99 protein-coding genes, 5 tRNA genes and 1 CRISPR repeat array (1 of these 105 running past the window's edge) are annotated in these 115,343 nt (G+C 30.5%); of the genes, 42 read left to right on the top strand and 62 right to left on the bottom strand.

Annotated features, from left to right (window positions below; translation table 11 throughout):
- A CRISPR array of direct repeats spans positions 1-176; the repeat unit is 36 nt; unit sequence AATATCGTTTTCTCTAATCTTTAATCAAACCACAAC; it reaches 715 nt to the left of the window's first position.
- An 84-nt stretch (positions 177-260) separates the two neighbouring features.
- The 6 genes from cas9 to AQ1689_RS01355 form a co-directional block, all read right to left on the bottom strand.
- Positions 261-3,680, bottom strand: coding sequence for a type II CRISPR RNA-guided endonuclease Cas9 (gene cas9, locus AQ1689_RS01380; RefSeq protein WP_101954953.1), 3,420 nt, complete (start codon positions 3,678-3,680; stop codon positions 261-263).
- Positions 3,681-4,389: 709 nt separating this feature from the next.
- Entirely contained in the window at positions 4,390-4,953 is a 564-nt protein-coding gene (locus AQ1689_RS01375) for a phosphatase PAP2 family protein (protein ID WP_101954952.1), read from the bottom strand.
- A 15-nt stretch (positions 4,954-4,968) separates the two neighbouring features.
- A complete protein-coding gene (locus tag AQ1689_RS01370; protein WP_101915357.1) occupies positions 4,969-6,015 on the bottom strand; it encodes a peptidylprolyl isomerase in 1,047 nt (348 codons plus the stop codon).
- Positions 6,016-6,105: 90 nt separating this feature from the next.
- Entirely contained in the window at positions 6,106-6,831 is a 726-nt protein-coding gene (locus tag AQ1689_RS01365) for an FKBP-type peptidyl-prolyl cis-trans isomerase (protein ID WP_101954951.1), read from the bottom strand.
- Between the two features lie 13 nt (positions 6,832-6,844).
- Positions 6,845-7,369, bottom strand: a complete 525-nt coding sequence (gldI, locus tag AQ1689_RS01360; protein WP_101954950.1) for a gliding motility-associated peptidyl-prolyl isomerase GldI — start codon at positions 7,367-7,369, stop codon at positions 6,845-6,847.
- Positions 7,359-8,387, bottom strand: coding sequence for a DHH family phosphoesterase (locus tag AQ1689_RS01355; protein WP_101954949.1), 1,029 nt, complete (start codon positions 8,385-8,387; stop codon positions 7,359-7,361). Before AQ1689_RS01355 ends, gldI begins: the two co-directional genes overlap by 11 nt.
- Positions 8,388-8,465: 78 nt before the next feature.
- Here AQ1689_RS01355 and AQ1689_RS01350 point away from each other — a divergent pair, with 78 nt between their 5' ends.
- Both AQ1689_RS01350 and AQ1689_RS01345 read left to right on the top strand, forming a co-directional pair.
- Positions 8,466-9,485 (top strand): alkaline phosphatase D family protein, encoded by a 1,020-nt coding sequence (locus tag AQ1689_RS01350; protein ID WP_101915598.1) that lies wholly within the window; start codon positions 8,466-8,468, stop codon positions 9,483-9,485.
- A 92-nt stretch (positions 9,486-9,577) separates the two neighbouring features.
- Complete coding sequence (locus AQ1689_RS01345; protein ID WP_058884471.1) at positions 9,578-9,997, top strand: nucleoside-diphosphate kinase; 420 nt, start codon at positions 9,578-9,580, stop codon at positions 9,995-9,997.
- A 213-nt stretch (positions 9,998-10,210) separates the two neighbouring features.
- Here the strand turns inward: AQ1689_RS01345 and AQ1689_RS01340 are convergent, their stop codons facing one another.
- Together AQ1689_RS01340 and AQ1689_RS01335 are read right to left on the bottom strand one after the other, a co-directional pair.
- The gene (locus AQ1689_RS01340) at positions 10,211-10,873 is read right to left on the bottom strand and encodes an HAD family hydrolase (protein WP_101915597.1); all 663 of its coding nucleotides are present in this window, start codon (positions 10,871-10,873) and stop codon (positions 10,211-10,213) included.
- Positions 10,874-10,967: 94 nt separating this feature from the next.
- Positions 10,968-11,387, bottom strand: coding sequence for a DUF2141 domain-containing protein (locus tag AQ1689_RS01335; protein ID WP_101954948.1), 420 nt, complete (start codon positions 11,385-11,387; stop codon positions 10,968-10,970).
- A gap of 131 nt (positions 11,388-11,518) precedes the next feature.
- Here AQ1689_RS01335 and pdxH point away from each other — a divergent pair, with 131 nt between their 5' ends.
- The 4 genes from pdxH (at position 11,519) to AQ1689_RS13450 (ending at position 15,798) form a co-directional block, all read left to right on the top strand.
- Positions 11,519-12,166 carry a pyridoxamine 5'-phosphate oxidase gene (gene pdxH, locus AQ1689_RS01330; RefSeq protein ID WP_101954947.1) on the top strand — a complete coding sequence of 216 codons (648 nt, stop codon included), beginning with the start codon at positions 11,519-11,521 and terminating at the stop codon, positions 12,164-12,166.
- A 31-nt stretch (positions 12,167-12,197) separates the two neighbouring features.
- Complete coding sequence (locus AQ1689_RS01325; protein WP_101954946.1) at positions 12,198-12,686, top strand: SixA phosphatase family protein; 489 nt, start codon at positions 12,198-12,200, stop codon at positions 12,684-12,686.
- 9 nt (positions 12,687-12,695) lie between these two features.
- The gene (locus AQ1689_RS01320) at positions 12,696-13,592 is read left to right on the top strand and encodes a Ppx/GppA phosphatase family protein (protein ID WP_101915593.1); all 897 of its coding nucleotides are present in this window, start codon (positions 12,696-12,698) and stop codon (positions 13,590-13,592) included.
- A gap of 121 nt (positions 13,593-13,713) precedes the next feature.
- Entirely contained in the window at positions 13,714-15,798 is a 2,085-nt protein-coding gene (locus AQ1689_RS13450) for an OmpA family protein (RefSeq protein ID WP_101954945.1), read from the top strand.
- Positions 15,799-16,081: 283 nt separating this feature from the next.
- Here the strand turns inward: AQ1689_RS13450 and AQ1689_RS01310 are convergent, their stop codons facing one another.
- From AQ1689_RS01310 to AQ1689_RS01275, 8 genes are all read right to left on the bottom strand, one after another.
- Positions 16,082-17,350: a YaiO family outer membrane beta-barrel protein gene (locus tag AQ1689_RS01310; RefSeq protein WP_101915591.1), complete on the bottom strand. Its 1,269-nt coding sequence runs from the start codon at positions 17,348-17,350 to the stop codon at positions 16,082-16,084.
- Between the two features lie 8 nt (positions 17,351-17,358).
- Positions 17,359-18,708 carry a glycosyltransferase family 2 protein gene (locus AQ1689_RS01305; RefSeq protein ID WP_232122560.1) on the bottom strand — a complete coding sequence of 450 codons (1,350 nt, stop codon included), beginning with the start codon at positions 18,706-18,708 and terminating at the stop codon, positions 17,359-17,361.
- Between the two features lie 93 nt (positions 18,709-18,801).
- On the bottom strand, positions 18,802-19,002 hold the full coding sequence (locus tag AQ1689_RS01300) for a hypothetical protein (protein ID WP_101954943.1): 201 nt from the start codon (positions 19,000-19,002) through the stop codon (positions 18,802-18,804).
- Positions 19,003-19,032: 30 nt separating this feature from the next.
- Positions 19,033-19,695, bottom strand: a complete 663-nt coding sequence (locus AQ1689_RS01295; RefSeq protein ID WP_145993714.1) for a hypothetical protein — start codon at positions 19,693-19,695, stop codon at positions 19,033-19,035.
- A complete protein-coding gene (locus AQ1689_RS01290) occupies positions 19,692-20,048 on the bottom strand; it encodes a response regulator (RefSeq protein WP_058884461.1) in 357 nt (118 codons plus the stop codon). Before AQ1689_RS01290 ends, AQ1689_RS01295 begins: the two co-directional genes overlap by 4 nt.
- A 197-nt stretch (positions 20,049-20,245) precedes the next feature.
- Entirely contained in the window at positions 20,246-21,700 is a 1,455-nt protein-coding gene (locus AQ1689_RS01285; protein ID WP_101915587.1) for a DUF389 domain-containing protein, read from the bottom strand.
- A gap of 124 nt (positions 21,701-21,824) precedes the next feature.
- Entirely contained in the window at positions 21,825-22,940 is a 1,116-nt protein-coding gene (locus tag AQ1689_RS01280; protein ID WP_101954941.1) for a C1 family peptidase, read from the bottom strand.
- Between the two features lie 84 nt (positions 22,941-23,024).
- Positions 23,025-25,436, bottom strand: coding sequence for a TonB-dependent receptor (locus AQ1689_RS01275; protein WP_101954940.1), 2,412 nt, complete (start codon positions 25,434-25,436; stop codon positions 23,025-23,027).
- A gap of 203 nt (positions 25,437-25,639) precedes the next feature.
- Between AQ1689_RS01275 and AQ1689_RS01270 the strand changes: the two genes are divergently transcribed.
- Together AQ1689_RS01270 and AQ1689_RS01265 are read left to right on the top strand one after the other, a co-directional pair.
- Positions 25,640-26,782 carry a M14 family metallopeptidase gene (locus AQ1689_RS01270; RefSeq protein ID WP_101916126.1) on the top strand — a complete coding sequence of 381 codons (1,143 nt, stop codon included), beginning with the start codon at positions 25,640-25,642 and terminating at the stop codon, positions 26,780-26,782.
- A 15-nt stretch (positions 26,783-26,797) separates the two neighbouring features.
- Positions 26,798-27,643 carry a hypothetical protein gene (locus AQ1689_RS01265; protein WP_101954939.1) on the top strand — a complete coding sequence of 282 codons (846 nt, stop codon included), beginning with the start codon at positions 26,798-26,800 and terminating at the stop codon, positions 27,641-27,643.
- 213 nt (positions 27,644-27,856) lie between these two features.
- Here the strand turns inward: AQ1689_RS01265 and trxB are convergent, their stop codons facing one another.
- Positions 27,857-28,795 (bottom strand): thioredoxin-disulfide reductase, encoded by a 939-nt coding sequence (gene trxB / locus AQ1689_RS01260; RefSeq protein ID WP_101954938.1) that lies wholly within the window; start codon positions 28,793-28,795, stop codon positions 27,857-27,859.
- A gap of 176 nt (positions 28,796-28,971) precedes the next feature.
- Between trxB and AQ1689_RS01255 the strand changes: the two genes are divergently transcribed.
- The 3 genes from AQ1689_RS01255 to AQ1689_RS01245 all read left to right on the top strand — a co-directional run bounded on the left by AQ1689_RS01255 (position 28,972) and on the right by AQ1689_RS01245 (position 30,131).
- Positions 28,972-29,046: transfer RNA gene (locus AQ1689_RS01255), tRNA-Pro, on the top strand.
- 158 nt (positions 29,047-29,204) lie between these two features.
- Complete coding sequence (locus AQ1689_RS01250) at positions 29,205-29,570, top strand: MmcQ/YjbR family DNA-binding protein (RefSeq protein WP_058884411.1); 366 nt, start codon at positions 29,205-29,207, stop codon at positions 29,568-29,570.
- Positions 29,571-29,573: 3 nt separating this feature from the next.
- The gene (locus AQ1689_RS01245; protein ID WP_101954937.1) at positions 29,574-30,131 is read left to right on the top strand and encodes a 5-formyltetrahydrofolate cyclo-ligase; all 558 of its coding nucleotides are present in this window, start codon (positions 29,574-29,576) and stop codon (positions 30,129-30,131) included.
- Between the two features lie 70 nt (positions 30,132-30,201).
- Here the strand turns inward: AQ1689_RS01245 and rho are convergent, their stop codons facing one another.
- Positions 30,202-32,025, bottom strand: coding sequence for a transcription termination factor Rho (gene rho / locus AQ1689_RS01240; protein ID WP_101954936.1), 1,824 nt, complete (start codon positions 32,023-32,025; stop codon positions 30,202-30,204).
- 201 nt (positions 32,026-32,226) lie between these two features.
- Between rho and AQ1689_RS01235 the strand changes: the two genes are divergently transcribed.
- From AQ1689_RS01235 to AQ1689_RS01205, 7 genes are all read left to right on the top strand, one after another.
- Positions 32,227-32,664, top strand: coding sequence for a DUF4293 domain-containing protein (locus tag AQ1689_RS01235; RefSeq protein ID WP_101954935.1), 438 nt, complete (start codon positions 32,227-32,229; stop codon positions 32,662-32,664).
- 228 nt (positions 32,665-32,892) lie between these two features.
- Entirely contained in the window at positions 32,893-33,543 is a 651-nt protein-coding gene (locus AQ1689_RS01230; protein ID WP_101954934.1) for a response regulator transcription factor, read from the top strand.
- A gap of 382 nt (positions 33,544-33,925) precedes the next feature.
- Positions 33,926-34,135, top strand: coding sequence for a hypothetical protein (locus AQ1689_RS01225; RefSeq protein WP_101954933.1), 210 nt, complete (start codon positions 33,926-33,928; stop codon positions 34,133-34,135).
- A 61-nt stretch (positions 34,136-34,196) separates the two neighbouring features.
- Entirely contained in the window at positions 34,197-35,033 is an 837-nt protein-coding gene (locus AQ1689_RS01220; protein ID WP_101954932.1) for a GLPGLI family protein, read from the top strand.
- The gene (locus tag AQ1689_RS01215; RefSeq protein WP_101954931.1) at positions 35,033-37,666 is read left to right on the top strand and encodes a TonB-dependent receptor; all 2,634 of its coding nucleotides are present in this window, start codon (positions 35,033-35,035) and stop codon (positions 37,664-37,666) included. The genes AQ1689_RS01220 and AQ1689_RS01215 overlap by 1 nt, the downstream gene beginning before the upstream one ends.
- A gap of 142 nt (positions 37,667-37,808) precedes the next feature.
- Entirely contained in the window at positions 37,809-38,498 is a 690-nt protein-coding gene (locus tag AQ1689_RS01210; RefSeq protein ID WP_101954930.1) for a hypothetical protein, read from the top strand.
- Positions 38,499-38,552: 54 nt separating this feature from the next.
- On the top strand, positions 38,553-40,415 hold the full coding sequence (locus tag AQ1689_RS01205) for a tetratricopeptide repeat-containing sensor histidine kinase (protein WP_101954929.1): 1,863 nt from the start codon (positions 38,553-38,555) through the stop codon (positions 40,413-40,415).
- On the opposite strand, the gene AQ1689_RS01200 is transcribed toward AQ1689_RS01205, so the two are convergent.
- Positions 40,412-40,906, bottom strand: coding sequence for a metallophosphoesterase family protein (locus AQ1689_RS01200; RefSeq protein WP_101954928.1), 495 nt, complete (start codon positions 40,904-40,906; stop codon positions 40,412-40,414). The two genes, AQ1689_RS01205 and AQ1689_RS01200, sit on opposite strands and share 4 nt — an antisense overlap.
- A 261-nt stretch (positions 40,907-41,167) precedes the next feature.
- Between AQ1689_RS01200 and truA the strand changes: the two genes are divergently transcribed.
- The 3 genes from truA (at position 41,168) to AQ1689_RS01185 (ending at position 44,226) form a co-directional block, all read left to right on the top strand.
- Positions 41,168-41,902 (top strand): tRNA pseudouridine(38-40) synthase TruA, encoded by a 735-nt coding sequence (gene truA, locus AQ1689_RS01195; RefSeq protein ID WP_101916138.1) that lies wholly within the window; start codon positions 41,168-41,170, stop codon positions 41,900-41,902.
- 29 nt (positions 41,903-41,931) lie between these two features.
- A complete protein-coding gene (locus AQ1689_RS01190; protein ID WP_232122559.1) occupies positions 41,932-43,668 on the top strand; it encodes an ABC transporter ATP-binding protein in 1,737 nt (578 codons plus the stop codon).
- Between the two features lie 69 nt (positions 43,669-43,737).
- The gene (locus AQ1689_RS01185; protein ID WP_101954926.1) at positions 43,738-44,226 is read left to right on the top strand and encodes a hypothetical protein; all 489 of its coding nucleotides are present in this window, start codon (positions 43,738-43,740) and stop codon (positions 44,224-44,226) included.
- 60 nt (positions 44,227-44,286) lie between these two features.
- Here the strand turns inward: AQ1689_RS01185 and cdaA are convergent, their stop codons facing one another.
- Both cdaA and folP read right to left on the bottom strand, forming a co-directional pair.
- Positions 44,287-45,069: a diadenylate cyclase CdaA gene (cdaA, locus tag AQ1689_RS01180; RefSeq protein ID WP_058884397.1), complete on the bottom strand. Its 783-nt coding sequence runs from the start codon at positions 45,067-45,069 to the stop codon at positions 44,287-44,289.
- Positions 45,070-45,114: 45 nt separating this feature from the next.
- On the bottom strand, positions 45,115-45,936 hold the full coding sequence (gene folP / locus AQ1689_RS01175) for a dihydropteroate synthase (RefSeq protein ID WP_101954925.1): 822 nt from the start codon (positions 45,934-45,936) through the stop codon (positions 45,115-45,117).
- Positions 45,937-46,058: 122 nt separating this feature from the next.
- On the opposite strand from folP, the gene AQ1689_RS01170 reads away from it, so the two are divergent.
- The 4 genes from AQ1689_RS01170 to AQ1689_RS01155 all read left to right on the top strand — a co-directional run bounded on the left by AQ1689_RS01170 (position 46,059) and on the right by AQ1689_RS01155 (position 48,783).
- Positions 46,059-46,604 (top strand): DUF1599 domain-containing protein, encoded by a 546-nt coding sequence (locus AQ1689_RS01170; protein ID WP_058884395.1) that lies wholly within the window; start codon positions 46,059-46,061, stop codon positions 46,602-46,604.
- Positions 46,605-46,621: 17 nt separating this feature from the next.
- On the top strand, positions 46,622-47,599 hold the full coding sequence (locus AQ1689_RS01165; RefSeq protein WP_101954924.1) for a DoxX family protein: 978 nt from the start codon (positions 46,622-46,624) through the stop codon (positions 47,597-47,599).
- 82 nt (positions 47,600-47,681) lie between these two features.
- Positions 47,682-48,053, top strand: a complete 372-nt coding sequence (crcB, locus tag AQ1689_RS01160) for a fluoride efflux transporter CrcB (RefSeq protein ID WP_058884393.1) — start codon at positions 47,682-47,684, stop codon at positions 48,051-48,053.
- A gap of 25 nt (positions 48,054-48,078) precedes the next feature.
- Positions 48,079-48,783: a crotonase/enoyl-CoA hydratase family protein gene (locus AQ1689_RS01155; RefSeq protein WP_101954923.1), complete on the top strand. Its 705-nt coding sequence runs from the start codon at positions 48,079-48,081 to the stop codon at positions 48,781-48,783.
- Between the two features lie 767 nt (positions 48,784-49,550).
- Here the strand turns inward: AQ1689_RS01155 and AQ1689_RS01150 are convergent.
- Together AQ1689_RS01150 and AQ1689_RS01145 are read right to left on the bottom strand one after the other, a co-directional pair.
- Positions 49,551-51,491 (bottom strand): oleate hydratase, encoded by a 1,941-nt coding sequence (locus AQ1689_RS01150; protein ID WP_101954922.1) that lies wholly within the window; start codon positions 51,489-51,491, stop codon positions 49,551-49,553.
- A gap of 368 nt (positions 51,492-51,859) precedes the next feature.
- Positions 51,860-52,738, bottom strand: a complete 879-nt coding sequence (locus AQ1689_RS01145) for a helix-turn-helix domain-containing protein (RefSeq protein WP_101916144.1) — start codon at positions 52,736-52,738, stop codon at positions 51,860-51,862.
- Between the two features lie 170 nt (positions 52,739-52,908).
- Between AQ1689_RS01145 and AQ1689_RS01140 the strand changes: the two genes are divergently transcribed.
- Positions 52,909-53,313, top strand: coding sequence for a DoxX family protein (locus tag AQ1689_RS01140; RefSeq protein ID WP_101954921.1), 405 nt, complete (start codon positions 52,909-52,911; stop codon positions 53,311-53,313).
- A gap of 52 nt (positions 53,314-53,365) precedes the next feature.
- Here AQ1689_RS01140 and AQ1689_RS01135 read toward each other — a convergent pair whose 3' ends face one another.
- Positions 53,366-53,971 carry a DUF1684 domain-containing protein gene (locus AQ1689_RS01135; protein ID WP_101916146.1) on the bottom strand — a complete coding sequence of 202 codons (606 nt, stop codon included), beginning with the start codon at positions 53,969-53,971 and terminating at the stop codon, positions 53,366-53,368.
- 446 nt (positions 53,972-54,417) lie between these two features.
- Between AQ1689_RS01135 and AQ1689_RS01130 the strand changes: the two genes are divergently transcribed.
- From AQ1689_RS01130 to AQ1689_RS01085, 10 genes are all read left to right on the top strand, one after another.
- Positions 54,418-54,648, top strand: coding sequence for a hypothetical protein (locus tag AQ1689_RS01130; protein ID WP_058884388.1), 231 nt, complete (start codon positions 54,418-54,420; stop codon positions 54,646-54,648).
- 735 nt (positions 54,649-55,383) lie between these two features.
- Positions 55,384-55,457: transfer RNA gene (locus AQ1689_RS01125), tRNA-Thr, on the top strand.
- A gap of 101 nt (positions 55,458-55,558) precedes the next feature.
- A complete protein-coding gene (gene udk / locus AQ1689_RS01120; RefSeq protein WP_101916193.1) occupies positions 55,559-56,164 on the top strand; it encodes a uridine kinase in 606 nt (201 codons plus the stop codon).
- 2 nt (positions 56,165-56,166) lie between these two features.
- On the top strand, positions 56,167-56,484 hold the full coding sequence (locus tag AQ1689_RS01115; protein ID WP_101954920.1) for an FtsB family cell division protein: 318 nt from the start codon (positions 56,167-56,169) through the stop codon (positions 56,482-56,484).
- On the top strand, positions 56,484-57,833 hold the full coding sequence (locus AQ1689_RS01110) for a methylmalonyl-CoA mutase subunit beta (RefSeq protein WP_101954919.1): 1,350 nt from the start codon (positions 56,484-56,486) through the stop codon (positions 57,831-57,833). The genes AQ1689_RS01115 and AQ1689_RS01110 overlap by 1 nt, the downstream gene beginning before the upstream one ends.
- Entirely contained in the window at positions 57,826-59,889 is a 2,064-nt protein-coding gene (gene scpA, locus AQ1689_RS01105) for a methylmalonyl-CoA mutase (protein WP_101954918.1), read from the top strand. Before AQ1689_RS01110 ends, scpA begins: the two co-directional genes overlap by 8 nt.
- Before the next feature lie 5 nt (positions 59,890-59,894).
- Entirely contained in the window at positions 59,895-60,773 is an 879-nt protein-coding gene (gene asd / locus AQ1689_RS01100; RefSeq protein ID WP_101954917.1) for an archaetidylserine decarboxylase, read from the top strand.
- A gap of 107 nt (positions 60,774-60,880) precedes the next feature.
- Positions 60,881-64,033: a cytochrome c biogenesis protein CcsA gene (ccsA, locus tag AQ1689_RS01095; protein ID WP_101954916.1), complete on the top strand. Its 3,153-nt coding sequence runs from the start codon at positions 60,881-60,883 to the stop codon at positions 64,031-64,033.
- A gap of 69 nt (positions 64,034-64,102) precedes the next feature.
- The gene (locus AQ1689_RS01090) at positions 64,103-64,618 is read left to right on the top strand and encodes a tetratricopeptide repeat protein (protein WP_058884382.1); all 516 of its coding nucleotides are present in this window, start codon (positions 64,103-64,105) and stop codon (positions 64,616-64,618) included.
- Between the two features lie 37 nt (positions 64,619-64,655).
- Positions 64,656-66,557, top strand: coding sequence for a polysaccharide biosynthesis protein (locus AQ1689_RS01085; protein ID WP_101954915.1), 1,902 nt, complete (start codon positions 64,656-64,658; stop codon positions 66,555-66,557).
- Positions 66,558-66,662: 105 nt separating this feature from the next.
- Here the strand turns inward: AQ1689_RS01085 and AQ1689_RS01080 are convergent, their stop codons facing one another.
- A complete protein-coding gene (locus tag AQ1689_RS01080) occupies positions 66,663-67,940 on the bottom strand; it encodes a UDP-N-acetylmuramoyl-tripeptide--D-alanyl-D-alanine ligase (protein ID WP_101954914.1) in 1,278 nt (425 codons plus the stop codon).
- Between the two features lie 65 nt (positions 67,941-68,005).
- Positions 68,006-69,721: a gliding motility lipoprotein GldJ gene (gene gldJ / locus AQ1689_RS01075; RefSeq protein ID WP_101954913.1), complete on the bottom strand. Its 1,716-nt coding sequence runs from the start codon at positions 69,719-69,721 to the stop codon at positions 68,006-68,008.
- Positions 69,722-70,037: 316 nt separating this feature from the next.
- On the opposite strand from gldJ, the gene porV reads away from it, so the two are divergent.
- The 5 genes from porV to AQ1689_RS01050 all read left to right on the top strand — a co-directional run bounded on the left by porV (position 70,038) and on the right by AQ1689_RS01050 (position 76,447).
- Complete coding sequence (gene porV / locus AQ1689_RS01070) at positions 70,038-71,126, top strand: type IX secretion system outer membrane channel protein PorV (RefSeq protein ID WP_101954912.1); 1,089 nt, start codon at positions 70,038-70,040, stop codon at positions 71,124-71,126.
- An 84-nt stretch (positions 71,127-71,210) separates the two neighbouring features.
- A complete protein-coding gene (locus tag AQ1689_RS01065) occupies positions 71,211-71,693 on the top strand; it encodes a cytidine deaminase (protein ID WP_101954911.1) in 483 nt (160 codons plus the stop codon).
- Between the two features lie 183 nt (positions 71,694-71,876).
- Positions 71,877-72,950 carry a 3-oxoacyl-ACP synthase III family protein gene (locus AQ1689_RS01060; RefSeq protein WP_101954910.1) on the top strand — a complete coding sequence of 358 codons (1,074 nt, stop codon included), beginning with the start codon at positions 71,877-71,879 and terminating at the stop codon, positions 72,948-72,950.
- 73 nt (positions 72,951-73,023) lie between these two features.
- The gene (gene guaA, locus AQ1689_RS01055; protein WP_101954909.1) at positions 73,024-74,559 is read left to right on the top strand and encodes a glutamine-hydrolyzing GMP synthase; all 1,536 of its coding nucleotides are present in this window, start codon (positions 73,024-73,026) and stop codon (positions 74,557-74,559) included.
- Between the two features lie 25 nt (positions 74,560-74,584).
- The gene (locus AQ1689_RS01050; protein ID WP_101954908.1) at positions 74,585-76,447 is read left to right on the top strand and encodes a LysM peptidoglycan-binding domain-containing protein; all 1,863 of its coding nucleotides are present in this window, start codon (positions 74,585-74,587) and stop codon (positions 76,445-76,447) included.
- A gap of 205 nt (positions 76,448-76,652) precedes the next feature.
- Here AQ1689_RS01050 and rfbB read toward each other — a convergent pair whose 3' ends face one another.
- From rfbB to AQ1689_RS00890, 32 genes are all read right to left on the bottom strand, one after another.
- Positions 76,653-77,672, bottom strand: a complete 1,020-nt coding sequence (rfbB, locus tag AQ1689_RS01045) for a dTDP-glucose 4,6-dehydratase (RefSeq protein ID WP_101954907.1) — start codon at positions 77,670-77,672, stop codon at positions 76,653-76,655.
- Positions 77,673-77,858: 186 nt separating this feature from the next.
- Positions 77,859-78,419 (bottom strand): dTDP-4-dehydrorhamnose 3,5-epimerase, encoded by a 561-nt coding sequence (gene rfbC / locus AQ1689_RS01040; protein WP_101954906.1) that lies wholly within the window; start codon positions 78,417-78,419, stop codon positions 77,859-77,861.
- A gap of 20 nt (positions 78,420-78,439) precedes the next feature.
- Positions 78,440-79,318, bottom strand: a complete 879-nt coding sequence (rfbA, locus tag AQ1689_RS01035) for a glucose-1-phosphate thymidylyltransferase RfbA (protein ID WP_101954905.1) — start codon at positions 79,316-79,318, stop codon at positions 78,440-78,442.
- 94 nt (positions 79,319-79,412) lie between these two features.
- On the bottom strand, positions 79,413-80,555 hold the full coding sequence (locus tag AQ1689_RS01030) for a DegT/DnrJ/EryC1/StrS family aminotransferase (protein WP_101954904.1): 1,143 nt from the start codon (positions 80,553-80,555) through the stop codon (positions 79,413-79,415).
- A complete protein-coding gene (locus tag AQ1689_RS01025; RefSeq protein ID WP_180947510.1) occupies positions 80,552-81,169 on the bottom strand; it encodes an acetyltransferase in 618 nt (205 codons plus the stop codon). The genes AQ1689_RS01030 and AQ1689_RS01025 overlap by 4 nt, the downstream gene beginning before the upstream one ends.
- On the bottom strand, positions 81,162-81,767 hold the full coding sequence (locus AQ1689_RS01020; protein WP_101916164.1) for a sugar transferase: 606 nt from the start codon (positions 81,765-81,767) through the stop codon (positions 81,162-81,164). The genes AQ1689_RS01025 and AQ1689_RS01020 overlap by 8 nt, the downstream gene beginning before the upstream one ends.
- Positions 81,767-82,960, bottom strand: coding sequence for a glycosyltransferase family 4 protein (locus AQ1689_RS01015; protein WP_101916165.1), 1,194 nt, complete (start codon positions 82,958-82,960; stop codon positions 81,767-81,769). Before AQ1689_RS01015 ends, AQ1689_RS01020 begins: the two co-directional genes overlap by 1 nt.
- A 6-nt stretch (positions 82,961-82,966) precedes the next feature.
- Positions 82,967-84,106, bottom strand: a complete 1,140-nt coding sequence (wecB, locus tag AQ1689_RS01010; RefSeq protein WP_101916166.1) for a non-hydrolyzing UDP-N-acetylglucosamine 2-epimerase — start codon at positions 84,104-84,106, stop codon at positions 82,967-82,969.
- Positions 84,107-84,119: 13 nt separating this feature from the next.
- On the bottom strand, positions 84,120-85,238 hold the full coding sequence (locus AQ1689_RS01005) for a polysaccharide biosynthesis C-terminal domain-containing protein (protein ID WP_101916167.1): 1,119 nt from the start codon (positions 85,236-85,238) through the stop codon (positions 84,120-84,122).
- Positions 85,235-85,660, bottom strand: coding sequence for a WxcM-like domain-containing protein (locus tag AQ1689_RS01000; protein ID WP_058884364.1), 426 nt, complete (start codon positions 85,658-85,660; stop codon positions 85,235-85,237). The genes AQ1689_RS01005 and AQ1689_RS01000 overlap by 4 nt, the downstream gene beginning before the upstream one ends.
- Positions 85,661-85,662: 2 nt before the next feature.
- The gene (locus AQ1689_RS00995; protein WP_101954903.1) at positions 85,663-86,697 is read right to left on the bottom strand and encodes a polysaccharide biosynthesis protein; all 1,035 of its coding nucleotides are present in this window, start codon (positions 86,695-86,697) and stop codon (positions 85,663-85,665) included.
- 12 nt (positions 86,698-86,709) lie between these two features.
- Positions 86,710-87,825 carry a glycosyltransferase family 4 protein gene (locus AQ1689_RS00990; protein WP_101916168.1) on the bottom strand — a complete coding sequence of 372 codons (1,116 nt, stop codon included), beginning with the start codon at positions 87,823-87,825 and terminating at the stop codon, positions 86,710-86,712.
- A gap of 142 nt (positions 87,826-87,967) precedes the next feature.
- The gene (locus tag AQ1689_RS00985) at positions 87,968-89,059 is read right to left on the bottom strand and encodes a glycosyltransferase (RefSeq protein ID WP_101916169.1); all 1,092 of its coding nucleotides are present in this window, start codon (positions 89,057-89,059) and stop codon (positions 87,968-87,970) included.
- The gene (gene wzy, locus AQ1689_RS00980) at positions 89,056-90,474 is read right to left on the bottom strand and encodes an O-antigen polysaccharide polymerase Wzy (protein ID WP_159459695.1); all 1,419 of its coding nucleotides are present in this window, start codon (positions 90,472-90,474) and stop codon (positions 89,056-89,058) included. The genes AQ1689_RS00985 and wzy overlap by 4 nt, the downstream gene beginning before the upstream one ends.
- 68 nt (positions 90,475-90,542) lie before the next feature.
- Positions 90,543-91,988, bottom strand: coding sequence for a lipopolysaccharide biosynthesis protein (locus AQ1689_RS00975; protein ID WP_145993702.1), 1,446 nt, complete (start codon positions 91,986-91,988; stop codon positions 90,543-90,545).
- 27 nt (positions 91,989-92,015) lie between these two features.
- Complete coding sequence (locus AQ1689_RS00970; RefSeq protein WP_101916172.1) at positions 92,016-93,299, bottom strand: nucleotide sugar dehydrogenase; 1,284 nt, start codon at positions 93,297-93,299, stop codon at positions 92,016-92,018.
- Between the two features lie 3 nt (positions 93,300-93,302).
- Positions 93,303-94,292, bottom strand: coding sequence for an SDR family oxidoreductase (locus tag AQ1689_RS00965; RefSeq protein ID WP_101916173.1), 990 nt, complete (start codon positions 94,290-94,292; stop codon positions 93,303-93,305).
- Positions 94,293-94,433: 141 nt separating this feature from the next.
- Positions 94,434-95,525 (bottom strand): Wzz/FepE/Etk N-terminal domain-containing protein, encoded by a 1,092-nt coding sequence (locus AQ1689_RS00960; protein WP_101916174.1) that lies wholly within the window; start codon positions 95,523-95,525, stop codon positions 94,434-94,436.
- A gap of 208 nt (positions 95,526-95,733) precedes the next feature.
- Positions 95,734-96,306 (bottom strand): acyltransferase, encoded by a 573-nt coding sequence (locus AQ1689_RS00955; protein WP_101916175.1) that lies wholly within the window; start codon positions 96,304-96,306, stop codon positions 95,734-95,736.
- Complete coding sequence (locus AQ1689_RS00950) at positions 96,299-97,264, bottom strand: Gfo/Idh/MocA family protein (RefSeq protein ID WP_101916176.1); 966 nt, start codon at positions 97,262-97,264, stop codon at positions 96,299-96,301. Before AQ1689_RS00950 ends, AQ1689_RS00955 begins: the two co-directional genes overlap by 8 nt.
- A gap of 257 nt (positions 97,265-97,521) precedes the next feature.
- On the bottom strand, positions 97,522-99,972 hold the full coding sequence (locus tag AQ1689_RS00945) for an SLBB domain-containing protein (RefSeq protein WP_101954902.1): 2,451 nt from the start codon (positions 99,970-99,972) through the stop codon (positions 97,522-97,524).
- A 91-nt stretch (positions 99,973-100,063) separates the two neighbouring features.
- Entirely contained in the window at positions 100,064-101,389 is a 1,326-nt protein-coding gene (locus tag AQ1689_RS00940; protein ID WP_101916178.1) for a UDP-glucose dehydrogenase family protein, read from the bottom strand.
- A gap of 138 nt (positions 101,390-101,527) precedes the next feature.
- Positions 101,528-101,602 (bottom strand) — tRNA-Val (locus tag AQ1689_RS00935).
- Positions 101,603-101,639: 37 nt separating this feature from the next.
- Positions 101,640-101,714: transfer RNA gene (locus AQ1689_RS00930), tRNA-Val, on the bottom strand.
- 26 nt (positions 101,715-101,740) lie between these two features.
- A tRNA-Val gene (locus AQ1689_RS00925) sits at positions 101,741-101,818 on the bottom strand.
- A 68-nt stretch (positions 101,819-101,886) separates the two neighbouring features.
- Positions 101,887-103,095 (bottom strand): bifunctional folylpolyglutamate synthase/dihydrofolate synthase, encoded by a 1,209-nt coding sequence (locus AQ1689_RS00920; protein ID WP_101954901.1) that lies wholly within the window; start codon positions 103,093-103,095, stop codon positions 101,887-101,889.
- A gap of 66 nt (positions 103,096-103,161) precedes the next feature.
- Positions 103,162-104,094: an energy transducer TonB family protein gene (locus AQ1689_RS00915; RefSeq protein WP_101954900.1), complete on the bottom strand. Its 933-nt coding sequence runs from the start codon at positions 104,092-104,094 to the stop codon at positions 103,162-103,164.
- Positions 104,095-104,162: 68 nt separating this feature from the next.
- Positions 104,163-104,555, bottom strand: a complete 393-nt coding sequence (locus tag AQ1689_RS00910) for an ExbD/TolR family protein (RefSeq protein WP_058884351.1) — start codon at positions 104,553-104,555, stop codon at positions 104,163-104,165.
- Between the two features lies 1 nt (position 104,556).
- The gene (locus tag AQ1689_RS00905) at positions 104,557-105,243 is read right to left on the bottom strand and encodes a MotA/TolQ/ExbB proton channel family protein (RefSeq protein ID WP_101954899.1); all 687 of its coding nucleotides are present in this window, start codon (positions 105,241-105,243) and stop codon (positions 104,557-104,559) included.
- 83 nt (positions 105,244-105,326) lie between these two features.
- The gene (gene nhaB / locus AQ1689_RS00900; protein ID WP_101916183.1) at positions 105,327-106,799 is read right to left on the bottom strand and encodes a sodium/proton antiporter NhaB; all 1,473 of its coding nucleotides are present in this window, start codon (positions 106,797-106,799) and stop codon (positions 105,327-105,329) included.
- A 20-nt stretch (positions 106,800-106,819) separates the two neighbouring features.
- On the bottom strand, positions 106,820-108,052 hold the full coding sequence (locus tag AQ1689_RS00895) for a Glu/Leu/Phe/Val dehydrogenase dimerization domain-containing protein (protein ID WP_101916184.1): 1,233 nt from the start codon (positions 108,050-108,052) through the stop codon (positions 106,820-106,822).
- Between the two features lie 190 nt (positions 108,053-108,242).
- Positions 108,243-109,358, bottom strand: coding sequence for an anhydro-N-acetylmuramic acid kinase (locus AQ1689_RS00890; RefSeq protein ID WP_101954898.1), 1,116 nt, complete (start codon positions 109,356-109,358; stop codon positions 108,243-108,245).
- 100 nt (positions 109,359-109,458) lie between these two features.
- Between AQ1689_RS00890 and AQ1689_RS00885 the strand changes: the two genes are divergently transcribed.
- Complete coding sequence (locus AQ1689_RS00885) at positions 109,459-110,601, top strand: acyl-CoA dehydrogenase (protein ID WP_101916186.1); 1,143 nt, start codon at positions 109,459-109,461, stop codon at positions 110,599-110,601.
- A 170-nt stretch (positions 110,602-110,771) separates the two neighbouring features.
- On the opposite strand, the gene AQ1689_RS00880 is transcribed toward AQ1689_RS00885, so the two are convergent.
- The 4 genes from AQ1689_RS00880 to AQ1689_RS00865 form a co-directional block, all read right to left on the bottom strand.
- A complete protein-coding gene (locus AQ1689_RS00880) occupies positions 110,772-111,560 on the bottom strand; it encodes a tRNA pseudouridine synthase A (protein ID WP_101916187.1) in 789 nt (262 codons plus the stop codon).
- Positions 111,561-112,763, bottom strand: coding sequence for an acetate/propionate family kinase (locus tag AQ1689_RS00875; RefSeq protein WP_101954897.1), 1,203 nt, complete (start codon positions 112,761-112,763; stop codon positions 111,561-111,563). It lies immediately after the preceding gene.
- 22 nt (positions 112,764-112,785) lie between these two features.
- Positions 112,786-114,882 carry a phosphate acetyltransferase gene (gene pta / locus AQ1689_RS00870; protein ID WP_101954896.1) on the bottom strand — a complete coding sequence of 699 codons (2,097 nt, stop codon included), beginning with the start codon at positions 114,880-114,882 and terminating at the stop codon, positions 112,786-112,788.
- Between the two features lie 205 nt (positions 114,883-115,087).
- Positions 115,088-115,343 (bottom strand): type IX secretion system membrane protein PorP/SprF (locus AQ1689_RS00865; RefSeq protein ID WP_145993712.1); only part of this gene is annotated, 256 nt, incomplete at its 5' end.

The following is a 115,343-nucleotide window of genomic DNA, read 5'->3' as shown; positions in this document are numbered from 1 at the left end:
TAAAATTCTAATATCGTTTTCTCTAATCTTTAATCAAACCACAACCAGTATCTCCTGTACAATAATTTGATTTAAATATCGTTTTCTCTAATCTTTAATCAAACCACAACTTTGCTGACGCTATTTGTGCGCTTGTTAAAAATATCGTTTTCTCTAATCTTTAATCAAACCACAACAGAACGCAGGATTCATAACTCTGAGGTCAGAATATCGTTTTCTCTAAAAAAAAATGTCAATGAACTTTCATTCCTCACAAAAAATTAAAGCTTTTTTAAAACACCTATACTATTAATTCCAACCTTAATTGGATTAAATGTTTTCCAGCCTGTTTTTCCTGTTCCAAAACCTTTTATATAATGAAAAGCAATCCCTAGTTTACCATCTAAATTACTTTCTTTATCTTTTCTAAAATAATAATCTTTTGATGTAAATTTCTGAACTCTATACAAATGGTCTTTTAAAAGATTTGCATCTATATTATCCCAATCAACCTGTTCATTTTGTAAACCTAATAAAAACATATCATTAATTTGTAAAGTAGTTACAATTTTTTTCCCATCTTCAGGAAGTTGAAAAACATCTTGCTTTTGTCTTTTACGCTCTACGGCTGTCCAAAAAGTTACTACATCTTCTTTTAAATTATCATCTTCATCTTTATAAATAAGTACATGATGATTATTTCTAGGATTCACATATTGATTTATATCTTCCTTTAACTTTTCTGCTCCGCCTATATTTTCTTTAATACGTATTTTTTTTATTGGTACTTTGCTACCGTTTCTATTTGGTAAAAATATTTGTGCTTGTTTTATGCCGTTTTCATCAATTTTAAAAAAAGTATCTGCTGGGATTTTACCTTTTACAAAACCGCCTAATTCTTTAACTCGTTTTAGAATAAGTAATCGAACAGTTGCATCTACAATTTTATCTAAATGCTTTTCTGTGGTTAAACTTTCTAACGGTTTTCGTATATGAAATGCTTGGCTACTATCTGGTGCTGTTCTTTTTCCATAAACCGACTCTTTATGCAATTGTCCTCTAGCAGAAACCCCTAAATTTTTATATTCAACCCCATTTTTTTTAGTTTTATGAGTTCTAATAGTTACTAAATTCTTTTGCTTTTTGTGTGATACTAAAATTTGTTCAACTGCCGTTTCTGCGTCCATTCTAAAAGATTGCCAAGGCATCGGAAAATCTTTTAATTCATGATTTTTATGGTATCTATTTCTTTTACTTAATTCTTGTAAATGACTTCTTTTCGCACACGCCATAACCAACGCATCTACTGCATGATGCCTGTGGTCATCTCTCGTTTTTGCATCTTGTTCTTTATTTAAAACCGTATTTAAACCCCAATTATGCCTTAATACGGCGGTCATTTGCCCAGGAGCAACCATTACATTTGCACATATTTTAGATAGATAATTTTTAGCTTCTTTACTGATATATCTAGTATCGTTTAATTGACGGCTTATAAAATCTTCATCGTGTTTTTGCTTTACAAAATGCTTAAATTTATTATAACAATTCGGATAATGAGCCTTTGTTTTAAAACAACTTAACGCCTGTAATTTTATGGCTTCCCATTTTTCTAAACCTTGCGAAGTGTAAAATTCATACGGCGTTTTATTTCCTTTTGCCCTGTTTTCATCAGCAAAACAGAGTGTTTTATTATTGAAACTATCGTTTAACGACCTGCTCCACGGAAAAATATGTTCTATTTGAACTTCTCCTGTAAAAAGTTTACTTAACGTAATTACTTTTCCTGTAAACGGACACGTTTTATTACATTCTTCCCAAAGTTTATATTTTAAAATATTCGCATGATTTGTTCTTTGGTCTAATCCTTCTAACTCCACTTTTACCCTGTCGTTTTCACGCTCTAAAATTTGTTGTCTTCTTCTGGTTTCTTGTCGGTTGGTTTTTGACGCTTTTAAATCTCGTGCTAATTCTACTTTTATTTCCGTTGGTTTTCCGTAAGTAGTTATAATTTGATTTACGAGCTTTCGTATTTCAAACAAAGCGGTAATTACTACAGGATTTTTAATTTTTTGAATTTCTCTATCGGCATTTATATTTACAGGAAGTTTGTCTAAAATTATTTGCGTTTCAATAGCACTACTATGATGATATAATTTTTCTAATTGTTTATCGGTACAATTAAACTCATTTTTTAGCATATTTTTAAGCGGTTCAATATAGCCGCCTTTTATGTTTGAACGCACTATTTCAGGAACATTATCTAATACAAATTGTTCATTTTCTGCCCAATTATTTTCTTTTGATAACACATTTTTTACGCCTGCCAATCCTACGGCAATATCAAACATAAAGCCTTGTTTTAAAAAAGGCAAAATAGTATTGATTGCTTTTCTACTTAAATTTGAATAACCTTCTTTTAAATTAAATTTAGAAATTTCTGTTGCTTTTTTATCATCGAAATTCCAATTTTTTAAGGCATATTCTTTTAGTTTATCGCTATCATCAAAAAAAGATAAAACGTGCCAAATATTTTCTTGTTCTTCTTCTGAAAAATGAAACCATTGTTTACCAAAAAACTTTTTATTGGATAATTGGCTTATCGTATGCGTTCCTACAATGTTATCTTTATCCTTATAATTAAATTGATAATTACTTTCTGATTTGTCAATAACTTTTCTTATTGCTTTAAAGGCAACTTTTTCTTTGGATAATAAAAGTTGTATAATTTTTTCTTTTTCTTCGGATGTAATTTCTTGTTTTTCGCCGTTAAAATCATAAGAAAGCGTGTTTACCCATTGATAAATTCTAAACAATTCAAAAGGAATCGCACTAATTTTACATTTTGTTTTTTTTGGTTCAAATGAGCAATAACCCACTAAATGTTTTTGAGAGCGTAAAGGTCTTTGATGAAATAAAACACCGTCATCTTTATAGCCATCTTTTTTTCTTCCGCCAAATAACGATTTTAAATTTTCTGTTAATTCTGAATGATATATTTTTTGAAATTCCCAAATTAATTCAAATTCATCAATATACATTTGTCGGGTTGTATATCTATTTCTTATGCGTTCTAAACATTCGGAATAAGGTTCATTTTCTTTGGGTTGTATTGAATTTAAGTAAGAACCTAGCGTTTTATTTTCTTCACTATTCCCAATATTTTTGATGTTTTCGAGCGTACTACTAATTCCTATTTTACCAATTTTGGCATCTCCTGTAAAAAGCGTACTTGTTTCTTTTACATCTGCACCGGCACTTCTGCTGTTACTTAAAAATCCTCTACGTTGAATTATATGATAAAAAATACGTCCAATTTCTACTAAAGATATTTCTTGATGAATTGCTTTTGCTCTTAATTCATACGGATTTAATTTAAACCAATCTTGTAATTCTTGATTTTTAAAAATTTCTGTACCGTTCCAATCTTTAATTAAATCGGCAGAAATTGGACAGAAATTATGTTTTGCCAATTCTTTTAATAAATATCGTTTTCGCAATCTTCTTCTAAAAATTTGCCTTCTAACTCCTCTCGCTTCTGTTCTACTAGCATTTTTTGAAGCCTCTCTTCCTTCTCCTTCGCCTAAGTTTACAACACCTTCGGGGAAAATTCTACTTCCCATTCCTAAAATGATATTATTTTGAACCAACGCCCAACCAATAGAGTTTGTTCCTAAATCTAATCCAAGTATTTTTGACATAATATAGCAATTATTATTTGCTCTAAATTAAGATATTATTCTGATAATCAGCAAAATTTTACTATATTTGAGATGTGAAAAAATTACTCTAATCTTTTAATCTTATCACAATAAGGCTATATGCCGTAGATGAAAATCTTGAGTCCTGCTTCGTGTAGGACTTTTTTTATTTTAATTTTTTAGATTATTTATTAGAACCTGTTTAAATTTCATTTAAAAACGTTTTATAACTTAAAAATAGAATCCGTCAAAGGGATTTTTATGTCAGTTTCTCCTCTTGATTTTCCACCATTTTGTCAATTCGAGTGATTTTAATGACTAGAAGGAATTAAAATTGTATCGAGAATTTTATTTTGATTGATTTTGATGCTAAAAAGTTCTCGATACAATTTTTTTGAAGGAAAAAAATCAGTCGAACTGACAGATTATTAGTGAATTTTTGTAATAAAATTTTATTGACTAAAACTTAAACAATCTCATAGCTTAAAATATAGTACAAATTCCTAGCCCCGATTGAAGCAATTGTTTGAGCTCTTTTTTGTTTTTTTTCTTCAAAAAAATAAAAAAAGCGAGTGCGGAAAGCGGGAAATAGCTTCAAAAAAAAACTACCACATTTACTTAAAAATGGATAGTCTTTTTATTTTCTGATATTTCTTACCAGCATAGTAAAAACGCCATTAATCGCGTCGCTACAATATTGTACGTAACCTTATAATTCCTTAAATATTTTATTTGATAAAAACTGATATAATTTTGCCGACACAAAGCCGATAATCATCCCGTTTATAAAACCACAAAGTATATCAATCGGAAAATGTACGCCTAAGTACAACCTACTGTATGCAAAAATCAATGGAAATACCGCTAAATATTTAATCGCTGGCACATATTTTCTTAAAAGCATGATTAAAAAAACAGTAACAACCGTTGAAGTGGTTGCATGACCAGAGGTAAAACTATAACTCTGTGGGTTTATCAACCTTCTTAAAGAATCTTGTATTGCTGGATCATTATTTGGGCGCAATCTTTCAAAAGTACGTCTAATTAAGTTTGTAAATTGGTCTGAAAAAGTAATTAAAACAGCAATAAACACCAAGGTAAATGCAGCTTTTTTCCAGCCTAGGTGTTTAAAAATTAAAAATATTAAAAACGCAAATAAAGGAATCCAATTAAATTGATTGGTAATCGCTAGCCAAAGCCAATCCCATTGTTCGCTTCCTAAATTATTTAAATAGATTAAAAACGCCTGGTCTTTTTGTATGATATCTTCCATAAGTAATTTTGCTAATTATTTCCCTACTTTTAATACTTCAATTTCAAAAATTAAATCAGATTTTGCAGGGATTGGTCCTAAAGAATTTTCGCCATATCCTAAATAATAAGGAATAAAAAACACTGATTTATCACCTTCTTGCATGGTTTGCACCCCTTCTTTCCAACCTGCTATTAAAGGCATGTTTGCATCGTTAAGTGTAAAGGTAAAAGGCTTGTTTTTATCTACACTTGAATCTATTTTTGTTCCATCGGTTAAAAATAACGTGTAATGAACCGTTGTTGAAATCGCTGGGTTTACTTTTTTACCTGTTCCTTTTTTTATGGTTGCTATTTTTAAGCCTGAATTTGTTTTAACAGCCTTGCTAATTCCTTTTTCTTCTTGAAATTTACGTTTTAATTCGGCTACAGCTTTTTTACGTTCAGCAGCTTTTTTTACAACATTGGTTAATTCATATTCAAAAACAGTGGCTGCTTTAAATTTTTTAGCATCTTTACCTATTCTGATAATTTCTAAATGATTAATAACATCATTTTGCTTAATAGTATCTACGATATGCTGTCCTATAATAACCTTACCAAAAATTGAATGTTTACCATCTAACCAAGGCGTTGCTTTATGGGTGATAAAAAATTGACTAGAATTGGTGGCTTTCCCTGAATTTGCCATTGATAAAACTCCAGGAGCATCGTGCTTATAAAGTAATTTTCCTTTTTCATCCATCGGAAATTCATCTGCAAACTTATACCCTGCATTTCCACGACCTGTGCCTGTAATATCACCTCCTTGCACCATAAAATCTTTAATTACTCTATGAAATTTAGTCGTGTTATAATACGGTTTTCCTTTTAGAGAATCGGCTATTTTAGGGTTGTCTCCTTCTGCTAACGACACAAAATTAGCCACCGTCATTGGCACTTCTTTTGCGTGTAGTTTTATTAAAATATCACCACGATTGGTTTGTATATCGGCATACAAGCCGTTTTCTAAATCAGGGTATTTAACTGATTTACAAGCCGAAAACAACACTACTACTGCTATTAAAATTTTATAAATTTTCATTTTTTATTATTTTAGATATGCTTATAAACAATCAATTAGGTTAGTAACGAGTACTAACCTAATTGATTTCTAGTTATTTATACATTGTAATTACTTTACTTCAAGTAATTCTACTTCAAAAATTAATGCTGAAAAAGGCTTAATTTTTTCACCTCTTTGCTGTGCTCCGTAGGCTAAATCTTGTGGGATAAAGAACTTATACTTTGCTCCTGGTTTCATTAGCTGTAAACCTTCTGTCCAACCTTTAATAACCTGCCCTACGCCAAATTCTGTTGGTTCTCCTCTATCAACAGAGCTATCAAAAACAGTTCCATCGGTTAATGTTCCGTGATAATGAACTTTTACACGTGAGCTTACTTTTGGAGCATCACCTTTACCTGGTTTTAAAACAACGTATTGTAAACCTGTAGCAGTTGTTTTTACACCTTCTTTTGTTTTATTTTCAGCTAAAAACTTTTCACCTTCTTTTTTGTAGTCTCCAAATTCAGTTATTGCTTTTTTAGCCTGAGCCGCTTGTTGCTCTTTCATTTTCTCTTCTTGTTTTTTCTGAAAAAATGATCTTAAAATATTGTTAATCTCTTTAGAATCTACTAATAAATTGGTAGAATCTACTCCATTTTTAAATCCTTGAACAAATAAATCTTGATCTAAATCTTCAAAATTCACTTTTATTTTGTTTGCCATGTCTAACCCTAAACTATAGCTTACAGAATCTACCTCTGTAGCCAATGAACTTTTGGTTTTAAACCCACTATTTCCACATGATACAACTGAAAGTGTTACAGCTGTTGCTGCTAAAATTTTAATTAATTTCATTTTTATCTATTTGTTATTTAATTTCAATTAATGTTACGGTACTTTGTATAGGTTGATTGACCATTATTTTTTTTCCATCGCCGATAACGCCAAAAGCCCTATATGATGGAATTACAAATGTAATAATTTCTCCCTTTTTCATCAACTTTATTCCGTCTTGTAATGCAGGAATAAAATCTTCTTGATCTACCTTATAAGTTCGCTCTTGCTTTTGATATATTATATGACCGTTTATATCGGAAATATCATACGATAACAACACCGTGTTTGTAGCTTTTGCTAGCACTGTACTTACAGTATCTTTAACTACATATCGGTACCAAAAACCATTTTTAGAAGCTTTATAAGTATGCGTAGAATCTTTAGATATCCAATTTTTTAAACGTTTTTTCTCTAAAGCATTTAATTTTTTATTTTTCTTGACTACTTCTTTATAAAAATTAACAGTTCCTTGTTTTTTAGGATATCTGGCTTGTGGCTCTTTGCAAGAAACCACTGTTAAAATAATCAGGATGAAAAAAATAAAATTATACTTCATAAGACCTTTCTAAAGCTGTTTTATACTCAGGCAATAACGCTGTAAAAGTGGCAATAGTATCTTGCATCGAAAAATCACTTTTTCCACCAGCAGCATTATCGTGCCCACCACCATTAAAATGATTTCTAGCAAACTGATTTACTGAAAAATCTCCTTTACTACGAAGCGACATTTTAATAATACCTTGTTCTTTATCTTCAATAAAAATAGCGGCAAATACAATTCCTTTTAACGAAAGCGCGTAATTTACAACGCCTTCGGTATCGCCTTTTTCGTAATTAAATTTTTTCTTTTCTTCTTCGGATAAAGTAATAAAAGCTGTTTTATATTCAGGCAATAATTTCATATTACTCAATGCCTGCCCTAATAAAAGTAAGCGACTGTATGAATTTGCATCAAGCACATTGCTATGAATTTTATCATTTTCGGCTCCTTTATCAATTAAATCGGCAATAATTCTATGCGTTGTACTTGTCGTTGATCTAAAACGAAACGAACCAGTATCGGTCATAATTCCGGTATATAAACAGGTCGCAATATTTTTATCAATTAAAGCAACATCGCCCATCATTTCGATAAAATTATACACCATTTGACAAGTTGACGACATCGAAACATCAGAATACATATATTCAAAATCATCAGGTTGCTGATGATGGTCTATTAACGCAAAATTATTTTCGTACTTTTCTAGCGTATTTTGCATGTCGCCACCAACTCGGTGCAATGCGTTAAAATCTAATAGGAAAATTAATTCCGAAGCAGCTAAAGCACGATGGCTTTGCTTGTTTTGACGGTCAAAACGATATACCGTTTCAGAACCAGGAATCCAGTGTAAAAAATCAGGATATTCATTAGGCATTACCACCTGAGCGGTGTGTCCTTTTTTAGCTAAATAATGCTTCAAACCTAAGGTTGAACCAACGGCATCTCCATCAGGATTTCTATGTCCTATAATAACAATATTTCTAGGGATTGATAAAAATTCTTGAAGCTGTGTAAAGTGTTTTAAAATCATATCTCGCAAATATACAAATTAATGATTTATTAATCTTTTTATGCTTTTATTTTTGTTGTTTTGCTCAAAATTATTTTCATGGTTTACACTAAATATCCTATTGCTTTTTTCTTGCTTTTAATTACTTTTATAAACACTTCAATTGCCAATTGTTATAGCCAAAATAAATTTACCCTAGCCTTTGGTTCTTGCGATAATCAGAGAAAAGAAAATCCTTTTTGGGAAGATATTATTTCTTTAAAACCCGATGTTTGGGTTTGGGGAGGCGACAATATTTATGCCGACACCTATAATATGGCTAAAATGGAAAAATTTTATCAGCAACAAAAAAGAGATAGTTCGTATCAAAAGCTACTGAAAAATACGCCTATTTTAGCGACTTGGGATGACCATGATTATGGTCAAAATGATGGCGGAACTCATTATCGAAAAAAAGAAGAAAGTCAACAATTATTTTTAGATTTTTTAAACGTTCCTAAAAATTCTCCTAGAAGAAAACAAGCGGGAATTTATCATTCAAAAACTTTTAAAATTAAAAATAATAGTGTAAAAATAATAACCTTAGATACCCGTTATTTTAGAACTGAATTAACAAAAGGCACAGGTAAAAAAAGGTATCAATCAAACCAAAAAGAAGGCAGTATTTTAGGAAGTGATCAATGGAAATGGCTCACAAAAGAATTAACAAATTCTACGGCAAATTTCACGGTTATTGTAAGTAGTATTCAAGTACTATCGAGCGAACATGGTTTTGAAAAGTGGAGTAATTTTCCAAATGAAATGACTACATTTTTTAAATTAATTGAAACCTCAAAAGCAAAAAATGTAATTATTCTTTCTGGTGACAGGCATATTTCAGAATTTTCAAAAGCAAGCCTAAATACTATTGCGTATCCTATTATTGATTTTACATCAAGCGGTTTAACCCATGCTTACAGTTCTTTTTCATCAGAAAAAAACAAGTATCGAATTGGTAATGTTACAAGTAAATTAAGTTATGGCGTATTGTTTTTTGATTTTATTTCAAACAAAGTAACCTTTCAAATACGAGGTAAAAACAAGGTTATATTACAAGAAATCAATCAAGTATATCCTTAATTTTTTAATAAGATTAAAAAGTGTATTTTTGCGCCGATTTGTGCGAAGTTCGCACTTACATTTTATTTACTTTAATTAGAAACTCAATTACAATGGCAACAAATAGAACTTTTACAATGATTAAACCAGATGGTGTTGAAAACGGACACACTGGCGCAATTTTAGACAAAATTAATGCTGCAGGTTTTAGAATCGTAGCGTTGAAAAAAACTCAAATGACTAAAGCGGATGCTGAAGCTTTTTACGCTGTGCATAACGAACGTCCTTTTTTCGGTGAATTAGTTGAATTTATGACTCGTGGTCCTATTGTGGCTGCTATCTTAGAAAAAGACAACGCTGTTGAAGATTTTAGAACTTTAATCGGTGCTACAAATCCTGCTGATGCTGCTGAAGGAACAATCCGTAAAATGTTTGCTACCTCTATCGGTGAAAACGCTGTTCACGGTTCTGATTCTGATGAAAACGCTGCTATCGAAGGTGCTTTTCACTTTTCAGGAAGAGAGATGTTCTAAAAATATTTTAAGAACAATAATTCTTTTTAAATATATAAAAACTCGTTATTATACTAGAAATAGTATGTTAACGAGTTTTTGCTTTTAATTATTTAAAGCTATTATTTGAAGCTATTTCCCGCTTTCCGCACTCGCTTTTTTTTGAAGAAAAATCAAAAAAAGAGCTCAAACAAATGCTTCAATCGGGGCTAGGTATTTGTGCTTATAACTTAATTAAACAACATCTTTTACCAAATCATATTTTATGTCATTATAATTTGCAATTACTTTTTGCGCTAACGAATAATCTTGCTCTTTAGAATGTTCACTTTTATAAGCAACACAATAAATTCCGCCATCGTAAGCGGCTCTAATTCCGTTGGTAGAATCTTCAATTACTAAACATTCTTTTTTATCAAAACCAGCAATATCGGCTGCTTTTAAAAATATTTCAGGATGTGGTTTTGATGCTTTTAAATCGGCACCACTAATTTTCCCTTTAAAATATTTATTTAAATCGAATTTGTTAAAAACATTGTCAATAGTAACCATCGATGCCGACGATGCCAAAACTAAAGTAACACCGTTTTGATAATAATTTTTAATTAAATCTAACACTCCTGTTAATAATTCTAAGTCATTATCATCAGAAAAAAAGAGTTCTTTAAAAAAAGCACGTTTATAATTTACCAATTCGCTAGCCTGAATAGTTAAATTAAATTTGGCTACTAAATCTTTACAAATTTCTAAAGTTGATTGCCCTGTGTAGGAATTGTAAAGTTCTTGTGAAACCTGAATATTTACTTTATCAAACATTAAAAAATATGCTTGTTTGTGTAACGGTTCGGTGTCAACAATTACCCCGTCCATATCGAATAAAACTGCTTTTAAAGCCATAGTATTTAGTTTGTGTTGTGCTACAAAAATAATCAATTGTACCTTACTGATTGCTATTATTAAGCATCACTTTGCATGAATTATTTTGTGAAATTTATTTTATACGAATAGTCATTTTTATCGACTGAATTACATCAAATTTTGCATCTTTATATTTAGGAGGTCCCATAAAACCTTTAGCATCATTAGAAATACCTATTGGCTCTTTAGGGACTCCTATAAAATTAGTGTCCATTTTCTTGTTATCATTCACATCATGAAACGCCGAAATTGCATAAGTTCCTGATATCATATTCTCAAATACTAGGCTCGCTTTTTTATCTGAAATTTTTATTATTCTTCCTTTTATAGACTCTTTTAAAAAAGCTTTTTTATTATTATAAATTGCTACATACAAATTACCTTTATCAGATTTCATTCCTTCAAAATATACTGTAATTGTATGTTTTTCTTGACTTATTGAATTTAAAATTCCTGTTAAAATAAAGAATGCTGTTAAAATAATTTTCGGCATATTTTTTTATTTTATAATTAAGTCTTTAAGTGATAGTCTAAATATCTTATTTTTCATTCTTGCTATTTTTTAACAAAATACGCTAAAATAATTGATAAAAAATGTATTTTTACATAGCATAAAAAATAATAATGTCACACGATTTAAGCGATTATAGAAAATCATACGAGAAAAAAGAGCTACTTAAAAAAAATTGTCCTGAAAATCCGATGGAATTATTTAGAGACTGGTTTTTTGCTGCCGATGCGTCAGAAATGGTTATTGAAAGTAATGCCATGAACGTTTCATCAATAGGATTGGATGGTTTTCCTAAAAATAGAATTGTATTGTTAAAAAAATATACTTGGGAAGGTTTTATTTTTTATACTAATTATAATTCAGAAAAAGGAAAAGCAATTTTACACAACAACAATGTATGTCTTTCTTTTTTTTGGGCTGGCTTAGAACAGCAAATCATCATCAAAGGAAAGGCTGAAAAACTAGCCGAAAATTTATCTGATGGTTATTTTGAATCAAGACCTGACGGAAGTAAATTAGGCGCTTGGGCATCAAATCAAAGTGAAATTGTTGCCACTCGTGAACTGCTCGATGAGCAACTTGAAAAAACAACCGAAAAGTTTCAAAATAAAGAAATTACACGCCCACCACATTGGGGAGGTTTTATGGTAAAACCCGTTTCTATTGAATTTTGGCAAGGTCGTCCAAATAGAATGCACGATAGAATACGATATACCTTAGAAAAAGATTTTTCTTGGAAATTAGCACGTTTAGCGCCATAATTTTATATTTACATACATTTTAATAATTTAAATGAAAACACTTTATATTGTTCGTCACGCAAAATCTTCTTGGCTATACCAAGGTATTAAAGATATTGATAGGCCTTTAAAAGAGCGTGGTATTAAAGATTCACATCTTTTTTCTAAGTTTTTATCGCAAGAAATAACAAAGCCAGATGTATTTGTTTCCAGTAGTGCAAATAGGGCGCTGCATACGGCTATTATTTTTTGTGAAAATTTTAAATACCCACTTTCTAACCTACAAATAAAACGTCAGTTATATAATTTTAGTGATGGTTATTTAGTAAAAACAGTAAATGCTTTAGACGATAATTTTAGTAGTGCTATTATATTTAGCCACGATCATGGTATTAATAGTTTTGTGAATAATTTTGGTGATAAACCAATAAATCACGTGCCTACTTGCGGAATTATAGGCATTGAATTTAAAGACAAACACTGGAAAAACTTAAAAAAGGGACGTACTATTTTAGTCGATTTCCCTAAAAATCATAGATAAAATTATATTATTTTGAAAATTAAAAAATATGGCGCTATAGATATCGGTTCAAATGCTGTAAGACTCTTGATATCAAATATTATTGAAGAAAAAGGTAAGGAACCGCTATTTAAAAAAGCTTCTTTAGTTAGAGTTCCTATTCGTTTAGGTACTGATGCTTTTGTTACAGGTATAATATCCGAAGAAAATACTGCTCGAATGGTGGATGCTATGGCAGCTTTTAAATTGATTATGAAAGTTCATGGTGTTGAAAAATACAAAGCATGTGCTACCTCAGCAATGAGAGAAGCTCAAAATGGAACTCAAGTTGTTAATACCATATTAAAAGAAGCTGATATAGAAATTGATGTAATTGATGGTAAAAAAGAAGCAGCAATTATATTTTCTACCGATTTACATCATTTAATTAAATCAGAATCTACCTATCTTTATGTAGATGTTGGTGGTGGTAGTACCGAATTCACCTTGTTTTCAAAAGGTAGAATTGTAAAATCAAAATCGTTTAAAATAGGTACCGTTCGATTAATCAATAATAAAAAAACAGAAAATAATATTATTTTCAAAGAAGTTCAAGAGTGGGTTGAAGAAAATACCAAAAACTACGGGCGTATTTCTCTTATAGGTTCGGGTGGAAATATTAATAAAATATTTAAAATGTCGGGTAGAGATTTAGGAAAACCTATTTCTTATATCTATTTGAATGCACAATATCAGTTTTTAAAACAAATGACTTATAAAGAACGAATTTCTGAACTAAGTTTAAACCCCGATAGAGCCGATGTTATTGTTCCTGCAACTAAAATTTACCTTTCAGCAATGAAATGGAGTGGTGCTCGAAAAATATTTGTTCCTAAAATAGGCTTGTCCGATGGAATCATTAAAAGTTTGTATTTCAATAAGCTATAAAACCCTTTAACAGTTCTTTAACATTAAATAAAATTCTTATCTTTGTTTAATTATGTGACTTTTATTCATCTAATGTGTCACATAATTAAGTTAAATAATATCAAACAAATTTAGAATTATTATGAAAAAATTACTATTAACAGGAGCGCTTTTAGCCTTCTACTTTAGTGCTTCAGCACAAGATTTACCCACAAATGCAGAACCTGGAAAGTGTTATGTACGTTGTAAAACTCCTGAAGTATGGAAAAATCAAGATGTAACTATTGAAATTGCTCCTGCTTACAAAAGAATTGTTACACATCCTACTGCTTATAAATCAGTAACCGAACGTGTTTTAGTTAATGAAGGAAGTCAAAAATTAGTTATTGTACCTGCAAAGTACGAAGCTCAAACTTATTCAATAGTTACCAAAGAAGCAAGTCAGCGTATTGAAAAAGCGTTATCAAGACCTAGTTCTGCTACTGAAACTGTTGTTGTAAAAGAAGCTGCTCAACGTTTAGTTTTAGTACCTGCTAAATATGAAATGCGTGATGTTGTTGTGGTTACTAAAGAAGCTACACAACGTTTAAAATTAGTTCCTGCAAAGTACGAAACTAGAGATGTTGTTGTAGTTACCAGAGAAGCTAGTCAACGTTTAGTTAAAGTTCCTGCTACTTCAAGTGTAGTTACTGAAACAATCGTAGTAAAAGAAGCTGCTCAACGTTTAGTTTTAGTACCTGCTAAATACGAAATGCGTGATGTTGTTGTTACTGTTAAAGAAGCATCACAACGTATTGAAGTTGTACCTGCAAAATATGAAATGCGTGACGTTACTATAATGGTAAAAGAAGCATCTCAACGTTTAGTTGTTGTTCCTGCAGTTTACGGAACAGAAACTATTTCTTATAAGAAAAGAGATTACGGAAATAAATTAAGTGTAATTCCTGCATCTTTTAATAACGATAGTGAAACTATTGAAGTTAAAGCAAAATCTGCAAGATGGCAAATGAGCGAAAAAGCGCCTGATTGTGAATCTTCAGACCCTAACGATTGTCGTTACTGGTGTTACAAAGAAGTGCCTGCTCAATTCCAAACAATTAACAAAACTGTTTTAGGAAACGACGCTTCTCTTGTTACAACTCCTGAATGTAATGAAAGTACTTCTCCTAACGGATGTGGTAACTCAACCTATACTAAAAGAGTTGTTAAAACTCCTCCAACAACAAGAGTTGTTGCAATTCCTGAAGTAACGAAAGTTATTAAGAAAAGAGTAATGGTAACTCCTCCTACAACAAGAACTATTGATATTCCTGCTGTAACGAAAATTATCAAGAAGCGTGTAATGACTACACCTCCTACTACAAATACAATTGCAATTCCTGAGGTAACTCAAACTATTAAAAGAACGGTAACAACTCCTGAATCTACAAGAGTTATTACAATTCCTGAAGTAACTAAAATTGTTAAGAAAACAGTTATGGTAACTCCTCCATCAACAATTACAGTTCAAATTCCTGAAATAACGAAAGTTATCAAGAAAAGAGTAATGACTACACCTCCTTCAACAAGAGTTGTCGCTATTCCTGAAGTTACTACGACTATTAAAAGAGTAATTCCTTCGGTTACAACTACTAAAGTTATTGCTATTCCTGAGGTAACTACGACTTTAAAGAAAACTGTAATGACAACACCTCCTACATCTAGAGCGATTACAGGAGACGCTGTTTATAGTAATTTAAAGAAAACTGTTTTAGTAAAAGACGCTTGGAAAGAAGAAATTCCTGTAGCTGCTAAATACAAAACAATTACTAAAGAAGTATTAGTTTCTAAAGGTGGATTAACATCTTGGAAAGAAGTTGAATGTAAATTAGTTGAAAATACACCTTTACCAATTAACTGGAACTTAGGAAGTGCTACTTTAACTTCTGGAGCTAAACGTTTAATTGACACTAGATTATTACCAATTTTAAAGACTGGTGTAGCTGCTGCTGTTGAATCTCATACTGATTCAAGAGGAAGTAACATAAGTAACCAATCTTTATCAGAAAGAAGAGCTCGTTCAGTTGTAAACTATTTAATTTCGAAAGGAGTTAACGCTAGTCAATTAACTGCTAACGGTTACGGTGAAAACAAATTAACAAACAGATGTGCTGATGGTGTTTCTTGTACAGAACGCGAGCATGCTGCAAACCGTAGAACTACTTTTAGAGTAATAAATCAAAAATAATTTTTGATAAACATACTATAATTAATATTTTGATATTAAAAAAACCGAGCTTTTGCTCGGTTTTTTGTGTTTTATAGAGTATTCTGATACAATTAAAATCATAAAGTTAAAAACATCATAAATTTTTTGAAGCTATTTCCCGCTTTCCGCACTCGCTCTTTTTTTGAAGAAAAAAAAGGAGCTCAAACAATTGCTCAATCGGGGCTAGGCATTTTATTATCTAAAATAATTTTACAACACAAAGTATATTTGTAGCTATCAAAATAAAAGACATAAAATACTACTAAAACCGATACTTTAAACCTATGCCTGCTAAAAATTGGCTTCCTTTTTTAGTTGCCTTAAATTCTTCCATTAAATAACCAATATTTGCCGATATATTATAGTTATGAGTTACTGTTTTTGTTGCACCTATCGTTGCATAATAAGAGTTTAAATTGATGTTAGAAGCCACTGGTATAAATTTTGATGGCTCATCAGGTGAAATTCCTGTTCCTAATCTAATCGCTATATAGTTTTCAGCGCCACTATAATAATACCGAATATTTGTTTGATAATTTTGTATAAATCCACTAGCTATTTCTGGACTTATAAATACACCTGCGTTTAAATAAAAATCACCAACATAAGACGTAATCCCAACAATATACGTTGTAAAATTAGCCGTATCAAAAGTTAAATATCGAAAACCGACTTCCATTTCAATGCCTTTTAAAACCGAATAATATACCGATGCTTTTACTCCTAATTTTTGAAAAAAATCAGCATTAGAAGACGTACTGACATTTACATAACTATAACATTTTTTAGAAAACACCGGATACGATTCTAATTCATATAATATCGCATCGTTTGTAAAACGCTTACTATGAGTTACACGAACTCCAAAAGAATGTGCTCCTACGAATTTCATATATTCCAATTGCTTGGTATGCCATGTTTTTTTCGTTGGATATTCTGCCCCAAAAGAACTAGCATTATAATAAACACTAATTTGATTGGTATTTACCTTCTTTAAAAGTAATCGATATCTATATTTTTGACCAATATTTAATTGGTTTTTAGCTATTTTAGATAGTATTTCCTTTGTATTCTTAAGGTCTTTTAGGCGATAATAAGCTTCCGCTTTTGATAAATCAACATCAATATCTTCTTTATAAAAAGCGGTAATATCAGCGATAAATTTAGCAAGTATTTTTTCATTTTTGATAAGACTTAATTGTCTAATTACATCATTTTTAAGTCCCCTTGGTTCTTCTGATTTTAAAAGTAATTTTAAATCGTTATTTACCAGTTCAGTTTTATGTAATCTTTGTGAAATCCTTATGCGTAAAACACGAATATCAATATAATTAGGAGCAATATTTAAAGCCGTATTTACAAGATTTAAGGCTTCTTTATTTGCCTTTTTTTTATATAAATTATTTGCTTTATAATACAGTGAATCTACATTTATTTTATCCTTTTGAGCTTCCGAAGAAAAACAATTAAAGAGATAAAAAAAAATTATTAAGCAATAATGTATTCTTAAATTTATCCTTGTAAAATTCATTATTAATTTTATTTATTTTGTTCTTCATTTTCCTCTTCTTCATTAAAACCATCCCTATCCATAGTTCCCCAACCTGTATTAATTTTAAATATCTTCTTAAAAAAACCTTTTAATTGTGCGTATAACATTATTGGGTGACTATAAAAAGATTCTATATAAGAAACTAGTAATAATTGGATAATCATTTTAGGCTTTAAATAATGTTTGTAATTTAAGGAATACATTAATATTGCAATTGTTGAAAATAGACAACCTGCTAAATACACTGTGAAAGCCAAAAGAAGTGCCATTTGTAAATTCATAAACCCATTAATTGCGTAATAAATTAAGTATAACATTCCTAAAAACTCAACAATAGGAGCTCCTAACTCAAAGAAAATCCAATATGGAAAAAAATATTTCCCCATATTTCCATATTTTTTATTGAAAAATAAATTTCGATGTTTATATAAGGTTTCCCATAACCCTCTAGCCCATCGATCTCGTTGTGATATATAAATTTTAAAATTAGGCGGAGCTTCTGTCCAGCATAATACCTCAGGAATATAAACAACCTTATAAGGTTGTTTTAAGTTTTCCATATGAGTTCGTAAACGAATACATAATTCTAAATCTTCTCCAATAGTATCTTTATCTAACCCTCCTACTTCAAGTAATCGATGTCTAGGATATAATCCAAAAGCACCTGAAACAAGCATTAATCCATTAATATGCCCCCATGCCATTCTACCTAATAAAAAAGCTCTTATGTATTCAACTATTTGTATGCGTGGTAGTAATTTTTTAGGCATTCTAATTTCTTTAAGAATACCATTTTTAATAACCGAATCATTAGCTATTCCAATAATACCTCCACTAGCAATAACTTCTTTTTCTGTTGCTTCAATATAGGGTCTAACCATTTTTAATAAAGCATCTTGCTCTATAATACAATCGGCATCTGTACATAAAACTAAGTTTGATTTGGCAAAAATAATCCCACAATTAATAGCATCTGAACGACCTCCATTAAACTTATCAACAACAGTTAAGCTTGTGTATTTAGAATTGGTGCTTTTATATATTTTTTTAATTTCGGCACATGAAACTGCACTTGTGTTCTTTACAATTTCAATTTCTTTCAAACTAAAAACATCAATTAATTGTTCTATTGAATTATCAGTACTTCCGTCATTTACAATAATCAATTCGTAAAAAGGGTACTGTATCGATAATAATGATTTAACATTTGTTATAATTGTTTTTCCTTCATTATAAGCTGGAGCAATTAAACTAACAGAAGGTAAATCATGAGAACCTTTTATGTAATCTATATTTAGGAAAATTGCTTTTTGTTTTGATTTTTTTATAGCTTTCAAAGCCAAAATAATTAGAAAAAAATATACACAAAATATGCAAATACCATAAATAAAGAAGAAATATTCGATACTATTTCTTACAAAATAATCCATTTAATTTTTAGGAATTGTTACTTTTAAATCATTCAAAATAGTAGCATATTGATTTCTTTCTAGTGTTTTATAAAATAGGTTTTCTACACTTTCTTCTTTCCCTATAGATGATAAATATTTTAATGTATTTATTGCAATAGTTACTAATCTGGTATCATCTGAAAATATTTGTTCTATAACATAATATTTATATTTTTTCAATTTAAATCTCTTTATAATCCTGATTAACAACTATATAATTGTTTTATTTTCAGAAGCTAAAGCTTTTTGAATATAAATATCATCAAATTCATGTGGTTTTTCTTCTAATTTTTCAATAATTCTAATTTGTTGCCATAACGAAATATATGGCTTTACATAAGGAAAAAACGCTAGACTTTTCCATCCTAAAAAGCTAACTAATGCTACTTGTGCCTCCCTACGTACTAATGTATTTTTATCATTTCTACATTTATTGATTGTTTTTATATTTTCCGATAATTCAAATTCGTATGACAGCCATATTGCTTTAGCTTTTACATACCCTTTTTCATTATTTATTTTTTGATTTAGAACGCTAGACACTTCTAAATAATCAAAAATAACTTTAAAATTTTGAAGATTAGAGAACTTTACAATACGGTTAAATTTGATAAATATAGTTGCAGCTCTAAATAAATATTTGATATCTTTATTTATGACCTTTTTAAATTTTTTAAGTTGTTTATTACTTTCTTCTATTTCCACCTTAGAATAAGTGGCTATAATTCCTTCTAATATTTTTTTTTCAAATACAATATCTTCTTTACCTCTCTTCTTCTTTATTGTCACAAATAAAAATAAATAACACCAAATTAAAATAATTACAAAAATAAAAATGGCTATTAGAATATACAATGCGTTTATTAAACTCATAAGTACCTACCAATACGTTTTTCTATATCTACTTTAGTAAAAGGAAAAGAGATAAATTCATTAATTCCAATTTTATTTGCAAGACTAACGATATTATCTTGATCAACTTCAGACATTACCACAATAGGCGATTCACTTGCCATTATTTTTAAATCTTCTAAATATTGAAAAACAAAGCTCCCTTTAATTACTGCATCAGTAACAATCAGGTCATACTTATTAGTTTTAAGACTTTTTATTGTTTCATCATATGAAGTACTAATTTTAAAATTAGTGTTTGCTGATGCTAACATCATTTTTATTAAAGATGAAATACTTACATCATTATTTACTATTAAAATACTCTTATCCATACTTTGTTTATTTAAAAAACAGTACAATTAAATTTATAAATAAAAGGGGGATTTTTATTTAAAGATAAGCAAAGAGTTCTGTTTATAATTAATATAAACAATACAAAATAGTTATTTTTAGACGTGCAAATATTCCTATTAAATTTTAATTAAAATAGGAATATTCATTATGAAAACATTAATAAGATGTAAAAAAATTACTTAATCAGAACCACTTTTAATTTCAGTTCTTTTTCGATCCAACTTTTTAGTTCTTTTTCTTTCTGTTTAACTACTGAATCAGTTAATTTTTTATTCCAAACTACTGATAACTCAGGAATCGTATCTATTTTAATAAAATCAGTCGAAGATAATTTTTTAGAAAAACTAATTCCTTTAATATCGTTGAATCTAATTTTAGCTTCCTTGGCTATGGTACTAAAAGGAATGCTATTTTCATCTTGCTTTAAAGCGGTTTGTTCTATATTATTATTTAAACTTGAAATTGTTGTTTTTAAATCGCTAATTTCTTTTTGTAAGCCTTTTATAATGTTATCTTTTTGATCTAAATCAACAATTGCCCTATCGTAGGCATCAACAACTCTATCGACACTTCTGGCTTTATTTTCATTAACAACCAATTCGTAAACATCTAATTTAGGATAGCTTTTTAATTCATTTCTTAAAAAAGTTTCGGTAGCATCGGTAACATCGCCATTAAAAAATAAATTAATTTTTTTAGTCTTTTTATCGATGTTTTCTCTTTGTAACCATAAATCTTTATTGGCTAAAATTTCATCTTTTAAAAATTTATCATAATTTGATTTAACCACGCTTTCTTTATAAACACTTACAAAGGTAAACACAGCGGGCACCATTACTAAAAAACCGATAAAAGAAGCCACTTGCGCTATTCGTTTTCTCTTTTCAGAATTTACATAACGAATCATGGTAAACCCTAATAATTTTAGCACTAAAAAAGTAGCTAAAGCGATAAAAATGGTATTAATTGTAAATAAATACATTGCTCCAAAAAAGTAATCAAATTTACCAATTGCTAAGCCATAACCTGCCGTACATAAAGGTGGCATTAAAGCGGTAGCAATAGCAACACCAAATATTACCGATGCTATTGTTCCTTTTTTTGTTCGAGCGATGATTAAGGCTAAACCACCAAAAAAGGCAATTAACACATCTCGAATATCGGGTTTTACCCTTCCTAATAATTCTGAAGTTTCTTCTTTTAAAGGAAACAAAAAGAAGAATAAAAATGCGGTTAATAAACTCAACACAATCATAATTGCCAAGTTTATCAATGATTTTTTTAAGGTATCAATATCATTAATTGCTAACGACATTCCAATACCTAAAATAGGTCCCATTAATGGCGATATTAACATGGCTCCAATTACCACAGCAGTTGAATTAGCATTTAACCCAATCGATGCTACAAATATTGAGCAAATTAAAATCCAAACAGTAGCTCCTTTAAAAGGAATATCATTTTTTATGGCTTCAATGGTTGCTTCTTGATCGGTATCATGGCGAAAATCTAATAATTCTACCATAAATATTTTAATACTTTCCCACAATCCTTTAGCATCTTCTTGAACTGCTTGTTTAGATTGCGCTACACTTTCGTCTTGCTTTTCTTGCTTTATTTTTTCTTCCATATAAATTGATTTTATAACGCTCGAAAGATACGCAATTATCACTTTATAGTATCAAAACAAAAAAACCCAAAGAAATATCTTTGGGCTTTTACTCGTATTTTTAAAAATTTCTTTAAAAGAGGAATTACTTGATGTTTAATTTCTTTTTTAAACCTTTTGAAACACCATCTTTATGTAATAAAACTGAAATTGTTTTTAATTTAAAATAAGGAACAGACATATAAATATATCCTTTATTTCCTACTTTCGAACCCCAAGAATTTTTAACTTTAAAATACTTGTTTCCTTTCTGATCTTTCATTAATCCTACGATGTGCATTAAATGATCATCGGTAGTATTAAAGTTTTCAAATTCTGATTGACGAAAACTAGGGGTAATTTTCTTTTCTTTAACTAATTCAGTTAAGCCTTTTTCACTTTCTGAACTGCTTGCAGGAATAATTGCAATACCATTTTTTGCTGAAAATGTTTTCTCAGAAACATCACAATCTAATGCAATTGTATATCCTTTTTCAATCGCATTTTGTGTTACCTCAACCAATTCATCTAATGAAACATTATGAAAAGCACCGTTTGAAAAATTATCAGGAATATTCAATACAAATTCATCATACATTTTTGCATGCTGAAAAGAGGTTATTGAAACATAATTTTCAGGATTAATTTTAATATGATCTGCAAAGCTTTTTGGTGTATAACTAGCGCCATCAAAATTAAATGTTTTTTTATTTTCTCCTAAATAAACATCTAAAACACGTTGGGTTGCTTGTTTCCATTTTGGGCTTAATTCTTTTGCTGGGTTTTTAATATAAGCATTTAGCATCGATTTTAAAACCGCAACTACCTCAGCATGATTATGCCTATTTTGCCCAGCATCTAAGCCTGAAAAAACCTGCTCAGGAGCTAGCCCGTAATTTGCTACTGAATTGATAACATCATGTGCCAAACCACCTTCGCTAAATTGTGCTTTCCCTTGACGGTATAAATAATTATTTGCCTTCTCAGAATAGGTGTTACGAACCGTGTACATTTCTGATAAATCAATATTTTTACCTGTTAATCGTATTACTTCCGACTCTAAAAACGATGTTGTTGAAAAACTCCAACAAGTACCCGTGCTTCCTTGACTTTTTACTTGGGTGCTTTCTATATCTTCTAATGTTTTGAATTTATATTTTTGAGCGGTAATTGAACCAATACTTAAAAAAGCAAAAGCGGCTCCGATAAACAAGTTTTTCATCTGATGTATTTTAATTTAACGAGCAATTTAGCATTTTTACTTATTTTTAACATCATTTTTACCGTTAAAATATTTAAAAATCTTCTAAAAATCTACAATCACTCCAATTCTTGGTAAAACATTACCCGATGTACTTTCTATTTCTTCTAAAACATATCTTGATGAATCGTTTGAATCAGTAACTCGTCCGTTAGCGTCTTCTATCGGTAATAAAAAAGGTTGTTCACTAGCACTGTTAGCGTAAACATTCTGAATATCAACATATAAGTTAACAGCTATCTTCTTAAAAAACCATGTTTTATCAACTCTTGCATCTAATTGTGTGTAGGTATCAAAACGTTTTTGATTTAATCTTGAAAAATCTAAAACACCTCCATTTACAACATCATAATTAGTTTTTAATGATGAAGCATTTCTATCATAAGGTGTGTAAGGTCTTGCGCCAACTAACCGAAATTTAGCGCCTATTTCCCAATTTTTCTTTAATTTTTTTCCTGCGGTTATTGTTAAAAGATGTTTATTATCCCAAGTAGAAGGAATATAACTTCCTAAAGCATCTTTAAATTCACTTCTTACAAAAGTATATGAGGCTAATCCATATAAACCATTAAATGATTTTTTCTGAGCTAATATTTCAAAACCATAAGCGCGTCCTTTTGAATTAGAAACCACTTCTTCATTTCCTACAACACCAAAATCAGCTCCTAAATTTGCCAAACTAATTTGATTTCTTACTGAAAATGGATACTTATCGTACGCTTTATAAAATCCTTCAAAAGTAATTTTAGAGTTCGTATTTGGTTTGTATGATAAACCACTCACAAAATGGTCAGACTGTATATATTTTAATCCTTTTTTATTGATAAATTCTCCTGAGTTATCTTTAAATCCTAAAACGGTATAAGATGGAATTTGATAATAACGACCTACCGATGAACTTAAACTCATTTTATCATTTAAGCTATAATTTAATGAAAATCTTGGCGAAAATTGATTGAATGAATTTTTCATTTTTTTATTATAATCAACACCATCAATTCTAAATCCGAAGGAAACACCTAATTTATTCTTTAAATATTCTTTTGATACCTGCCCAAAAACACCATATTTAATAAAATTGATATCCGAATTAAAAGTATCTTCAAAAACTGCTTGAGAATTTGCCACTTTTCGATACGTATTATTTAAATAAGTAGCCGTTTCTATGTTTGTACCTATATTGACTTTATAATTATTTGAAGTGCTAAAATTATTTTCATATCGAAACTTAGTTTCTATTTCTTTAGAACTATAATTTAACAATAAATTTGCTGCTACTTCTTGATTCAAAAAATATTTTTCAGCAGTGTTTTTCAGCTCATTTCTACTTAAAACGACTAAATGTGTCGAGTTTTCAGCAAAATACTTATAACTCGCACCAACCGTATAATTCCATTGACTATTTACAGGAACAGTATTTAAAACAATAGTATTTCTTTTTAAAATATCTTGATCTGTTATATCATCATTTACAGATTCATTCAATTTAAAATTATCGATTGCTCCTAAAGCAATTATTGATAATTCACTATTTTTTGATAATTGCGATTTTACATTTAACTGAAAATCGTTATAAGTTGGTAAAAAAGGTAATTTTATCAGCTTGAATAAAAACTGCAAATATGATTGACGAACAGACAACATAAAAGTAGTATTATCACCTAAAGGACCATCTAAAGTAATTCCTGCATCAGAAGTTCCTAAAGTAGCTCTTGTATTTAAAGCAGTTGGATTCCCTCGTTTTTGTGTAAATTCGATAACCGAACTTAACGTATTTCCTCTATTCGCAGGAAAAGCACTCGAATAAAAATCAACCTTACGGATTAAATCTGCATTCATAATTCCTACAGGTCCACCAGTTGCGCCTTGTGTTTGAAAATGATTAATTACAGGAACTTCAATGCCATCTAAATAAAATTTATTTTCAGATGTTGCGCCTCCTCTAATTATAATATCATTTCGAAACCCAGGATTAGAAGCAACACCAGGAAACGATTGAATAACTTTTAAAATATCTCTATTTCCTCCAGGATTTTTTTCAATTTCTGCAACTCCTAAAGATTGTAAAGACAACGGACTTTGTACCGATTTTTTAAACAAATTAGCCTTTACCTCAACTTCGTTTAAAGTAGTCTCACTTTCTTTTAACTCAATAGTTACAAACGGGATATTATCATTTGTTACTAAATATTCATCAGAAATTAACGTTTGATAACCAATAAAGGATACTTGTATTTTATTATATCCTAAAGGAATATTAGCTATTTTAAACGCACCGTTTTCATCAGAAACAACTCCTTTTGTAGTTCCATAAACCAATACATTTACAAAAGGAAGAACATCCCTTGTTTTAGCATCAATTATTTTTCCTGAAATAACACCATTTTGATCATCATTCTGACTTACCACAAGTAAAGAATGCAAAAAAACTACAAACAATAAACATATATTTTTCATAAATAAGCTGATTTACAGCTAGCTAAAATACATACTATTGCGTAAATTAAGGTAAAATGACACCTAAAAATAAGCCATAGAAAATAAAGTATCTATTTTTATCTCTTACAAATTTAATCGTATTCTTTACCTTTGAAAAACGCTTCGTTATTTAGCTACCACAGCTATACTATTTAAAATTTCATCAAAATAAAATAAACATTATGCAAATTACAACAAACTTTGATGCTGGTAATATTACCCTAATATCACAGCAACAAAATAGCGCACAATTAAACATTAGAAAAGATACCAATTCTCATTTTTTTCAATGGTTTAATTTTAAAATTACCGATATTACCATAGGAGAAACCTATACTTTTTGTATTGAAAACGCTAGTGAAAGTGCCTTTGCCGATGGTTGGGAAAATTACAAAACAAACGCTTCTTACGATGCTAAAAATTGGTTTCGTTTACAAAACACCGAGTATAAAAATGGTAAACTTTACTTTAGTATTACCCCTGTGCAAAACGAAGTAAATTTCGCTTATTTTACGCCATTTACCTACGAGCAACATCTTAATTTAGTAGCAACAGCAAGTAAAAGTAACTTGTGTACAACTAATATTTTAGGCGAAACTATCAATAAAAAACCTATAGAACTTTTACAATTTGGAACCCCTAGCGATACCAAGAAAAACATCTGGATTATTGCACGTCAGCATCCTGGTGAGAGTATGGCGGAATGGTTTATCAACGGGATTGTAAATCGTTTTATTGCTGAAAATATTTTAGAAGATACTACCATTGATACACTACTAGAAACCTGCTGTTTTTATATCATTCCGAACATGAATATTGATGGAAGTATTGCAGGAAATTTACGTGTAAACACCTTAGGAATTAATTATAATAGAGTTTGGGAAAACCCCAATAAAGCTACTGAGCCAGAGGTTTTTTATTGCAAACAAAAAATGCAAGAAACAGGTGTTGATTTTCTATTAGATGTTCATGGCGATGAAGCAATTCCTTATAATTTTGTAACCAGTTTAAGAGGAATTCCTAGTGTTACTGATAAAATTTTATCAGAAGAAATTCGTTTTAAAAATGAATGGATGTCGGTAACTCCAGAATTTCAAGATGTGCATAAATATGAAGATAGCGAACCTAATATGGCAAATTTAGCGGTTTGTTCTTATCAAATTGGTGAACTTTTTAAAGCACTTTCTTTTACCTTAGAAATGCCTTTTAAAGATAATGACGATGTTGTTGAACCAACAAAACAATGGTCTGATGAACGTTCAGAAGCTTTAGGTGCTTCTTTTTTAACAGCGTTAGAAGGATTTTTACTAGGGTGTAAAAATTAAAACCGTTAAAAAACTATGAAAACTATGTTTAAAATAAGTTATCAAATAAATGATATCGCTAAGCTAAAAGGTCAATTTATTTTTGATAAAAAATCAAATACAGCAGTAATCAGTGAAAATGATATCGCTACTATTTTATCTGAATTAACGGCATTAATTATTTCTTTAAAAAAGAAACATAAAATATATCAATTTAATTATAGCATTGGTTTAATCGATGAAAATAATAATATTGATACACAAAAAATATTATTTACTGATGAAAAAACACTTTTTAATGAAGTGTCAAAATACAGTGCTTTAACATCGGCAACAATTACATATCTTCAAGCAACTGACCACGGCGAATATGATTCGAGAATTTGGGAAGATTGCGAAAATCCGCTAGGAACACAAGCTATTTTATCGTTAGTTACTAAAGATAAAAAATGGATGCCTGAATATATCTATTTTTTAAGAACCTGCGATTTAGACCACGAAGTAAATCAAGGTGGCGACATCGAAGAACTTATTGAAAAATACCGATGGAACGAAGAAACTTGTACCCTGGCAATTGCTCGATTAATAACCTGCTGCGGGCAACATGGAAGTGAACAATTTGAAGATTTCTTAGAGGATGGTTTTTCTGATTATATTCAAGAAAATAAACCCTTATTTCTTGAAAAATTAATAGAAGAATTTAAATATGCTTTAGATAGTGACAGCTGTTATTCGCCAAGTTTAAATGCCTCAAAAGAAGATTATTTGAGTGAATTTTTTGAATATATCGAAGCGCTTAATAGTATTTTTGATAAAAATGATTTTGATAAAATAAATACCTACCTTTCAAAGTATTGGGATGATTTTAATGCTAAAGAATAATAGAATTTCTGTTTTTTTAGAGAGTTATTGGCTTTGCGTTAGCGATAGAGCGGTTTGTTTGAGCTCTTTTTTGTTTTTTTCAAACAAAAAAAGCGAGTAGCGAAAGCGCGACCCTTGGGTAACGCCCAAAATATTTCTGGTAAAATACCTAACAAAAAAGAGCGTTTACAACTATGTAAACGCTCTTTTAAATTTTTAAAAGATACTCCTATTTTATTCTAAAGCACCTAAATAACGCTCAGCATCTAGGGCTGCCATACATCCTGAACCTGCTGCTGTTACTGCTTGTCGGTATTCTTTATCTTGAATATCACCCGCTGCAAAAACACCTGGTAAATTGGTTTTAGTCGATTTTCCTTTGGTAATTAAATAGCCAACTTCGTCCATATCTAAAACATCTTTAAATAAATCAGAATTTGGTTTGTGTCCAATAGCGATAAAAACACCTGTTACCGAAATTTGAGTTGTCTGCTTGGTTTGGTTGTTAATCGCACGAACTCCTTCAACAACATTATCGCCTAAAACCTCATCGATTTCGGTATTGTATAATACTTCAATATTTGCCGTTTTACTTACACGATGTTGCATTGCTTTTGAGGCTTTCATGTAATCTTTTCGAACCAATAAGGTCACTTTATTACAAATATTTGCTAAATAAGTTGCTTCTTCGGCAGCAGTATCACCAGCCCCTACAACCACGACATCTTGTCCTTTATAGAAAAAACCATCACAGGTAGCACACGCCGAAACTCCTCCTCCAATTAGGCGTTGTTCACTTTCTAACCCTAAATATTTAGCGGTTGCCCCTGTTGATATAATAATTGTTTCCGCCTCTATTTCAATAGATTCATCGACAATTACTTTGTGGATTCCTCCTACTTCGGTACTCAAATCAACCTTTGTAACCATTCCAAAACGAACGTCAGTTCCAAAACGTTCTGCTTGTTTTTGCAAATCGTTCATCATTGCAGTTCCGTCGGTTCCGTTAGCATATCCTGGGAAATTATCAACTTCGGTAGTCGTTGTTAACTGCCCACCCATTTGCATTCCGGTGTACATAACAGGTTTCATGTCTGCTCTTGCAGCATATATTGCAGCGGTATATCCTGCTGGTCCTGAACCTATAATCAAAAATTTAATTTTTTCTGCCATCATCTAATTTTTTGGTCTTACAAATGTAATTTTTTTTTATCGCTATTGTCTTTTTTTGATATCTATTTTGATTATTACACCATAAACGAAAGCTATTTTAAAAAAAATATTATTTTTTTGCATTTTTTTATTGCAGATCTATTTATTTGTTGTACATTTGCACACCGATAATCGTACGGGGTGTAGCGTAGCCCGGTCATCGCGCCTCGTTTGGGACGAGGAGGTCGCAGGTTCGAATCCTGCCACCCCGACTAAAAGACTTAAGATATTTTTCTTAGGTCTTTTTTGTGCGCTTTATTTTGATTTATTATTTTCTTAATTGCTTGTTTTTTATGTAATTTCGTACTACTTGAAGTATTTTAAAAATACTACTATTCTTCCTATTTTACTAAAAAACATCATTATAATAATGAATATAGAGCAACTTCGTAATTATTGTATGGCTAAAAAAGGCGTTACCGAACATTTTCCTTTTGATAATATTACGCTTGTTTTTAAGGTAATGAATAAAATGTTTACTTTAACTAGCTTGCATAGTTGGGAACAAGGTGAAGCTAAAATAAACTTAAAATGCAATCCTCAGTGGGCTTTAGAACTTCGAGAAGAGTATGAAAACATACTTCCCGGATGGCATATGAATAAAAAACATTGGAACACTATTTTAATAAACAACACTATTGCTGATGCTTTTATTTTTGAATTAATAGATCATTCTTATAGCTTAGTTGTAAAAGGTTTGACAAAAAAAGCACAAATAGCACTTCATTTACTATAAATTATGGATAAAAAAGCACTTAGAAAAATATACAAACAGAAAAGAGCGGCATTAACTGCGCAAGAAATAAACATATTTCAAGAAAGCATTTATCAGCAAATTTTCAATGCAGAAATGATTGATTTCAATGCGATAAATAATGTTCATTTGTTTTTATCTATGGAAAAATTTAAAGAAATAGATACCCTACCTATTATTGATTTCTTCCGAAGTAAAGAAAAAAAAATAATTGTTAGCCAATGTAATTTTGAAGATGATTCGCTAACTCATTTTTATTTAGAAGAAAATACCGAGTTAAAATTAAATAAATTTAGTGTTCCCGAACCTGTAAATGCTACAGAAGTTGCTGTTACAGAAATTGATGTTGTTTTTGTGCCGATGTTAATTTCTGATATTGAAAATTACCGCGTTGGTTATGGTAAAGGATTTTACGATCGTTTTTTAGCCGATTGCAGAAAAGATACCAAAATAATTGGGCTTAATTTTTTTGCACCAATTGCCGAAATTACCGATTGTAATGCCTACGATATTCCTTTAGATTTTGTAATATTCCCTATATAAAACATGAAAAAATCCCGCGAATTGCGGGATTTTTAATTTTATAACTAATTTTCGATAAATTATCAGTGAATTATCCGTTCATCGAAATTAAAAATTCTTCGTTATTTTTAGAGACTCTAATTCTGTCATTAATAAAGGTCATTGCTTCTACAGGGTTCATATCGGCTAAATATTTACGCAGCACCCACATACGTTTTACCGTTTTTGGGTCTAATAATAAATCGTCACGACGGGTACTTGATTTAATTAAATCAATGGCTGGGTAAATTCTACGGTTCGAAATATTACGATCTAATTGTAGTTCCATATTTCCTGTTCCTTTAAATTCTTCAAAGATAACCTCATCCATTTTTGAACCAGTTTCGGTAAGCGCGGTAGCTATAATCGTTAACGATCCTCCGTTTTCAATATTACGAGCCGCTCCAAAGAAACGTTTTGGTTTGTGTAAAGCGTTGGCATCAATACCTCCTGATAAAATTTTACCTGAAGCTGGTGCAACCGTGTTATAGGCTCTTGCCAAACGTGTAATTGAATCTAAAAGAATTACTACGTCATGCCCACATTCTACTAAACGTTTTGCTTTTTCTAAAACAATATTTGCTACACGTACGTGTTTATCGGCAGGTTCATCAAAGGTTGAAGCAACTACCTCACCACGAACATTACGTTTCATGTCGGTAACCTCTTCAGGTCTTTCATCGATTAATAAAACAATTTGATATACTTCAGGATGATTTGCAGCAATAGCATTTGCCACATCCTTTAATAACATTGTTTTACCTGTTTTTGGTTGTGATACAATCATACCACGCTGCCCTTTTCCGATAGGAGAAAATATATCAATAATTCTAGTCGATAAAGAACTTCCTTTTTCGGCTAAATTGAATTTTTCATCTGAAAATAAAGGCGTTAAATGTTCAAACGAAACTCTATCTCGAACAATATTCGGGTTTAAACCGTTAATTTTTGATACTCTAATTAATGGGAAGTATTTTTCACCTTCTTTGGGCGGACGAACATTTCCTAAAACAGTATCTCCTGTTTTTAAACCAAATAATTTTATTTGTGATTGCGATACATAAATATCATCAGGCGATGATAAATAACTATAATCTGATGAGCGTAAGAAACCATATCCGTCAGGCATCATTTCTAAAACTCCTTCACTTTCAATAATTCCATCAAATTCAAAATCAGGATCTCTATATTTATTACCACTTTTATGTGCTGGTTTATTTTGATGCTGATTTTTATGTTGTGGTTTTTTAGCCGCTTCAACTACTGCCCTTGGTCGTGGCACTGTTTTTTTAGCTTCTACTTGAGTTCTTGGTTTTGGTCCTTGCTTTTTAGCCGCCTCAACGACTGCCCTTGGTCGTGGTCTTGAAACAGGTTTTGGTACTTGTTTTTTTACAGCTAATTTACTAGGTACTTCAACCGTTTCTTGAACTTCTTTTTTAGCAGTTTCTGTTGTTTTATCGGCATCTTTATCAGAAATGCTTCCTTTTTTAACTGCTTCTTTTTCTTGCTTTTTAACAGCTGTTTTTACACCAAATTTTATGTTTTTGGTTTCAAGATCCGTTTTTTCTTCTACCTTTTTAACAGCTTGTTCTGCGGTGTTCTCTGCAACTTTCGATGGTTTTTTTTGTTCCACTTCTTGCTTTATTTCTTTAGCTGTCTGTTTGGTATTTTCTTCGGATTTTTCTATTCTTTTTCGCTTAGGTTTTTCAGCTATTGGTTTAGCTTGATTAGCACTAGCTTCTTCTGCTTGTGCATCTAAAATTTTATAAACCAAATCTAATTTTTTTAATTGACTTACTTTGGTTAAACCTATCGTTTTTGCAATTACTTGTAAATCTATTAATTTTTTAGTCTTTAATTCTGAAATCTCGAGCATTGGTAAGATAATTAAGTTATACAACCCTTTAAGAAAAAGGATCTAATTGTATTTAAGTTTTCATATGGTTTCAATTATATAGGAACTATATAATTATTTTGTTGTGTGCAGGTACTTATCTGACAAATATATACAAATAATTTAACTTGTAATATTTCTTTTTAAAAAAATAAATATTACATTTGCTACCGAATAACGAATATGATACAAAGAAAACAATCTATATATCTATTAATTGCAGTATTAATTTCTGCTGGCTTAACCACTTGCTGTAGTCTTTGGGCTAACAACCAAGCAAATACACCTGTTTATATAATAGATTTATTTTCGGGGGCTAGTTTTTTAGAAAAAGCAACGCCTGTATTATTTTTTATTTCCGCTTTATTATCGACTGTAACGCTGTTTTTATTTAAAAACCGTGAGCTACAATTTGTTTTAGGGCGTGTTAACATATTGATTAACTTTTTTTTATTAGGGATATTAATATATCTGTCACAAACATTATCTGGAGAAGCTGCGGTTTCTGAGAAAGGTATTGGGATGTTTTTTCCAATTCTTGTTATTTTGCTGTTAGTTTTAGCAAATAAAGCCATCAAGAAGGATGAAGATCTTGTAAAATCTGTAGATAGATTACGATAAACCTAACATATTAGTATATTTAGTGCGAAAAAAAACCGGAATCTTTGATTTCGGTTTTTTTATTTTTAAAACTATATGAATCAGGTAATTAACAAAACAAATGTTAAAGAAATGTTAACGAAATTAGGGTTAACCCTAATCCAATTAGGGTTAACCCTAACGATCAATTAGGGGTATTGGGTATTGTGTACCCTAAATACATGCTATAAATTTGTAAACGAAACAACAATGGATCAAAAGATTAAAGTTCACATAGCTGATGACCATAAAATCTTAATCGATGGGGTCATCGCCTTATTAAATACAGAGGATAACTTTGAAATAGAAGGCTATTCTTTAACTGGTAAACAAGTAGTAAATTGGTCTACTAAAAACAATGCCGATGTGCTAATTTTAGATATCAATATGCCAGAAATGGACGGGATTGAAGTTTTAAAAGCGTTTAAAAAACGTAATATAGAAATTAAAACAATCATTCTATCTGGTTTAAGTGACGCTAAATTAGTGCAGCAAATGGTTTTATTAGGTGCTAATGGGTTTATTGATAAAAGTTGTGCTAGTGAACATATTATAGATGCCATAAAAAATGTACATAATGGTGCACAATATTTTAGTGATACAATTAAAACTAACTTATTGGAATTGTATGTTTCTGAAGCGAAAATTGAAGAAAATCGTTTAAATAAAGAAGAGTTAACTGATAGAGAAATTGAAGTATTAAAGCAAATAGCTTTAGAAAAAAACTCTACTGAAATAGCAGTTCATTTATCAGTGAGTGTAAAATCGATTGAAACATATCGTAAGAGTTTATATAGAAAATTAAAAGTAAAAAATGTAGTCGGTTTAGCGATGTACGCTGTTAGAAATAATATAATATAAAGCCAATAGTCCCCCGTAAATCTATCGCTTTATTAGTAAGTACATCGCTAAAAACCAACACTATAATCATAAAAAATAAAATCAGCGATGTACTTGTTAGCAATAACTAGCGTAAAATAAAAAAAACCCTTCATTTTGTTTTGTTTACCGTACTGTATTTTTAGTACATCGCTTTTTTACACTTATTATGCCACAGCGATTAAAACCGACTGATTATCTTTATGAAAATAATAGAAATTCAATCAAATAAAGTTAAAATGAAATTATAGAGATTTGAACATTGAAAGTAAACAAAATAGTAAAATTGGATGAATACCAAAAATGGGAATATTTCCCAAACCAGCTTTTTTGAAGTTAGAAAATTTCATAAAAAAGAAAAATTATGAAAAGTTTATTTTTAGGGTTAGCATTTTTATTAGCATCATTTAGTGGTACTACTGATGTTGAAAAAACAGTAGCAGAAGAATTTATTTGTAGTCATTGGGTTGAAGTCAACGTTGAATGTGATAACAGTTTCTCCTTATACATTGATGATCAAACAACTACAGAAGTTCTTGAAGATGCTTGGCATTTCTCTCAAGGAAGATGTTAATCACTTACTTTTTTGTGTACACAAATTAATTTGTGCATACATTTAATAAAATCATTTAGATATGAAACAAATTTTAAAAATATTATTTTTCTATTTATTTACGAGCAACGTTATTGGACAAATTCAAATTAAGGGTAATATGAGTTTTCCTCCTATCGAATATAATGCAGAAAAATTAGAACAAACTAAACAAAACATTTATTATAATTATACATATGTTTCAAACCCTAAAAAAACAGAAAAAACAAAGTCTTCTTTAACCGTACTCCAAATTGGTCAAAATTGGTCAAAATTTACAGATTTTAATACTTTAAAAAAAGATTCTATAGAAGAAAAATTTAGCTACTATAAAAATTTAGGCGCAGTTGAATTAAATAAATTACTCGCTATGAGGGCGAAAATAGGGTTTAAAAAAAATATTTTTAAAGAGTTAAAAGATAATTCCTTAACAATTCAAAGTAAAATTTACAAAAAAAATTATGAGTATAAAGAAAAGATATCAAATTTAAGTTGGAAACTTGTAAACGATAATAAAACAATTTTAAATTATAAAGTAAAAAAAGCAGTAGTAAATTATGGTGGTAGAAAATGGATCGCTTGGTACACTGAAGAAATACCTATTAATTTAGGTCCTTATGTTTTTGGGAATTTACCTGGTCTAATTTTAGAATTATATGATGATAAAAAAAACTTCCATTTTATAGCTATTGGTATAGATAATAAACAAAAAGAAATTTATAAGACAATTAAAAAAAATACAATAAAAACATCAAAAGAAAACTTTTTTAAAGCTGAAAGAAATTTTCATGAAAAACCTGAAAATTTTATCACAGGAACTATTAGAGGTAGTGCAAATTTTAAAAAAATACCATACAACCCAATAGAAATTATTGATTAATGAAGTTATTTATAAGTTTTGGTATATTTTTTCTTTTTTCAATTTTTAGTTTTTCTCAAAGCATAATTAATGGTAAGTTAAAAACTATAAAAGGTAAATCAATTTATGCTACTAGCATAACGATAAAAGAAATAAACACAGATACTATTTTAAACTATAGTATTTCTAATAATAAAGGAGAGTTTTCTATTTCGATAAATACAAACAAAGAAAAATTACAACTCAATATCAGGTCAATGGGTTTTAAAAATGTTACCAAAATTATTGAAAATAAATCTCAAACTTTAAATTTTGTTTTAGAAGAAGAAATAACCGAGTTAAAAGAAGTTATTATAAAATCTTTACCTATTACTCGTAAAGGCGATACTATAAATTATTCTGTAAGTTCATTTTCTAAACAAGAGGATAGAAGTATTGCAGATGTTTTAAAAAATATGCCTGGTATTGAAGTTTTAGATAATGGAAAAATATTATATCAGGGTAAGCCTATTAATAAATATTACATTGAAGGTTTAGATTTATTAGAAGGTAAATACAATTTAGCAAACAAAAATTTACCCTATAAAGAAGTAACTAAAGTTCAGGTTTTAGAAAACCATCAACCTATAAAAATGTTGGACAGCTTGGTCTATTCAGACCAAGCAGCTATAAATATAAAACTTAAAAGCAATTACACTTTTACAGGTCAAGCAGAAATTGGTAGTGGATTATCTCCTTTACTTTGGGACTCCAATATAACTCCTATGCTGTTTTCAAAGAAAAAACAAATGTTAAGTTCTTATCAATTTAATAATACTGGAAACGATGTGGCTTCACAGTTAAAATCTTTGACTGTTGATGATTTATTAGAACAATTTGAAAGTAATAATGAAAAACAAGATTGGTTATCTATTCAAAAACTTCAAACACCTAATTTTTCAGAAAAACGTTGGTTAGATAATAACATTCATCTAATTACTAGTAATTATTTACAAAAATTAAAAAACGATTATGAATTGCGATTAAATGTATCTTACATTAATGATTATCAACAACAAAATGGAGTTACAAACACTCAATTTTTCACATCAAATGACAGTATTAATTTATTTGAGCAGAAATATAACCAACTTTATACAAATACTTTAGAAACCAACCTAACACTTCAAAAGAATACTAATAATTTTTTTTTTAAAAACAGCTTACAATTTCAAGGGTTTTGGGATAGTCAACAAGGCAATATTCAACTAAATAATGATGATATTAATCAAAATTTAAGTAATAGATATTTTAAACTATCAAATAAATTTAAAACTCTATTCTCAATTGGTAAACAAATTGCTTCATTAAATTCTTATATAGGATTTAATAAAACACCACAATCATTAACTATTAACCCAGGTCCGTTTAACGACTTATTAAATAATGGTAATGCTTATGAAAAAGTTATTCAAAATGTTGAACTTAATACGTTTTATACTAATAACTCTTTAGATTTCACAAAAGGTTGGAAACAATTCAGTTTTAGCCCTAAAGTTGGTTTTCAGTTTGAACAGCAAGATTTAAAAAGTGAAATTTTAACATCAAATACAAATCAAATCTCAGATTTTGAAAATAATTTAGATTGGAGACGTGCCAAATTGTATTTTAATTTAAAAACACAATATAAAAAAGATAAATGGAGAATGGAATTGACAACGCCAGTTAATTTTCACAACTACCAATTAGAAGATAAACCTTTACTGCGAAATCAAAACCTAAATCGATTAACTTTTGAACCACGCTTCTCTTTAAATTATGATATTACTAATTTTTGGCGTATTGCTTCATCAGCCAGTTTTAGCAATCAATTTGGGACTATCAATCAAGTATATTATAATTACATCTTGCTAAATTATAGAAATATACAACGTATAGACGCACCTTTACCTGAAAAACAAACTATTAATTATGCTGCATTTATCGGTTATAGAAACCCTATTAATGCTTTATTTTTAAATTTGACTTATTCAAATACAATAACAAACAATAACTTACTTTACAATACACAGGTTCTAAATAATGGTGCAATTGAGTTTCAAGCTATTGAGCAAGATAATAAAAGACAATCTCATAATTTTTCTACTAAAGCGAGTAAATATATTAGTTCAATAAACACAAATATAACTATGAGTACCAATTATAGTTTACAATATTTTCAGCAAATTTTGAATTCTGAAACAACAGATATTTCTAATCAAAACTGGGGTTTCAACGCAAAGGTAGACATAGATATTACTGATTGGTTAAATACAGAATTAACATCTACTTTTCAATTTTCAAACAATCAAATCCAAGAACAAAAAAATCAAACAATAACTCAACAATTTCATAAATTAAATGTAAACATTTACCCAAAAAAAAATCAATACTTAAGTTTAAAAACCGAAATTATCAAAAATAATTTATTCTCTGAAGCTACCAAAAACTTATTTACAGATTTAGTTTATCGCTATACTTGGAAAAAGAAAAACATTGATTTTGAAATTCAATGGAATAATCTTTTTAATACAGAAAATTATAGAACTGTAAATATTAATAATTTTAGTTACTTGGAATCTAATATTATTTTAAGACCTTCACAGGTATTGTTTAAGGCTAGGTTTTCATTATAATAATTTTGGAGTTAAAGGCAGCGACCAACACCCTATAAAAAAAATCAAGAGAATTTTTAAGAGATAAAGCAAGTATTACTAAACAAGGAGTAACTTTAAAATTACTAAAAAAAATAAACTAACACCAAATAAATAATAAATTATGATTAAGACAACCCAATTATTAGTAGCTTCAATTTTAGCTTTAACAGCTTGCACTTCTAACCAAACAGAAGTTCCTAGCGCAGTACAACAAAAATTATTAGAATCTTACAGTCTTAAAAGAGATGCAAACGGCGCCTATTCTATCGATTTAAAAACAACAAATTATACCGACGTAACTAGTCTTAAAAATAGCGAAAATGCTAATGAAATTATTTTATCGGAAGCAAGCAATAAAACGACTAAGAAATACAGTAATGATTTTTTAATAGAAAATGAGCAGTTAGTTATTGGTTTTTTAGATGCTAATAAAGGAAATAGAAAAAAAATAACTATTGAAGACCAAAATAGTAACCTTGCTAAAAGAAACATTACCGAATTTTTAAATTCTTATAGTGTTACCGAAAATAACGATGGTACTTATTTACTTTCTTTTAAAGTAAACAACAATGTTGCTACAACATTTACCTATAATCAAGAAATAGCAACCTACGAAGTTCATTTATCTAAAGGAAATACGACTAAAAAAGATTTCTCAGAAACGATTGCTCTTTCAGCTAATCAAAACACTTTAAGAATAGATTTTGTAAATCATAAATATTCAGCAATTAAAGGAATTACCAGTTCTCGTAAAGCTATGGAAGCTTATGGTAGAAAACCAAGAATTATAATTGTAAATGGTAATGAATAATTTTCTTATATAAAAGACGTATTTTTGAGCTAATTACTCTTAAATTATTTTCATTTGAAAAATGATATTCAAAAGATTCTAAAAACAAAACTATTAGTTAGTTGGTTAATTCTGTTTATTTCTTGTAATCTAATTGCAAACATTAATAAATATGCTCCTTTAGAACAGTCTTTTAGTACTCAAAATGATAGTCCTCTAAAAGTAGTTTATCAAAAAATATTAAAAGAATATAATAAAGGAGCATATATTTCTTCCTTGAAAAGTGGTTTTTTACTGTTTCAAAAAAGCAAAAAAAATAAAAACCACAAATTTACCTATTTAACAGCTATGCTAATAGCCGATATATACGATAAAACAAACAACTACAACAAATCATTAGAGTATTATAAAATAGCCCTTCATTTTCTTGAGAAAAACAACAATTCTTTTTCTCAAGAAAATGAAATTTTAGCTACAAAAGCTATTTCAGCTGAAATTTATTTAAGAATTGGCAGCGCTTATCAAAAAAATTACAGCACTCAATTAAAAAAGAATAAAGAAAAAGCAAACACGAGTAAAGATTCTGCTATTTTTTTTTATAATAAACTACAGAAGCTTGACTTTGTCAGCGAAAAAAACTTAAAAAACAAGGCGCTTTCTTATATTAATTTATCGGGGATTTATCAGCAAGATTCTCTTTTCGAAAAAGCAAAATTTTTTGCCATAAAAGCGATTACAATTCATCAAAAAAGAAATGATAACGTAAAACAAGCAATATCATTAAATAGCCTAGCTAATATTTATTTGTCTTTAAATCAATTCAAAAAAGCTAAGAACACCTACCTAGAAGCTATTGGGTTAATACAAGATAATAACAGCCCTGTAGCGGTTAAACATAAATCTACATTATACTACAACTTGGCATGGGCTATGCGAAATTTAAAAGATTATAAAGCCTACGATTATCAAGAATTATCATACGATATTCAAGACAATCAACGAGAGAAAGAAGTTCGAAGTATTATTCAAGAAATAACCGTAAAACACAAAGAAACTTTAGAACAACAAAAAGTAAACTTAGTTACAGAACAACGAAAACTTGTAGAAGCGAAAGACAATAAAACAACCTGGTTATTTGGTGCTTTAAGCTTATTGGTTATCATTATATCGGCAGGTATTGTGTATAATTACAAACTCCGTCAAAAAAACTTACAACTAAAACTTTCTGAAAATAATTTACGAGAACAACAGGCTATTGAAAAAATAAAATCAGAAACACAAACAAAAATATTAAACGCTACTATTGATGCTAAAGAATCTGAACGAAAACAAATAGCCGAAATTTTACACGACAATGTAAGCGCCTTATTATCATCGGCAAATATGCACTTAGGTGCCTCAAAAAAACAATTTAAAGGCAGTATTCCTCTTGAAATTGAAAAAACACAAGGAATTATTTTAGAAGCCTCTGAAAAAGTTAGAGATTTATCGCACAATCTTATTTCTTCTATTTTATTGAAATTCGGTTTGGAATATGCTTTAAAAGATGTTGCTAAAAAATATTCTAACTGTCAATTACAGTTTGATGTTTCTGCTCAAAATATTGATAGATATCAGCAAGATTTTGAAATGAAAATATATAATATTGTTCAAGAACTTATCAATAATATTCTAAAACACAGTGAAGCTAGCTATGCGCAAATAATTATAAAACAAGATAATGATGCGCTAAATATATTTATTAATGATGATGGAATTGGTTTTTCTATAGTTAATTCGGCAATTAATAACGGCATCGGTTTAAAGCAAATATCGGCAAGAATTGAAATGATGAAAGGTACATTTATCATCAAATCGGATAAAAATAAAGGCACGAAAATAACGATTATTGTACCAATTAAACATAAAGAAACATTTGATTTTTCATCAATAACTTAGCGCTTAGCTAATTCTATAACTTCCATGTTTTTTATTTCTCCTTTATCTAACTCAAACCTTAACATGGTTCTTACTTTATGAAAACCATGCTTTCCTGCTGCTCCTGGATTTAAATGTAATAAATTAAATTTCTGGTCGTATTGCACTTTTAAAATATGCGAATGCCCGCTGATAAATATTTTTGGGGATTTTTTCTGCAACGCCTCCCTCACTCTAGGTTTATAAGCATTCGGATAACCACCTATATGCGTAATCCAAACTGAAACACCTTCAACAGTAAATTTATCATCTAACGGAAATTCTGCTCTGGCATTGTTATCATCAATATTACCGTAAACTGCTTGTAAAGGTTTGTATTCTTTTATGGTATCGGTAACTTTTAAATCGCCAATATCGCCGGCATGCCAAACCTGATCGGCTTGTTTTACAAATTTTAATATTTGATCGTCAATATAACTATGAGTGTCAGAAAGTAGCAGTATTTTTTTCATCAGAACAAAACTAATCAATGTGATGTGAATTTTATGCTATTTTCTTACATTTTGAAAGTAGCACAAATGCCTAGCCCCGATTGAAGCATTTGTTTGAGCTCCTTTTTTTGATTTTTCTTCAAAAAAAGAGCGAGTGTGGAAAGCGGGAAATTGCTTCAAAAAATAATTATCTAAAATAAAAATTCTGTAGATATTTATTCGAATAGCCTTAACAACTCAAGCTATTATTTCATAATTTAGCCACTTAAATTTTGTAGTTTTTTGAGATATTTTATTGAATTAGCGTATAAAGGAAAAAATTATCATGGTTGGCAAATACAACCTGATGCAGTTTCGGTACAAGAAAAAATAAACAAGGCAATTAGCACTGTTTTAAGAGAAAATATAAGCATTACAGGCGCAGGAAGAACAGATGCTGGCGTGCATGCTTCACAAATGTTTGCGCATTTTGATACCGATGTGGTTTTAACTAATAAATTTGCCTTCCGATTAAATGCACTTTTACCTGATGATATTGTAATTTTTAACTGTAAATTAGTGCACAATGATGCACATACTCGTTTTGATGCAAGTAGCAGAAGTTATGAATACAAAATTTGGCTTGGCAGAAACCCGTTTTCATTAGATACTTCTTGGCAATTATACAATCAGAAATTGGATGTTGATTTGATGAACCAAGCGGCAGCAATTTTATATGAACATGAAGATTTTGAGTGTTTTTCGAAGGTAAAATCGGACGTGCATACTTTTAATTGCGATGTTACCAATGCCATCTGGGAGTTAAAAGGCAATGAATTGACGTTTCATATTAGCGCAAATCGGTTTTTAAGAAACATGGTGCGTGCTATTGTGGGTACTTTAATTGATATTGGTACAGGCAAAACAACAATTGATGATTTTCATAAAATTATCGCTAGTAAAAACAGAAGCAACGCAGGAACATCGGTTCCCGCAAAAGGATTATTTTTAACAAAAGTAGTATACCCCTATATATAGTGAGTAAAAAAACAGGAAAAGCGTTCGATATGAAAATTTTTGTAAGACTGATGAGTTTTGCAAAACGGTATCGTGTACGATTTATTATAGCAGCAAGTTCTACCATACTTTTAGCAATATTTGCAGTACTCAGCCCCGTTATTTTAATGATGGCTATTGATGATTTTGTAACCCATAAAGATTTAACTCGATTATTGTACTATACAATAGCGATGTTAGTTACTTTATGGGTGCAGGTTTTATTTCAGTTCAGCTTTATTTACTACGCCAATTGGGTGGGGCAACATATTATTAGAGATATTAGAAGCAAAACATTTCGAAAAATTTTATCTTTTAAAATGAGTTATTTTGATAATTCATCGGTTGGTAAATTAGTAACTCGTGTAGTGTCAGATATTGAAACTATTGCGAATTTCTTTTCGCAAGGGGTTTTTATGATTATTAGCGATCTTTTAAAAATGGTGGTTGTAATTATTGTAATGCTATACACTAATTGGAGGTTAGCACTTATTGCATTGGCAACTTTACCTATTTTAATTTATGCTACAAAAATATTTCAAATAGCGATTAAATCTACTTTTCAGGATGTTCGAAATCAAGTAGCAAACCTCAACGGATTTGTGCAAGAAAGAGTTACAGGAATGAAAATTGTACAGCTTTTTAATCGTGAGAAAATAGAATATCAAAACTTTGTTGGCATCAATGATAAACATAAAAAAGCCTATATAAAAACGGTTTGGTACTACTCTATTTTTTTTCCAATTGCCGAAATATTATCGTCAATAGCTATTAGTTTAATCGTTTGGTACGGCGGATTGCAAGTTATTGCAGATAATACTGTTTCTGTTGCTGCCATTATTGGTTTTATAAAAATGGCACAAATGTTATTTAGACCACTACGTCAAATTGCTGATAAATTTAATCAACTACAAATGGGAATTGTAGCTGGCGAACGTGTTTTTGATATTATTGATACCAAAAGTTCAATAACCAAAAGCGGCACCATTACTACAGATACTTTAGAAGGAAATATTTCTTTTAAAGATGTACATTTTAGCTATATTAAAGGAGAAGAAATTTTAAAAGGTATTTCTTTTGATGTTCAAAAAGGACAAACCATTGCCATTGTTGGTGCTACTGGTGCAGGAAAGTCAACTATTATCAATTTAATCAATCGTTTTTATGAAATAGATAGCGGTACTATTTACTTAGATAATATACCTGTTCAAGAGTATGAAATTAATGCGTTGCGAGAAAAAATTGCCGTTGTTTTACAAGATGTATTTTTATTTTCTGATACTATTTTTAATAATATCTCTTTAAAAAGCAAACATATTTCTTTGGATGAAGTAAAACAAGCGGCAAAACAAATTGGTATTCATGAGTTTATTATGAGTTTGCCTAATGGTTATTCTTATAATGTGAAAGAACGTGGCGGAATGCTATCATCAGGACAACGTCAATTAATTGCTTTTTTACGAGCTTATGTTAGCAAACCAAGTATTTTAATTTTAGATGAAGCAACTTCTTCTGTTGATACACATTCCGAAAAAATGATTCAATATGCTACGGATAAAATCACCAAAAACAGAACATCAATAGTCATTGCCCACAGATTAGCAACTATAAAAAAGGCAGATACTATTATTGTAATGGACAAAGGCGAAATTGTTGAAAAAGGTAGCCATGCCGAGTTACTAAACAAAAAAGATGGCTACTACAAAAATTTATATAAAAAACAGTTTAAAACTGAAATTACTTCGTAATTAGTTTGTTTACAAAGCACAATAGAATACATTTGCCCTATCAATCTATAAACTAAAAATCATAATACGATGAAAAAAGTAATTTTAACTATCTCTGTTGCTGCTTCTTTATTAGCAACTTCTTGTAAAAAAGCTGCTGAAGCTAAAGATGCAACTGTTGAAGCTGCTGCTAAAGCTGCTGATGCAACAAAAGATGCTGCTACAAAAGCTGCTCATGCAACTACTAACGCTGCAACAAAAGCTGTTGATGCTACTACTGATGCTGCAACAAAGGCTGTTAATGCTGCTACCGAAGCTGTAACCTCTAAACTTGCTGGAGTTTCAATTCCTGCATTTAAAGATCCTAAAGTTGCTGAACACTTAAATAACTATGCTTCTTACGCAAACGATTATATCGCTGCTAAAGGTGATGTTTTAAAGAATGCTTCATTAGCTAAAAAAGGTGTTGAATTAGCTGCTAAAGGAAAAGAAATTGTTTCTTCTTTAGATGCTGAAGGTGTTAAAAAATATAACGGTGTTATGAACGCTATTATGGCTAAAATGGCTCCTGCTAAATAATTTTAAATTTTCGTACAAATTAAAAGCTCGCAATTTGCGAGCTTTTTTTGTGTTATATTTTTAAGTAGTTAAATCATTTTGAAGCTTTATTAGTAAATTTTCTAATGTTTTATACAATACAAATTCACCGTTATTTATATACGATATTTCGCCAGTTTCTTCCGATACTAACAAACAAATAGCATCTGTTTTTTCAGTTACACCAATTGCTGCTCTATGACGCAAACCAAAACGAGCGGGTAATTTAGTGCTTGCCGAAATAGGTAAAACCACCCGAGTTGCTACAATAAAATTATCTCTAATTACGGTAGCCCCATCATGCAGCGGACTATTTTTATAAAAAATACTTTCTAAAATAGCCTCGTTTACTAGCGCATTCATTTGATCGCCTGTATTTACGATAAAATCAAGATTATTTGTTTTTTCGATAACAATTAAAGCGCCTGTTTTAGTTTTTGCCATACTAATACACGCATTTAAAATTGTTTTAATATCCGTTTCTGAATTAATTTCGGCCTTTAAAAATGTCAGTTGATTTAAAAAACCTCTTTTAGTCGAAAAATTAGTCGTTCCTATCATCAATAAAAATTTTCTAATCTCTTGCTGAAAAACAATAATTAAAGCAATGACTCCTCCCGATAATAAATAGCCCAAAATACCGCTCAACATTTCCATGTGAAGCGCTTGCGTTATTTGCCAAATCACAAAAATTAAAGTAATACCGATAACGATATTTACAGCAACCGTTCCTTTTAATAACTTGTAAATATAATATAGTAACACCGCTACTAAAATAATATCGAGCAGGTCAAGAAACGAAAAATCAATAAAATCTAAATTCATTAATTATAGTGTTTTTAGTAAATGTACTCCTTTTAAAACACGTAACTACTGCACTTGCTTTACAATTTTTACTGCTTCTACTGCTTGTTTTACATCATGAACTCTTAAAATATTAGTTCCGTTTAACAAAGCAATGGTATTTGCTACCGTTGTCGCATTTAAAGCATCGGCAGGTAAAATATCTAATAATTTATACAACATCGATTTTCTAGAAATACCTGTTAAAATAGGCACTTCTAAACTTTCAAATAGCGATAATTTTTGTAATAATTCATAATTATGTGCGGTTGTTTTTCCAAAACCAAAGCCGACATCAATAATAACATCGTTTACTTTTAAAGCGCGAAGTTTTGCTAATTGTGTTGCAAAAAACAAGATTACTTCTTTTACAATATCAGTATAAACAGGGTTTAATTGCATATTTTGAGGCGTTCCTTGCATGTGCATCATAATATAAGGCACTTGTAATTTTGCTACAGTTTCAAACATTTTGGCATCTAAAACACCGCCAGAAATATCATTTATAAGTGCCGCCCCTGCTTGCACAGACTGTTTTGCAACCTCACTTCTAAAGGTATCTACAGAAATAATTATTTCAGGAAAAGTACGCACTAATAATTTTATTACAGGAATAATTCGAGCTAGTTCTTCTATTTCGGATACCTGCTTTGCCCCTGGCTTTGATGAATACGCACCAACATCAATAAAAGTAGCGCCATCGGCTAGCATTTTAGCGGTTTGACTCAAAATAGCTTGTTCATCCTTGTATTTTCCTCCATCAAAAAAAGAATCGGGTGTTACATTTAAAATCCCCATTACTTTAGGAATCGTGAAGTCTATTAAATTTCCTTTGCAATTAATTGTCATCATCATTAATTATAAATCTTCGTTATAAAACTCCAACTTTTAACGTTAAAATTTTCAAAAGTAAAAATAAGAAAAGCCTGTAATATTTATTACTTTTGAAGCATTACTTTTAAATAAAAAAGATGCAGCACACCTCTGAACAATATGACGTAGTAGTAGATCAATGTAGAAGTTTGTTTATCAAAAAGATGAGCGATTACGGAAGCGCTTGGCGAATTTTAAGACTTCCTTCATTAACCGACCAAATTTTTATCAAAGCACAGCGTATTCGTCAATTACAAGAAAATACCCAACGAAAAGTTGATGAAGGTGAAAAACCAGAATTTATAGGTATTATTAATTATTCGATAATGGCACTTATTCAATTAGAATTAGGCGTTGTTCAGCAGCCCGATTTAAACACCAATCAGGCAACTATTTTATATGATAAACACCTGAAAATCACCAAAGAATTAATGGAAAACAAAAACCATGATTACGGTGAAGCTTGGCGAGAAATGCGAATTTCATCATTAACCGATTTAATTCTTCAAAAATTACTTCGTGTAAAACAAATTGAAGATAACAAAGGAAAAACCTTAGTTTCTGAAGGAATTGACGCAAATTACCAAGACATGATTAATTATGCTATTTTTGCATTGATTCATCATTCAGAGTCAAACAGTTAAACTTAAACCCTTAAAAAATGATATTAAAACTTTTAACACATGTTTCAAGAATATTAATCGGTCTTTTATTTATCTATTCCGGATTCGTAAAATTAGTAGACCCTATTGGTTCTCAATATAAATTTCAAGAATATTTTAGCGAAGACGTCTTAAATTTAGAATTTTTAATTCCCTACACCCTACCTTTTTCAATTTTATTAATTGTTGTTGAATTGGTTTTAGGTGTTATGTTATTGGTGGGTTACAAACCTAAATTTACCGTTTGGAGTATTTTTAGTTTAAACCTAGTGTTCTTATTTTTAACCTGGTATTCATACGTGTACAACAAGGTAACCGATTGCGGTTGTTTTGGAGATGCCTTAAAATTAACACCCAAAGAAACCTTCTATAAAAACGTGGTTTTTATGGTTTTTATTATCATTTTAATTATTGGTTTAAAATATATAAAACCGCTTATTTCAATCAAAGTAAGCGCTTTATTCACTGCTATAGCCCTGTTCTTTTCATTAGGAATTACCTATCATGTATTGCATCATCTACCAATTATTGATTTTAGAGCCTACGCTATAGGAAAAGATATTGCCAAAGGAATGGAATACCAAGAAGGTAGCGATGATGTGCCGCCAATTCATGATTTTATGATTGAAACTGATGATGGTGATTTATTAGAAAGTATGTTAAAAAAAGACAAAGCAATGCTTGTTTTAATGTATAATTTTGATAAAACTGAAAAACAAGGAATTGCAGCCGTATCAAAAGCCGCTGCAAAAGCAAAGGAAAATGGTTATGAAATTTATGTATTAACAGCCTCATATATTGAAGATTTAGCGGCTACTCAAAAAGAACTTAACCTGCCATATACCTTCGGTTTTTGTGATGAAACTGCTTTAAAAACAGTCATCAGAGCCAACCCAGGAATTGTTACCGTTGAAAAAGGTGTTATCGCAGGGAAATGGAATTGGACAGATGCTCAAGATGTTACTCTAAAAGAATAATATTTTATCGCTATATTTTAAAACTATTTTTACAATATAAAACCTCGCTAAAATGGCGAGGTTTTCTTATTTTAGCAATACTATGAAACAATTACTACTCGTTTTTATGGGCGGTGGCCTTGGAAGTGTTTTACGATTTTTAATCGGAAAATTTTTAAATAACCCCCAAACAGGAATTCCGTACGGCACCTTTACAGCAAATATTTTAGGAAGTTTACTGATCGGTTTTATTTTAGGATTCGCCGCTAAAAATAACACATTAACCCAAAATCACACCTTATTATTAGCCACAGGTTTTTGTGGTGGTTTTACCACATTTTCGAGCTTTGCTTATGAAAATCATGTCTTTTTAAAAGCAGGCGATTTTACAACCTTTGCCTTTTATACCGTTGCCAGTTTTATCCTGGGTTTTTTAGCCGTTTTCGCAGGAATATTTTTAACTAAATTCATTTAATTTTCACTAAAAAATATATTTTATTATGAGCGCATTGATTGACTATACATCCGAAGAAAATTACGTAATTATTACCCTTAATAATGGTAAAGTAAACGCCATATCGCACGAAGTAATCGATTCATTAAACCAATTACTAGATAAAGCCGAAACCCAAAAAAAAGTAGTTATTTTAACAGGACAACCAGGTGTTTTTTCGGCAGGATACGATTTAAAAAGCATGACTACCTCGCCCGAATCAGCTTTAAAACTGGTTACAAAAGGCTCAAAATTATCACATAGAATGCTATCGTTTCCTACGCCAATTATTACCGCCTGTACTGGGCATGCTATTGCAAAAGGTGCATTTTTACTACTTTCTGCCGATTACCGATTAGGCGCTGAAGGAAATTTTAAAATAGGATTTAACGAAGTATTAATAGGCATGACTATGCACAATGCAGGGGTTCAAATTGCCAAAGGTCGCTTAACGCCTAATTATGTAAATCGCAGTGTAAATAATGCTGAAATGTACAGTCCCAAAGATGCTGTTACCGCAGGGTTTCTAGACAAAATAGTTCCTGAAAATCAGGTGTTGCCAACAGCGATTAAAATTGCAGAAATGTTTGCTAAATTAAACCTAAAAGCACATCATCAAACCAAATTAAAGGTTAGAAAAACAGCTTTAAGATCTTTAAAAAAAGCGATTAAAAAAGATGTAGAAAACGGCTTAAATCCACCATCAAAATAAAAAATACGTTTTAATAATTTTTAAAAACCCATCGCAATTTCAAAAATGTGATGGGTTTTTAGTTTAAAAGTAATCTTGTAAAAAAACAAAAATTATTTGAAGCAATTTCCCGCTTTCCGCACTCGCTTTTTTTTGAAGAAAAATCAAAAAAAGAGCTCAAACAAAGCGTCAATCGGGGCTAGGCATTTAGTATATTAAACTTTATTTTTTAACTAAAATTGAATAAACCTGTTCAAATTCTCGATACTATTTTAATTCCTTTTAGTCATTAAAATCACTCGAATTGACAAGAATCATCAAAAACAACTGTCAGTTCGAGTGTTTTTTTCCTTCAAAAAAATGTATCGAGAACTTTTTAAATATCTAAAGAAAACAATTCAAATTCTCGATACTATTTTAATTCCTTTTAGTCATTAAAATCACTCGAATTGACAAGAATCATCAAAAATAACTGTCAGTTCGAGTGTTTTTTTCCTTCAAAAAAATGTATCGAGAACTTTTTTAGTATCAAAAGAAAACAATCAAATTCTCGATACTATTTTAATTCCAGACCTCACAGGTTTTAAAAACCTGTGAGGTCTATTTTTTCTAGTAAATTACTAGCAATTTATAAAAACTGCTAGCGCAAGCATCTTGCTTGTGCCGACTGCCGACAACCATAAAATATTCAAACATTTTTTTATACAGTACTAGCGTCAAGCTTTAAAATCACTCGAATTGACAAGGATTATCAAAAGATGAAACTTAAAACAGGCGCTAAAAATTAATTAAATACTTTTTGCCCAATGTTGCAATTTTTCAAATTGTTCCGCAATAAAAGATTCATGATGCTCTTCTGCTTCTTCTTGAATATCAACAGGTAAAATATGTTCAAAATAGGTGTCTTTTAGTACACGTTTTAAAATACGTTCTCCCGGAAAAGGTTTGTTATCATTTAAAGCTTTGGTGGCTTTTAATATTTGACGAATATCGTATTGAGTTGAAGCAATATCAGGTACTTGTTTGTTTGAATTTATCAATTTATAGACCGCTGTTCTTGCCGTTCTTACGGATGATTCTACGGTAAAAACAACATCATTATTCGTTTCTACAAATTGCCCGACAAGCCCTAAATTTTTACATCCGTTAGGTACAATTTGAGGTCTATCTCCAGTAGCTCTAGGTAAAAACATCGATGTAATATATGGCATAAAAGCAGTGCGAACAATGGTGTTTTCGATCACGCTTTCAAGTTGATTTTCTAATCCTAAATGAAAACATAATTCTGATAAAATTTCATTTCCTGTACAGCTAGGCATCGGTTTTTTAATATGATTTCCTTGTTTATCAATATATAAAGCGTACAGCCAAACCACTAAAATATCATCGGGCTGGGTTGGGTAATGCGGTTGGCGATTGATGGTAAAACTCATCAACCAATTAGAATCGGTAATGGTTACAATTCCTCCCGTGGCAGTTTTTCCTGAATATGGGTCGTTTACACAATATTCTTTGAATTTTTCGGTCAAATCGGAAGGGCGGCAGGTTAAAGTTGCCGATTGCCAAGCCGATTTTTCAATATTTTTGCAAAATTTTTCAGGATTTCCGAAATCAGGTGATTTTGAGGCTAAATTTTGCCATAATTTCCAACCGTCACTTTTTCCACTTTGGGTATTATCAATAGTTTCAATCGCTGGTTTTGTGTTATTTCCATACGATGTATCTTCAGTCATAGAACCTGTGGTTACAATTACATAATCATCTTTTGTTATAGGAATTACAACCTCTTTTCCGTTTTGTTCGGTGATAATTCCTTGTACAAGTTTGCCTTCTGTATTAATTCTGATGTCTAAATCTTTTACTAAAGTATCAAACTGAATGCTTACGCCTTTCGATTTTAAATGCTCTGTTAAAGGTTTTACAAAGGTATCATACTGATTGTATTTCGGAAAAACCAAGCAGGATAAATCTTTCATTCCATCAAGAGTATGTAAAAATCGGTGCATGTATAATTTACATTCTAATAAACTATGCCAGTTTTGAAAGGCAAACATCGTACGCCATAAAAACCAAAAATTACTCTGCAAAAACGACTCACTAAAATAATCTTCAATCGATAAATCGTTTAAATCTTCTTTGTTTTTCAATAATAATTTTACAATGGCTAATTGGTCTTTTTTATCTAAACCGAATTTGCTAAAATCTTGAACTTCTCCTTTATTATGAATTAATCGAGATTTTGAATAATTTGGGTCGTTGTCGTTTAACAAACGATATTCGTCTAAAACGCTATAAGGAGCAGGCATTTCAACGGCTGGAATATCTTGAAAAATATCCCATAAATTTTCATAGGTCATTTCCATTTCTCGCCCTCCTCTAATAATATAACCGTCATCGGCATTTCCTGCGCCGTCAAGCGAACCGCCTTCTACCGATAGTTTATCTAAAAAAACAATGTTTTCTGCCGAAAAATGTCCGTCTCTAATAAAATAATAAGCCGCCGATAAACCTGCAATTCCACTTCCTACAATATAAACTTTACTGTCTTTAAATGATTTTGAAGGAATCCCTTTATTTCGCTGATAATTTCCTGTTAAATCGGCAAAAGGCATCGGAATATCTTTTGAATGATGAACTATATCTTTACTAGCATCAGGAGCGTGATTTACATTTCCTAAAAAAGGAGAAACGCTTAATACTTTATCGAATTTTGAGCTATCTTTTTTCATTTCAGATCGTATTTAATTGACTGTTTAATTCTTTGTTATCCAAAGTTACCACTATCCTTAAATTAACTTGTGTCCCTAAATTCAGCAAAAGTGTCCTTAAATTATAAGTTGATTTTTTGTACTGTGTTTTAGTATGGTATGAAAAAGAAGTTGTTCTCTTTAGTTTATGTCGCTATTTTTATATCGAAGTAAAATATTTTATAAAATAGCACAATGCCTAGCCCCGATTGACGCTTTGTTTGAGCTCCTTTTTTGATTTTTTTCAAAAAAGAGCGAGTGCGGAAAGCGGGAAATTGCTTCAAAAAAAAGATAGTAAAAAAATAAAAAATCGAAGGTGTAAAAGTGTTTTTAGAACAAATATGAAGGGTTTATTTTTTAGTTTTTCGATATTCCGAAGCAGAAATAGCGGTTTGTCGTTTAAAAAATCGCCCGAAAGCCGAAATCGAATTAAATTGAAGCTGATAGGCTATTTCAGAAATTGCTAAAACAGGGTTTCCTAACAATACTAATGCCTCTTTCAGCAAGGCTTCTTCGATAATTTGATGTGGCGTTTTTCCTGCTATTTTCTTGGTAATTTCAATTAAATATTTATTAGAAATACACAGTTCACTAGCATAAAAAACAACCGATTTTTCTTGTAAAATATGCTCTTGCACTAATTTATTAAACCGTAAATAGGTATTTATTTTAACGTCTTTGTTTGCAATTATATTTGATGTAGTATGATGAATAATTTCGGCAATTTCTAGTAAAAGATTAAAAATTAAGGTTTGAATAAGCTCTTTGGTAAAATTCCCGTTACGCTGTTCTTTTTCTTTTAAATTATTGATAATATTTAATAAAACTCGCGTGTTTTGTTCAGATGTATTTACAACAGAATAGGAATTTTGTTGAAATAACGCCATTTTTTCGATAATAAATGGATCGGAAATATTGGTTAGTAAAAAATTCTTTTCAAAAAACACAATTTGAATTTTAAAATTAGTGCTTGCATTTAAAAAATGAACAATCGTAGAAGGCGCAGAACAAAAAATACTCCCCTTGCTTATTTTATAATTAATAGCATTAATTTCTAAATCAATTTCGCCATCTGTGCAAATGCAAAAGGCGTAATAATCCATGCGAAATGGGTTTTCAGGAAATTTAAAAATTGATTTTCCTGACGATATATAATACGAGTTATGACAATCAATATTAAAAAAAGAAAGGGTGTCTTGTAGATTTTCGTAATTTTTATGATTTTTCATTAATGTGTTTTATTGATTTTTTTCAATTTAAAAACAGCTTTTAAAAATAAACTATTTAAGAGCGATATTCTTACCTAAATTTATAAAAAACCAAGCAAATTCCAAAAATATAAATAAAAAAATGAATAATCATTCTTTTTTGTACCTTGCGCTATAAAATATATCTTATAATGACAAAAAAAAACCGATTTTGGAATGTATTAAAAATAATACTTGCCGTATTTATGATGTTTGGCGGAGTACAACATTTTATTAAACCGACTTTTTACTTACCTTTTGTTCCTACATTTTTACCCTTTCCGATCATGATTATTTATCTGTCAGGAATTTTAGAAATCGGCTTAGGAATATTATTATTTCTGAATACTAAATATGCTAAACTTGGCGCTTTAGGAATATTTTATTTGATGCTTTTATTTTTACCCGTTCATATTTGGGATGTGTTTTCTGCAACTCCTGCCATCGGTTCACATACCGCAGCGTTAATTCGATTGCCTTTTCAATTTTTATGTATCGCTTGGGCTTGGAAAATACACAAAGAAATTTCGAGTAGTATTGCTATCAAAAACAATTAAAAAAAATCGCCAAAAAGTAAAAATCATAAAAACGCTAAGTTCGAGTGATTTTTTACTTTTTATACGCCTTTACCCCTGCCTTTATTTCAATATCTAAATAATTATCTCTCGGTGTAATTGGGCAAGAATACCGATTACTATACGCACAATACGGATTGTAAGCTTGGTTAAAATCAATTAAAATTGTACCATTTTGAGTTTCATCGGTGGTTAAAATGTCAATAAAACGACCGCCTTGATAACTTGTTTTGCCATTGGTTTTATCTAAAAAAGGTAAAAACAAATTATTTTCATATTTTTTACTTGGTTTTGTATCTTTATAGATAGCGAGTTTAAAATTTTTATCAGCAATTTTAAATAAAATATTTCCATATTTTTTATAAACAACAACAGTCCCTTTTGTGGTTGGAAAATGAAAATTTGGAGCGTCGGGTGTTTTAACAATTTTTGCGGTTACTTTATAGGTTGTATCAATTTTGAAAAAATCTAACTCTTTAAATTTTCGCAACCCGCTTTTTGTTAAAGGCGATTTTGATGCATCTTTAAATTCTGAATTCATTTCTTTTTGAAAAGTAGAATTTCCAAGAAGTTTTCTTTTCTGTTTACTATTGCATGACTGAAGTGTAATTATGAAAATAACTAATAAAATTTTTTGCATTTATTTTTTAATTTTTAAGCTGAAACAAGCCATTTAATATGTAATTAACGCTTAAAATATTCATCAAAAAAGAATATTTTTAACGGTAGGTCAAAAATACTTTATTCTTGGCTATTTACAAGAGTCATAAAAGATTCTTAACAGGCAATTCACTGAAAACGTTAAAGTTCTATTAATAGATTTGGGAATTTCATAAATTTTTATTATATTTCACTTAAGAAAACTAGATCTTAAATTGATAAAAGAGAAAAAGTTAGCCTTTAATGAACTATATAAAGAAATTTTATAGATAAATAAAACAATTTGATTGTTTTATTATAGGTAAACAAAAAGATTAATATATATTTGTCGCCTATTTTAGTTTTTTAACCATTTTTGTTTAACAACAAAATCAATAACCAGGCTAAGATCTAAAAGATAATTTAATTAAAATAAGTAAGTATTTTATGAACTCAGAATTAATTAGTAAAGCAGACGAATTTGAACACAGAAAATTCAAGTTTATTACTACTAGTGATAGAATATTAGCTTCAAGAGAGGTGAAGTCTTTAATACTAGAAATTAACGAAGTATATAAAGAAACGAAAGATAGTGCTCTAATGGATGCTATGAAGCGATTAACTGTGGTAAAACAAAGAATTGAAAAACGATTAAAAGGAAAACCTTTAACTGCATAATTTATTACAACAATAAATCATGTATTTGCTCGTTTACAATAACGATGGAATGATTTTTTTTAATTATTATTCTTAATAATTTATATTCTCGATAAAAGTTCTAGTTTTAACTAGGGCTTTTTTTTGTTAAAAACAGTTTTAATAAAGCTCAGAAATTTAAGAGCTTATTTAAAACTCGAGTAATTTTTCCTCTTCAAATTACTTGAATTGACAAAAATCATCCATGAAATTTATTTCAAAACAGATAAATCTCAATAATCCATACTTGATTTGTTGAAGCATACCACAAACAAGAGAACTATAAAAAATCAGGATCTAAACCTGAAATAAATTTAGGGTGACACCAATGCCCATTTTCTATTTTTCTATACTTTTTTTTTCAGATAAAATTTAAACATGCTAAATATTTTGAATTAAACTTCACTAATTCGATTTATTTAACCTGTCATAAAACTTTTTTCAGATAAAATTTACAAAATTTTTCAAGTTTTTGAAAAATTCAAAGACAATATCAATTAAAAAAAGAAGAGTAAAAGCCAATTTTCATCTTATATTATTTGTTTTTTTAATAATCTGATTATTTTTTTTAAATCCACAAAATACCGTATAAATATGTAAATCAATAAGTTAAAAACACTTCAAAAAAACACCTCAAAAAAAGTTCAAAAAAATCTAAAAAAAATTTTGTCAATCCTTAAAAAGGTTATATATTTGCAGCGCTCTTAGGAGCAACAAGCCGATGTAGCTCAGCTGGCTAGAGCAGCTGATTTGTAATCAGCAGGTCGTGGGTTCGAGTCCCTCCATCGGCTCAAAATAAAAAGTGCTAACTGTAAAGTTAGCACTTTTTTTATGCAGTTATTTCCCTAAATTTGTTGTCATTATTATACCTTAAGAAAAATCTATGAAAAATATATTTGTAATCGGCATCGCTGGCGGAACTGGTAGCGGAAAAACAACCGTTGTAAACCAAATAATAAATGAGCTTCCTCAAAACGAAGTTTGTATACTATCACAAGATTCTTACTACAGCCAAACAGATAATTTAAATCACGAAGAACGCTCAAAAATAAATTTTGATCATCCAAAATCTATCGATTTTGAATTACTGACAAAACATTTAAGTGATTTAAAAAATAATAAAACTATTCAACAACCTATTTATTCTTTTGAAAAACACAATAGAATTAATAGCACTGTAAAAACACTTCCTAAAAAAGTGATTATTATTGAAGGTATTTTAATTTTTAATAGCGAAGCGGTAAGAAATCTTTGCGACATAAAAATATTTGTACATGCTGATGCTGATGAACGCTTAATAAGACGTGTTCGTCGAGATATTAAAGAAAGAGGAAGAGATGTTGATGAAGTTTTAAGCAGGTATCAAGACACGCTAAAACCAATGCATCAACAATTTATCGAACCTACAAAAAGTTATGCAGATATTATCATTCCTAATGATAAATACAATACTGTAGCTGTTGATATTGTTAGAACCGTAATTACTGATCGCCTATAGTTATGAATTTAAAATCAATCAAAAACACCCCTTATTATAAAGTAATAACAAATCCTTATGCTCTTATTTTAACCGTGTTTGTAATTTGGATGGGGTTTTTTGATGAAAATTCATATCTTACACATAGAGAATTTAATAAAGAGATTGAAAAGTTAAATCTTTGGATAGCTTATCATGAAAAAAAAATCAAAAAAGATAAAGAAACCATAAATAAGCTTCAAAATTCTGTACAACTAGAGCATTATGCCCGTGAAAGGTATTTAATGAAAAAAGAAAATGAAGATATTTATATTATAGAATTTGATACGATACCTAAATAATGAGTGATTACCTATTTAACGAGTTTCAAGAAAGTAGCGCTGCACAATGGAAGCAGAAAATTCAAGTTGACCTTAATGGGGATGACTATAATAATACGCTACTATGGAAAACCGATGAAGGGATTACCGTTAGACCTTTTTACACAAAAGACGATCAAACAAACACCAATATAAATACGCCTGAAAAAGGATTTACCATTTGCCAATCAATTTATATTGAAGATGCTGAAACAGCAAATAATTTTGCAATCGATTCTTTAAAAAGAGGTGCAAAAGCTATTGAATTTAAAGCAAAAACTCCTTTTGATTATAAAATTCTTTTAAAAAATATCGATGTAAAAAACACCTTATTATACTTTAATTTAAAGTTTTTAACGGCTGATTTTGTCATTGAATTATCAACATTTATAAACTCTAAAAATTGTTATTTCAATATTGATCTTATTGGTAATTTAGCAAGTACAGGAAATTGGTTTAGCCATTCGAGTAACGGTATTAAAGAGCTTAAAAAAATCATAGAGCATAGCTGTAATACTATTTGCATCAACGCTTCTATATATCAAAATGCGGGGGCAACTATTACCCAACAACTCGCCTACACCCTAGCCCATGCTAATGAATATTTAAATTATTTTGGCGGTAAAATAGCCAATCAAATTCATTTTAATTTTTCGGTAGGCAGTAATTATTTCTTCGAAATTGCAAAACTTAGGGCTTTCAGAATTTTATGGGCAGCGCTTTTAAAAGAATATGACGTTGTTAATAATAAAGCGCATGTATTTGTAAAGCCAACTTCCCGAAATAAATCTATGTACGACTATAATGTAAATATGCTTCGAAGCACGTCGGAATGTATGAGTGCTATTTTAGGAGGAGCTGATACCGTTAGTAATATTTCTTATGATGATATTTTTCATCATTCAAATGAATTTGGAGAGCGTATTTCAAGAAATCAGCTGTTAATTTTACAACAAGAAGCCGAATTGTCAGAGGCTCAAAATTTTGCTGATGGTACGTATTATATTGAATCGATAACAAAACAACTTTCACAAAATGCTTTAGTAGTCTTTAAAACCATTGAAAAAGGTGGTGGTTTTTTAAAACAATTAAAAGAAGGCATTATTCAACGAAAAATTAAAGATTCTTCGGATAAAGAACAAGCAAAATTTGATGCTGGCGAAATCGTATTAATAGGCGCTAATAAAACAGCAAACGATAAAGATATAATGAGTCATAATTTATCGCTTTTTCCGTTTATCAAAATTAGAAATGATAAAACCCTAATTTTACCTATTATACAAAAAAGATTAGCCGAAAAGCTAGAACAAAAAAGGTTAGGCAATGAGTAGAAAAAACATCGCTAACATACAGTTAAATTTAAACGAAAAACAAACCGTTTCGCACAAAAAACATGAAGACTTTGTAGCTGGTATTGCACCAAATCTGCGAGGTCCTTACGCTACAATGTATGTTAATAAACCTTGGACGATTCGTCAGTATGCAGGATTTTCGACTGCACAAGAAAGCAATGCTTTTTACAGAAAAAACTTAGCAGCAGGTCAAAAAGGACTTTCTGTAGCTTTTGATTTAGCAACACATCGTGGTTACGATTCAGATCATCAGCGTGTGCAAGCTGATGTTGGTAAAGCAGGTGTGGCTATTGATTCGGTCGAAGATATGAAAATACTATTCGACCAAATTCCGTTAGATAAAATGTCTGTTTCCATGACCATGAATGGTGCAGTTTTACCCATTTTAGCCTTTTATATTGTAGCAGCCCAAGAGCAAGGTGTAGCTCCTGAATTATTATCAGGAACTATTCAAAATGATATTTTAAAGGAGTTTATGGTGCGTAATACCTACATTTATCCGCCAACTCCTTCCATGAAAATTATTGCTGATATTTTTAAATATACGGCTGAAAAAATGCCTAAATATAATTCCATTTCTATTTCTGGCTATCACATGCAAGAAGCAGGTGCTACCCCCGAAATTGAATTAGCTTATACGCTTGCCGATGGTTTAGAGTATCTTAGAAAAGGGCTTTCCGTAGGAATGGATATTGATACTTTTGCTCCTAGACTGTCTTTTTTCTGGGGAATTGGCATGAATCATTTTACAGAAATTGCAAAAATGCGTGCAGGAAGAATGTTGTGGGCTAAAATAGTACAACAATTTAATCCTAAAAACCCGAAATCATTAGCTTTACGAGCACATTGCCAAACAAGCGGATGGTCATTAACTGCCCAAGATCCTTTTAATAACGTAGCACGTACCACTATTGAGGCAATGGCAGCTGTATTTGGTGGCACACAAAGTTTACACACCAACTCCTTAGATGAAGCGATGGCTTTACCTACCGATTTTTCGGCACGTATTGCTCGTAATACCCAACTATATTTACAAGAAGAAACACATATTACCAAAACAGTCGATCCTTGGGCAGGAAGTTATCATTTAGAACAATTAACCCAAGATATTAGCAATAAAGCATGGGAATTAATTCAAGAAATTGAAGCTTTCGGTGGTATGACTAAAGCCATTGAAAAAGGAATTCCTAAAATGCGTATTGAACAAGCAGCAGCTAAAAAACAAGCACGAATTGACAGTGGTCAAGATGTAATTATAGGTGTTAATAAATATCCCTTAAGTAAGGAAACCCCAATTCCTATTTTAGAGGTTGATAACCAGGCGGTACGTTTATCTCAAATAAAAAGATTAAACGACATCAAAAGTAAAAGAGATAACGATCGTGTTCAAAAATCGTTAACTAATTTAACCAATTGTGCTATATCAAATAAAGGGAACTTATTAGATTTAGCCATAAAAGCCGCAAGAAACAGGGCTACTTTAGGAGAAATTTCAACAGCTTTAGAACGTGTTTTTAAACGTCATAAAGCAGTCCCTAAAACTATTTCGGGAGTCTATGCTGCCGAAATTAAAACCGATAAAACATTTAAAGAAGCTGCTAAATTAGTTTATAAATTCAAAAAAACACAAGGCGTAAAACCCCGAATAATGCTAACTAAACTAGGGCAAGATGGGCATGATAGGGGCGTAAAAATAGTCGCTACCGCTTTTACCGACTTAGGTTTTGAAGTATTTATTGCTCCTTTATTTCAAACACCTGAAGAGGCTAGTAAACAGGCTATTGAAAACAATGTTCATATTTTAGGCGTTTCTTCGTTAGCTGCGGGGCATAAAACTTTAGTTCCAGAAGTAATTAAAGCATTAAAAAAACACGATTCTGAAAAGATTATGGTCGTTGTTGGTGGTGTAATTCCTACAAAAGATTATCCATTTTTATTTGACACGGGTGCTGTTGGTGTTTTTGGTCCTGGAACCAAAATTGCACAAGCAGCCATTGATATTTTAACTATTTTAATTGATCGCACAGAAGCGTAAGAGTTATGAAAATACAATTTATTGACAGAAAATCAGGAAATAAAATTACAGAAACACCTCCAGGTGAAGGTTTTTTAAAATTATTATATCATAATCCATTTGGTAAAATGGCACTTTTACCAATTGCAAAACGTAAATTTTTATCTTCTTGGTATGGCAAATTAATGGACAAACCAAATTCGGTTACTAAAATTGAAGGTTTTGTAAACGATTTAGGTATCGACATGAATGAAGCGCAAAAACCAATAGAAGAGTATGTTTCTTTTAATGATTTTTTCTATAGAAAACTAAAACGAGGCGCACGTCCTATTGAAAACGGATTCGTTTCGCCTGGCGATGGAAAAATGTTGGCTTTTGAAAATATTGCTGATATTGATAATTTCTTTGTAAAAGGACGACAATTTACACTAAAAGAATTTTTAGGAAATGATGCTTTAGCCGAAAAACACAAAAATTCATCGTTAATTATTTTACGATTAGCACCAAACGATTATCATCGTTATCATTTTCCGTTTAAAGGAATGCCTTCAAAAATGACTAAAATAAAAGGTAGTTATTTTTCCGTTTCGCCCTATGCCCTAGCCGCTAATTTTACCAAAGTTTTTTGTGAGAACAAGCGAGAGTACTGTATTTTATCATCCCAAGTAAAAGGCGATATTATTGTAGCCCCTGTTGGCGCTACCATGGTTGGAAGTATTATAGAAACCTATACAGCTAATCTACCTGTAAAAAAAGGAGATGAAATGGGTTATTTTGCTTTTGGTGGCTCAACGATTGTTTTAATTGTTGATAAAAAAAACATCAAAATAGATGCCGATATTTTAAAAAACACTAAAAATCGTATTGAAACCTTTGTTAAAATGGGTGAAAAAATAGGCTTATAATTTACTTTTATTTTAACTTTTTCTTTGTTTAAAAATGATTAAAATCTTAAACGTATTAACGCATTAATATGTAAATTTGCCAAGTTTTACACATAGCAGATTTACAGATGAAAAAAATCTTTGACATTCTTTACTCTACCCGCTTAACAGCCGTATTATTCTTCGTTTTCGCAATAGCAATGGGAGTTGCAACCTTTATGGAAAATGATTTTGGAACACAAACTTCTAAAGCCTTGGTATATAATGCTTGGTGGTTTGAGTTAATTCAAGTGTTTTTCGTGGTTAATTTCTTTGGAAACATCTTCAGATATCGATTATACAAAAAAGAAAAATGGTCGGTATTGTTATTTCACGTAGCCTTTTTATTGATTTTAATTGGCGCAGGAATTACCCGTTATATTAGTTATGAAGGATTAATGATTATTGATGAAGGAGAAACTACCAATACTTTTTTATCTGATATTAATTATTTAAACGTAGTTATTGATAATAACGAATTTCAAAAAGAAACAAATAACAAGCTACTATTAACTGCTTTAGGGAGTAATTCGGCAAGTTTTACCGAGTATTTTCAGCCAAAAAAAGATGGTGAAAATCATAAAATAACATTTAATTTAGTCGATTATATTCCTTGGGCTGAAGAAAAATTGGTTGAAGACCAAAATGGTACTGAGCATCTTTTATTTGTAGAGAGTTCTAGCGGAAGCAGACATGAACACTATATTAAACGTGGTACAATTGAAAATATTCATAATATTTTAGTTGGTTTTGATGCTAAATCAGAGGACACAAATATTAATATTTTTAAACAAAACGATACCTTAAAAATACAAACCAAATCGGCAGGTAGTTATCAAGTAATGGCAACCCAACGCAAAGGATTGGTTAAAAAAGACAGCATTCAGAATTTTAACCTTCGATCTTTATACCAAATTTCGGGGCTTCCTTTTGTTATTCCTCAGCCTGCTATTAAAGGAGAAATGAAAATTCTTAGAGGTGAAAAAAATGACCAAAAATTTGACATGGTTGTTTTTGATGTTACTTTTAATGACAAAACAGAACGTGTGAAATTAACTGGTGGTAGCTTTAATGTTGAAGGAAAAGAACAATTTAGTATTGATGGCTTAAATTTTAGAGCTTGGTACGGTGCAAAGCAACGCCAAACACCTTTTAGTGTTAAATTAAATGACTTTCAATTACAAAAATACCCTGGTTCAGAAAATGCCGCTTCTTTTGCTAGTGAAGTAACGGTTATCGACAAGGAAGAAACATTTGATTATCGAATTTTTATGAACAATATTTTAGATTATAAAGGCTATAAATTATTTCAATCTAGCTATAAAATTGAAGGAGATAAAGAACAAACTCACTTATCTGTAAACCATGATTATATGGGTACTTTAGTTACTTATATCGGTTATTTTTTACTGTTTTTTGGTTTAATTGCCTCATTGTTTGTTAAAAATACTCGTTTTGATTATTTGAAAAAATCATTAATTAAAATTAGAACAAAAAAAGCGACCCTTACAATCTTATTTTTAGCAAGTAGTTTTTTAAGTTTTTCACAGCATCAGGAACAACAACATCAACAAGCTAAAAAGTTATCAGAAAACGAAATTGAAACGGTTTTAAAAAAATCGGTTGTAAACAAAGAACACGCTGCTTTATTTAGTGAATTGGTAATACAAGATACAGGCGGACGTATGAAGCCCGCACATACTTTTGCATCAGAATTGGTTCGAAAAGTAGCGCATACTAACAGCTTTAAAGACTTAACACCAAGTCAAATTTTAGTTTCTATTACCGAGTCGCCCATGTTTTGGTTAAATGTTCCTTTTGTTTATCTAGAGAAAGGAAATACCAAAATCCGTGAAATATTAGGTGTTAAAAAAGAGGCTGAATATGCTTGTTTTATAGATTTTTATGATAAAAACGGAACCTCTAAAATTAGCAATCTTGTTATTGAAGCTCAAAAAAAACAAATTCAAAGTAAATTTGAAAAAGATGTTATAAAAATAGAACATCGTGTGTGGCTGTTATCACAAGCATTGGGTGGTGGAATTTTAAAAATTTTCCCAATTCCTAATGATGAACAACATAAATGGGTATCACAACCTGAAACTTCACAAGCAAATTTTAAAGGAACAGATTCTGTTTTTGTAAGACAATCATTGCCTGTATATTTTCAATTATTACAAGAAGCTAAAAAAACAGGAAATTATACCGAAACTAATAAAATTTTAGACGGAATTAAAAAATTCCAACGAAAATTTGGTAAAGAAGTTATTCCTTCTGAAAATAAAATAAACCTAGAAATAGCCTACAATAAAACCAATATATTTGTAAAATTATCTAAATACTACGGATTTATTAGTTTTTTAATGCTTGTTTTTGTCTTTTTTCAAATATTTAACAACAAGCCTTGGATAAACTACGTTATAAAAGCCTTAATAGGGATTGTTATTATCCTTTTTATAGTGCATATTTTAGGGCTAGCTTCTCGCTGGCAAATTAGTGGAAATGCCCCTTGGAGTAACGCTTATGAATCAATTATATTTGTAGGGCTTGCAACCATGTTATTTGGTTTATTATTAGGAAAAAATTCGGCATTAACAATTACTGCTACCACATTTTTAACGTCTATTATTTTATTTTTTGCGCATCAAAACTGGTTAGATCCTGAAATTGCCAATTTAGTACCAGTATTGAATTCTTGGTGGCTATATGTGCATGTATCAATTATTGTGGCTAGTTACGGTCCTTTTGCTTTAGGAATGATTTTAGGTATTTTCTCTTTATTTTTAATCATTTTCACTAATAAAAAGAATAAAAAGAAAATGGATATTCACCTAAAAGAACTTACCGTAATTAACGAAATGGCAGTAACTGTTGGTTTAATTATGCTGGTAATCGGAAACTTTTTAGGAGGTATGTGGGCAAATGAAAGTTGGGGGCGTTACTGGGGCTGGGACCCGAAAGAAACTTGGGCGTTAATATCAATTATGATTTATTCTTTTGTGCTACACATGCGTTTAATCCCTGGATTAAGATCAAGATACACCTTTAACCTATGGTCTATAATGGCTTTTGCATCTATTATGATGACCTATTTTGGCGTAAATTTTTACTTATCAGGACTGCATTCTTACGCTAGTGGTGACAAAGTAATTACCCCTACCTCTATTTATTATTCAATTGCTTTTGTTGCAATAATAGGCTCTTTAGCATGGGTTAAATATAAAAAGTTTTATAAAAAATAAAGCAACAATTTTTAACAGAAAAATGTACTTTTACAAATTGATAAAAAACAAAAATTAAAAAAAATTAAAATGTTTAATAAAAATATAAAGTTAATTATAGCAGGTGTAATCAGTTTATGGGCTATTTATGAGTTTTCTCAGGTTCATATAATGAATGGAATATCAATTCTTTTATTAGCAGGTATTTTCGTATTTTTCTACTTTAAAAATGAATTTATTTTACTTGCTTTTATGCAATTACGTAAACAAAATTTTGAAGGAACTAAAAAATGGTTAGACCGTATTAAAAACCCAGAAACAGCCTTAATTCCTAAGCAAGAAGGATATTATAATTACTTACATGGCATTATGCTAAGTCAAAAAAACATCACACAAGCCGAAAAATACTTGAAAAAAGCAGTTAAATTAGGTTTAGCGATGGACCATGATTTAGCAATGGCAAAATTACAGTTAGCAGGAATAGCGATGACCAAACGTAGAAAAAGAGAAGCAACTCTTTTAATGAATGAAGCTAAAAAGTTAGACAAACATGGCATGTTAAAAGAGCAAATGCAAATGATGAAGAAACAAATGGCTAAAATTTAACTTTTATTTTGTATTTTTAACATTTAATAAACAGATAATGCCAAAAAAAATTGCTTTAAAGTTTTTTGAACGATACGCCTCCAAATGGGTTGTTTTAAGTATCGACATCATTTTAGTATGTATATCTTTCATATTAGCATACTCCGTGCGTTTTAATGCTAGTTTAAATTTTGATCTTGATAATTTATATTATCAAATTCCGTTTATAGCATGTATAGCCCTTATAAGTTTTCTTATTGTGGGCTCATACCGAGGTATTGTTAGGCATACAGGAACAAGAGATGCTTTTAATGTTTTTTTAGGAGTGAGCTTACTTTTTTTAACAGCAATTTCGATTGTTTTAATTAATAATTTATTTGCTTTCATTCCTCGTTTTACAATTCCTTTATCAATTTTGATTATTCATTATTTGATTTCAATTTTAGCATTGGTTATTAGTAGGTATGTTTTTAAAGCGTTTTTTAAAATGATATCAACTAAATTAAGTAAATCATCAAATGTGCTTATATATGGATCAGGAGATTCAGGATTAGCAACTTATGAAGCTTTAGATAGAGACACGAAACACCAATATAATGTTTTAGGTTTTATTGATGACAATGAAAAAAAATCTGGAAAAAAAATAAATCAAGTTAAAATATATAACAGAAAAATCATCAATAAAGAGTTTATCGAAAATAAACAAATTGATGACGTTATTATTTCTATTCAGAATATAAAATCTGAAAAATTACTTTTTATTACCGATACCCTATTAGATTTAGGCGTAAAAGTTAAAATTGTTCCACCTATTTCAAAATGGATTGATGGCGATTTAGAAGCCAATCAAATTAAAACGGTAAAAATAGAAGATTTACTAAATAGAAAACCTATTTCTATTGAAAATCCGATTGTTAAAAAAGATGTAAACAATAAAGTCATTTTAGTAACAGGAGCGGCTGGTTCAATAGGTTCAGAAATTTCAAGACAACTAAGTGCTTACCAACACGAACATTTAGTACTAATCGACCAGGCCGAATCGGCATTATACGACCTTCAGCAAGAACTTGTTCAAAAAGGCAGACAAAACATCACTTCTATCGTTGCAGATGTTAGAGATGAAACAAGAATGTCTAAAATTTTTGAACAATATAAACCGCAGAAAGTATTCCATGCAGCAGCTTATAAACACGTTCCTTTAATGGAAATGACTCCTTATGAAGCTGTTAAAATAAACATTGCAGGAACTAAAAATATTGCCGATTTATCAATAAAACACCAAGTAGAACGCTTTGTTATGGTTTCTACGGATAAGGCAGTAAACCCGACAAACGTAATGGGAGCAACCAAAAGAGTTGCTGAAATGTACATCAGTTGTTTAAGTAATGATACAAGTCATCATACTAAATTTACCATCACGCGATTTGGAAATGTTTTAGGTTCTAACGGTTCTGTAATTCCTCTTTTTAAACGTCAAATTGAAAATGGAGGTCCTTTAACGGTTACTCACAAAGATATTACACGTTATTTTATGACTATACCAGAGGCTTGTTGCTTGGTTTTAGAAGCAGGAACTATGGGGAATGGTGGTGAAATTTATATTTTTGATATGGGGAAATCTGTAAAAATATATGAAATAGCCAAAAGAATGATTCATTTATCTGGATTAAAATTTCCAGAAGATATTGATATCAAAATAACAGGATTACGCCCTGGTGAAAAACTGTACGAAGAGCTTTTAGCTGATGGTGAAAACACAGCGCCTACCTATCATGAAAAAATAATGATCGCTAAAAATCAGGTTATAGACACTCTTTTTATACGTCATAAAATTGCAGAATTATGTGTTAACAATAAAAACCATGACAATCAGAAAACAGTACAACTTATAAAAGAAATTGTTCCTGAATATATCTCTAAGAATTCTATTTATGAAAAATTAGACGCTAAAGTTCTTTAATTTTAAAGAACAATTACTTTACTAATTGTATATAAAAAACTCCGATATTTTATCTAAATATCGGAGTTTTTTTATGCCCAGAATAATTCATTAAAAAACACTAAACTAACAAAGTTCAACCAGCCTTTCCAACGCCATACCTCTAGAACCTTTTATTAAAATAGTACTTTCTTTTACAGGGATTTTTTGTAAATATTCTTTCAGTGCTTCAAAACTTATACATTTTTGAGACTTTATTTCATCTTTTATTTGACACTTTATTTCGGTTTTATTAAAATTTTCACCTACAAAAAAGGCTTTATCAAAATTAAAACTAAGCGTTAAATCTACAATAGTTTGATGGGCTGTTTTACTGTAATTTCCTAACTCAAACATATCACCTAAAATAACCGTTTTATGTTTTGCTTCTAAACTGTTAAAACTTTCTAGCGCCACCTTCATACTCGTTGGATTGGCATTATAGGCATCTAAAATAATACTGTTATTTTGAGTTTTAATAACTTGTGAACGATTATTTGACGAAGTATATTTCTCTATAGCCGCTTTAATTTTTTCTTTAGATATCTTAAAATAATCCCCTATCGTAATAGCGGCTGATATGTTTGAAAAATTATACGCTCCTATCAAATTACTTTGTATTTCTAATGATGCAAAAGATAATTTCACAAAAGGATTTGCCTTTATAAAACCAATAGACTTTTCAAACAAAACAGTATTTGCATCTTTAGTTTTGGCTACTTGAATAGCATCTTCTGGATTTACAAAAATATTTTTATTGTTCTTGATAAGAAAATCATATAATTCTGATTTTGCTTTTATAACACCTTCTAACGACCCAAAACCTTCTAGATGTGCACTTCCAAAATTAGTAATATACCCAAAATCTGGCGTTGTTATTTCAGTTAAAAAAGCAATTTCATTAGGGTGGTTTGCGCCCATTTCAACAATTCCTATTTCCGTTTGATTTGTCATAGAAAGTAACGTTAAAGGAACGCCTATATGATTGTTTAAATTCCCTATTGTTGCAGTCGTTTTATAGGTTGATGACAATACAGCATTAATTAACTCTTTGGTGGTTGTTTTCCCATTGCTACCTGTTATTGCTATAATAGGTATTCCTAATTTTTTTCGATGATAACTTGCTAAATCTTGCAGGGCTTTTAATACATTTTCAACTAAAATAGTTTTATCAGAAGTTTTAAATGCTACTTGATCAATAATAGCAAATTTAGCACCTTTTTTTAAAGCTTGCTCTGCAAACTTATTACCATTAAAGTTCGCGCCTTTTAAAGCAAAAAACAAGGTGTTTTCTCTAATATTTCTAGTATCGGTATCAACTAAACCATGTTGAATATATAGGGTATATAAATCAGCTATTTTCATTTTGTAAAAATAAAAAACCTCATTGAAAATTCAATGAGGTTTTAGTATATAAAATATTTAATTGTTTATCTTTTATTCATTGAATACCTTGGTGTAGCAGTCTTACGCTTGTTTAACATCATAGGTCCCATTTTATCAGTAGCACATCTAAATCCGATAAAATTCGTAGCCATATATTCAGGAAAATACCTTCTTTGAGCTGGGTCTAACCAATACTCTCTATCTGCCCATGAACCACCTTTATAAACTCTAGATTTATCACTAATTAAAGTTGCTCTGTTTTTTGAATCGTATTTATAGTTATTCACTACGTTTCCTAATGAATCTCTATCTGCTTCAGGTTTTTCAGGTGAGTTGTACATTCTTGACATCTCTCCTAATTGATCTTTTTCTAATTGATAATCTTTTGAAGAAGCTTGATCTCCATCACCTAAACTTGAGTTATCTGCTAAATTATAGTTTCTTCTCATATAAGTATCTTCCTTTGTAATAGGGATAAACTTAACACTACCAGGTAATTCTTTTGGTACGATTCTTCCATTTTCTAGAGTATCGTATTCAATTTCGCCCATTTCATCACCAACAATAACTACTTTACCTTCTTGATTTATTAATTTTTTAGTGAAAATATTTCCTCTAAAATAGTTGAAATCATTTGCTTCAGAATCAATAATAGGACGGTATACATCTTGCACCCATTCGGCTACATTCCCTGACATATCAAACAAACCAAAAGCATTTGGCGGATAACTTGCTGCTGCATTAGGAATATCTGCCATATCACTACTCCAACCTGCAATACCACTATAATCTCCTTTTCCTTGCTTAAAGTTTCCTAACTGATCTCCTCTTCTTCTTTTATCTCTATCACGTGTATATTTACCGTTCCAAGCGTATTTTTTTCTTCCACGAATATTGTTATACTCACGGTTTTCAAAAATTGCTTTTGAAGCATATTCCCATTCAACTTCTGTTGGAAGCCTAAATTTTTGTGCTAAAATACCATCTGATGAAGTTACCTGTCTTCCTGAAAATTTATCTTTATCGGGTCTTGAGCTTCCTTTTTTCCTATATACAGGAATTCCTTTTTTATAAATAGTAGAATCTCCGTCAAACAATGCATACGGATTGGTTAAATAGGTATCAGTATCAAAATTATTCTTTCCTTTAAAGCTTAATGAATCTTCTTTAAAGATATTTTTAATAACACCTTTATCCATTAATATTTTTAAATTCACGGCATTGGTACGCCATTTACAGTACTTACTAGCCTGTAACCAACTTACCCCTACAACAGGATATTCGGCATACGAAGGATGTCTTAAATAACTTTCTGATAATAAATTAGTATTTCCTAATCCTTTTCTCCAAACTAATGTATCTGGTAAAACAGATTGATAAATATTTTTAAATTGAGGATCTTCCGGTGGAAAAACATCTTTAGTATATTGCATGAATAAACCATATTCCGCATTTGTAACCTCTGTTTCATCCATATAAAAAGAACGAACATGCATTTTTTGAGGTGTAGTATTCCAATCGAACATTACATCATCCTGCACTAGCCCCATAGTAAAGCTTCCACCTTCTATATGTGTCATTCCTGGAGGAGTTTCTTTTCCTTTTTTATCTTCTCCTTTTATATAACCACCGTAATTAGGGTCATTAAAATTCCATCCGGTTAATGAAGATTTACTTGAACCACCACTATTGCTCTTACAGGAAGCAACCATTAACGCTGTGATAACCAATAAACTAAATAATTTTAACGTGCTTTTCATGTGTTTTTAACTATTTTAAGGCTGGCGCAATTTACAATATTTCTAATTCCTAACAACTAATTTATTTATAAATTGAAACATAAACAGCCTTACTCTTATAGAGTGTAAACGATCGTTTTTTATATTTAGTATTAAATAGCTGCTATTAATCGTCAATTTTTCATCTAAAAACAACCTATTTTATTACAAAAAAAATAAATACATGTCCTTTATATACTAGATACTTTTTTCTAGCGTTTGATTTAATGTTAAAAAACAAATTTAACTTTTCATAAATATATTCTATATTTGTTGAATTTAATAACCAAACCCTTACATGAAAAAATTATCATTTTTTTTGTTCCTTGCTTTTTTTGCCCCTCAAGTAAAAGCGCAAATTACAACAGCAACCCCCTTTTTATTAATTTCATCTGATGCACGTGCAGGCGGTATGGGAGACGTAGGAGTAGCAACATCAGCAGATGCTTTTTCTATTTTTCACAACCCCGCCAAAACAGCTTTTAATAAAAATAAAATCAATATTGGTTTAAACTATACGCCTTGGCTTCGAAATTTAACCGATGATATTTTTGTAGGAAATATTTCTTATGTGAATAGATTTCAAGAAAATTCCGCTTTTGGAGTAGATCTTAAATACTTCTCTCTTGGTCAAATAGATCTTAATGAAGTAAAAGTAGGTGGAGGAATCCGTGACTTAGGCTACAAAAACCCGAATGAATTTTCAATTACAGGAATTTATTCAATGAAATTAAGTGAAAACTTTTCAATGGGAGTTGGCTTAAAATACATCAATTCAAACTTAGATGTTAATGACAATAACACAGGTGCTGTTAGTGCTTTTGCTGTAGATATTTCTGGTTTTTATCAATCTGAAGAAAGAAATTTTGGAAACTTTAATGGACGCTACCGTTTAGGTTTTAACATTGCAAATATTGGTCCTAAGGTTGCCTATACTCCTGGTGAAGAATATTTTATTCCTACAAATGCTAAGTTTGGAGGAGGTTTTGATTTCATCTTAAATAGTGAAAACACAGTTGGTTTAAATTTAGAATTTGCCAAATTATTAGTTCCTTCAAGCAGCGCAGCATCAAGCAGAGGTTGGATAGAAGGAATGTTTACTTCTTTAGGCGATAGAGATTTTAGTGAAGAACTTCAAGAAACTACCTGGGCACTAGGAACTGAATATATATACAATAATGCCTTTGCTCTTAGGGCTGGTTACTTTCATGAAAGCAAAGAAAAAGGACAACGACAATTTTTAAGTTTAGGAACAGGTTTTACTGCCAAAGCCTTTACCTTAGATTTGTCTTATTTAGTAAACACCTCATCGGTTAATAACCCTTTAGAAAATACCTTACGTTTTTCTTTATCATTTGATTTAGGAGAAATTTACGACGATTATTAAATTTCAGTTTTACTTAAATAGCTTCGTATCAAATACTATAAAAGCAGTCGTTTAGACTGCTTTTTTGACTAATATAATTTTTTTATGGAAAAAATAGACTTAAAAACAACTGTTACCGTTTTTGAAAACACAACAGAATTAACAGCAGAAGATACCTTATTAATGAATAAAGCTATAGAAGCAAGAGCCAAAGCTTATGCGCCTTATTCTAAATTTAACGTTGGTGCCGCGTTTTTACTAGAAAACGGTGAAATTATTTTAGGAAATAACCAAGAAAGTGCAGCATATCCTTCAGGAATGTGTGCTGAAAGAGTTGGTGTTTGGCGTGTAGGCTCTGAATTTCCTGGGATAAAAATTAAAAAACTTGCCATTACTGCCGCTTCTCAAAACATGACAGTAGACAAACCTATAGGTCCTTGTGGTGCTTGTAGGCAAACCTTATCGGAATATGAAATTAATCAAAAAGAACCGATGGAAGTCTTATTTATGGGGGAAGTTGGAAAAATTATAAAAACAACCTCACTACTTTCTTTGCTTCCTTTTTCTTTCGATAGTGAATACCTATAAATAATAAAACTACAAACATAAAAAATTGCTGTTTTTATTATAAAATCAGCAATTAAAGTGCTATTTTATAACAAAAACACAATTATAATAAATAGAAAAGTAATTAAAGTGTTTTTTAAATTTAAAATGCTTTACTTGTATGTTTTTACAAAATTTCACAGAAAAATAACCAAAATAATTAAGATGACATCAGCAGTAATCACAGGAACAGGTTCATATATCCCTGTTATAAAAAAAGAAAACAATCAATTTTTAGAAAATTCTTTTTTAAATGCTGATGGAACTTCTTTTAGCAGCCCGAACGACATCATTATTGAAAAATTCAAATCAATAACAGGTATTGAAGAGCGTCGGTATGCCAATGATGATTACCAATCATCTGATTTAGGGTATTTAGCGGCTAAAAAAGCCATTGAAGATGCCAATATTAACCCTGAAAGTTTAGATTATATCATTTTTGCACATAATTTTGGTGATGTAAAAAAAGATGCTATCCAAAGTGATATGTTGCCTAGTTTGGCAAGCCGTGTAAAACACTTACTAAAAATAGAAAACCCAAACTGTGTTGCCTACGATCTTTTATTCGGATGCCCCGGATGGGTGCAAGGTGTTATTCAGGCACAAGCCTTTATTAACGCAGGAATTGCCAAGAAATGTTTGGTTATTGGAAGTGAAACATTGTCAAGAGTTATTGATGCTTACGACAGAGATTCTATGATTTATAGTGATGGTGCTGGAGCATGTATTTTAGAAGAGAAAGAAAATTCTAGTAGCGGAATTTTAAGCCACGCCACCCAAACATTCACCAAAGAAGAAGCCTATTTTTTATTTTTTGGAAAATCTTTTAATCAAAAATCAAATAATTCTGAAGAAAATACCCGTTACATAAAAATGCACGGGCGTAAAATTTATGAATTCGCACTTAATAATGTGCCAAAAGCCATGAAAACAGCTTTAGATAAAAGTGATGTTGAAATTGACCAGGTTAAAAAAATATTTATCCATCAGGCTAACGAAAAAATGGACGAAGCAATTATCAAGCGTTTTTATCGCCTTTATAAGAAACCTGTGCCTAAAGAAATAATGCCAATGAGTATTCGTACCTTAGGAAATAGCTCTGTGGCAACCGTACCAACACTATTAGACTTGGTTTTAAAAGGAAATATCGAACATCAGCAAGTAAAAAAAGGTGATGTAATTATGCTTGCATCCGTAGGATCAGGAATGAATATAAACGCTATTGTGTATCGCTATTAAAAAACCTTGAAAAAAGTTTAAAAAATCTAAAATCAAATACTTAAAATCTGAAATCTAAGTACTATTTTTGCGCATGCAACAACACAACGTACTTATTTTAGATTTCGGATCGCAATACACACAACTTATTGCCCGCCGAGTGAGAGAATTGAACATTTACTGTGAAATTCATCCGTATAACAAAATTCCAACAAATTTAAACGACTTTAAAGCCGTAATTTTATCTGGTAGCCCAAACTCTGTTCGTTCAGAAGCGGTTTTACATCCAGATTTAACAGAAATTAGAGGTAAAAAACCTGTATTAGCTGTTTGTTATGGAGCGCAATACTTAGCCCACTTTTCTGGTGGATTAGTAGCGCCTTCAAATACCAGAGAATATGGTAGAGCGAATTTATCTTTTGTAAAAGAAGGAGAAGCGTTCCTTAAAGGAATTTCAATAGGAAGTCAAGTTTGGATGAGTCATTCAGATACTATTAAAAATTTACCAACAAACGGAACTTTATTAGCAAGCACCAACGATGTTGAAAATGCTGCTTATAAAATTGAAGGAGAATCAACATACGCGATTCAATTTCACCCAGAAGTATATCATTCTACCGATGGAAAACAATTATTACAAAACTTTTTAGTTGATATTGCTGATGTAGCTCAAACCTGGACTCCTGACTCATTTGTAGATGAAACAGTAGCCAATATTAAAGCAACAGTAGGAAACGACAAAGTAGTTTTAGGCTTATCGGGAGGAGTAGATTCTACCGTAGCAGCTGTATTATTACACAAAGCAATTGGCGCAAACTTACACTGTATTTTTGTTAACAATGGTTTGTTACGTAAAAATGAATATACCGATGTATTAAAACAATACGAAGGTATGGGCTTAAATGTAAAAGGTGTTGATGCTTCGGCACGTTTTATGAAAGAACTTGAAGGATTAAGCGATCCTGAAGAAAAACGTAAGGCTATCGGTAAAGCTTTTATCGATGTTTTTGATGCTGAAGCAAATCAGATTGAAAACGCTAAATGGCTAGCTCAAGGAACTATTTATCCTGATGTAATTGAATCGGTTTCTGTAAACGGAGGACCATCGGCAACTATTAAAAGTCATCATAATGTAGGTGGTTTACCTGACTTTATGAAGTTAAAAATAGTAGAGCCTTTACGAATGATATTTAAAGATGAAGTTCGTCGTGTAGGAGCTTCAATGGGAATTGATAAAGACTTATTAGGGCGTCATCCTTTTCCTGGTCCTGGATTGGCTATTCGTATTTTAGGCGATATTACCCAAGAAAAAGTACGTATTTTACAAGAAGTAGATGCTGTTTTTATCAACGGTTTAAGAGAAGATGGTTTATACGATAAAGTATGGCAAGCTGGCGCAATTTTATTACCAGTAAACTCTGTTGGAGTTATGGGTGATGAAAGAACTTATGAAAAAGTAGTTGCTTTACGTGCTGTTGAAAGCACCGATGGTATGACTGCTGATTGGGTAAATTTACCGTATGAGTTTTTACAAAAAATATCAAACAAAATAATAAATAATGTAAAAGGTGTTAACAGAGTTGTTTATGACATAAGCTCTAAGCCACCCGCTACAATTGAATGGGAATAAATTCCTTACACTAAAAAGCTACTAGATGAAGAAGTTACAATTTTTACTTTTAATTTGCATTTTAACCTTTGCCGTTTCTTGCGGTCAACAAAAAAGGTATGTATCTTATAAGGTTCAACAGGGTGAAACAATGCGCCAAATTGCCAAGCGATTGGATATGAAAACCAGGGATTTATTACGTTTAAATCCTCATGTTGATAGACGTCCGAGTGCCAATACGGTTATTATTATTCCTAATATTGAAATAAAAAAAGGAACTTCTTCGTCTAATAGTACTAAAGAAGTTGTTACAAGTAGTACTGAAACCGAAAATTCAGATACCCCTGTAAAAACCGATACTCAAAACACACCTACCACTCCAGGTGAAACTGTTTTTAAACAAACCGTATATGAATACAAAACACATACAGTTAATGCGCAAGAAACAGTGTATCGAATTACTAAAAAATACGGTATTTCTAAAGATGATTTAATAAAATGGAACCCAAAACACCCTGGTATTCAAAAAAATATTTTAAGTGTTGGGCAAGTTTTAAAAGTTAAAGCAATCGCTAAAACAATTGCTGTTGATAAAGAAACTGTTCTTAAAAACTTTTTAACACATACCGTAAAAAGTAAAGAAACTGTGTACAGCTTAACCCATTTTTATAATATTTCTAAGCAAAATTTAATTCAACTAAACCCTGAATATGCCGAAATAGCAAACAACGAATTAACCGTTGGGCAGTTATTAAAAATAAAACCAATTGAGGAGGTAAATTCAAGCGATAATTACACTTTTTACAAAGATTATATTGAAAATGACATTGCTATTAATTTAGCTATTTTACTTCCTTTTAAAGCGAAAGATTATAGCAACACTACGGCTACTGATATTTTTAGTAAAGAAAAAAACAGTTCAGCTAAATTAGCCAATATGGTTACTGAATTTTATTTAGGTTTAGAAATGGCTGTCGATTCAATAAAAAAACAAGGTATTAATGTACATGTAAATCTTTTTGATACTGGAAATAGAGGTAAAAATATTACTTCAATATTAGCTAAAGATAAATTAAAAGACACTGATGTTGTTATTGGTCCTTTTTATGCTGATAAAGCAGAAATTGTTGCTAATAAAATTAATGCTCCTGTTATGTTTCCTCACTTTTCTAAGAGTCAGCATAAATTTTCAGCAAAAAAACTAATTAAAACAGCACCCGATAAAAATAACTATACCGATTATTTAATTTCTTATTTAAAAGAAACCTATAACGGACAGCAAATTTTTATAGTTGGCGATGGAAAAACAGCTTCAAACAGCAAAATAAATAAAATTGTAGCCCAATTAAAAAGCCACGATTCTATTCAAAACATCCATGTTTTAAAACCTAAGAAAGGCTATATTAAAAAAACATTATTTACCAGTAAAATGAGCGCCAAAAAAGACAATTGGGTACTTATAACTTCTGATGATAATGTTGCTATAGCCGATGTTTTAAACAGTATGATTGGTATTCCTGACAAAATAAACCTACAGGTTTTTGCCGTAGAAAAACATAAATCATACAATAAAATAGAAAACAACAAATTAGCGAGTGTTCATTTTACCTACGTATCTGATTCTTTTACTGATGACGCTTCGAAAGAGGTTAACGTTTTTAATAAAAAATATTACCAAAAAAACAATACCATCCCTTCGGATTATGCCATTAAAGGTTTTGATATAACCTATGATATTTTAATGCGTTTAGCTTCAGGAAAAGCCTTAACCGATACTTTTAAAGAAGGTGTTTCACTTCGTTTAGAAAACAAATTTGATTATACTAAGAAAATGTTTGGAAGCACCAGCAATAAAGGGTTATTCATTATAAAATACAATAAAGATTTAAGTTTAAAAAGGCTGAAATAATACTAAAACAATAAAGTTTTAACACTATAAATACCTAAAAAAGCACCTGTTTTAAACGGGTGCTTTTTTTATCGTTTTGAGTTTTCAAAATATAGCAAAAACCCCTAGCCCCGATTGAAGCAATTGTTTGAGCTCTTTTTTGTTTTTTTCCTTCAAAAAAACAAAAAAAGCGAGTGCGGAAAGCGGGAAATAGCTCCAAAAAAAATTACGGCTTCTTTTTAGCGATATTCTTTAACCATTCTTGATTTTCTAAATACCAAATAATTGTTTTTTTGATGCCTTGCTCAAACTGCAAAGATGGCTGCCAACCCAACTCATTTTTAAGTTTTGAAGCATCAATTGCATAGCGATAATCATGCCCTGCTCTATCGGTTATATGCGTTATCAATGCTTCGGATGCTCCTTGTTTTCGACCTAATAAAGCATCTGTTTCTTTTATTAAAAGTTTAATTAAATCTATATTTTTCCACTGATTATCGCCACCAATATTATAGGTTTCACCTATTTTTCCTTGATGAAAAATTACATCAATTGCCATTGCATGATCTTCTACATAAAGCCAATCTCTAATATTTTCGCCTTTTCCATAGACTGGCAAGGGTTTATTATTACAGATATTATCAATAAATAATGGAATTAATTTTTCGGGAAACTGATTTGCTCCGTAATTATTAGAGCAGTTTGAAATTACAATCGGTAAGCCGTAAGTATCATGAAAAGCTCTTACAAAATGGTCAGAAGATGCTTTTGATGCCGAATAAGGCGAGTGCGGATCGTATGCCGTTTTTTCAGTAAAAAGACCTGTTTTGGCTAAACTTCCATACACTTCATCGGTAGAAATATGATAAAATAATTTGCCTTCTAAATTATCTTTCCAGCTATTTTTAGCGTTTTCTAATAGGTTTAATGTTCCAAAAACATTGGTTTTCACAAACGAAAAAGGGTCAGAAATAGAACGGTCAACATGCGATTCTGCCGCCAAATGAATAACCGAATCTATTTTATAATCTTTAAAAATATTTTTGACTAAAACTTCATCACAAATATCTCCTTTTATAAAAGTGTAGTTTGAATTGTTTTCTACATCTTTTAAATTATCTAGATTTCCTGCGTAGGTTAAAGCATCTAAATTAATAATTTGATATGTTGGGTATTTATTCGAAAATAATCGAACAACATGTGAACCAATAAATCCTGCACCGCCTGTGATTAAAATATTTTTCATTAAAAAAATTGTTTATAAAATATATTTCAAATTTACGATTCTTATATCAATTTAACTTTGATATACCTGCCGTCATGCTGAATTTAGTTCAGCATCGCATAATTGTGGCAAATCAGGATGTGAATCTGAAATAAATTCAGATTGACAGATTCGATGCTATTTCTAATACGGCATTTAGGTAATATATTAAAAAGGAGAATCAAATTGATTAAAATTGCCTAAAATTTCATCTTTTACTGATAAAACCACTTTTTCTTGGGCAATATTCCAATCGATATTTAAGGTTTTATCGTTCCATAAAATACCGTCTTCATGCGAAGGAGCGTATGTATTATCTACTTTATACGAAAAAATAGCTTCTTCGGATAAAACCACAAAACCATGTGCAAAACCTCTTGGAACAAATAATTGTTTTTTATTTTCTTCGGATAAAAAAACCGTTATATGCTTGCCAAAAGTTGGCGATTTTTTACGTAAATCGACTACAACATCTAATACTTTTCCTTTATTACATCGCACTAATTTTGCTTGTGAAAAAGGTGGTTTTTGAAAATGCAAGCCTCTTAAAACACCAAAAGTAGATTTAGATTCGTTATCTTGAATAAAATTAATCGTGCCTATATTTTCGCCAATATTTGCATTAAATTTTTCTTGATTAAACGATTCGTAAAAATATCCTCTTTGATCTTTAAAAACGGTTGGTTCGATAATAACCACATCAAGAAGTGCTGTTTTGATAAATTTCATTTAAACTTTATTAGCCTTTATTAGTTCTCTTTTACTAAATTTAATAAATACTGTCCGTAGCCGTTCTTTTTTAAGGGTTCGGCGAGTTCTCGTACTTTTTCTTTGGATATATATCCCATATATAAAGCGATTTCTTCCAAACAAGCTACTTTTAAACCTTGTCGTTTTTCGATGGTTTCAATAAATTGACTTGCCTCTAATAAGGAATCGTGTGTGCCTGTATCTAGCCAAGCGAAACCACGTCCCATAAGTTGAACTTTTAGTTCTTTATCTTCTAAATATTGTTGATTTACAGACGTTATTTCTAACTCACCTCTTTCTGAAGGAACTACTTCTTTTGCTATTTTAATAACATTATTCGGATAAAAATACAATCCAACAACGGCATAATTTGACTTCGGATTTTCAGGTTTTTCAATAATTGATATTGCGTTGCCATTAGCATCAAAATCAACGACTCCGTAGCGTTTTGCATCTTTTACATAATAGCCGAAAATAGTTGCTTTTTTATCATTTTGAACATTATGAATTGCCGACGCTAACATTTCTGGTAATCCATGACCGTAAAAAATATTATCGCCTAAAATTAAACAAACATCATCGTTTGCTATAAATTCTTCACCAATAATAAAGGCTTGTGCTAAGCCATCTGGAGATGGTTGTTCTGCGTATTTTAGAGTGATTCCTAGATCACTTCCATCGCCTAATAATATTTTGAAGTTAGGTAAATCGGTTGGGGTTGAAATTATTAAAATTTCGGTGATTCCTGCAAGCATCAAAACCGATAACGGATAGTAAATCATCGGTTTATCGTACACAGGAAGTAATTGTTTTGATACGCCTTTTGTTATCGGATATAAGCGTGTTCCTGATCCGCCTGCTAAAATTATGCCTTTCATTTTTTTTATGATAATATCGTCTAATTTATAAAAAACAAAGCTCAGAAATTATCCTGAGCTTTTATTTTTTCAATAAGTAACTTATAAGTATTTTTTACTGATTTTTTTTCAATAATTTCGCTACAGATTCTTTTATTCTAGTTCTATCATCAGCCGTTAAATTAGAGCCTGAAGGCAAACATAATCCGTCAGTAAATAATTTTTCAGACACATCAGTTCCATAATAATCAGTATTTTCAAAAACTGGTTGTAAATGCATCGGCTTCCATAAAGGACGAGATTCTATATTGTCTTCCGATAAACTTAATCGTAAATCTTCTCTAGAAAAACCTGTGATAGTTTGATCAACAACAATAGCACTCAACCAATGATTTGAATAAAAATCTTGCGTTGCTTCTTTAAAAACAGTTATTCCTGCAACATCTTTAAATAACTCTTGATAAAATTCATTGTTAGCTCTTCGATAACCGATGTGTTTATCTAAAACTTCCATCTGCCCTCTACCAATACCCGCTACAACATTACTCATTCTGTAGTTATATCCTACTTCTGAATGTTGATAATGTGGTGCATCATCTCTTGCTTGGGTTGCTAAAAAGATGGCTTTTTGTTTGTTTTTTTCTGATTTACAAACTAAAGCACCACCTCCTGATGTGGTAATAATTTTATTTCCGTTAAACGATAATATTCCATAATCGCCAAAAGTTCCACATTTCTGCCCTTTGTAAGTAGCTCCTAATGCTTCGGCGGCATCTTCAATTAAAGAGATACCATGTTTTTTTGAAATCGCGACAATTTCATCCATTTTTGCAGGCATTCCATATAAATGGACTACAATAATCGCTTTTGGTTTTTTACCTTTTGATATGCCTTTTTCAATAGCTTCTTCTAAGGCTATCGGGCACATATTCCAAGTATCTTTTTCGCTATCGATAAAAACAGGGTTAGCTCCTTGATATTTAATCGGGTTTGCTGATGCTGAAAAAGTCATGCTCTGACAAATAACGTCATCATTTAAGCCAACTTCTGATAATATTAAAGCTAAATGTATTGCTGATGTTCCTGAAACCAAACAAGCAACACTTGAGTTTTCACCAATATAATTTTCTAAATCTTTTTCAAATCCGTTTACATTTGGTCCTAGTGGTGCTATCCAATTGGTATCAAATGCTTCTTGCACGTATTTTTGTTCTGAACCTCCCATATGCGGAGAAGAAAGCCAAATTTTATCCATTATTTTTTTTCTTTAAATTTTATAATCCTACCTGGATTTCCTACAACAACTGCATAATCAGGAACGTCTTTAATAATTACCGTTCCTGCGCCAATAGTAGCCCATTTTCCTATTTTAACACCAGGTATTACAATAGCTCCAGCACCAATATGAGTTCCTTCTTTTATTGAAACAGCACCTGTTATTATTGCATTTGGTGATACATGAACATAATTTTCAATACTACAATCATGCTCTATAATTGCTCCCGTATTAATAATACAATGTTTTCCGATAGTAACATCAGCATTAATAACAGCGCAAGGCATTACAACTGTTCCTGCTGCTATTTTTGCTGATTTTGAAACAGTAGCTGTTGTATCGATTAAATATGTGTATTGTACATTTAATTGATTTGCTATTTTTTTTCTAATTTCATTATTTCCTATTGATATAATAAAATTTTCTGTATTAACAGATGCTATTTCTGCTGATTTTATTACCGAAATATTATGTAATACTTCTAGTTTTGGATTATCATCTACAAAAGTAAAAACCTCAACATTATTATTAACAGCGATGTCTTTAATTACCTTTCCATGACCGCTAGCTCCAAACAAACAAATTCTTTTATCCATTGCCTAAAAACTTGGTTGTAGTTGCTTGTCCTTCTTTACTAATTCCTTCTGATTTAAACACTTTTAAAAAGGTTTTAAAAAATATTTTCACATCTGAAATAAAAGAAATATGATCAACATATTGAACATCATATTCAAATTTTTTCTGCCAACTAATTGCATTACGCCCATTAACCTGTGCCAAACCTGTTATTCCTGGTTTTACATCGTGTCTTCTTTGCTGCTCATTACTATACAGTGGCAAATATTCAATTAATAAAGGTCTTGGACCTATCAAACTCATATCTCCTTTTAAAACATTTAATAATTGTGGAAGTTCGTCTAATGATGTTTTACGAACAAAGTTACCAACTTTTGTTAATCTTTCTGAATCGGCTAATAAATTTCCATCACTATCTTTTTTATCGTTCATGGTTTTAAACTTGATAACCTTAAAGATTTCTTGGTTTTTACCCGGTCTTTTTTGAAAGAAAAAAGGTTTACCGTTATTATAAATGCTTAATAAAATTAGCACAATTATAAATATTGGACTTAATAAAACTAATGCCACTAAAGCTATTAGAAAGTCGAAAACACGTTTAATATAGTTTTTATACATTACATCCTATTTAATATTAATTTATATGATCTTTCTACAAGATATTCATTTAATAATAAGTTGTACGAGTTTTCAGACAAAACATTAAAATCATCATTCATTAACTTGCTTATTTTTTGTTGCATCTCATCTTGATTTCCTGCTACGACTTTGTATCCACATTTTGCATTTTCAATGACATCCCCTATATCTGTATTACAATCTGTTGCTGATAATACAGGTATTTTCATTTCTAAATAAGATAACAACCGCGACGGAAAATTAGGTATTAAAAAATTTTCATCTAAAAAAATTAAACCTACATCACAAGAAGCTAGTAACTTATCATAATCTGATTTTGGTAATCGTTGTAATAATTTAGCATTAGTAGGGTTTTGTTCCTTAAACCAATCAGATATTCTTTGATACTCTGTACCATCTCCTATTATTAAAAAATACACTTCTTGATTTTTCGTTCTAGTAATAGTCTCTAATAGAAAGCCTAATCCTTGAGGTTTCCCTAAATTTCCACCATAAACAAATATTTTTTTATTTAATGGAATTCCATATTGAGATCGAATATTGTATTTTTCTTCGTCTGAATATTTTATTTCAATAGGTTCAATAGTATTAGGGTTTACCTCTACTTTATTTTTATCAATTTCAGAATTATATTTTAAAACAAAATCTACATTTGCCTCCGACATGCACCCAATTGTATCTGATATTTCATATAGATTTCTCTCTTTTTTCAAAAAAAACCGATGTACAAAACCTCCCTTACGAATCATTTTCATATCCACAGCATTTTGAGGAAATATATCTTTTAGCAAAAGATATGTTTTTGCTTGATTCTTCTTTTTAACATAACGAATAACTTTCTCAAAAGTGATTGGTGGTGTCGCATATAAAATTAAATCATATTTTTCAGTAGCTAAATATTTCTTTATTGCTGATAAATATTGTGATTCAATTAACAAAGTTCCAAGTCCTTTCTCTAAAATATTAGTTTTCTGAATATTTAAGGTTTTGACTTGTAAAATTGAAATATTTTCGTGTTTAATTAAATTTGTACTAATTTTTTTTCTTCGTTCAACAGGTGTAACAATAGTTACTTTATGTCCTTCATTACAAAATTTCCGTAATAAATCGGGATAAATACCTCTATCAGTAATAGAATCTATCTGTACTAATGTTAAAAATAATATATTCATTTATTTCTAAATTTCCTCACTCCAAACAACTCTTTTTATATAATCGGTGTAACTTAAAATAATTCGAACCATTTTAGCAGAAACATTCGGCATAGAATAATCTGCAACAGGACGGTAGTTTCTTGTAGCACCTATTTCTTGTTGTAAAACTTGTGCTAAACCTTGCATAATACGTTCTGGCGATAACCCAACCATCATTACAGATGCTTCTTCCATTGCCTCTGGACGTTCATGTGCCTGACGGATATTTAATGCTCTAAAATTTAAAATAGAAGACTCTTCTGAAATTGTTCCCGAATCTGATAAAACAGCATACGAACGCATTTGTAAAGCATTATAATCGTGAAATCCTAGTGGCTTTAAAAGCTGAATTTCTGGACGCATTTTAATCTTCTTTTTCTCAATCATATTTCTTGTACGAGGATGTGTAGAAACAATAATTGGATATTTATATTTAGTTGCAATTTCGTTTAACGATTGCATTAAATCTTCAAAATTCTTTTCTGAACCAATATTTTCAGCTCTATGTGCTGAAACTACAAAAAACTTTCCTTCCTCTAGGTTCAACGTATCTAAAACTGACGATGATTTAATTTGAGGTAAATAATGGTTTAATACCTCAAACATTGGCGAACCTGTTTTGATAATTCTATCGGCAGGAAGCCCTTCTCTTAACAAATATTCTCTTGCTATATCTGAATATGTTAAATTAACATCTGCTGTATGATCTACAATTTTTCTATTCGTTTCCTCAGGAACACGTTGATCAAAACAACGATTTCCTGCCTCCATATGGAAAATAGGAATTTGACGTTTTTTTGCAGGAATTGCACACAGACATGAATTTGTATCTCCTAAAACTAAAAATGCTTCTGGATTTAATTCTTCTAAAAGTGGATCAATTTTAATAAGGATATTCCCAATTGTTTCCGTTGCAGTTTTTCCTGCTGCCTCTAAAAAATAATCAGGTTTTCTTAAGCCTAAATCTTCAAAGAAAATTTGGTTTAATTCATAATCATAATTTTGCCCTGTATGAATAATCGTATGTTCTATTGCATCAGAAGCATCTAAGGCAACTAAAACTCTCGATAATCTAATAATTTCTGGACGGGTTCCTACAACCGTTACTACTTTTAGTTTTTTCATTATATTTTTTTAATTATACCTCTACAAAATAAGTATCAGCATCTTCTGGATTATAAGGCTCGTTTATCCAAAAAATTGTTAATAATTCTTCATCGCCTATATTTTTAATATTATGCGTGTACCAAATTGGCATATCAACATAAGCAGGTTCGTTTCCATCTAAATAAAAATCTAAAACCTCATCTGAATCAATTTTTCTTAGTTGAATTAAGGCTTTTCCTTTAACAACTGAAAAACGTTCTACTTTTCGAGTATGAAAGTGATTTCCTCTTGTAATTCCTGGAACTGTTGTTGAAAATGAACATTGTCCTCCAATTCCTAAACGAATTACCTCAACAAAAGCACCTCTTGGATCAGTATGTTCTGTGAATTTTATTGGAAAATGTGTTTTATAATCAATAAATGAACGATATGTATTAAATAAATTTAAATCGAATTGCGATTTCAGTTCCGGAATTTCTCCTTTTTCGAAATACAAATTTTTAAAATTTTCTAATTTTGATAGCACTTCAGAAACCTTATGTGTAGATGTAAAGGGAATTACATAATTTTCATTGGTTTTTCCTAATTCAATTTGATTGATTATTTGCGCTACTAATTCGGCAACATAAATCAAATTTACTTCTCCATCAACATTAATTTCAGGCATTTCATTAGTTACCAACTTATGACAAAAAGTAGCAATAAATGAATTATAATTTGGTTTACCAAAAGCACCAAATACATTTGGAATTATCATTCCAGTAAATTTCCCGCCTGCTTTTTCTGCCCATTTACACAATAACTCTCTACCTTCTTTTTTTGATTTCCCGTAAAGGTTATCTTTTTCTTCCTGTGAAGAAGATGAAAATAAAACGTGTGCTTTTGAATTGGTTCTTTCTAACGAATCAACTAATAACTGTGCTAATTCAATATTTTTATTATAAATAACCTCAGGGTCTGGATGACGGTTCATCGCCGCTAAATGTACGATAACATCACATTTTTTTACGAATTCATCTAATTGTTGAACATCGGTAAAAAATTCTTTACTAAATACGACTCTTTCGTATTTTTCTGGTGATAACCCTAAGGTGTTATATAGGTGCGAACCTACAAAACCTCCTTGACCTGTAATTCCTATTTTTTTCATTTTCTTGAATTAAAATAATCTAATGGATAACGTACCACATCATCAACTTCACCTAACTTATAGTCAGACATTGATACTAATTTTGCGTCGTTACTTAATGTTTGTATTGCAGTAACATAGCCCGCCGGAATATGTAAAACATCCAAAGATTCACTTGACAATATAAATTCTTCGATTGGTAAATCTTTATTTGGTTCTTCAGATGAATCTAACTCAATACATTGAACCTTAATGCTTCCTTGTAAGCACGAAAACCAACGCTGTTCAATAGTATGCCCTTGCCAACCTCTTACAAAATCGGTTGTTGTATTTTGTAAGGTATATATGCGTTTAACCGCAGACATATCAAAATCGTTATTAAATGTTAACGTTCCTCTTTGGTCAGAAAAATTTCCTCCTGATAAAATTTTCGTTTTTTCCATTTTTAACCTGGATATTGCATTACGTCCTCTCCTAAAACTTCTTTACGGATAAGAGGTAATTTTAGTAATAATTCTTTCATTCCTTCAACACCTAACTGTTCTGTATTGTGCGAATGATAATCTTCTATTTTTGAAACATCTTCAGCTCCTTCTGAAAAATATTGAGCATAATTTAAGTCGCGATTATCTGCAAGAACTCTATAGAAATTACCCATATCTTGAGCTTTCATCATTTCTTCTCTTGTACATAAAGTTTCGTACAATTTCTCTCCATGACGAGTTCCGATAACTTTTATAGGAGTATCTGCTTTAAATAGTTCTTTCAAGGCTACTGCTAAATCTTCAATAGTTCCTGCGGGTGCTTTATTTACAAATAAATCTCCTGAATTTCCATTTTCAAAAGCAAATAAAACTAAATCAACAGCTTCATCTAAAGACATTAAAAAACGGGTCATTTTTGGGTCTGTAATTGTTAATGCTTCTCCATTTTTAATTTGATTAACAAATAATGGTATTACAGAACCTCTTGATGCCATTACATTTCCATATCGTGTTAAACACACTGTTGTATCTTGAAGGTTTCTTGCTGCCGCTACGGCTACTTTTTCCATCATTGCTTTAGAAATACCCATTGCATTGATTGGATAAGCTGCTTTATCTGTACTTAAACAAATTACTTTTTTAACTTTATTTATCCCTGCTGCATCAATTACATTTTGCGTACCAATTACATTTGTTTTTACTGCCTGCATTGGAAAAAATTCACAAGAAGGAACTTGTTTTAATGCCGCTGCGTGAAAAATATAATCTACACCTCTTGCTGCAAGCTCAACACTATTAAAATCTCTAACATCTCCAATATAAAATTTCAGTTTATCATTGTTAAACTGTATTCTCATATCTTCCTGTTTTTTTTCATCTCTTGAAAAAATTCGAATTTCTTTAAAGTGGTCTGTATTTATAAACCTTCTTAATACTGCTGTTCCAAAAGAACCTGTACCTCCTGTGATTAATAATACTTTATTTTTTATTTTCATATCTTTTTTTTATTAAACCATTGATTTCCAAATACTTTCTAACTCCTGACAAACTATTTTCATAGTATATAATTCATTAACCCTACGTTGTGCATTATTACCTGATTGGATTGCAAAATCTCGATTATTAATCATTTTTTCAATGGCTTCTTTTAATTGTTTTTCATTTTTTGCTTCAATACAAATTCCGTAGTCTTTATTCCCTTTTAAATCTAACATTTCAGGAATTGCTCCAACAGAAGACGCTACTATAGGACAAGCACACGCCATACTTTCAATAATTACGTTTGGAAACCCTTCTGTATAAGTAGGCAATACAAATACACCTGCTGAAAGCATTTCTTTTATAACATTTGTAAAATCCAATTCACCAACGAAATTAAGCCATTTTTGATGGTTTATTCCTCCTAATTTAATTAATCTTTCTTTTGTTTCTTCAGATACAGCTCCAATCATTTTTAATTGAATATTTGGTATTTCCTTACAAACTCGAACTAATTCGAAAACGCCTTTTGTTTCAATTATATGACCTACAAACATAAGTGTTCTATCTATCCTTTTAATCGTATTATTTTGCTTAATAATACTATCTACAATAGGAGCTAATGGATTAGGTAAAAGTGCTATATTTTTATAACCATAATTCAGTAAAATTTCATGAGATAATTTATCTATAACGATTACTTTATCTGCCTTTTTAATTACTTTATCTATTAATCGTTTTTCCCAATTATTTTTCTCGAATAATTCAGGAATACGCCCAAAACGAAAATGAATAATACTTTTTACATTTGACTTTTTTGCATATTTCAACATCAGAAGATCACGAAATAAACCGAAAGAAGCACTTGATGTAATGTGAACAACATCTATTTTATCAACAACAATTTTATTTTTATAACTTCTGATAAGGTTGTAATATTCTTTCAGACCACTGTGTATACGTTTTAATTTAGAGGTATTAGCATAAATAGGATTTTTCCTTTTCATGTTAAACAAAGATAATTCTACTGAAATATCTTTTTTCATTTCATAATACGTCAAAATATGCCCCGTCCACTTGGCAATTCCTCCAACAGCTCCTCCATGAGGCGCACAAAGTAATATTTTGGGTTTACTTTTTACCATATAATTCCAAAATTTTTTAAAACATTATTTAATTAACCTTTTCTATAAAAGATAGAATCCGTTAAACAATACTTCTATCAAGTAGACAGAAGATTAATACATAGTTAATTATTTTATTTGAGTGATGAAAAAAATAATTCTATTAATGCGAATATATTTCGTTTATCCATTCTTTAACTATTTTATTAGGAGAGAATAATTTATCCGCCTTTATTTTTGAATTTTCACCTAATAATTTTATTTTTTTGTCATCTAACCTTATAACCTCCTTAAAAACTAAATTTATTGATTCTATTTCATTCCAATCACATAAATACCCATTACTTTTATCTATTAAAACTTCGTAATCTGAAACCTTTGTCATAATAACAGGTTTACCTAACATCATTGCTTCACATATTGCGTTAGGTAACCCCTCTACGCTACTGAATAAACCTACTATATCATTAATCTTAATTTCTTCTTCAATTTTTTTCGTAGAGTTATTAAGTTTTATAACCTGTGAAAGCTCATTTTTAATTATTAATTTTTCAGCTTCTTTATAAGCATCTAAATTAGCCCCTGAAACATCTATTCGACCAAACCAATTCACATTTATTTTCTTTCTCTCGTTTTCATCAAGTAAAGAAAGTCCTTTTACAACGCCTAGTGGATTTTTTAAATACTGATATGAAGCTACTATTAATATATTTATTTTATCATCTCTTTTAGGCACATAAGCTATCTCAGGATTAAGTATTGTGACTGAATTATATATTACACCCAATTTGTTTTTATACTGTGGATAATAACTCTCCCACATATTTTTTGCATTATTTGAATTACATACAATTGAATCTGAATATCTTTGAAACCATGCAAATATTTTACCTTTGAGAGACAAAAAAGTACTTTCCTTTGAACTTCGCTCATTAGTTATAACTTTCCATGTTTTACCACCAATAGCAGCAATACAATTTAAAAAATTAGGCGTTTCTAAAAAGGAAATTACAACTTTAAAATTATTTCTACGTATAAATTTTCTAACACTCAATATTCGTTTTAAATAATTGTTTGTTAAAATATATTCTATTTGAATATTATTATTTTTTACTTCTTCTTCAAAAAAATTAGCATCTCCATATACTAAAAAAGAAACATCAAATCCTTTTTCTTTTAACAACTTTGCAATTGTTACTATCTGTCTTTGAGCTCCACCAGAACCTAAGTTATCTATGAATAATAGTATTTTCATCCTTTCTTTAATCCTTTAACTAATATGTTATTCAAATATATAAAAATAAGCACTCGTACAGCTGTTATAAATGGTTCTAAAATAGATGCTCTTCCTGTTCTTATTGCCATTGCAAAATAACACACAGATACAACTAATAAAAATATAGAAGCACCCGGTTTTTTACCAAAAACAGCCTTCTCCATTCCCCTAATAGAGGCTCCAAAAAAGAAGAAAAAGAAAACGCATCCTGCAACTCCAAAATCTAAATAAATATCTGTAATAGCACTTGCTCCATCTCCGTACCTAGGTGAAGCGCCTTGTATTAAGTAAGTTACATAACTTGCAGGCGTGTTCATATAATTTGGAAGGTCAGAATAAAAAAACTCAATCAATAAACCAGATAAACCAGGGATTATAGACAGAATAGTTCTAATAAAAAAGCTACCATAAAAGTAATCTGTTTTACTTGAAACCTCTGCAACAACAACATTAGCCGTTCTAAAAGAACTTGCCAACTCCATTGTTGCAGGCGAAACAAATGGAATTCTATCTTTAACTTCCAAAACATAGTCAAGTTTCTCAGAAAAAGAAGCTCCAATTAAAAAAGGAGCTCTTGCAATACCTATAAACATTATTAATACTACTGCAAACACGATCATCGGAGCAATTACTTTAAGTTTCAATTTAATTCTTGTAGCGTACATAAATACGACTAAGCAAACCATACTCATAAAAATAAATGGGCCTCTATCTCCTGACATCAGAACAAGACCTAAATATAAAGTAATTGCCACTATAATTAATTTATCAATTTTGAATATAAATTCTTTTAAAGAGAAACAAGAATTACTTAATCTTATATTTACTGATTTTTGAACTAAATATGCTGTAGTAAAAGAAACATATAAAACACTACTATAAACCATTAAAGGTGTAAATTTAGTTTCTGCATAACTCCCCATAAAATATGATTTATCAGTCACAAATACATACAAAATAAAAGAAAGGACTGACCCTAAATATAAGAATAATGTGTTTTTTGGACGAACAGATTTTGTTTCTCTAAATTTTATTTTTTTTGAAATCAAATAACCTAAAAAAAATGTAACAAAAGAAATACTTAAAACATGTACTGTTTTAAAAAAAACATCTGGTCTAGGTATTAAGAAATCATTTCCTAAATCAATATTTCCAGCAAGATATTCAACAGCTATTTGAAAAAATACAATAAGAAAACTTAATATTAATAAATTTGAATGTTTAAAATAATTTTTTTTATAAAAAAAAGAGGTCTCTTTACTACTAAAAAAAACTAAAATTGTTATTAAATTAAGTGATAACATAACAATTAGTTCTTTATCTGTAGATGGAGTTATTCCAAATACAAATGAACTGAATAAAACAATAAAGATAACAAAAACTATAAAAACCAAACTTCTTATTTTTTAATAAACTTTTAATCAAAATATATTTATCAATACAATACTGCTATCTAAATCAACTATTTTCTATTTAAAACTTTTTTTATGCTAATTAGCATGTCTTTATTAAACACCTTTATTATTTTTAAAATAAATAAATACAAAAACACGAATATAGGAAATATTAAAATCCTTGAATATAAATCTACATGAAAATATTCATATAGATGCAAAAACAAAACAACTGAAAATCCCGCTGATAAAGTTATCTTTAGTACATTTAAAAATATATCGTAATGAATCTTATTTATAACATATAATGAAAAATACAAATTAATCACATAACTAACAATAGACGTTACGACTAATCCATATAATAACACATTCAAATTTAAATAATAAATTCCTATAGCAATACTTATTGCTTGAATAGCCTTATTAAAAATTTCTAGATATAATATTTTGTGTGTTTGATTAAAAATTTTAAATATATTTCTATTCACCTGCTCCAGTAATATAAAAAAACCAGACAAAGCTATCAACCTAATAAAAAAAACTGATTCACCCCATTTATCTCCATAAAGTAACAATATAACTTGTTCAGCATATAAGTATATCAAAGATACCATTAGACCAATAATAATAGCTGTTAACTTTGCCATTAGATTAAACTTTGTAATAAAAACTTCAGTATCTTTTTGAAATTTACTTAGATAAGAATAAAAAACTTGTGAAATAACCGTTCTAAAAACCCCATCTGGTGCTTGGTACAATTTTTTAGCTTGATAATAATAACCTACCTGAGAAAAACTAAAATATTTACCAATTATCAATTGATAAGCATTGTCAAAAGCAATATTTAAAATAGACGAAAGTGTCGTAAACACCCCAAAAGAAAAAATCTCCTTGAATGATTTTTTTGAAAAAACAAAACTACCAATACGACCTAATTTAAACCATAATATCAGCATTAATATAAATGCTGATATTATTTGTAAAGAAACAATAGCCCAGACACCAAATCCTTTATAAGCTAAATAACAAGAAATTATAGTTGCTACACCTAAAGATATTATTTGATATATTCCTTTTTGTTTAAAGCTCATATCTCTAATCAACTTTGTATTTTGAACTACAGTAAAAGCGTTAATAACCAATAATAAACTCAGAGCCCACAAAACCTCTTTTAAAATAGGTTTTTCATAATACAATGCTATCGGTTCAGCAATAACAAACATAACCCCAAATAAAATAAGACTTACAGCTAAATTAAAGATAAAAACTGTTGAGTAATCCTTTGGGGTTACATTTTCCTTACGTACTAACGCTCCACCAACTCCACCCTCAATAAGAACATTGAAAATACCAACAAAAAACATAGCAACTCCTATAACACCAAATTCCTCAGCCGTTATAAATCTAGCCAAAAACATATTTCCTAGTAAAGCTAGCAATACATATCCTATTTTACTAAAAGATGCCCAAAAGACACTATTAATAAACATTTTATTTAAACCTTTACTCAAAATTGATTTTCTGTTAAATGAATATACTTACAATTTACTATCACTACTCTCTAAAATCCCTTTCACATCATAAACAATAGAAGTTTCTTTTCTTATAGCTTCTAAATTTAAGGTTTTAAACTCATTATGAGCAACTCCTAAAACAATAGCGCTAAACTGTTTTTCAGGTAATTCTTGAACACTTTCTATTGCGTATTCATGCTTCACTTCTGCAGGATTCGCCCAAGGATCATACGTTGTTACTTTCATTCCATAATCTTCTAAGGCTAAAATCACATCAATAATTTTAGTATTACGAACATCAGGACAGTTTTCTTTAAATGTAACTCCTAGCATTAATATTTCTGCTTTATTTACAGGAATATCTTTTTTAATCATGGTTTTAACAACCTGCTCGGCTACATATTTACCCATAGAATCATTTAACCTTCTTCCTGCTAAAATAATTTCTGGATGATAGCCAAATTCTTGTGCTTTTTGTGCCAAATAATAAGGATCAACACCAATACAATGCCCTCCAACTAAACCTGGTTTAAAAGGTAAGAAATTCCATTTTGTACCCGCTGCTTCTAAAACTGCGTGTGTATCAATATCCATTAAATTGAATATCTTTGCCAATTCATTTACAAAAGCGATATTAATATCTCTTTGTGAGTTTTCAATTACTTTTGCAGCTTCGGCAACTTTAATTGTTGGTGCTAAATGTGTTCCTGCGGTAATTACCGATTTATAAATTCCATCAACTACTTTTCCAATTTCTGGAGTAGAACCTGAGGTAACTTTTAATATTTTTTCAACAGTATGCTCTTTATCGCCTGGATTAATTCTTTCTGGAGAATATCCTGCATAAAAATCTACATTAAATTTCATCCCCGAAATTCTTTCTAACACAGGAATACACTCCTCTTCAGTAGCTCCTGGGTAAACGGTAGATTCATAAATAACAATATCTCCTTTTTTCAAAACCTTAGCTATGGTTTCACTCGCTTTCACTAAAGGAGTTAAAATAGGACGGTTATTTTTATCCACAGGCGTTGGAACTGTTACTACAAATACATTTGCCTCTTTAATGTCATCTATATTTGCAGAACATAATAATCCGTTCTTTTCAGCATTAAAAGGGTTTTCATTTATCAATGCAGATTTCAATAATTCGTCAGATACTTCTAAAGTATCATCATGCCCTTTGTTTAAATCTGAAACTCTTGCTTGGTTTATATCAAAACCAACTACAGGATATTTTGTAGCAAATAATCTTGCTAACGGCAACCCTACATAACCTAAACCTATAACTGCTATTTTTTTGCTCATCTTTTATCTTTCTAAATTTTCCCAATACCAAGAAACAGCCTCCTTTAATCCTTTTGCAAATTCATGCGTTGGCTTGTATCCTAAATTTTTCTTTGCTTTTTCAATAGATGCTAATGAATGAGGAATATCTCCTAATCTGTTAGGACCGTGTGTAATTTCAACATCGCCAATTTTAGCATCAAATTCAGATAGATATTCTTTTAATAAACCTGCCATTTCTTTGATAGTTGTTCTATCTCCAACAGCCGTATTATAAACGGTATTTATCGCAGTTTTAGAATCGGCAAGCATTGCTCTTTCATTCATTTGAATTACATTATCGATGTATGTAAAATCTCTAGAATAGGTTCCATCTCCATTAATAAGCGGACTTTGATAATTCATTAATTGAGTTACAAACTTCGGAATTACCGCAGCATATGCGCCATTAGGATTTTGTCTTCTTCCAAAAACATTAAAATATCGTAAACCAATACATTCTAAACCATACATTTTACCAAAAACATCGGCATATAATTCGTTTACATATTTGGTAATAGCATAGGGTGATAAAGGTTTTCCTATTACATCTTCTACTTTTGGTAACGATTCTGAATCACCATAAGTTGATGAACTTGCTGCGTAAACGAAACGTTTTACACCTGTATCTCTTGCGGCAACTAACATATTTAAGAACCCTGAACTATTAACATCGTTACTTGTAATAGGATCTTCAATAGAACGAGGAACCGAACCTAAAGCTGCTTGATGCAAAACATACTCTTTATTTTCACAAGCTTTTTTACAGGTTTCTAAATCTCTAATATCACCCTCGATTAAGTTAAAATCTGGGTTTTTTAAAAAAGGTTCAATATTGTGATGATATCCTGTTGAAAAATTATCCAATACAGTTACTTTATATTTTTTTTCTAAAAAATGAGATACTAAATTAGAACCGATAAAACCTGCTCCACCTGTTATTAATACCATCTTAGCTTTTTTTTCTTTTTCCATCTTATTATATATAACTCTACCCTGTATGGTAAATAAATTTTTATAGTGTTTAATTTAATTCTTAAATGGCTAATTTAAAATACTTTTAAGTTTTATGATTATAAAACTTAAAAGTATTTTGTGATTTTTTAATGATACGTACTATTTATCTTTTAACTTTTTCAGCCAATCTTTTCCAAAAACAAACCCCATTCCCGTTATACCCCCTAATAATAACCAAATTGTAAAAATCAGTCCTCTTTTAGGTTTTGATTTTATAACAGGTACACTCACAGGCTCTAAAACTGTAAACACAGGGGTGTTTTCTTTTAATTTAATTTTTTGAGTTTCTAATTGCTTTGCTAATTCGTAGTAAATAGTAGCAGCTAAATTATACTCTGACTGTAAACTTTCTATGCGAGATTTTGAACGAGAAGTAATTAAACCTTGATTTCTATCCCTGAAACTAGCTAAAGTTACCTGTTTATTTTCAAAGTCTTTTTTTAATTCTTTATAGCGTTCTTCTATAAAAATATATTCTTCTTTTGTTTTTTGCACTTTAAAATCAGTGATTGATTTTTGTAACAACTCCTTCACTTTTTCAGTCATTTGAGCTGCTGGCAAAGCTTCTGGCATCGAAAATGCTATTTTCACATATCCTTCTTTAGGATTAATATCTAAAGATAATTGATTTCCTAAGCTCTTAAAAAGAGCTGTTTCCTCTAAAGACACTCTATAAATAGCATCTTTTGCAACTTCTTTAACAATTACCTCTTTTTTACTTTTAAACAAGCCTATAAACTTAGCAGGAAGCCCTATAGTATATTGTTTGATAAAAGAAAGTACATTTGTTTTTTGATATTTTAAATAATATTCTTGATAAGTAACTTCTTTTTCAAGGTGAGAAAATTTTAAAGGAACGTTTAACAATTCTTTTTTAAAAAGAATACTTTGCGTGATTTTAGGATATAAATGTGGGCTAATACTTTCGGTACTTCCTCCTGACCCTAAGTTAATCCCAGCCATAGCAGCTAAGCCTCCTAAAGCACCACCAGGTTTACTACTTGAAGTTTGAGGCACTAAAGTTGTTGACGCGGTATATTCTTTGGCTGTAAAAACGGCAATAAACAAGCCTATTAATGCAAAAACAACTGTAAAACGAATGATTGTTTTTTTACCTTTTTTAAGTGTTCTAAATAATGCTACTAAATCAATTTCATCTTCCGTGTTATTGTACCTGTTATTATTTTCCATTATTTTTTTACTGCAAAAAGGTGTTAATATATTTTAAATTTTCTCTTCATTGACAAACGAATTTATATTCTTTTTAATACTAAAAAAACATATAAACACCGTCAGTAATTCATACAAATATAAATAATAATTCATGAAAAATACAAGAAAAATAATTTATAAAAATAGTAAAATAAAATGTAATAATCAGCTGATAAAAGCAGGAAAATTATTGCCGAACTACTTGATTATTTACAATACGATATACACTATTGTCATATAAATCAACAGCGTTACCACTTTCATTAAATTTTAAGGTGTTTCCAGCCTTACTTACCCAACCTATTTGTTTCCCTGGTACGCCAACTATTAACGCATACGGTTTAACATCTTTATTTACAACAGCACCAGCGCCAACTAAGGCATATTCACCTATAGTAACACCGCAAATAACGGTTGCATTTGCCCCTACCGAACAGCCTTTTTTAAGTAGCGTTTTTTTAAACTCTTGCTTTCTGATGATAAAACTTCTTGGGTTTATTACATTGGTAAAAACCATCGACGGCCCTAAAAACACCTCGTCTTCTACCTCAACACCCTGATAAATAGAAATATTATTCTGTACTTTTACACCATTTCCTATTTTCACATTAGGACCAACAACACAATTTTGCCCAAAAGAACAATTTGAACCAATTTTTGTATTCGATAAAATATGACTGAAATGCCATATTTTAGTATGTGCACCAATTTGCACATCTTGGTCTATAAATGAAGAGCTGTGCACAAAAAAATCATCCATTAATAACGTTTTTACAAAATGGGTGATACGCTCCTTTTAAGCCAATAGCTTGCGAATTTATAATAGTGGTAACAGTGCTTATAGAAGCATAAGCCTGGTCTAAACCAAAGCCATTTCCTTTTAAAATTTCTTCATAGCTACGGGTGTGTAAATCTGTAAAACCATTGCTAAATTCTATTTCTTGTCCATCAACAATTATAGATCTAAAAGTTGTTAAACCACTCGCCTTAATATCTTTTGGAATATAATCATAATTAACAGACAAAAACCAGCGTACATTTGCATTTTTTAATTTAAAACTTCCCGCATTAGCATCGGCTTGTTTTAAATGTACAATAGTCTCTTGAACATCGCCAAAAATCCAACACAACATATCGTAAAAATGAACCCCAATATTAAAGGTAATACCACCTGATTTCTCTTGATTTCCTTTCCAAGAAGCAAAATACCATTTCCCTCTAGAGGTTAAATAAGTTAAATCAATATCATATACTTTTAATGGATTCTCTTTTAATTCTTTAGTAACTTTTTCTTTTAAAGCTATGATTGAAGGATGCAATCTTAACTGCAATATATTATATACCTTTTGCCCTGTTTCTTGTTCAATAATCTTTAATTGATCAATACTTTGAGTGTTTAAAACTACTGGTTTTTCTGAAATTGCATCAGCACCATTTTTTAAGGCAAATCGAATATGGGCATCGTGTAAATAATTAGGCGAACAAATAGACATATAATCAATTCGTTTGCTTTGATTATTTCTATGCCAGGTATCTATAAAGCTATCAAATTTTTCAAATTCTGTAAAAAAATCTGCTTGCGGAAAATTACGATCCATAATTCCGATGCCATCATAAGGATCTAAGGCTACAAGTAAGTTGTTTCCCGTTTCCTTTATCGCCTTCATGTGTCTTGGAGCAATATATCCTGAAGCTCCTATTAGTGCAAAATTTTTCATTTTATGATCGCCAACTTAGATTTTTCACAATTCCTTTTATCCATTATTACAGGAATTTCTTTTGATATTATTTAGTAATCAGCTCTTTTTATTAAAAAGCAAAAAGAGTTGTATAAAAATAAGGATGTTTTTCTTTAGTTAAATTTGATCAAAACATTTATAAACACAAACTTTAAACATCTCTTAGTTATTAAATAAAAAAGTAACACACCTTAAAAGCATGTTACTTTTTTATTGCTAATTTATATATGCAATTACTATTTATCTGTTAATGTTTTTACTAAAACCCCTAAGGTCGCTAAACCTGTTGTTATAGCAATAACCTCTTGTGTTGAAATTTCTCTAACACTTTCAGGTTTATTAGGCACTAAAATAACCGAACCTGGCTTTACTTTTGGATATGATTTAAAAAACAAAAAGCGTTTTGTCGTTTTAATATCACCATTGGCATGAATTACATATGCCCTACTTTTCTTTGCCTTTGCAGAAAAACCACCAGAATTCTCGATATATTGCTTAAAGCTTTTTCTTTTTTCATATCGAACTAATGATGGCGATAATACCTCACCTTCTACTTTTACCGTTTGTCTTTCTGAAGGAATAAAAAGCTCATCTCCTTCTTCTAAAATTAAATTATATTTTGACGACACACCACCCTTCGCTAATATCTTCTTTAAGTTAATCCCTATTTTAAACGATTTCCTCACATTAACTCGCTGCTTACCTGTACCTAACATGTCTTTTCTAACAAACTCAGTAAGTATTTCTGATTGCTTTTTATCTTCTATAGTATTATTTCTTCTAGTTAAAAAAGCTCCTTCAACATAGGCGAATTTTGTTAACCCACCTGCTTTTTTAATTAAATCTGATATTTTCTCATTTTTTAAACCGATTGCATATTCTCCTTCAAAATTAGTTTCTCCTTTAATAAAAACAGTTTTTTGCTTGGTATATCCTTTTAAATAGCGAACCGAAATAATATCAAAAGGCTTCAAGATAAAATGATTGCTAGCTGTTCCTTCTAAGCTTGTATTTGCACTAAGGTTAAAGTTTTTACTAATAGTCTCAAAACTTCCATCTTTTAATCTTCTTGATACGTCAATTGTTTTCGCATCAGCTCCATCTTTCAAACCACCTGCAAGTACTATTAAATCTTCTATTTGCATTCCTTGCATAAAATCAAATTTCCTTCCTTTATTTACGGCTCCATTAATAGTGATAAATTCTTTTTCTTTTAATTCTTCTTTACTAAAGATATAAATACTATCATTTTGCTTTAAAAACAACGTATCATTATTTTCTTTTAACGAAAAAGAAATAGTCTCTTTAGTTATTTCATCATAAGTTCTTGTAATGATTCCTCTATCTAAAAAAGCTTCTTTGGTAAATCCTTCTGCTTTATTTAATAAATCGGTTACTGATAAGTTTTCGGTATACTGATAATTCCCTGGTTGAAAAACAGCCCCTATTATGGTTATTTTGTTTGAAAATTCATCAGCAATTTTATTGATTTTTATAAAATCGCCATCTTTTAACTTCTCTATAGCTAATTTTTCTTGTGGTATTTCTACCATTTCTTTTTGAATACCGTTAACTCTTTCAACAACGATATTTTGTTTATACGCATTTGAAACAAAACCACTACAGTAGTTTAATAAATTTGAAAGTGTTTCAGAAGCTTTCATTTCATACAAACCAGGTCTTTTAACAGCACCTTCGATGGTTACTAATTTTTTGTAGGGTTTTACAATGATAACATCCTGATCTTGCACGGTTATATTTCCTTTTTCTAATCCGTTTACTAAAAACTCATAAAAATCGAAATCAGCAATTTTCTTTCCTGATCTAAAAAGCCTAATATTTCTAAGCGTTCCATTTTTTGTTGGTCCGCCAGCAGCATATAACGAGTTTAAAACTGTTGAAAAAGCACTTAAAGAATAAGAACCAGGCACTTTCACCTCTCCTACAATGTTTACCTGAACATTTCGTACTTCTTTTATCGAAACAGCAATATTCACTTTATTATAACTATTTGAAGAGGCTGTTATTCCTGCATAAATTCTCTTTAAATAATTTTTTATTTTTGATTTTGCCGCTTTAATAGGTAATCCTACTAAATGAATATAACCAACACCTTGAATATTAATAGCACCTTGCTTGTTTACTTTTTTATCGTAATTAGCTTCAGCTGCTCCCCATAAATCAACAGAAATAACATCTCCTGCTCCAATAATATAATTCTCAGGAGTTGCTACATTTAAATTTGGCGTAAACGAAATATTTGGATTATTAAAAAAATCATACCCAAAAAGTTTTTCTTTTGGTTGCGCTTCGCCTTGCCCACCTGTTAAACCAAAATATACATCATCAGAGCCTTTGGTTAAAACTTTATCTTCAGGTTTATCGTCAACTTTTGAATCAACAACGTCATTATTTCCTAAATTAAGGATTCTAGTTTTTAATTTTTGAGCTTGTAACTCAGACATTCCTTTGGTTTTAGCCATTACTAAGGCCTGTTCTAAGGTATATCCTTGTTTTTTACTTTTATCGCGATAGCTCGCTACTTGTTTATCTGATAAATTATCAACCTCAATATTATTTAATTGTGATTGTGTAGCCTGACCGTATGTTGCTATACTAGCAAATGAGATAAAAAGCATACAAACAACTTTCATCAATTCTTTTTTCAATGTTCTTTTCTTTTTCAATGTTTCTGTTTTATAATTAAAAAATTATCTATGCAAAGTAATGATAATAACTTATCTCTTTTATAATAAAAAAGCAGCGCCCGCAAAATAATTATTTTTTTCCTATTTGATAGTATTCAAAACCTTTTTCCTCTAAGTTAAATGCGTTATATTGATTTCTACCATCAAAAATAACAGGAAAACTTAACTGCTGTTTTATTTCTGTAAAATCTGGCGAACGAAACTCTTTCCATTCTGTTAACATTATTAAAGCAGTTGCCTTTTTTAAAACATCATATTTTGATTCGAAGTAAGAAACTCCTTCAACATCTTTTAAATAAAAATGCTGTGCCTCTTGCATTGCCTTCGGATCATAGGCTTTTATTTTAGCACCTCTTTTCACCAATTCTTTTACCACATAAATAGCGGGCGATTCTCGCATATCGTCTGTTCCTGGTTTAAATGCTAATCCCCAAAGGGCAAAAGTTAACCCTGATAAATTTTCACCAAATCTTTTAATTATTTTCTCTGCAATAACAAATTTCTGACGGTTATTTACCTCCTCTACCGAGGTAATTAATTGTGCATCATAGCCATTTTCTTCCGCTATTTTCTTTAAAGCTTTTACATCTTTTGGGAAACAAGAACCACCGTAACCTGCACCAGGATAAATAAAACTGTAACCAATTCTACTATCAGAACCAATACCTACACGTACACTATTTACATCCACACCTACTCTTTCACAAATATTTGCAATTTCGTTCATAAATGAAATTTTAGTAGCTAACATTGCATTTGCTGCATATTTTGTCATTTCTGCCGAACGAATGTCCATGGTTATAAAACGCTCGTGTGTTCTAAAAAATGGACTGTATAATTCTTTCATGCGATCAAAAGCATATGCTGTTTCTGCACCAATAACAACTCTATCGGGCTTCATAAAATCACTAATAGCATCTCCTTCTTTTAAAAACTCAGGATTTGAAACGACATCGAAAGTAATATCTAAAGCTCTTGCGTCTAATTCTTTTTGTATGGTTGCTCTTACTTTATCGGCCGTTCCGATTGGTACGGTTGATTTATCAACAACAACAAGCCTTTTAGTCATTTTAGCTCCTATTTCTTTAGCTACAGATAAAACATATTGTAAATCTGCAGAACCATCGTCACCCATAGGGGTTCCTACAGCAATAAAAACAATAGCAACATCATTAATAACCTTTTCTAACTCTGTAGTGAAAAACAAGTTTTTTTGAGCAACATTTTTAAGAACCATTTTTTCTAATCCTGGTTCATAAATAGGAATAATTCCTTGGTGTAGTTTATCTATTTTATTTTGATCAATATCAACACAAGTAACTTTATTTCCCATTTCTGAAAAACACGCACCCGATACTAAACCTACGTAACCTGAACCTATAACCGCTATATTCATCTACTAGTTATCTTTTGACTTTTTTATTGCAAATATACTTTTATCTATTTAAAAAAAATATTTTTTTAAACTTATTAAAAATAGCCCAAAACAATTATAAAACAAAAAAAGTCTCATCAAAAATGATGAGACTTTTAGTGGGCGCGAAGGGATTCGAACCCCTGACCCCTTGGGTGTAAACCAAGTGCTCTGAACCAACTGAGCTACGCGCCCAAAATACTTTTAGGACTTTTTTATTCGGTAATCTATGTGGGCGCGAAGGGATTCGAACCCCTGACCCCTTGGGTGTAAACCAAGTGCTCTGAACCAACTGAGCTACGCGCCCTACTATGCAATTAACCTTAGGTATTTTGGTGGGCGCGAAGGGATTCGAACCCCTGACCCCTTGGGTGTAAACCAAGTGCTCTGAACCAACTGAGCTACGCGCCCTATACGCTAATTGCGGGTGCAAATATATAACTCTTATTTAGATTGACAAAACTTTTTTTCAATTATTTTTATAAAATTTCTGCAACAACAAAGGTACTTCCACCAATATAAATACAATCTTCGGAGTTTGCCTGTGTTTTTGCCGACTCAAAAGCCTCATTTACAGAACCAAACAAATCCCCTGTTAAATTAAACACCTCAGCTGTATCTTTTAATTTTTTTTCTGATAATCCTCGTATAATATTTGGTTTACAAAAATAATACCTCGCATTTTGAGGAAACATCGGTAAAATAGCTGCTAGGTCTTTATCAGAAACGACTCCTAAAACAATGTGTAAATTTTTATATTGTTCATTTTTAAGTTGTGCTAAAGTATAAATTAAGCCTTCTTTATTATGTGCAGTATCACAAATTATTTTAGGTTCTTGCTGTAAAATTTGCCAACGACCTTTTAAATTAGTGTTTTCGACTACTTTTAACAAGCCATTTTTGATATTTTCTTCAGAAACAACAAAATCTTTTAATTGACTAATCGCTTTAACTGCCGTTTTTACATTTTTCGATTGATAATCTCCTAACAAATCGGTTTTATAACTATAATCTTGATCAGAAGCAAATACTATTTCAGCATTACAGTCACTTGCTTTATCTATAAAAACTTTTTCAACTTCTTTTTGACGCTCGCCAACAACAACAGAAATATTATCTTTTATAATCCCTGCTTTTTCATACGCTATTTCGGGCAATGTTTCGCCTAAAAACTGCGTATGATCTAAGCCGATATTTGTAATTACCGAAACTTCTGGAGTAATAATATTTGTTGAATCTAACCGACCACCCAATCCTACTTCAATTATAGCAATATCTACTTTTTGTTTGGCAAAATAATCAAAAGCCATACCTACGGTCATTTCAAAAAACGATAATTTTTGAGCTTCTAAAAATTGTTTATTTTGAGAAATAAAATCAATAATACTTTCTTGCTCAATTTCTTGCCCATTAATTCGAATACGTTCTGTAAAATTTTTAAGATGTGGCGAGGTATATAAACCAACTTTATACCCTGCTTCTTGTAAAACACTAGCAATTAAATGACTTGTAGATCCTTTTCCGTTAGTTCCACCAACATGAATAGTTTTAAACTTTTTCTCAGGATTTCCTAATTCATTACTTAAAGCAATACTATTGGTTAAATCTTTTTTAAATGCCGTTTTACCTTCTTTTTGATACATTGGTAATTGCGCAAACATCCAATCTAAGGTTTGTTGATATGTCATCTATATATTGTTTTATAACCTCTCGATAAATAATCGGAGGTTATATTTATTTAAATAAAAAAATAATTATTCTGATAAAGAGAACTTGTAGATAATTGTACCTCTTTGTTTTTGGGGTGCATCATTAGCAGCATTCCAAATTGTTTTTAAAGCCGCTTGTTTTGCTGCTTTTTCTAAACAAGGAGCCGAACTTGTACTACCTTTTAAACCGCCAGTTTGTGCTTTGGTTACTATTCCATTTTTATTCACCTCAATACTCACTACAATTGTACCTTCTTCCTGGCAATCTGGTTTTTTTATAGGTTTTGATAAGGCTTTTCGCCCTGCTAAATTATAATTACCACCAGTTCCACTTTTTGAATTTCCGTAGTATTTACTAGCCTTCGAATCGCCATTTTTGTTTCCTTTTATACCAGATTCAGCATCGTCACCTTCGCCTGTTTTTGCACCTGTGTTTGCTGTTCCGTTTAGTAAACTATTTAAAGCATCTGTGGTTTGTTTTGAAGGTTTTGGCTTCTTTTTTGGCGTTTTCTTTGGTTTCTCTTTAACCTTTTCTTTAATTTTTTCTTCGGGTTTTTCTTCGGATGTATCTTTTACAACCTCTTTTTCCTTGGTTGATTTAGCAATACTAAGAGCATCTTTTGCCGTATCATCTGTAATAATATCTTCCTGAATTTCTTGAGAAGATTCATTTAACGGCTGTGTTTGCTCCGTAATTTCCTCTTCAACTTCTTCTTCAGGCTGATCTTCAGTGTTTTGATCAAAGTCTTGCGATTCATTTTCTTCTGAAACAGCTTGTGATGCGGCTGCTAATTCCATTTCTTCCACAGGCTCACCGCTTCCAACATCCGAAGAACCTAAATTAATTGCCACCCCGTACTCAATCGGCGGATCTAAATATTTTATTCCGAAATTAAAAACTCCGAAGAGTAAAAGCATCAAAATAACCGCAGTAATTACCGCCGCCTTACGTTGATGTGCTGTTTCTAATATTTTCATTACTTAATTTATCGATACTATTTTTACACTCCTTTTTGCAAAAAACAAGTTAGAAATACAGGTCATTATTACTTTGCTTTTACCGCTAAAATCATCTTTAATTTATTTCGATTGGCAATATCAATCACTTTCATCACATTTTTATATGCTACGTTTTGATCGCCTCGAATTACCACTGTTTTCTTTTTATCTGTGCCAACTTTACTTAATATTGTTTTTTCTAAATTAACAGCACTTACTTTTGTTTTATCAATATAAAAAGCAGAATCTTCGGTAATACTCACTGCTATTGCGCTATTATTTTCTGTTTTTCCGCCTGCTTTTGGCAATAAAACATCAATGGCATTTACCGTAACTAAGGTTGATGTTAGCATAAAAAATATCAACAATAAAAAAACAATATCCGTCATTGACGACATATTAAAACTTGGATCTACTTTATTTCTTCCCTTTAAATTCATTTTATGCAGGTTCGTTTAATAAATCTAAAAAATCAACCGATACGGCTTCCATTTGATACACCACTTTATCGGTACGAACCACCAAATGATTGTAGGTTATATAACTTATAATTCCTACAATTAAACCTGCAACCGTTGTTGTCATAGCGGTATATAATCCGTCAGATAATAATTTAATATCAATTTGCCCACCTGAATTTGCAATTTCATGAATAGCAATAATCATTCCAATTACTGTTCCTAAAAACCCAATCATAGGAGCTGCTCCTGCAATAGTTGCGATAACAGAAACATTTCTTTCAAGTTTATAAACTTCTAATTTCCCAGCGTTTTCAATCGCTTTATTAATATCTTCTAAGGGTTTTCCGATTCTTGAAATTCCTTTACTAATTAATCTTGCGTTAGGTGAATTGGTGTTTTTACACAATTGCTTTGCACTGTCTAAATCTCCACTTGTTACAAAATTTCTAATTTTATCCATAAAATTTTTATCTATTTTTGAAGCTGCTTTAATGGCAAAAAATCGCTCAAAATAAATGTATAATGCTACGGCTAATAACACAAATAGGATGGCAATAATAATTTGGCCTCCTAGCCCTCCGTCTTTAATTAACTGAATAATAGATAATGTTTTTTCAGCTGATATTTCATCAACTAAACCCGTTTCTTTTTGAATGTATGCGAACATGAACGTCATTTTGTTTTATATAATACTAAAAAAATCCTGAATATAAATTCAGGATTTAAAAATACACTATTTTTTTTATTTATTTAAGACAATAATAGTTTTACCATTATATATCCTAATCCCCCTAAAACTATGGTATAAGGAAATGCCATTTTAACCATTTTACCGTACGATAAATTAATTAACGGCGCTAATGATGATGTTAATAAGAATAAAAATGCTGCTTGCCCATTTGGTGTTGCAACACTTGGTAAATTAGTTCCTGTATTAATTGCGATGGCTAATTTTTCAAAATGTTCTCTTGTTATATCACCATTTTTAAAAGCTTGTTCTACCTCACCAATATATACCGTTGCTACGAATACGTTATCGCTAATTGCTGATAAAAATCCATTAGCTACATAAAATAACCCTGGTTGTGATGCTGGGTCTTGACTTAACGCCCAGTGAATTATTGGGCTAAATAAATGCTGGTCATGAATCATTGCCACCACTACAAAAAAGACTACTAATAATCCTGTAAAAGGCAATGCCTCTTCAAAAGCAGGTCCTAATTGATGCTCATCAGTAATACCAATAAAAGCTGTTTGTACAATAATCAATGCCAAACCGATAAACCCAACAGGAGCAATATGTAAAGCCAATCCTGCAATTAATAATATTGCAGATACTCCTTGAACAATTAAAGCATATTTTTCTTTAGCTGTTCTTTTAGCATCTTCTTCTTCGGTGTATTTACCGATAATATTTGCCGCTACAGTTGGTAATTTATCTCCAAAACCAAACGATCCTGTTAATTCTAAAACAACTGTTGTTGCCATCCCTGCTGCTAAAACAGGTAACGTAATAGGTGCCATTTTTAAGAAAAACTGTACAAAATCCCAACCTAATCGTTCACCAATTAGTAAATTTTGAGGCTCACCAACTAAGGTACAAACTCCTCCAAGAGCGGTACCAACAACACCGTGCATAATTAAACTACGTAAAAAACTACGAAATTGCTCTAAGGTTTCTCCACTTAATTCTTCTCTATCTAAAACTCCATCATGATCATAATCTGAAGAGCTCGAATGTATTTTGTGATACACTCCATAAAAACCAACAGCAACACTAATTAATACTGCCGTTACCGTTAAAGCATCTAAAAACGCTGATAAAACCGCTGATAAAAACACAAATAATAATGACAATAATACTTTCGATTTTATTTTTGTAAAAACCTTACTAAAAATAAACATTAGCAAAGGTTTCATAAAATAAATACCCGCCACCATAAACACTAAAAGTAATACTACTTCTAAATTTTGAGCTACTTCATGATAGGCATTTTTAGCGGTGGTTAAGCCCAATGCAACTGCCTGAATAGCTAGCAAACCTCCTGTTAAAAGCGGATAACACTTTAGTGCCATTGCTAGGGTAAAAATAAACTCTGCTATAAAAAGCCAAGCGGTTATTGTTTTTCCTAATACAAAAAAGGAAAACACGTTGAAAACTAAAAAACTAAGCATGGTTATTTTAAACCACTTAGGACTATTCCCTAAAAAATATTTAAACATCATTTTTATTTATTGTGCCTTTAAACCAACTCTTTTAGAGCTATTTCAAAAGCTGTTGAACAAATTTTTGTTTTTGCAGCACTTTTAGAAAAAGTTCGTTGTAGTGCTTTTTTAATTGTGTTTGAAGTATCGTCAAAAATGGCTTTATCTTGCATTGGAAGTGCTACTTTTGCTTCCATTAAATAAGCAAAAACTCTAGCAATACCACAATTAGAAATAAAATCAGGTAATAAACTTACATGACTATCGGTATATTCCATAATAGGACCGAAGAAAATTTCTTTATCAGCAAAAGGAACATTTGCTCCTGGCGATATCACTTCTAAGCCTGTGTCAATCATTTTTTGTACCTGGTCTTGAGAAACTAATCGTGAGGCTGCTGCTGGCACAAATATTTCCGCTGGCACATTCCAAATTTCTTCATTAATTTCATCAAAAGGAATCATTTTTTCAGACACTAACTGATTACCGTCTTTTGCTAAAAATAAGGCTGTCATTTCTTCCATAGAAAAACCAGCTTCATTAATAACACCACCTTCTCTATCAATAATTCCAACCACTTTAGCACCTAACTGTGTTAAGTAATAAGCCGCTGCCGATCCTACATTTCCAAAACCTTGAACAATAGCTCTTTTTCCTGAAATTGAACCTCCGTAAAGGTTGTAGTAATGTTTTACTGCCTGGGCAACACCATAACCTGTTAGCATATCTGCTACGGTATATTTTTTTGATAAATCAGGTGAAAATTGCTTGTCTTCTATAACCTTAATTACCCCTTGGCGCAATTGCCCAATTCTATTAATTTTATCGGCTTCAGTTGGTTTAAAATGTCCGTTAAAAATTCCTTCCTGCGGATGCCAAACACCACAACTTTCTGTTAAAGGAATTACATCTTTATCGGCATCAACATTTAAATCACCACCAGTTCCGTAATAATGTTTTAATAAAGGTGTTACCGCTTTATACCAACGCTCTAAAACACCTCTTTTTCGAGGATCGTTAGGATCAAAATTAATGCCTGATTTTGCACCACCAATAGCAGGTCCTGAAACAGTAAATTTCACTTCCATTGTTTTTGCTAACGACAATACTTCATTTTTATTTAAACCTTTACGCATTCTGGTTCCTCCACCTGCTGCACCACCTCTTAAAGAGTTGATCACTGTCCATCCTTCCGCTTCTGTTTCTTGATCTTTCCAGTGAAAAACGATTTCTGGCTCTTTATTTTCGTATATTTTTAATAATTCTTTCATATTCTATTTTAATAAATGTTTACCTTAAAATTGCTACTATCTTGTTTTTGAAATACGCTATTGAGCGAAGCTAAAGTTGATTCATTTAAATTATTTTTTGAATTATTATGATACTTAGTTGAAAACATACTGTCACAAATTTACTATAAAAAAATGATAGGTAACAATTTTTTATTTTAAAAATAAATAGCTATTTATTAAAAATAACACCCGAAGAATGATCTTTTTTTGCACCTGTAACACTTTTTAAACAATTCACCTGATTTTCAATACGTAACAGCCCTAAAAAAGCAAAAATTAACGCTTCTTTGTAATTAATAAGTGCTTTTGATGGTATTTCAATTTTTTGTTCGGCATAAAATTCAATTCTGTTCATTAAGAAATCGTTAAAAACGCCACCTCCTGTTATTAAAACAACGTCATTTTTATGAATTATTTTGCCTATTTGAATTGCAGCATGTTCAATAAAAGTGCGTAAAATAGCTGGGATATCTTTTTCTAAAGTATCAATCAGCGGAAAAATAATCAAACGAACCCATTCTAATCCTAACGATTTTGGTGCTGATTTTTTATAAAAATCTAACGCGTTTAATTTCCTTAATAATTCTTGATTTATTATTGCCGATTTAGCAATTTGTCCTTTATCGTCATACTCAAATCCTAATTTTTGCACATAATGATTCAAAACAATATTTACAGGGCAAATATCAAAAGCAATTCGGGTATTTTCTTGATTATTTTCGCCTAAATTATCATTTAAACTATCTTTTACATTATTTTGATTTTTTAAATGATAAGAAACATTGGCAAAACCGCCTAAGTTTACGCAAAAATCATATTCAGAAAATAATAACTCATCACCAATAGGAACAAGCGGTGCTCCTTGACCGCCAAGCGCAACATCTTGGGTTCTAAAATCGCAAATTACTTTTTGATTGGTTTTTTCTGATATAATTTTACCATGACCAATTTGAAGTGTAATTCCTTTTGCTGGTTGATGTAAAATTGTATGCCCGTGCGAGGCGATAAAATCAATAGCATCTATCTTGTTTTTTTTGATAAATCCATTAATTTCTTCTGATAATAAAACCGCATATTCAATATCTAAACGAATTAAATCATCTTTTGAAAAATTAATTGCCCCTTGTAATTTATCTTTCCAAGCACTCGAATATGCGATTGTTTCTGCCGCTAAAATTTTAAAATTCTTATAGTTTTTTTTATCAAACTTTACAAAAACCAAGTCAATCCCGTCTAAGGATGTACCAGACATTAAACCTATTATAAAATAAAAATCATCATTCATATCTGTAAAAATAATAAAACACGGTTAAAAATACGCTATTAAAAAAGTATCTTTGGATGAATTTTTTACGGATTTAACAATTATTAAACAATCATAAATTATGGATTTTAGTTTAACAGAAGAACATATAATGATTCGTGATGCAGCTCGTGACTTTGCTCAAACCGAATTATTACCAGGCGTAATTGAAAGAGACAACAAGCAAGAATTTCCTGATTCTTTAGTAAAAAAAATGGGAAAACTTGGTTTTATGGGAATTATGGTCGATCCAAAATACGGCGGAAGCGGTATGGACGCAATTTCGTATGTATTAATTATGGAAGAATTATCTAAAATTGACGCATCGGCATCGGTAATGGTTTCTGTAAACAATTCCTTAGTTTGCTATGGTTTAGAAGCTTTTGGAACGGAAGATCAAAAGCAAAAATACTTAACAAAATTAGCTAGTGGCGAACAAATTGGCGCGTTTTGTTTGAGTGAACCTGAGGCAGGTTCTGACGCAACATCGCAAGCAACAACAGCCCAAGAAAAAGACGATCATTACCTAATTAATGGTACAAAAAACTGGATTACAAACGGTGGGCGTGCCGATGTTTATTTGGTAATCGCACAAACTGACCGAAGTAAAAAACACAAAGGAATCAACGCTTTTATCGTTGAAAAAGGTGCCGAAGGTTTTCATGTTGGTCCTAAGGAAGATAAATTAGGAATCCGTGGTTCTGACACACATACCTTGCAATTTAACAACGTAAAAGTACCTAAAGAAAATAGAATTGGTCAAGATGGTTTTGGCTTTAAATTCGCCATGAAAACTTTAGCTGGAGGAAGAATCGGAATTGCTGCACAAGCCTTAGGAATTGCTTCTGGAGCGTATGAATTGGCATTAAAATATTCAAAAGAACGTAAAACTTTTGGTACAGAAATTTGCAATCATCAAGCAATTGCTTTTAAACTTGCCGATATGTACACTGAAATTGAAGCCGCAAGAATGTTAGTAATGAAAGCTGCCTGGGACAAAGACCAAGGAAATAATTATGATATGTCGGGCGCAATGGCAAAATTATACGCCTCAAAAGTAGCGATGGAACAATCGGTTGAAGCTGTGCAAATTCATGGAGGAAATGGTTTTGTAAAAGACTATCATGTAGAGCGTTTAATGCGGGATGCAAAAATCACTCAAATTTACGAAGGAACTTCAGAAATTCAAAAAATAGTAATTTCGAGAGGGCTTATTAGAGGGTAAGAAATAGTTTGATCAAGAAACCTAAATAAACTAAAAGTCCATTATTTTTATAATGGACTTTTTTTGGGCGTTACCACAAGGGTCGCGCTTTACGTACTCGCTTTTTATTCATTCTTCATAAAAGAGCTCAAACAAAACTTCAATCGCTAACGCAAAGAGCAACTATCTCGTTAATCCAAATCTTTAAATTCTAATTTATGCAAATGTAAGCCAGAAGCAGGTGCTATATTTTTAATAAATTCAATATCTGATTCAGGGTTTAAACTGTCTTTTATAAAATCTAAACCGTATTCTCCTTTTCCTAAACTGTGTAATCCGCCCATTATTAAACGGATTTGGTTTCTTAAAAAACCTTCGCCTCTAACAATTAACACAAAACTCTCTTTCGGGAAAAAAGAAGCTGTTAATTCCGTGTTTTTTTCAATGCGACAATATTCAATACTTCTTTCCACCTTTGTTTCTTCCGATGGTTTTGTACAATATCTTTTAAAATTATGAAAACCCTCAAATAATTGAGCACCTTCTTTCATAATTTCCAAATCTAACTGATCTCTAAATCGGGTTAAAAAAGGTGCGGCATACGGATGATTTTTTTCACCATAAGAAAAATAATAACGATATTCTTTTATCTTCGGATGCTGAATTATATTGAATTTTTTATCGATATCTTCAATTTTTAATGCCCGCATATCGCCTGGAGCATTGGCATTAAAATCAATCATAAATTGCTCAAAATCTACGGTTTCATCAATAAATAACTGAAACGCAAAATGAGTCGCCGATACTCTGGCATCGGTTCTACCGACACCCAAACTTTTTAAGCGGATTCCTTTAAAAATAAATTTTAACGTTTTATCTAAAAATAAATGACCTGTTTTTAAATTTGGCTGTTTTTGCCAGCCGTGAAAACGAAATCCTAAATACTGAATGGTAACTAAATACGTGTTTTTGTAATTCATTTATTGTAATAAATCGTATGCTTGTGTTGCTATTTCTAATTCTTCATTGGTTGGAATTACCAATACTTTTACTTTGGATGTTTCTTTGTGAATTTCTGTTAATTCTCTGGCTTTTACATCATTTTTATTTTCATCTAACTCAATACCAAAATATTCTAAACCTGTACAGGTTAATTTTCTGATAAGTATTGAATTTTCGCCAATTCCAGCGGTAAAAACAATCGCATCAACGCCATTCATCACCGCAATATAAGAACCTATATATTTTTTAATTCTATAGGCATTCATATCTAAGGCTAATTGACAATTTTTATCGCCTTTTTCTGCCGCATCTTCAATATCACGCAAATCGCTAAAACCTGTTAAACCTAACATTCCGCTTTGCTTTTGCAACATATCTGATACATATTTAGCATCATAGCCTAAATTTTCTATTAAATAGAAAATTAAAGAATGGTCAATATCACCCGAACGAGAACCCATAATTAAACCTGTAACAGGGCTAAAACCTAAGCTATGGTCAATACTAATTCCATTTTCAATAGCCGTAATACTACAACCGTTTCCTAAATGAATGCTTATAATTTTAGATTTTTCTTGCTGTAAACAGTTGTTTTTATGCAAATATTCGATGGCTTTTTCAGAAACATATTTATGACTTGTTCCGTGAAAACCGTATAATCTTATTTTATTTTCTGTTAAAAATTTATTGGGAATAGAAAATTTATGCGCTTTTTCAGGAATGGTTTGATGAAATGCCGTGTCAAAAGCTGCCACTTGAATAGCATCTGTAAAAATAGTTTCGGCAACCTGTATTCCTTCTAAATTTGCAGGATTATGAAGCGGTGCTAATGAAAATAACTCTTCAATTTTCTTTTTAACCTGAGCAGTTACTACAGCTGTTTCTTTAAAAGAATCACCACCATGAACAACTCTGTGCGCTACTACATTGATTTGGTTTGTACTGGTAAGTACACCTATTTTTTCATCTAATAATAAATTGACTACTTTTTGTAAACCTTCTTTATGATTTTTAATATCAGAAATTTCTTTACTTTTATTTTCTTCTGATTTATAATGAACAACGCTTTTTTTCAAGCCAATTCTTTCAACTAAACCTGCACAAATAACCTGCTGTTGTGGCATTTGAATTAATTGATATTTTATTGATGAACTACCTGAATTTATAACTAATATTTTCATGTTTTATTTTGTATTAGAAAGCTTATTGATCTTGTGCTTGAATTGCGGTTAAAATTATGGTATTAAAAATATCATCAACAGTACACCCTCTACTTAAATCGTTTACAGGTTTGTTTAAACCTTGTAACATTGGTCCGATTGCCAAAGCTCCTGTTTCTCTTTGCACGGCTTTATAAGTATTATTTCCTGTATTTAAATCAGGGAAAATTAACACGTTTGCTTGCCCTGCTACTTTTGAATCTGGCATTTTCTTTTTTCCGATAGATGGATCTACAGCCGCATCATATTGAATAGGACCTTCTACTTTTAAATCGGGTCTTTTTTGTTTGATAATCGCTGTTGCTTCTCGAACGGTATCGACATCTTCTCCTTTTCCTGAAGCGCCTGATGAATACGATAACATCGCTATTTTTGGGTCAATTCCGAAGGCAATACTTGAATCTGCCGATGAAATTGCAATTTCCGCCAATTGTACCGCCGTTGGATTTGGGTTAATTGCACAGTCGCCAAAAATAGACACTCTATCTTCTAAACACATAAAAAATATTGATGAAACTACCGAATATCCAGGTTTTGTTTTAATAAATTGTAATGCTGGTTTTATAGTGTGTTGCGTAGTATGTGCAGCCCCTGAAACCATTCCATCAGCCAAGCCTTTGTGAACCATCATGGTTCCAAAATAAGAAACATCAGCCATTAAATCTTCTGCCATAGCAGGGCTTAATCCTTTGTGTTTTCTTAACGCATGTAAAGTGCTTGAAAAATCAGCAAAATAAACCGATTCAATAGGATTTATAATATCAATTTTATCAAAATCAAAAGAAATATTTAAACGTTTTACAGCTGCCTGAATAAGTACTTTTTTTCCTAAAATAGTTAATTTAACAACATTTGTTTTTTGAAGTTGTGATGCCGCTATTAATATTCTGTCATCATTTCCTTCAGGTAATACAATGTGTTTTTTAACCTGTTTTGCTTTTTTCAATAAATTATATTGAAACATTCTTGGCGTAAGAATATCAGTTCCTTTATAGGTTGTTAATTTTTCGTTTAAAGCAGTAACATCTACGTGTTTTTCAAAAATATTAATAGACATTTTTATTTTATCAACATTTTCGGCGTAAATATGCGCTCTTACGCTTCCTAACTTTGTAGTAACCGCAAAAGTTCCTTCTTTTACCCATAAAATAGGCACGGTTTTCTCTAAACCTTCAATTAATTTAATTATTGATGGATTTAATGCAATTCCTCCTGTTAAAACAATTCCAGAAATTGACGGGTAATTCGTAGAAATATTTGCCTGTAAGGTAGCTAGCAAAATATCCGACCTGTCGGCAGGTGTAACCACAACACTACCTTCGGTTAAGTGCTGTAAAAAATTAGCCAATTGCATGGCTCCTACTTTTATATCGCCCGATATATTGTTTAAAAATTCTTTACCAAATAAAATTTTTGCTTCAATGCTATTTGAAAGCTCTTTAATGGTCGGGTTATTTAATTTTTTATGAATCGGAATGGCGTTTATAGAAACATCTTTGGGTAAGTTTTTACCAACCTCTTCAATAATGGCATCAATATTTGAAGCTTCAATTTTATTGGCAACAACCGAAATTACTTTAACTTCTTTATTCACAAAAGAATCATAAGTTAAGCGTAAACCTTGAATAAAATCATCTAACGTTTTATTTAATCCGCCAGAAACTATAATTACAGGAATCCCTAAGTTCTTTGCAATTAAAACATTCAAATCCATTTCAATAACAGCTCCGTGATCTGAAAAATCAGTTCCTTCTACAATTACAAAATCATTTTCTTGTTCTAAAATTTTATATTTTTCAATAATTGTGCTAATCACCTCATCTTCCTTATCATCATTTAATTTATTGATTAATTCCGATCGTGTAAAAGCATAACAATCATCATAAGCACACTTAATTTTAAAATAATTAAGAATGGTATTTATATGATTGTCCTTTTTTCCATTAATAGGATTATCAATAATAGGCCTAAAATAACCAACCTTCGGTTTTTTTCGGAGCAATAGTTGCATTACTCCTAAACTCAACATTGATTTACCTGAATTAGCTTCACTTGCAGCAATATAAATAGCTTTATTCATCTTTATTTTTTTTTTTTGCAAAACTAGAATAATTAAAATTACTTTTTTATGATAATTGTTAGTATAAATTACAACTTTATAATACACGAAAAATCATAGAAATTACAAGGCTTAAAATAGGTTATTTTTTTAATATACCTATTCAACTCATAAAAAAACCTCTTAAAATATTTTAAGAGGTTTTTTATTAACATCGTTTATTTTACTATAATATTTCATCAACATTAAAACGAAGTAGTATTTCATGTGTTCCGTTTTGATAGGTACTTAAATCATTTAAATACAGGTTGTATCCGTAGCCAATATCAAACCATTTTGTTGCCGATATTAAGCTGTTTAATTGAATAGCATTATTCCATGAATACGACATTCCTACATTATAAAACTCTTTTATATTTAAAACCGTATTTACATCAAAAGACAAAGGCGCACCTTCAATAAAACGAACCAAAACCGATGGT

It is taken from the genome of Tenacibaculum finnmarkense (genome assembly GCF_900239185.1).
Lineage (GTDB): Bacteria > Bacteroidota > Bacteroidia > Flavobacteriales > Flavobacteriaceae > Polaribacter > Polaribacter finnmarkensis.
The sequence above is the reverse complement of the archived record's forward strand: the minus strand, read 5'-3'. Positions and strand labels throughout refer to the sequence as shown.

Excerpts from the sequence above, each read along its gene's own strand:
- cas9 (WP_101954953.1), bottom strand. The coding sequence starts at position 3,680 with ATGTCAAAAATACTTGGATTAGATTTAGGAACAAACTCTATTGGTTGG.
- AQ1689_RS01375 (WP_101954952.1), bottom strand. The coding sequence starts at position 4,953 with ATGGAAGATATCATACAAAAAGACCAGGCGTTTTTAATCTATTTAAAT.
- AQ1689_RS01370 (WP_101915357.1), bottom strand. The coding sequence starts at position 6,015 with ATGAAAATTTATAAAATTTTAATAGCAGTAGTAGTGTTGTTTTCGGCT.
- AQ1689_RS01365 (WP_101954951.1), bottom strand. The coding sequence starts at position 6,831 with ATGAAATTAATTAAAATTTTAGCAGCAACAGCTGTAACACTTTCAGTT.
- gldI (WP_101954950.1), bottom strand. The coding sequence starts at position 7,369 with ATGAAGTATAATTTTATTTTTTTCATCCTGATTATTTTAACAGTGGTT.
- AQ1689_RS01355 (WP_101954949.1), bottom strand. The coding sequence starts at position 8,387 with ATGATTTTAAAACACTTTACACAGCTTCAAGAATTTTTATCAATCCCT.
- AQ1689_RS01350 (WP_101915598.1), top strand. The coding sequence starts at position 8,466 with ATGGTTTACACTAAATATCCTATTGCTTTTTTCTTGCTTTTAATTACT.
- AQ1689_RS01345 (WP_058884471.1), top strand. The coding sequence starts at position 9,578 with ATGGCAACAAATAGAACTTTTACAATGATTAAACCAGATGGTGTTGAA.
- AQ1689_RS01340 (WP_101915597.1), bottom strand. The coding sequence starts at position 10,873 with ATGGCTTTAAAAGCAGTTTTATTCGATATGGACGGGGTAATTGTTGAC.
- AQ1689_RS01335 (WP_101954948.1), bottom strand. The coding sequence starts at position 11,387 with ATGCCGAAAATTATTTTAACAGCATTCTTTATTTTAACAGGAATTTTA.
- pdxH (WP_101954947.1), top strand. The coding sequence starts at position 11,519 with ATGTCACACGATTTAAGCGATTATAGAAAATCATACGAGAAAAAAGAG.
- AQ1689_RS01325 (WP_101954946.1), top strand. The coding sequence starts at position 12,198 with ATGAAAACACTTTATATTGTTCGTCACGCAAAATCTTCTTGGCTATAC.
- AQ1689_RS13450 (WP_101954945.1), top strand. The coding sequence starts at position 13,714 with ATGAAAAAATTACTATTAACAGGAGCGCTTTTAGCCTTCTACTTTAGT.
- AQ1689_RS01310 (WP_101915591.1), bottom strand. The coding sequence starts at position 17,350 with ATGAATTTTACAAGGATAAATTTAAGAATACATTATTGCTTAATAATT.
- AQ1689_RS01295 (WP_145993714.1), bottom strand. The coding sequence starts at position 19,695 with ATGAGTTTAATAAACGCATTGTATATTCTAATAGCCATTTTTATTTTT.
- AQ1689_RS01290 (WP_058884461.1), bottom strand. The coding sequence starts at position 20,048 with ATGGATAAGAGTATTTTAATAGTAAATAATGATGTAAGTATTTCATCT.
- AQ1689_RS01285 (WP_101915587.1), bottom strand. The coding sequence starts at position 21,700 with ATGGAAGAAAAAATAAAGCAAGAAAAGCAAGACGAAAGTGTAGCGCAA.
- AQ1689_RS01280 (WP_101954941.1), bottom strand. The coding sequence starts at position 22,940 with ATGAAAAACTTGTTTATCGGAGCCGCTTTTGCTTTTTTAAGTATTGGT.
- AQ1689_RS01275 (WP_101954940.1), bottom strand. The coding sequence starts at position 25,436 with ATGAAAAATATATGTTTATTGTTTGTAGTTTTTTTGCATTCTTTACTT.
- AQ1689_RS01270 (WP_101916126.1), top strand. The coding sequence starts at position 25,640 with ATGCAAATTACAACAAACTTTGATGCTGGTAATATTACCCTAATATCA.
- AQ1689_RS01265 (WP_101954939.1), top strand. The coding sequence starts at position 26,798 with ATGAAAACTATGTTTAAAATAAGTTATCAAATAAATGATATCGCTAAG.
- trxB (WP_101954938.1), bottom strand. The coding sequence starts at position 28,795 with ATGGCAGAAAAAATTAAATTTTTGATTATAGGTTCAGGACCAGCAGGA.
- AQ1689_RS01250 (WP_058884411.1), top strand. The coding sequence starts at position 29,205 with ATGAATATAGAGCAACTTCGTAATTATTGTATGGCTAAAAAAGGCGTT.
- AQ1689_RS01245 (WP_101954937.1), top strand. The coding sequence starts at position 29,574 with ATGGATAAAAAAGCACTTAGAAAAATATACAAACAGAAAAGAGCGGCA.
- rho (WP_101954936.1), bottom strand. The coding sequence starts at position 32,025 with ATGCTCGAGATTTCAGAATTAAAGACTAAAAAATTAATAGATTTACAA.
- AQ1689_RS01235 (WP_101954935.1), top strand. The coding sequence starts at position 32,227 with ATGATACAAAGAAAACAATCTATATATCTATTAATTGCAGTATTAATT.
- AQ1689_RS01230 (WP_101954934.1), top strand. The coding sequence starts at position 32,893 with ATGGATCAAAAGATTAAAGTTCACATAGCTGATGACCATAAAATCTTA.
- AQ1689_RS01225 (WP_101954933.1), top strand. The coding sequence starts at position 33,926 with ATGAAAAGTTTATTTTTAGGGTTAGCATTTTTATTAGCATCATTTAGT.
- AQ1689_RS01220 (WP_101954932.1), top strand. The coding sequence starts at position 34,197 with ATGAAACAAATTTTAAAAATATTATTTTTCTATTTATTTACGAGCAAC.
- AQ1689_RS01215 (WP_101954931.1), top strand. The coding sequence starts at position 35,033 with ATGAAGTTATTTATAAGTTTTGGTATATTTTTTCTTTTTTCAATTTTT.
- AQ1689_RS01210 (WP_101954930.1), top strand. The coding sequence starts at position 37,809 with ATGATTAAGACAACCCAATTATTAGTAGCTTCAATTTTAGCTTTAACA.
- AQ1689_RS01200 (WP_101954928.1), bottom strand. The coding sequence starts at position 40,906 with ATGAAAAAAATACTGCTACTTTCTGACACTCATAGTTATATTGACGAT.
- AQ1689_RS01190 (WP_232122559.1), top strand. The coding sequence starts at position 41,932 with ATGAAAATTTTTGTAAGACTGATGAGTTTTGCAAAACGGTATCGTGTA.
- AQ1689_RS01185 (WP_101954926.1), top strand. The coding sequence starts at position 43,738 with ATGAAAAAAGTAATTTTAACTATCTCTGTTGCTGCTTCTTTATTAGCA.
- cdaA (WP_058884397.1), bottom strand. The coding sequence starts at position 45,069 with ATGAATTTAGATTTTATTGATTTTTCGTTTCTTGACCTGCTCGATATT.
- folP (WP_101954925.1), bottom strand. The coding sequence starts at position 45,936 with ATGACAATTAATTGCAAAGGAAATTTAATAGACTTCACGATTCCTAAA.
- AQ1689_RS01170 (WP_058884395.1), top strand. The coding sequence starts at position 46,059 with ATGCAGCACACCTCTGAACAATATGACGTAGTAGTAGATCAATGTAGA.
- AQ1689_RS01165 (WP_101954924.1), top strand. The coding sequence starts at position 46,622 with ATGATATTAAAACTTTTAACACATGTTTCAAGAATATTAATCGGTCTT.
- crcB (WP_058884393.1), top strand. The coding sequence starts at position 47,682 with ATGAAACAATTACTACTCGTTTTTATGGGCGGTGGCCTTGGAAGTGTT.
- AQ1689_RS01155 (WP_101954923.1), top strand. The coding sequence starts at position 48,079 with ATGAGCGCATTGATTGACTATACATCCGAAGAAAATTACGTAATTATT.
- AQ1689_RS01150 (WP_101954922.1), bottom strand. The coding sequence starts at position 51,491 with ATGAAAAAAGATAGCTCAAAATTCGATAAAGTATTAAGCGTTTCTCCT.
- AQ1689_RS01145 (WP_101916144.1), bottom strand. The coding sequence starts at position 52,738 with ATGAAAAATCATAAAAATTACGAAAATCTACAAGACACCCTTTCTTTT.
- AQ1689_RS01140 (WP_101954921.1), top strand. The coding sequence starts at position 52,909 with ATGACAAAAAAAAACCGATTTTGGAATGTATTAAAAATAATACTTGCC.
- AQ1689_RS01135 (WP_101916146.1), bottom strand. The coding sequence starts at position 53,971 with ATGCAAAAAATTTTATTAGTTATTTTCATAATTACACTTCAGTCATGC.
- AQ1689_RS01130 (WP_058884388.1), top strand. The coding sequence starts at position 54,418 with ATGAACTCAGAATTAATTAGTAAAGCAGACGAATTTGAACACAGAAAA.
- AQ1689_RS01115 (WP_101954920.1), top strand. The coding sequence starts at position 56,167 with ATGAATTTAAAATCAATCAAAAACACCCCTTATTATAAAGTAATAACA.
- AQ1689_RS01110 (WP_101954919.1), top strand. The coding sequence starts at position 56,484 with ATGAGTGATTACCTATTTAACGAGTTTCAAGAAAGTAGCGCTGCACAA.
- scpA (WP_101954918.1), top strand. The coding sequence starts at position 57,826 with ATGAGTAGAAAAAACATCGCTAACATACAGTTAAATTTAAACGAAAAA.
- asd (WP_101954917.1), top strand. The coding sequence starts at position 59,895 with ATGAAAATACAATTTATTGACAGAAAATCAGGAAATAAAATTACAGAA.
- ccsA (WP_101954916.1), top strand. The coding sequence starts at position 60,881 with ATGAAAAAAATCTTTGACATTCTTTACTCTACCCGCTTAACAGCCGTA.
- AQ1689_RS01090 (WP_058884382.1), top strand. The coding sequence starts at position 64,103 with ATGTTTAATAAAAATATAAAGTTAATTATAGCAGGTGTAATCAGTTTA.
- AQ1689_RS01085 (WP_101954915.1), top strand. The coding sequence starts at position 64,656 with ATGCCAAAAAAAATTGCTTTAAAGTTTTTTGAACGATACGCCTCCAAA.
- AQ1689_RS01080 (WP_101954914.1), bottom strand. The coding sequence starts at position 67,940 with ATGAAAATAGCTGATTTATATACCCTATATATTCAACATGGTTTAGTT.
- gldJ (WP_101954913.1), bottom strand. The coding sequence starts at position 69,721 with ATGAAAAGCACGTTAAAATTATTTAGTTTATTGGTTATCACAGCGTTA.
- porV (WP_101954912.1), top strand. The coding sequence starts at position 70,038 with ATGAAAAAATTATCATTTTTTTTGTTCCTTGCTTTTTTTGCCCCTCAA.
- AQ1689_RS01065 (WP_101954911.1), top strand. The coding sequence starts at position 71,211 with ATGGAAAAAATAGACTTAAAAACAACTGTTACCGTTTTTGAAAACACA.
- AQ1689_RS01060 (WP_101954910.1), top strand. The coding sequence starts at position 71,877 with ATGACATCAGCAGTAATCACAGGAACAGGTTCATATATCCCTGTTATA.
- guaA (WP_101954909.1), top strand. The coding sequence starts at position 73,024 with ATGCAACAACACAACGTACTTATTTTAGATTTCGGATCGCAATACACA.
- AQ1689_RS01050 (WP_101954908.1), top strand. The coding sequence starts at position 74,585 with ATGAAGAAGTTACAATTTTTACTTTTAATTTGCATTTTAACCTTTGCC.
- rfbB (WP_101954907.1), bottom strand. The coding sequence starts at position 77,672 with ATGAAAAATATTTTAATCACAGGCGGTGCAGGATTTATTGGTTCACAT.
- rfbC (WP_101954906.1), bottom strand. The coding sequence starts at position 78,419 with ATGAAATTTATCAAAACAGCACTTCTTGATGTGGTTATTATCGAACCA.
- rfbA (WP_101954905.1), bottom strand. The coding sequence starts at position 79,318 with ATGAAAGGCATAATTTTAGCAGGCGGATCAGGAACACGCTTATATCCG.
- AQ1689_RS01025 (WP_180947510.1), bottom strand. The coding sequence starts at position 81,169 with ATGGATAAAAGAATTTGTTTGTTTGGAGCTAGCGGTCATGGAAAGGTA.
- AQ1689_RS01020 (WP_101916164.1), bottom strand. The coding sequence starts at position 81,767 with ATGTATAAAAACTATATTAAACGTGTTTTCGACTTTCTAATAGCTTTA.
- AQ1689_RS01015 (WP_101916165.1), bottom strand. The coding sequence starts at position 82,960 with ATGAATATATTATTTTTAACATTAGTACAGATAGATTCTATTACTGAT.
- wecB (WP_101916166.1), bottom strand. The coding sequence starts at position 84,106 with ATGAAAAAACTAAAAGTAGTAACGGTTGTAGGAACCCGTCCAGAAATT.
- AQ1689_RS01005 (WP_101916167.1), bottom strand. The coding sequence starts at position 85,238 with ATGAAAAAAATAGGAATTACAGGTCAAGGAGGTTTTGTAGGTTCGCAC.
- AQ1689_RS01000 (WP_058884364.1), bottom strand. The coding sequence starts at position 85,660 with ATGGAAAAAACGAAAATTTTATCAGGAGGAAATTTTTCTGACCAAAGA.
- AQ1689_RS00995 (WP_101954903.1), bottom strand. The coding sequence starts at position 86,697 with ATGAAAATAAAAAATAAAGTATTATTAATCACAGGAGGTACAGGTTCT.
- AQ1689_RS00990 (WP_101916168.1), bottom strand. The coding sequence starts at position 87,825 with ATGGTAAAAAGTAAACCCAAAATATTACTTTGTGCGCCTCATGGAGGA.
- AQ1689_RS00985 (WP_101916169.1), bottom strand. The coding sequence starts at position 89,059 with ATGAAAATACTATTATTCATAGATAACTTAGGTTCTGGTGGAGCTCAA.
- AQ1689_RS00970 (WP_101916172.1), bottom strand. The coding sequence starts at position 93,299 with ATGAGCAAAAAAATAGCAGTTATAGGTTTAGGTTATGTAGGGTTGCCG.
- AQ1689_RS00965 (WP_101916173.1), bottom strand. The coding sequence starts at position 94,292 with ATGGAAAAAGAAAAAAAAGCTAAGATGGTATTAATAACAGGTGGAGCA.
- AQ1689_RS00960 (WP_101916174.1), bottom strand. The coding sequence starts at position 95,525 with ATGGAAAATAATAACAGGTACAATAACACGGAAGATGAAATTGATTTA.
- AQ1689_RS00955 (WP_101916175.1), bottom strand. The coding sequence starts at position 96,306 with ATGGATGATTTTTTTGTGCACAGCTCTTCATTTATAGACCAAGATGTG.
- AQ1689_RS00950 (WP_101916176.1), bottom strand. The coding sequence starts at position 97,264 with ATGAAAAATTTTGCACTAATAGGAGCTTCAGGATATATTGCTCCAAGA.
- AQ1689_RS00940 (WP_101916178.1), bottom strand. The coding sequence starts at position 101,389 with ATGAATATAGCGGTTATAGGTTCAGGTTACGTAGGTTTAGTATCGGGT.
- AQ1689_RS00920 (WP_101954901.1), bottom strand. The coding sequence starts at position 103,095 with ATGACATATCAACAAACCTTAGATTGGATGTTTGCGCAATTACCAATG.
- AQ1689_RS00915 (WP_101954900.1), bottom strand. The coding sequence starts at position 104,094 with ATGAAAATATTAGAAACAGCACATCAACGTAAGGCGGCGGTAATTACT.
- AQ1689_RS00910 (WP_058884351.1), bottom strand. The coding sequence starts at position 104,555 with ATGAATTTAAAGGGAAGAAATAAAGTAGATCCAAGTTTTAATATGTCG.
- AQ1689_RS00905 (WP_101954899.1), bottom strand. The coding sequence starts at position 105,243 with ATGTTCGCATACATTCAAAAAGAAACGGGTTTAGTTGATGAAATATCA.
- nhaB (WP_101916183.1), bottom strand. The coding sequence starts at position 106,799 with ATGTTTAAATATTTTTTAGGGAATAGTCCTAAGTGGTTTAAAATAACC.
- AQ1689_RS00895 (WP_101916184.1), bottom strand. The coding sequence starts at position 108,052 with ATGAAAGAATTATTAAAAATATACGAAAATAAAGAGCCAGAAATCGTT.
- AQ1689_RS00890 (WP_101954898.1), bottom strand. The coding sequence starts at position 109,358 with ATGAATGATGATTTTTATTTTATAATAGGTTTAATGTCTGGTACATCC.
- AQ1689_RS00885 (WP_101916186.1), top strand. The coding sequence starts at position 109,459 with ATGGATTTTAGTTTAACAGAAGAACATATAATGATTCGTGATGCAGCT.
- AQ1689_RS00880 (WP_101916187.1), bottom strand. The coding sequence starts at position 111,560 with ATGAATTACAAAAACACGTATTTAGTTACCATTCAGTATTTAGGATTT.
- AQ1689_RS00875 (WP_101954897.1), bottom strand. The coding sequence starts at position 112,763 with ATGAAAATATTAGTTATAAATTCAGGTAGTTCATCAATAAAATATCAA.
- pta (WP_101954896.1), bottom strand. The coding sequence starts at position 114,882 with ATGAATAAAGCTATTTATATTGCTGCAAGTGAAGCTAATTCAGGTAAA.